Below are 83734 nucleotides of genomic sequence, written 5' to 3' on the forward strand. Positions count from 1 at the left end.
CGCTCGATCGCGCGGCGTTCGTCCGAAACCTCGACCAGCGTCGAGGACTATGCGGCGCATCTCGACGGCCGGCTGAACGCATTCGCGCGGACGCAAGCCATGGTCACGCGCGATCCGGAAGGAGGCGTCGATCTCGAATATCTCGTGGTCGAGGAGATGCTCGGATATAACGCGCGCGAGGGCGAGCAGCTTCGCGTGTCCGGACCGCCCGTGCGGTTCCAGCCGAAGGCGGCCGAGACCTTCGCGCTCGCCATCCATGAGCTCGCGACCAACGCCATCAAATATGGCGCGCTGAGCCAGCCGAAGGGCAAGGTCGACGTGTCATGGCGCGTCGACGAGTCGTCCAATCCACCCCAATTGGTGCTGGACTGGCGGGAGAGGGGAGGGCCTCGCGTCGGGCCGCCCCAGCGCAAGGGTTTTGGTACCGAATTGCTGGAAAAGACGCTGGCGTTCGAGTTCAAGGGCAAGACAACCCTGAACTACGATCCATCGGGCCTGCAATGCACGATCGCGATTCCGCTCAATCGCCAGGTCGTTCACACGCCCGCGGTCGGAGCGTGATCAGTTAAAAAAGCGCTATCGGATAGCTTGCCCGTCTCCGCAATCGGGGTAGCAGGTCGTTGACTATGCGAGAGAAGCGCGCTGGCGCTTCCGTTCGATGCGTTGCATCATCGCGGTCATGGCAGGCAGTATCTGGACCACCGAATTTTTTGACTGTCCCAATTGCGGACTGTCTTACGCTGCAACGAAAGAGCAGCATTCAGCCAAGCATTCCGGCAGCTTCAATTGCGAAGTCTGCGGGGTCGAAGTCCACGCATGGGCCGGCAACTACGATTTCTTCAACTGGAAGATCGATCAGCCGAACGCACCCGTGTTCGGCAAGCGGTGGGCGTGAGCGGACATCCGCCGCAACATCATTCGGCGGCCTGAGACGTGTCCGTCCGCTTGGCGATGACCTGCCGGAATTTCGCAGCGAGGTCGTCGCAGTAAGACGCGAGTCCCTGATAGAACGCCCGGTCCGGCCCGCTGGTCGCCTGCTCGGCCGACTTCTCGTATTGCGCGGCCTTGCGTTCGTATTTCTCTAGTTTCGTCTGAAGTTCACTCAACACGGACGCTACTCCACTCGACATATTGTTCTTGGCGTGAATGGTTGCCGGGCGTCCGACCGAAACGATGACTGGCTTGAGGCATTTTTGCAGCAGCCCTACGGCCCGCTTTTGACGTGACATTTCTGCACCGCGTCTTTCACGAACAAGTTCCCAGTCGAACAAACGCTGCGCGATAGCCCAGGAGCCGTTCCCCAATGGAGACGATCTGCAAGCCTGCTTAACTTAACGAGGCGGCTTTAACCCAGGTGAATGCGCGCCCCCCCCCGCGGTTTAGTGTCGGGCGATGGATGAGTCCCTTGCCCATCTCTCATATCGTTCGCTCGAAGCGCTGTGCCGTGAGCAAGCGAGGCTTTCGGCCAGCCCGGCGGTAAGGAATGAGCTCGAACATATGGCGCTCGAATACAAGCGATTGGCCGACTGGCAGGATGAGCAATGGCCCGAGCCGGGCGAGTAAGGTCGCGACGGTGGTAGTTCGCCCATGCATCGGAAGCGCCGTCGGCGCGGCGTAATGCGACCAAGCTACTTCTTGGATTTTTCACTCGCAGCCATGCACGAGATCAGGAGCGTAAAGTCACGCGCATTTTTGGCGATATCCGGCGTTCCCAGGTCCGCTTGGCCGTCCGAGGTTTGATAGGGCACAACACTGTTATCGAGGAAATCCCGCAGTGCGCCCGGCTTGATCGCAAAGTTGATGTTCTCGGGGATGGTGCCGGTCGCGCTGGCAAATTTCAGCGCATTGAGCTTGGCGGCAACGATGCCGACAACCTGTCCCTTCGAGTCCAGCAATGGACCGCCGCTGTTCCCCGGTTGAACGGCTGCGCTGATTTGCAAAAAGCGGGTGTCGTTCAATATCCCGCTCAGCGAACTGACGATGCCGGTTGTCACGGTAAAATCAGAGGTCAAGAGGCCATGGTACGGATATCCGATGGCCACCACCGAGTCGCCTGATCTGATGGGCTTGTCGCGGATCGACGCCATTGCCTTGAATGATCCGGCCGGGCCTTGCAGCAGCGCCAGGTCGTTGTTCTTGTCTGTGGATACGACCCTGAGCGGAACCTGCGCTTCGCCACTCAGGTTGCCCTGAATGTCGCCAACGCATCCGTCCACGACGTGATTGTTGGTGACGATGTGACCGCTTTGGCTGACCACGAAGCCCGTCCCATTTCGGCCAACCAGCTTGTCAGGCTTGGCGCTGTCCGCCGCCTTTTGCTCGCTGGTTGCTGGCGGCTTGGCTTCCCCGGAAGGGTTGGCTGCCGCGACCGAAAAGTCACCGGCACGGTCGACGCCGGCCGCTTTTACCCTTGTGACGCAGTTGGAGAGGGCCGGAAGCAAGGGGCCGGTGGAGCTCAGGGCGAACTGAAATGTAGCTCCCTTGGCGACCGCAACCATCAGGGTCGCCTTCTTGAAGTCGCGTAGCGCATTTGGGACCATGATCGCGCTGAGGAGTTGGTCCGATAACGCCGTCCCGAACAGGCGTACCTGCGACTCTCCGTCAAAGGTCAGGTCGATCGGAAATGTCTCGCCCTTCGTCAGGTGAAATTTAGAGCTAGCGAACGCCAAGAGCCATTGGTTCTTTACGTTGTAGCTGACAAGGAGCGATATCCCGCTCGCATAGCTCGAAAGGGCCGCGCAGTGCGAGAAGCTCCCGTCCGCATCGTTGGTGTAGGCCCCGCCATGCCAGCCTCCGAGGTGTATCGTCCCGAAAGGCCCGGCGGCGTTGGAGGGCGCGCAAGAAAACAGACCCGCCCATACAAAAACAATTGCAACTATCCGCTTCATTAACAGCCCCCAGGTTGAAATGACCTTACGTTCAAACTCGAGGCTGAGGAAGGGCTTTTGGGCGTGTGCGTGCCCGATCTGGATGGAGCCGAGGCGAAGTTCCATCGTGACGACGTGAATGTCCAATGATCGCGCGACTTCGACGCTCGCCACCAGTCCACCGCAGCGGGCTGTGCGCAGGTGCCGGCCTTCGCAGGCGAAGCGGACCGAGCCGGTGTGAGGACCTGCCTAGACCGCCTTCAGCTTGCGATAGGCGAACCACACCATCTTCAACAGCAGCCAACCGTCGCGGAAGCGCGAAATCTGGGTCTCGCCGAAGGTACGAGCCTTGTAGTGGATCGGCGTCTCGATGATTTTCAGATTCTGTTTCGCCGCGCCGAAGATCAGGTCGAAATCGCCGAACGGATCGAAGTTGCCGAAGTAGCTGCGCTCGCGCGCGAGCGCCTCGTAATCCCGGCGCAGCAGCACCTTGGTGCCGCACAGCGTGTCGGTGAGGCGCGTGTTGACGAGATAGCTGAACATATAGGCGAAGAAGCGGTTGGCGATGAAGTTGAGCGGCCGCATCGCCTCCTGCTCCATCGGATAGACCAGCCGCGTGCCGTTGACGAACTCGGCCTTGCCGGTCTCGATCACCGCGTGGAATTTCGGCAGCGCTTCCGGCGGCATGGTGAGATCGGCGTCGAGGATCATCAGGACGTCGCCGGTCGCAGCTGCAAATCCCTTGCGCACCGCGTCGCCCTTGCCCTTGCCGTCCTGCTTCAGCACCTTGATGTCCCACGTGTCCTTGTAGGCGTCGCGCACGCGCTCGCATTCGGCGAAGGTGCCGTCGCTGGAGTTGCCCTCGACGAACAGGATTTCCTGCGAGGAACCGAACTTCGGCATGCGCTTGATCGCGCTCTCGATGTTGCCGCTCTCGTTGCGGCACGGGATGAGGATGCTGGCCGAGAATTTCCGGTCCGGAAACTGCCGGACCGGCCGACCGACCAGATATGTCCGCAGGCATAATTTGCGGATTCCCGGCAACGGCGCGATGAAGCGGTTGATGAACGGACCCAGTCCCAGCCAGCGCTGCGGCAGCAGCTGCCGTTGCTCGGCGCTGATGACCTCGAAGTCGGCAAGGTCCATCAGGTTGAGGAAGTCGGCGGTGGCGATGAAGTTGATCTTCGGCTGCTTCGCCCGCAGGCCGACCGCTTCCGCAGCCTTCAACACCGGCTCCCACAAATGCGAGTAGTAGGAGATGATGAGGCGTGTGGACGGCGCGCAGAGGTGATGCACCAGCCGCAAGGTCGCATCGATGTCCTCGAACATGCCGATGGTGTCGGCAATCACGACGTAGTCGAACGGGCCTTCGATCGAGGACAGCGTCGCGGGATCCTCGACATCGCCGAGCACGAAATTAAGATCGGGATGCAGCTCGTTGGCTTTCGCAATGGTCCCGGCGCCGAAATCGATGCCGACGCCATAGGAGGGTTGAAGCGCTGCCAACAGATCGCCGCGGCCGCAGCCGAGTTCGAGCACCCGCTTGCCCGGCGGGATCAGGAAGCGCATGAACTTGAAGTCGTCTTCGTGGTAGGCCGCGTTGAATTCGCGCCAGCGCTGCAGTTCGTCGCCATTGGCCTCGAAATGCTGCACGAGGTCGCGCTTGCGCTGCGTCGGCAGCTCAAGGGAGCGCGCGGAATCGGACGGCCTCAAATACATCCCAACCTCGAGGTGTAAAACCGAGCGCCCTCTTAGCCGAATGGTAAAGCGCTGTAAATTCGATCGAAATGGCTGATTTCGAATAACGGGCGACGCATGACGCATGTGCCGCGCATTTGAAGGTCCTGCACCACAAGCGGCAAACTCCGTCCAGGACCTTCAAATGCAAAGCGGCACATGAGTTATAAGTTTTTGCGAGTGCCCACGACTTTCCGAAGTTCGTAAAAGGGGTGCTGCGACGGGGTACGAACTTCGGAAAGTGGGCACTAGCTGCGCAAGCCCCCGATTGCGCTCGTCTTTCTCACCCCATAACGTGCCGTCCAGAAACCTGAGAAGAATTTTTTGGAGAAGCGTCTATGGCCCGCCTGAAATTCGGTGCATTCCTCGCCCCGCACCACCCGATCGGCGAGCACCCGATGCTGCAATTCCGCCGCGACCTCGATCTGGTCGAGCAGCTCGATGCGCTCGGCTATGACGAGTTCTGGTGCGGCGAGCATCACTCTTCCGGCTGGGAAATGATCGCTTCGCCCGAGATGTTTCTGGCCGCGGCCGGCGAGCGCACCAAGCGCATCAGGCTCGGCACCGGCGTGATTTCACTGCCTTACCATCATCCGTTCAACGTGGCGCAACGCATGGTGCAGCTCGACCACATGACCGGCGGCCGCGCCATCTTCGGCTCCGGCCCCGGCGCGCTGGCGTCCGACGCGCATACGCTCGGCATCGATCCGATGACTCAGCGCGACCGCCAGGACGAGGCGATCGCGATCATCCGCCGGCTGTTCAGGGGTGAGCGCGTCACCGCCAGAAGCGACTGGTTCACCATGCAGGACGCGGCGCTGCAGATCCTCCCGCTTCAGGAGGAAATGCCGTGCGTGGTGGCTTCGATGATTTCGCCGTCGGGCATGACGCTTGCCGGCAAATACGGCATCGGCATCATCTCTCTCGGCTCGATGTCGACAAAGGGATTGATGTCGCTGGCGCAGCAATGGGAGTTCGCCGAGGACGCCGCCAAAAAGCACGGCACGACGGTGAGCCGCGCCGACTGGCGCGTGCTGCTCACCTGGCACATCGCCGAAACCCGCGAGCAGGCGAGAGCCCAGGCCGGCGCGGGACTGATGCGATGGCACAATGAATACAACGTCGGCACGTTGATGCGACCGGGCCTGAAGGCATTCTCTTCCGCCGACGAGGCCGTCGATCAGACCGCCTTCGTCGAGGGAGCAGCCTCCGCGATCGGAACGCCTGATGACCTCGTGGCCTTGATCAAGAACGTGATGAAAGTGTCGGGCGGTGTCGGCACCATCATCGGTTTCGTGCATGACTGGGCCAACCCGGAGAATACGCGCCGGAGCTGGGACCTGGTGGCGCGCTACGTGGTGCCGGAGATCAACGGCTATGCTGACGGCTTGCGCAAGTCGCAGAAGTTCGTGATCGAGAACCGCGCGATCTTTGAGCGCGCGGGCGAAGCCGTGATGGCCAAGATCATGGGCAACGAAAAGGCCGCGGCCGCCCTCGGGGAGACCGGGCCCGGTCGTGTGGCGATTCCCTCCGTCAACGCGCCGGATTTGCAGAAGGAAGCGGCCAAACACCAAAAGGCCTGATTGACGCGGTTCGATCGTTGCGTTTCGGTACGTTCGTGTTGCGATGGAGCGCCTGCCATGTCGATGCAAAGTGCGGCTTTCTCGACGACGCCCCTGGCGCCACCCGACCGCCGGTCGCTTGCGCATATTCCGGGTGACGAAGGCTGGCCGCTGATCGGCCGCACGCTGCAGGTCCTCGCCGACCCCAAGGGCGAGGTCGAGCGGATGGCGGCCAAATATGGCCTGATCTATCGCAACCGCATCCTCGGCGAGACCAGCATCACCATGCTGGGGCCCGATGCCAACGAACTCTTGCTGTTCGATCAAAACCGCCTGTTCTCGTCGACCTATGGCTGGGGCACGATTTTAGGCCGCCTGTTTCCGCGCGGCCTGATGCTGCTCGATTTCGACGAACATCGCCTGCACCGGCGTGCGCTCTCGGTTGCGTTCAAATCCGGGCCGATGAAATCCTATCTCTCCGCGCTCGATGCCGGCATTTCGCAGCGCGTGGCCGAGTGGCGGCAGCACCCGGGAGAGATGCTGTTTTATCCGGCCATGAAACAGCTGACGCTCGATCTGGCTGCGACGTCGTTCCTAGGAACGAGCATCGGCCCTGAGGTCAAGGGGATCACGAAAGCCTTCGTCGACATGGTCGCGGCCGCCGTCGCGCCGATCCGCACGCCCTTGCCCGGCACGCAGATGGCGCGCGGCGTCAAAGGGCGCGAGCGCATCGTCGCCTATTTTTCGCAGCAGATTCCGATCCGCCGCGCCAAGGGCGGCGAGGACCTGTTCTCCCAGCTTTGCCATGCCACCCACGAGGACGGCGCGCTGCTGTCGGAACAGGATATCGTCGACCACATGAGCTTCCTGATGATGGCCGCGCACGACACATTGACGTCGTCGCTGACGTCCTTTGTCGCGGCATTGGCCGAAAGCCCGGACTGGCAGCGCAAGCTGCGCGACGAAGTCTCAAGCCTCGGCGTTGCGGTCGATGCGCCGACCTCGTTCGATCATCTCGAGGCGATGCCGTTTGCCGAGATGGCATTCAAGGAAGCGATGCGGCTGCGGCCGCCGGTGCCGTCCATTCCGCGGCGGGCGACGCGCGATTTTGCTTTCGGCGGCTACCAGATTCCGGCCGGCACGCTGGTCGGCGCCAATCCGCTGTTCACGCACCATATGCCGGAGATCTGGCCCGATCCCGATGCGTTCGATCCCCTGCGCTTTACCGACGAGGCGCAGCGCACGCGCCATCGCTTCGCCTTCGTGCCGTTTGGCGGCGGCGCACATATGTGCCTGGGGCTGCATTTCGCCTATATGCAGGCGAAATGTTTCGCGCGGCATTTCCTGCAAAACCTCAGCGTATCCCTGCCGCCGAACAGCAAGCCGGACTGGCAGATGTGGCCGATCCCCAAGCCGCGCGACGGCCTGCGCGTGACGCTCGCGCCTGCCTAGCCGCCGTCCTGGCCAAAAGCCTTGCGCATCGCCGCATAGCCCTGCTGCTGCTGGCTCCAGTTACGGCCCCCGGTAATCGCGCCGTCGACCACGAGATCGTGCCCATTGATGAAGGTCGATTCGTCGCTGGCGAGGAACACCGCCGCGTGCGCGATGTCCTCGGGCAGGCCGGCGCGCGGGATCGGCTGGGCCGTCTTGAAGGCCTCGCGCATCATGTCAGGGGTTTTCTCGGCGGCCTCGGTCGGCAGTCCCAGCGCTTTGCCGAAAATGCCGGTCGCGATCGCGCCGGGCGAAATGCTGTTGACTCGAATGCCGGCTTCGCCGAGCTCCATGGCCACGCACTTGGTCAGATGGATGACGGCGGCCTTGGCGGCGCCATAGACGACCGAAGACGAAAAGCCGGCGAGGCGTCCGGCGATACTGCCGTTGTTGATGATGCTGCCCGCGCCCTGGCGGCGCATATGCGGCGCGGCATGCTTCATGCCGAGCATGACGCTGCGAACCAAAGTTGCCATGGCGGCATCGAAACGCTCGACGTCGAGACCTTCGATGCCGCCGGTCTGCGCCGGTCCGCCGGCATTGTTGAACAGGCTATCGATCCGGCCGAATTTGTCGACGGCGAGATTAATCAGGTTGCGAACGTCGTCTTCGATGGTGACGTCGGTGCGGCGAAACAGGCAGGCCGGGCCGAGCTTGTTCGCGAGCGCTTCGCCTTCGGCGGCGCGGCGGCCGGCGATGACGACTTTTGCGCTCTCGGCCACGAAAACTTCCGCGGTGCGCAAGCCAATGCCGCTTGTCGCGCCGGTGATCACCGCAACCTTGCCGTCGAGCCTGCCCATATATTCGTCCTCCTTTTTGACACGGTCGCGTGAAAATAGCCTGCCGGAGCAGCGCGAGTCACGCGTTGCGGTCGCTGGTTTCTCCCCCCGATCGGTTTCTATGTCGCGGAATGCCCTTCCTTATCCCGGTGTTAAACGGGATAGCTCACCGTCCGCAGATTGCAGCCGGCCAATTTCGGCTAAGGTGAGTCCCGTTTCGGGTCCGGAATACGCGCTGATGTGGCCAATAGCAGGATTGATCGACGAGTTTCGGCGAGGTTGGCAAGGCATCTCCCGGCCCTCGCTGGCGTTCAGCGTCGGATTTTCAATCGCCTGCCTTGCGCTGTCGACGGCCGCGCGATGGATTCTCGCGATGATCCGGCCGGATGTTTACTTCACGCCTTATTTCCCGGCCATTTTCTTTGCGACCGCGATCGGCGGCTACCGCACCGGCATCGCCACCGCTGTCGCCGGCGGCGCGCTCGGCGTCAGCCTGAATTTTGGCGATGCGCCGAGCAGCCCTTTCCCGCGGCTCGTGCTGCTGGTGATTTTTTCGGTTGTATCAGCGCTGACGATTTGGGGCGTCGAGCACTATCGTTCGATGGCCGCCAAACAGCGGGACATTTCCAAACGGCTGATCCAGGAGGAGGAGTACCGCAAGCTCCTCGTCGACGAGCTGCAGCACCGGCTGAAAAACAAGCTATCGACGGTCCATGCCGTGCTTCATCAGGTGTTGCAGAACCAGCCGCAGGTTTGGGAGAGCATCGATCATCGCATGCGCGCGCTGGCGGCGACCGACGAGCTCATCACCGGCGTCGACGGCGGCGGCTGCGACATCAAGGATCTGCTGCTTTCCGAACTCGGACCTTACGGCCATGTCCGCTTCACCCTGAACGGGGAGCGCTTGTTCCTGCCCGCCAAGCTTGCCGTCAGCCTGGCGCTGGTTTTTCACGAGCTTGCGACCAATGCCGGGAAATACGGCGCATTTTCCTCCGTGCGCGGCCTGCTTCAGGTGTCCTGGTCCGTTAACAACGACCGGCTGAGCATTGCCTGGGACGAGACCGAAGGACCTTCGATCGCTCATGTCGGGGAGCCGGGTTTTGGCACCAAACTGCTGGCATCGGCGCTCAAGCCTTTCGACGGCAAGACCGAGATCAGCTTCTTGAAGAGCGGCGTCCACTGCACCATGCAGTGCCGCGTTCCCAAAGCTTGATAGCAAGGCCCGATCACGAGGCCTGAGAGGCCGAAAGAGCCGCGATACGGGCCCGCAAAGGGCGCCGCGAGCCCGCGCGTTGACGTTCTGTTAATTACGATTGCTGTGGCTGGTTGCGAGGACGCCCGCGCTCAATTCCATGACCGTCCACTTAACCAAAACTACAAGAGACTTTGCCAGTCTCGACCTCGTGCCACCTATTTGAAGTTCCTGCGCCACAAGCGGCGAATTTGACCAGGAACTTCAAATAGCAAAGCGGCACTAGATTCTACGGGTTTGCTAGTGCCCATGACTTTCCGAAGTTCGTGAAAGTGGGTGCTGAGGTTTCGCACGAACTTCGGGAAGTGGGCACTAGTCATGCAAAACCCGCCGAGCCATCCGATTCCGTCCACGCCGGACGCCCGCGAATCCGCGGCCGAGGGTGACCTCGGCCTGCTCCGAGATATCCTCCGGCTGCTTCCGGCCGGCGTGACCGTTCAGGACGATGAAGGCCACTTCCTCCTGATCAATGACGCCGCAGCGTCGCATTTGGGGATGGCTTCCGCCGACGCCGCTTCCAGGCATCTGAACGAGCGGCGGCAAAAAGGACTTGACCTGCTTCGCAGCGGCCGCATGGCCGTATCGGAGGTGGCCGTCACCGGCAACAACGGCGAACAGTTTCTGCTCGCGGCGCACCGGCCGGTGCGCATCGGCGGCCGCAACCTGCTGCTGTCGAGTTCGACCGACATCAGCGAACAGAAGGCCGTCGAGGATCATCTGTTCCGTTCGGCCTATTTTGACGAGCTGACCAATCTGCCGATGCGGCGGGTGATCGAACACCGCGTGCAAAGTCTGATCCAGCGCTACGAGCCGGGTTACTCCTTTGCGCTCGCCTTTCTCGACGTCGATAATTTCAAGCACATCAACGACTATTACGGCCATTCGGTCGGCGACGCGCTGCTGGTCGAGGTCGCCAAGCGCGTCGGACTTAATCTGCGCGACACTGACATGCTGTCGCGGATCTCAGGCGATGAGTTCCTGCTCCTGCTCAACCCGGTCGATAGCGAGGAAGAAGTCGCCGACTATATCGAAGCGACCTTGCAGCGGCTGAAGGCGCCGTTCTTCATCGATGGATCGGAAATCTTCGCTTCGACGTCGATCGGCGTCAGCCTGTTTCCCGATCATGGCCGCAGCTACGACGCGCTGCTGCAGAACGCCGACATTGCGATGTACCGGGTCAAGAACGACGGCAAGGGCGCGGCCGCCTTCTTCGATACCAGCATGGAGCGCGAGGCGCTGCTGCGCATGAAGATCGAGCAGTCGCTGCGGCACGCCATCCTCGAGAAGCGCTTTTGTTGCGCCTTCCAGGCCAAGGTCGACATCCGCACCAAGGAAGTCAAAGGCGTCGAGGCGCTGGTTCGTCTGCGCGACGACGAAGGCGTGATCCAGGCGCCGGGGACGTTCATCAATCTTGCGGCCGAGCTCGGTCTGATTGACGAACTCACGCACCTCGTGCTGGCCGAAATTGTCCGCTCCATCGACCTCATCAACGAGACCTTCGGCCCCGAAGCCACGATCAGCATCAACGTCGCGGCCAAGCAGGCCGATAATCCGACCTTCATGCGCTCCTTTGCCGAGGCGCTGGAGGCAACCGGCTTCCCGCGGCGCTTCATGATCGAGGTCACGGAAGACGCTTTCGTGACCAAGCGGCGGTTCCAGGATGAAGTCGTGCCGATCTTCCGCAAGCTCGGGGTCGCGATCTCGATCGACGATTTCGGCATCGGCTATTCGTCGCTGTCGGCGCTGGCCGACATCACCGCCGACGAAATCAAGATCGACCGCTCCTTCATCAGCGACATCCACCTTCGTCCGCGCAGCCAGGGCATTCTGCGCGCGATCGAATCGCTTGCCGAAGCGCTCAACATGAGCGTGATCGCGGAAGGCGTCGAAACCTTCGAGGAGCTGGCTTACCTGCAAGCCGCGACGCGAATTCGCTACGCGCAGGGCTTTTATTTTGCGCGACCTATTTTCCTGGAAGAACTCAATATGGTCGCGCCCGCGGCCAGCGAGAGCCGCGTCAATGCGACGAGCCGGCCGGTGCAGGAAAATCGCTTCGCTCATTCCGCACGTCCCAACCGCTATCGCCGCTAAGCACTGGCTCCGCCGCCGGTCTGACGAACATGAACGGCGTTTGACGTGACGCGCGTGGTCCGCCTTATTCCGGCGCGCCCCTTCCTTGCCACCCTCGTCGGTACTATCTTTTGCTCGTGCCGCCGCCTTCCGGCGGCCGGTTCGCGCAATTGCCTTTCGAAGAGGTCACATGCAACCCGTTTCGATATTTCTCAATATCCTATGGCTGCTGCTCGGTGGCGTGGAGATGGCGGCCGGCTGGCTGATTGCAGCGATCATCATGGCGATCACGATCGTCGGCCTGCCCTGGGCGCGCGCTGCCTTCAATATCGCCATCTACACGTTGTTGCCATTCGGCCAGAAAGCGGTGCGGCGCGACCTTCTGACCGGCGAGACCGACGCCGGCACGGGCGTGCTCGGCCTGATCGGCAACCTGATCTGGCTGGTTCTTGCCGGCTGGTGGCTCGCGCTCGGCCATCTCGTCGCGGCGGTGGTTCTCGCCGTGACCATTATCGGCATTCCCTTCGCATGGGCGCACCTGAAGCTCGCCGGCATTGCGTTGTGGCCGGTCGGCAAGGCGATCGTTCCGGCCTAGTGCCCACTTTCCGAAGTTCGTGTTACATCGCAGCGACCACTTTAACGAACTTCGGAAAGTCATGGGCACTAGCAAACTTAGTGATTCTAGTACCGCTTTATCGATCTGAAGTCCCTGGTTGAATTCGCCGCTTGCGGTGCAGGGACTTCAGATCGGCGGTACTAGGCCGTTAGTCCCCGGCTAACTTCGCCTCGCGGCCCGAGATCGCTTCTTCCACGCTGCGAAACAGGTGGTCGGGGCCGAGCAGCGCATCGATGCCGAAGCGCGTGAGCGCAGCCTGTGCGCGGTCCGATTCGAGCCGGGCGATGGCAAAGTCCACGCCCTCGGCGTGGCACTGACGGATGACGTCGGTCAACACCTGCGCGGCGGTGAAGTCGATCTCGACAATGCCGGTCGCCTCCAGCACCACGAGCCGCACTTTTGGCTGTGAAGACTTCAACGCCGTCATGATATCGCGCCGGAAGTCATCGGCGTTGAGGAACGACAGCGGCGCCTGAAAGCCGAGGACGATCACGCCAGCCTCCTGCTCTCCTGGAAGTCTGGAGCTCTCTGGCCACCAGATCGAGGTGCCGGGCACGCGTTCGAAGGTGCGCACGCGGGCGCGCGTCGTGCTCCAGATGCCGTGCAGCAGCGACAGTGCGATGCCGATGCCGACGCCCTGTTCGATCGGCAGCACGATGATCCCGGCCGCCGTCACCAGTATCAGCAGAAATTCGCCGAGCGATTGCCTGAAAACGGCGATGATCTGTTCGAGGCGGATGATGCGAAGCGCAACGAACAGCAGAACCCCGCCAAGGGCGGCGTTCGGGATTCGTTGCAGCAATGCGGTGCCGAAGGCGAGCAGCGCAATCACGATCGCGACCGCGGCAAGCCCCGCGATCTGCGAACGGCCGCCGGTTTCCGAGACGACGGCGGTTCGCGGCGGGCTTGAATTGACGGGAAACGCGCCGATCACGCCGGCAAAAATGCTGCCGATGCCGACGCCGACGAAATCGCGGTTGACGTCCGGCGGCTCGTTGGGATCGGTGGGAAACGACCTTGTCGTTGCCGCCGTCTGCACCATGACGACGACTGAGACGATGAGACCGAGCGACAACAGGCTGGCGAGACGCCCCGCAGGTACCATCGGAATCGTCAGCTTCGGCATCGTCACCGAAATAGCCCCGAGCACGCTGACACCGTGCTTCTCCAGGTGCAGCAGCACGACCGCCGCGCCCGCCAGGACAAGGCCGATCAGGGCGCCGGGAATCCGCGCACTGATCTTTTCGCACGCAGCGATGATGGCGAGCACGCCAAGACCGATGACGAGCGTAAAGACGTTGGTCTCGCCGAGATGTTCGGCAAGCGTTGCGAGGCGTTCAAGTGTCGGGCCTTCGGGCGACGGAACCCCGAGGATTCCCGGAAGCTGAGACGTCAGGATGTGCACCGAAATTCCGGCGAGAAAGCCGGTCGTGACTGGAACCGACAACAGGTCGGCAATCCAGCCCATGCGGAAGATGCCGGCCACGGTCAGCATCACGCCGACCATCAGCGCCAGTCCTGCAGCGAGCGTCATATAATCCGGCGAGCCGGCAGCGGAGAGCGCCGCCAGGCCGCCGGCGAAAATCGGCGTGATGGTGGAATCTGCGCCCGACGACAGGAAGCGGTTGCTGCCAAACGCGGCAAAGGCGAGCGAGCCCGCGACGAAAGCGAAGAAGCCGATCTGCGGGGCGAAGCCGCCAAGGCGCGCGGTCGCCATCTGCTCGGGGATGACGATGGCGGCAAGTGTCAGCCCGGCAAACAGGTCGCGGCTGAGAAATGCAGCCCTGTAGCCGGCAAGCGAGCCAAAGACCGGCCAGGCTTTGCCGGCAGCGGGGGCCTGCGACGATCCGGACTGATCCGTCATGGTGCGCGCTCTCCCTATGCTTCGGTCAGCGGCCCTTGTCCGGCGGCAACAGCGCTGCCGGAGGAAACGAGCGATTGACGACGTTGCGGATCGCAAAGCTCGACTGAATGCGGGAGACGCGCGGCAGACGCGACAGCTGCGACTTGTGAATGTGCTCAAAGTCCTCGATGTCGCGCGCAATTACGGTGACCAGATAGTCGTCGCTGCCGGACATCAGGAGGCACCGCACCACCGACGGGCATTTGATGATGGCGCGCTCGAACGTTTCGAGCGCGTCTTCGCTCTGGCTGTCGAGCGTGATGCGCACCATCACCGTGGTGCCAAGGCCAAGCGCCTTCAGGCCAAGCACGGCCTGATAGCCTTCGATCAGGCCGTCTTGCTCGAGCGCGGCGAGACGCCGGGCGCAGGCGGTGCTCGACAATCCGACGCGCTCGGCCAGTTCGACATGTGAACTGCGGGCATTCGAGGTGACTTCCCGAAGCAGTGCGATATCGGATCTATCCAGCTTGTGCATGATTCCTGCACCGTATCCCGCTTTTGCGCCCGAATACAGCGCAAATCCGCCCCGGCGGAGCAGCCTTTGCCGGAAACGCAGGCGGCATCGCTGATAGACAGGAGCCCAAAAGGGAGAATCACAATGCTGGTCGGCGTTCCCAAGGAAATCAAGGCGCAGGAATATCGCGTCGGGCTGACGCCTTCGTCGGTGCGCGAATATGTGGCGGCCGGACACGGCGTTCTGGTCGAGCAGGGCGCGGGCAACGGCATCGGCGCATCCGATGAAGTCTACCAGCGCGCGGGCGCCTCGATCGCGCCGAGCGCGGCGGATGTGTTTTGTCGCGCCGAGATGATCGTCAAGGTCAAGGAGCCGCAGCCCCAGGAGTGGCAGCAGCTTCGCGAGGGCCAGATCCTCTTTACGTATTTGCACCTCGCGCCCGACCGCGAGCAGGCCGAGGGCCTGCTGCGATCGGGCTGCACGGCGGTCGCCTATGAGACGGTGACGGATGACCATGGCGGCCTGCCGCTGCTCGCGCCGATGAGCGAAGTCGCCGGGCGCCTCTCGATTGAAGCGGCTGGCTCCGCGCTGAAGAAGCCGGCAGGCGGGCCTGGCCTGTTGATCGGCGGCGTTCCCGGTGTTGAGCCGGCGCGCATTGTCGTGATCGGCGGCGGCATCGTCGGCACCCATGCAGCGCGCATGGCGGTCGGGCTTGGCGCCGAGGTCAGCATTCTCGATCGTTCGTTGCCGCGCTTGCGCCAGCTCGATGAGATGTTCGCCGGCCGCGTGCGAACGCGGTTTTCGACGTTTGAGACGATCGATCACGAGATCGCAACGGCCGACGTCGTGATCGGCGCCGTCCTGATCCCCGGCGCCAGCGCGCCGAAGCTCGTGACGCGTCCGATGCTGAAATCGATGAAGAAGGGCGCGGTCATCGTCGACGTCGCGATCGATCAGGGCGGCTGTTTCGAAACCTCTCACCCGACGACGCATGACCATCCGACCTTCGAGGTCGACGGCGTCATCCACTACTGCGTGGCCAATATGCCCGGCGCCGTTCCGGTGACATCGAGCCATGCGCTCAACAACGCGACCTTGCGGTTTGGCCTTGTGCTCGCATCCGAAGGGCTGGCGGGAATCCGGCGGGATGCGCATTTGCGCGACGGGCTGAATATCCACCGCGGCAAGGTGACCTGCGAGGCCGTGGCCAAGAGCCTTGAACTCCCTTACCAGCCGCCGCTCGAGGCGTTGGCCTTGTAAAATCAGCGTTTACGGCAGCATTTGCCCAGCCCTTGGCACGCGGCGATCGGCCATTGCCGATGGCGGGCCAATCGGCTAAATCAGCCGCCATGCACCCGTAGCTCAGCTGGATAGAGCGTTGCCCTCCGAAGGCAAAGGTCACACGTTCGAATCGTGTCGGGTGCGCCAGTTTCCGCCGTAACGCCGTCATGGCCGTTTCGTGCTGCCCCGTCATGGGGACGCGGATATGAGACCTCCTCAAGGATCCAAGGCACTGGGCGACCACGCCGGGGCCTTGGTCTCGGCGAGAGGCAAGTCGATCACTACTGGTGCTGATGGATCTCTATCTCGGTGCTTCGTTCCAATGTGCCGTCGTGGAGGAGGCGATAACGTTGGCCGCGCCACGCGATGGGGCCGCCAAAGAAGCTGCAGAGGAAGACCGCGAATGAGATGACATCATGGGCTGCCAGCAGCCAGAGGCTATGGCGGCGCAAGTTGAACGAGCGTCCGACACGGAAAGTCAGGAAGACGCGGCTGAAGAAGGCGATCACGGGCAGGGCAATCGGGTGGTGTGCTCCCAGAAGCGCGGCAATTATCGACAACATCAGTGGATACATGAAAATGGTCCCGACATAGCCGAGCGGATCGATCGAACGGATCGTGCGCGACATGCGCATATGGTGCTCCCAGAACGACCGGAAACTGTGGTCGGAGCAGGCGTGACCGACAGCCCAACGAGGCACGACGACATCGAGCCCGGCGGCCCGAACCGCCTTGCCGATCGCATAGTCATCCGCAAGTTCGTCCAGGTAAGGTTTGAAGCCGCCGATACGGGCAAGCACGTCCTTTCGCATGGCGATCGCCGAGCCGAAGCAAGGTTTGGCGGCGCCGAATGTCAGCGCGACGATAACGTTGGGCAAGAACTGGGTGTTGATGTTGAGCGCGGACATCTCGGCCCAGACGCCGCCAGCCGCAACCCCGTAGTAAAGGCAGGTGGCGGCTCCGGTCCGAGTGCGATCGAGCTCAGCGACGAGATCGCTGAGAAAATCATCGTCGACGACAATATCACTGTCGGACAGGACGATGATCTCGTGGCGAACCTTCGCTTCCATGTTGACCAGATTTGCGACCTTCGGATTTCCGGCGTGCACTCGTTCGTCGATGACGAGGTCTATCTTCGCCGCCGGGTTCAGCCTCTGCACCAGCCGAACGACCGCATTTGCCGGATCGGCAAGCCGCTGGGTGCCGCAGACGATTTGTACCTTGCCTGCGTATCGTTGCCTGCAGAGCGAGGCAATCCGCAGAAACAAGCCGGGTTCGCTGCCGTGCAACGGCTTCAGGATCGTCACCGGCCGCGTTTTATGGATTGGCGTTTTGGAAGGTCTGTTGAATCGCGGCGCGATCATCGCGGCAAGAACGTTGTAGACGATTCCCAGAATTGCGCCCGCGACACAAATCTGCGTCGCGATATGCGTACTCTCATGTAGGCCAAGCATCGTTAACTGGCGTGCCTTCTCATTGAAATAACTTGAGACGGCCGGTTGCCGTCGTCATGAGATCGCGACCGTAAATTGATGTGACATTCGCGACCCGATCGTGACTGTTCGTTCGATCGTTGCGTATGCATCTCGAAATCGAACGCGGTCGTAGCAGGCGCGTTCCTAATGCGACAGGCCGCGACGGGGCGATCAATCAACGCAGGCCGCAGCGACTTTCGTCGCAGGCGTTGCCGAATAGAAACGAATGATCGGCGGCCGCGTTAGCCGGCAAGGAGCGCTCAGTGCGATCCAGCAACGGATCGTGCCGCCCCGGTTTGACTCCGTTCGCAGGCTTTCCCGATATGCCGGTCACGAGGCTTCTTCGAGGTCCGAGAACGACCGTCCAGACCAGCTGGGCAGTGATTTGCGCGGCGCTCGCGCTCGAAGCCGAAATCGTCGAGCGGCAGTTTGAAAGAGAAGCGTGGGAATCAGGCGCCGCCGACCTTTCCGATTTCATTGGCCGTGCCGCCAGGGATGGTTGCCGGGGAATTGTCAGTTTCGGCCTGGCGGGAGGATTATCTCCGAGCCTGCGATCCGGCGACATCGTCGTCGGATCGGAGATCATTGGTCAACGAGAAAGCAACCCGACGGACGATCTCTGGTCTGCGTGGCTTCTTTCTGCGATTCCAACGGCGGTGTACGGCCCCGTAGCCGGAGTAGACCAGCCGATTCTGGCCGACATCTCGCGACGCGAGCTCTGGCGTCGATCGGGTGCGCTGGTGGCCGATATGGAATCCCACATCGTCGCGCGACTGGCGACGGCGCACGCACTCCGGTTCGTCGCCCTGCGCGTGGTCGTCGATGCGGCAGGATGCAACGTGCCGCAGGTGGCGCTCGCCTGTGCTTCCAGCTGTGGCGAAACGAGCGGATGGCGGCTCAGTCGCCTCCTGCTGGGGCGTCCTTCCGATACGCTCGACGTGATCAGGCTTTGCGCGGATTGGCGGCCGGCTCGCAAGGCCCTTTTGCTTTGTTCCAATGTCCTTCTCGCCAGCGTCCATGCCGTCGAACTGTAGCGCCGGGTGAGGCGGCGGGCATCCGCTTCTGGAGATCGTAATGAGAAAGTCAGCGGATGTCCTGCTTACCGGCGCAAGCGGATTCGTTGGATCCGCGGTGCTGCGTCAATTGCGTCGTCACGGCCTCACGGTAAAGGCGCTGGTCCGGCCCGCCAGCCGCTATCGGGATTTGACGGGCGCCGATGTGCAGTTCGTCGAGGGCGATCTTCGCGAACGCTCATCGCTCGCAGCGGCATGCAATGGCTGCCGTTACTTGTTTCACGTGGCGGCCGACTACCGGCTTTCCGGCTGGGACAAGGCCGGCATCTTCGCCACCAACGTCGCGGGAACGCGCAACCTGATGGAAGAGGCGATGCGAAGCGGGATCGAGCGGATCGTCTACACCAGCAGCGTCGCGACGCTGCAATGCCGGCAAGATGGCGGGTCGGCCGATGAAGAGGCAAGTCTTTCCCTTCAGCACGCAATCGGCGCCTACAAGCAGAGCAAGGTGGTGGCGGAGCAGCTTGTTCTCGACATGGTGCGGAACAGGGGCCTGCCTGCGACGATCGTGAATCCGTCCACGCCGATCGGACCGCGCGATATCAAGCCGACGCCGACTGGAAGAATCATCATTGCCGCCGCTTCCGGCCGGATGCCGGTTTTTGTCGATACCGGGCTGAATCTGGTGCACGTCGATGACGTCGCGCGGGGACATCTGGCGGCGCTGCGTCGAGGCGGGGTCGGCGAACGCTACATCCTGGGCGGCGAAAACATTTCATTTTCGCTAATGCTGGCCGAGATTGCCGCCTTGGTCGGCCGCAGTTGCCCGAAGTATCGGATTCCCTGGTACGCCGCCGCGCCCGCCGCGCTCGCCGGAGAGGTGCAGGCATTCCTGACCGGCAACGAACCGCTCGCCAGCTGGGCGGGCGTTCGCCTTGCGAAATACAAGATGTTCTTCACGTCGAAAAAGGCGGAGCAGGAGCTCGGCTATCGCCCGCGGCCGCATGCCGAAGCCCTGAACGATGCCATCGCGTGGTTCGGCGCCCATGGGCATTTGCGATTGCCCACGCCGGTACAGTTCGGGGTCAGCCGATGACAGCGTGGTCGGGCCGATGCGGCGACGTGGAAATCTCGCGTGCGCCGAAACGCTTCATCAGTTCGTTGCGATGAAGGTAGACCAGCACGCGTTCGCGGCTGAAGCAATCGGATCGGAGCGCGGCGGGATTGCGGGAAATGACGATCATTGAAATCAGGATATTTTCGCCCAGCAATTGCAGCGCCTTCGAGATCGAGTGGTCGGGAGCTCCCTCGACGGCGCAGACGAAACCATAGTGCTGGGCCAGTCGCGCAACTGCCTGGGTTTCCTCCGTCGAGCCGAACATCATCTTTCCGCCAACAGCCTCTACGTCGTCGAGCGCCGGATGGGACGCCACGAAAGCGGCGAGCTCCTGAAGCGATAGTTCGAAGTCCTGCCGCATTCGTCGTGCCCAACCGATGGTCGGGCCCTGATCGGGAAACGGCGAAACATGCTCATTCCAAAGGTGAAGATTGATGATGCGGCTGCCGGCGCAAAGGCAAGTTCCGTCCGACAGCGCGATGTCGCGTGCCGTGGCGGCGACGTTCACGCGAAAGACGCAGCGCGGGCGCTCGCTGTATTCGAATATTCCCTGTCTGGCGCGCAGCGTCTTGTCGAGGGCAGACACGAGAGCATTCAACATCATCGGCTCACCACCAATTATGGCTCGGAGATACCGTGGGGCAACGACGGAGTGCCGTTACCGAAAAGGCCGCGCATCAAGTCACGAAAGCGGTTTCGCAGCATGATTGCCCTCACTACGATCTTCTTTTTTCATCGGAAGCCCGGCGATCGGCTCATCGTAGAGCACCGAAAGCGTGGTCTTTATTACCAGCACGATCGGGACCGCGGTGATCACCCCGATCACGCCGAACAAGGCGCCTCCTGAAAGAAAGCAGAAGATGATCAGCGCGGGGTGCACACGGCCGGCTGCGCCCAGCACCACGGGGCCGAACAGCTGATCGATTGAGAGTCTCAGCGCCGTGAGATAGATGGCGTAGCCAATGATCGCATTCAGTCCGGAGTTGTGTTGAACGGCGACGAGGCCGGCGATGACGGCGGCCATTGCTGGACCAACGATCGGGACGGCCTCGAGGATCCCCGTTATCAAGGCAAGAAATTCGGCGTGCGGGACGCCAAGGACGAGCCCCAGACCGATATAGGCGAACACGGCGGCGAAACACACGACCGCTATGACGCCGAGGAAGTAGCGTCTCAAAACCGGGTCGAGGTTTGAAAGGATATGATCTTCAATCAACGGCCGCTGTCCCGGTGGAACGAGCCACAGCAGTCCCCCAACCACCGACCGGCCGCTGACCATGAAGAAGAACAGCAGGACAAGGGTCAGCAGGAAGCCAAAGCCACCCACGAACGCGCTCCCGGCAATGAGAGACAGAACGCGCACATTGCCGATCCAGCCGCGAATGGCGCCGCCGATGGTGTCCGCGAGCTGGTGCGCATTCATCGGCTGACCAAACAGGTCAAGCGTACCGCCGCCGATCAGCGTTTCGGCGAAACGATCAAGCGTTCCTTGAAAATCGGTCGCGACGTGCGTGAGCTCGGTGGCCAGAGGTGGAATTCCAAGCAGGCCAATGACGCTGCCGAATGCCACGAGAGCCAGGAACACGGCGATCGCGACCAGGATGCGGGGCAGTTTCGTTCTGTCGCCGACGAAAACGATCGCGGGATAGCAGATGTAGCTGACGACGCCGGCAAGGACGAACGGGATCAGGACCAGTTGCAGTTCGTAGAGCGTGAGCGCCGCCGCCGAAATGATGAACAGGATGGTTCCGGTCGAGATCCGGCTGACATGCTGGTGGTCGGCTCGCGGCTGGCTGCGGAGGACTTGATGGTTCACGGGTAGCTCCGGCCTTTCCAGACGATCCGGCCTCGCCAGTGTCGCCGAAGACTTTCCATGGCAAGGCAGGCGCCGACGGCGTATCCGGCCGGAAACATCAGGCCGTACCAGAACGGGATGCGGAAATATGAAGCGCCGGCGATGTGAAGAGCAGCGGCTGCCGCCGTGCCGATCAATGCCGGGATGAGCGCCACGCAATCTGCCGGATTTCGGGCCGCGCACCCGGCCGCATCGACCGTGGGAAGCAGAATGCTCGCGCACGACAGCAGGAGGACCGCTACAGCTATGGTCAGCGTCGGGGTGCGACCGCCCAGCATTTCGACCAGGTTTTTCGAAAACCCGGTCCAGAGGCTCGCCCAGCCTGCATACATTCGCGCGGTCAGCAGCAGCTTCCCGTCCTCCAGCAAGACGCGGCCGCCCGCTTTTTTGATGAGCAGCGCCAACTCCAGGTCTTCGCAAATGGCCTGACGAACGGCGGCGTGACCTCCCACCGTTTCATAGGCTTGCCGATGCACCAGCATGAACTGGCCGGTGGCGGTGACCTTGTCGCTGTGCGGCGATTGAACGGTTTCGAGGTCCTGGTAAAACGCCAGCAGAAACAGTCCGCATGGCATGACGAGCCGCTCGGCGAAACTGCCGAGCTTCTGGCGTGGCGCCAGCGACAAGAGAGCCAGCCGCTGCCCGCGCGCTGCCGCTACCGCACTGCCGATCAGAGGTGGCGCGGCCTGAACATCGGCGTCCATGAAGCAAAACCACTCACTGTCGGCGCGCGCTGCGCTTGCGCCAATCCAGCAGGCGTGGGGTTTTCCACACCAACGCGGCGGCAGCGATGGACACTCGATTACCTTGACTTGCCCGGACTTGTCGGCGCGGGCGCGGCCGATGGCGAGCGTGTCGTCGCTCGAGTCGTCGTCGACGACGATGATGCTCAACCGGTCTTTCGGATAGGTTTGATGCAACAGGCCATCGAGACAGCTCGAAAGGTTGGCGGCCTCGTTTCGGGCGGGAATAACGATCGATATATTCGGCGGATCGCGGGTGGCTGAGGCGGCCGGACGCAGAAGGGGGAGCAGATTGCGTTGACCAAGGGCTCGAAAAATCAGCCAGAACACGATTGCCATCCAAACAAAGGATAAGGCGACTTCCATTGCTCACCTGGCGGATCTACGTCGCGTCAATCGGGGGCAAACCAATAGGTTCCTGTTTCAGCCCGCTTCCTCGCCGGGAAGTTCCGTATCCTGCCCCAGGCTGGCGCGCACATAGAGCTTCTTGATCGCGACGAAAATGATCACGGTGATCGGCGCCGCAAAGATGATGCCGATCGCGCCGAATATTTCGGTGACGACGACGATGCTCAGGAGCAGGACCGCCGGCGGAATGAACACCAGCCGCCGCTGGACCATCGGTACAATCACATTGCCTTCGATCTGATGGATGATGACATAGGCGACGATGGTCCAGAGCGCCGGGTAGAAACCGCTGGTCATTGCGACCAGGATCGCCGGTATCGATGCTATCACCGGCCCGAGATAAGGTATGAACTCGGCGAGTCCCGCGATGGCGCCAAGCGCGAGCGGCGAGGGAAGCCCGATCAGCCAGACGGCTATGGCCGAGAATGTGCCGATCAGGCACATCTGAATGGCTTGTCCCAGCAGCCAAAGGCGAAGGCCCCGGCCGATATCGTCGATCGTTTCTTCAACGAGCCGCCGCTGTGACAACGGAAACAGCTGGGCCGTTCCCCTGCGATACAGGGCCGGCTGCGAAGCGATGTAGACACCCGATGCCACGGTGAAGATGACTGCTTCCAATAGACGAGCACTGACTTTAGTCAGGTTTTCGAGAATATCGGTGACGGAAAAGCTGCCGCCTTTGAGATGGGAGAGCGTGATTCGGCCGAGCTGAGAGCGCTGAAGCTCGTCGGCAATCGTTTTCGCTGCGCTGTCCGCGCGGCTGAGCACGTCCTGAAGTTCGGAAGCCAGCTGCGTTCCGAACAAATAGCCGCCTGTCGCGATAACGAGCAGAATGACGATGCCGGCGAAGGCCAGAGCCAATCCTTCTGAAAGCCGGCACCATCGCACGAACGGCTCGCTCGCGAGTTGCAGCAGCATGGCCACCAGCAACGCGCCGACAAGTACAAGCAAGAAATAACGCAGGTACCAGACGAGAAACGGAAGCGGGATGAGCGCAACGAGGATGGCGGCGCGCTTTGCAAATTCGAGTGTCGTCGTTCTCATCGCGCCATTGGATGGCTTCGACTCGCCCCGATAGCTAAACCGGATGAGCGGAAAAGGCGTTCCTATGGCGCGGATCGAACTTCGGTCTACCTGTTCAGCAAGACGCTGTACACGGCGGCGTAGTGGCAGCTTATTCCCAGCAGGACAAAGAAATGCCAGATCGCGTTTTGAAACCGCAGGTTCCGCCAGACATGGAAGGCCACGCCGAGCGAGAAGAGCAGTCCGCCCGCGAGCAGAAGGCGATAGGCCACGGGTGATATCGGAGCATCCTTGCCGCTCCAGAGAATGGCGGCGCCCCACCCCATGGCAACGCAAACGACGATCGAGAGGCGGTCAAGACGTCCGGGCCAGGCAAATTTGATCGCGATCCCCAGCGCGGCGATGCCCCACACCGCAGCCAGCACGCCGGGCGTGGCCGCGCCTGGTCTCAAAGCAAAGGGCGTGTAGGTCGCGGCTATCAAGGCATAGATCGCAGAATGATCGAAACGTCGCAATCGCCACTTCAGGGGACAGACGGGCCACAAATTGTAGACCGCAGAAAGTGTCAGCATCGACAACAGGCCCAACGCATAGACCGAGGCCGCGACGAAATCGGGTGTCGCTTCATGAATCGCGGCAAGCGTGAGAAGGATCGCGGCGGCGGTGTATCCGAAGCACAGGCTTACGATATGCACCGCGAGATCGGCGATTATCTCCGAGCGGCTGTAATTCCAGGCGATAGCGCCGGGGACGCGGCAAACTGGCTCCGCGGCCAGCTCGGCCCCACCAGCATTTGTCTCAACGGCGCTTTTCGAAGTTTGCACGGGAATGCTCGCTCGAAGTATTCAACGAGCGACGTGTTCTACTTAATCCCGCATGCCGCTCCCTGCCGGCGGAGTGCGCGCGCAGACAGGCACGCCTGCCATTAAGCGCGCGTCGAGCGAGGCCGGTATTTGATCACTCGTTTGCGAGACCAATCCGTCCCGCAATCGAACGTTCCTAGTCCCAGGGTCCTGGAAACGGCAGCGACTTCAACCCCGAGACCAATCACGTTCTGGACGGCGTTCAGGCAGGCGCCAACTATCAACTCGCAAACTGGGTCGTCGGCATTGAGGGCGACGTGTCGGCCCTGGGCGCCAAAGGCGGCGCCGGAGGCATGCTGGTCAGGCTTGGGCCGCCGACACACCCGGGCTCCCTGGGGGCCGATTGGCGGCTTGGCGATGACGCCAGGCAGCCTGTCGGGATGACGAATTCCTGTGGACAGGCGATCACGAGGTGCTAGCCTCGAAGGCGGTTCATAACCGCGGTCATTCTCGCGATGATCACCGTTCCGGAAGTGATGGCGCATGCGCTGGGCAGCTTCCTGGCCGCCGAGACGCGCGGGCGGTTTCGCTTGTCGCATGCCAATCTGGCCGACTTCCTGCCGTATATTTCGCGGCTCACGCTTGAATGCATCGGCAACAGCGATGCGCTCTATCACAACATCGAACACTCGATGCTCGTCACGCTGGTCGGCCACGATATCCTGATGGGACGATCGTTGATGCGGCCGACGACGCCGCGCGACTATTCCAACTTCATCCTGGCGTGCCTCACCCATGACATCGGCTATGTGCGCGGCGTTGTGCAAGGCGATGGCGACGGCGTTTATATCGCCGACGTCACCGGCCGCACCGTTCGCCTGCCGATCGGTTCCTCCGATGCCGCGATGGCGCCCTATCACGTCGACCGCTCCAAACTGTTCGTCATCGAGCGCTTCGACACGGTCGATTATCTTGACGCCGACCGCATCGCGCGCGCCATCGAATACACCCGCTTTCCCTATCCATCGCCGAAAAACGAAACGGCGGACGACCTCAACGAGGAGGAGGGTTTGTTGCTGCGCGCCGCCGACCTGATCGGCCAACTCGGCGATCCCAACTACATGCGCAAGGCCAACGCGCTGTTCTACGAGTTCGAAGAGATCGGTCTCAACGAGACGCTGGGCTACGAGACGCCGGCCGACGTCGTCTACAAGTATCCCCAATTCTACTGGAACAACGTCGCGCCGCAGATTGCGGCCGCGATCCGCTATCTCAACATGACCTCCAGCGGACGGCAGTGGATCGCCAATCTCTACAGCAACGTCTTCCGCGCCGAGCGCGAGCTGACGCAGTCGGGTCCGCAGATCTAGCGCTGCCGAGCCCATCGCCGACCCCGATTTTTCTCTTCACCGTCCAACTGCCGCGTGCGCCAATTAACATGTGTTAGTCGGCCTTCGTCGCGCTTGGGCCACTGAACTGGCGTTGGCGCGTTTGGGGGGCGTTTCACGGCGATCGTGACGTTGGAACGTCTCTAGTCAGGACCCACGGGCGAAGTCACACCCTAAAGAATTCTTAAGTTTTAGTTCGCTCGACCAGACCCCATCGTTTTCACGAGCGCTTCGCGCAAACGGAGGGAGGAAGGCCTTTGACGAAGGCGGCTTCGGTCGTCACCCCGACCATATTGCTCGTCGAGGACGAGGAGGAACTGGCAAACGAGATCAAGGCCGAACTCGAGGAAACCGGCTATCTCGTGCGCAGAGTTCCGATCGACGATGCTGCGGAAGTGGCGCGCACGGACGACGCCGCGCTGCTGATCCTTGACCGCATCCTTTACGGCATCGACAAACTGCAGACGCTCGAGCTTTGGCGCAAACAGGGCGTCAAGATTCCGGTGCTGATCATTTCGTCGTCGTCATCGGTGGATGAAATCGCCGATGGCTTGCGGGCGGGCGCCGACGACTATCTCGCAAAGCCGTTCTACATGATGGAACTCGTTGCGAGGGTCGAAGCGGTGCTGCGTCGCCTCGGCGATATCAGCACGACGAGGCTCAGCGTCGGCGACTTGGAAATCGATCTGCTCGAGCAAACGGCCTTCAAGGCAGGCGTGAAGCTCAACCTGCTGCCGCGCGAGTTCAAGCTTCTCGAGTATTTCCTTCGCAGGCCGAGCCAGCTCGTCACGCGCGCGATGTTGCTCAAGGATGTGTGGCAATACGAATTCGAGGTCGAGACCAACGTTGTCGACACCCACATCAGCAATCTGCGACGGAAAATCGATGACCACGGCTTTCCCAGCCGGATCGCGAATGTGCGCGGGCTCGGATATATGCTGCGCGCTCACGCGAGCTGAGTCGCCAGACGCCCCGCATGTCCCCACCCGAAACTTGTCGCGGGGTAGGCATCCGGCGCGGCGAATGATCGAGAGCCAATCATGCCCGAAAGCGCACTTGTCCTTTTCTCCGGCGGGCAGGATTCGACGACATGCCTCGCCTGGGCGCTGTCGCGCTATGACCGCGTGGAAACCGTCGGCTTCACTTACGGTCAACGCCACCTGGTGGAGATGGAATGCCGGGCGCCCGTGCGCGCTGGCCTCGCGGCGATCAGGCCGGCCTGGAAAGAAGAGCTGGGCCGCGATCACCTGATCGACCTCGGCGTTCTCGGCAGTGTCAGCGTCAGCGCATTGACCGCGGATCTGCCGTTCGGCACGCGCCACGATGGATTGCCGGCGATGTTCGTGCCCGGCAGAAATCTCCTGTTCCTGACGTTCGCAGCCGTCGTCGCGCATCAGCGCCAGCTCAAATACCTCGTCACGGGCGTCTGCGAGACCGACTATTCCGGCTATCCCGATTGTCGCGAAACGACACCATGAAGGCGCTTCAGGTCGCGATCAATCTCGGCATGGAGGCGCGGCTTGTGATCGAGACTCCCTTGATGTGGATCGACAAGGCCGCGACTTGGGAGCTTGCACAACAGCTTGGCGGACGCGCGCTCGTCGATTTGATCATCGAAACCACGCACTCCTGCTACCAGGGCGATCGAAGCCATCGCCACGAATGGGGCTTTGGCTGCGGAATGTGCGAGGCCTGCCGCTTGCGGAGCGACGGATGGCGGCGCTATGTGGCGCAGACGGTTCGATGACGGCGAGGCGGGCGAGACAGGCGTGAGCACCATCCTATGGCTCATCAGGCATGCGGCGGTTGATGGTCCGCCAGGGACGATCTGGCCTGCGGACGCTCCTGCCGATCTCGGCGATCATGCCTCGTTTGACCGTTTGCGCGCGCGCCTGCCGAAGAACGCAAATGCCTACGCCAGCCCGGCGCAGCGGACGATCGCTACGGCGAAGGCCCTCCAACTTGATCCGGCGCTGGCGCCAGAATTTTCCGAACAGGACTTTGGCGCGTGGACCGGAAAACGCCACGACGATCTGGCCGCCACTGGCGGTCAAGCGTACGCACAATTCTGGAAGGATCCAGCCCGCTCGACCCCGCCAGGCGGCGAAAGCTTTGCAGATCAGATTGTCAGAGTCCGCCGCGGACTGGAGTTGATCGAATCGGATACCGCCATTCTGGTGGTCCATTCCGGAACCGTTCGCGCGGCACTCTGCATCGCGCTCGATAGTGCGCCCGAGACCGCGCTGCGCTTTGTGATCGATCCGCTGTCGCTGACGCGGATCGATCGGCTGGATGGCGGCTGGCGCGTGAGATCCGTGAACGAGACCTTTCGTTAGGTGCGCGTCATTTGTCCTACGCGCGATCCGGAACCGCTGCCTCCGCGAACGTCGCCATGTTGTTGTGGAGCGCGCAGGCGAGTCGCAGCAGCGGCAGCGCGATTGCAGCTCCAGATCCCTCGCCAAGCCGCAGGTCCAGATCGATCAGCGGCTGCAAGCCAAGCGCATCGAGGACGAGCCGATGCCCTTGCTCGGCGGATCGGTGCGACGCCAACAGATATGACCGGCAGGACGGGTTGAGGCGGACCGCCGCCAGTGCAGCGACCGAGACGATAAAGCCGTCGATCAGAACCGGAGTCCGGCGCTCCGCGGCCGCGATGATGGCACCACTGATCGCAATGATCTCCAAACCGCCAACCGCACATAGAACGTCTTCGACGGAAAGGCCGGGCTTCGTCAGTCCGTGACGGACGAGCGCCTGATCGATCACGCGGGTTTTCAGCGCGCGTCCCTTGGCGTCGACGCCGGTGCCGCTGCCGGTCGTTTGTTCTGCGCCAATCCCGAGGAGCGCTGCCGCAATCGCCGCCGACGCCGTCGTGTTGCCGATCCCCATCTCGCCAAAGATCAGGACATCCGGAGTCCCGGCGCGCAGGACCGCGCGCTTCCCGCACTCAAGCGCAAAGGCGACTTCAGTTGACGTCAGCGCAGCCTGCTGGCTGAAGTCGCGGCTGCCATGGCGCGGCTTGTCGGTGACGATGCCCGGAATCGGGGATTGCGTCAGCGTGCCCGCGTCGACTACTTCCAGAGTTGAGCCGAGCTCGCGTGCCAGCACCGAGATCGCAGCGCCGCCGCCGGCGAAGTTTGCCATCATGGCGATTGTGACTTCCTGCGGATAGGCCGACACGCCTTGTGCGACTACGCCGTGATCGCCGGCAAAGATGACGATCGGCGCGATTGTTGCGCGCGGCTCCTCGGTCTCTTGCAGTCCTGCGAGTTCACAGGCGAGATGTTCGAGCCGGCCGAGCGAACTAGCGGGCTTGGTCAGTTGCGCCTGCCGCGCAAGCGCGATCTCGCGGTGAGGGGCCGAGATATCAGGACATCGCTGACGGACCCATTCGGGAAGCATGATGTTTTCGCCTTATGTGCTGCGCTTGAGAATGTAGCTATCCATGATCCAGCCGTGGCGTTCGCGCGCTTCGCGCCGTGCGGTCGCAATGCGGGGCCCGATTTCGGCGAGCGCTCCCGACATCAGGATCTCGCTCTCCATGCCGAGATAGGCGCCCCACCAGATGTGCAATCGGGCCGGATCGAGCGACTGAAATGCAGTTCCGCCGTCGAGCATCACCACCACGGTGTTCACACCGGCCGGCCAGCCATCCTCGCGCAACCGCCGTCCGGTCGTGATCAGGAAGGCCTCGCCGATTTCGTTCAAAGGCAGCGCATGCGCGGCACAGAGCGCCTGGATCGAGGTGACGCCGGGCACGACTTCAATCGCGGCCGAGGGATCGAGCCGTCGCGCGATCCTTAAGGATGAATCATAGAGCGAGGGATCGCCCCAGATCAGCAGCGCCACCCGGCCTTCATGCCCGAGATGATGTTTGATTTCGCTCGACCACGCCGCAGCAACGGCGTCATGCCATTCGTCGACGCCCTTGCGGTAGTCGGCTTCGTTTGTATCGCGTACCGGCAGATCGAATTCGGCGATGCGGGTCTTGTCGCTCGTGAGCATATCCCGGCAAATGCTCCGCCGCAAATCGGCAAGCTCGGACTTCTCGTCGCCCTTGCGCGGAATGAGAATGAGATCGGCGGCATTGATGGCGTGGATCGCAGCCAGCGTGAGCTGATCCGGATCGCCGCAGCCGATGCCGATCAATGAAAGCGTAATGCTCGCTTTGGGCGCGGCGGATGAGGTCATCGGTCCTCCGCGATGAGATGAAAGAATGTGCCGGTGACGTTGCCGCGCCGCGAGCCGGTCTCCGCAATGATCGCGCCAGTCGCATCGCGCACGACCGCGAGTGCCGTGTCAGGTTGCGCAAGAATCGTGGAGTAATGAAATTCATGGCCGCGCAGCCGGCTACCTGCTTGGTAGCCGGGAATGGAGCTTGCGAGTTCGGCCAGCCGATAGCCGAGATGCATGCGCCGCACGGCGAAACTTGTTTCGAGGCCCAGCAAGCCCGTCATCGCATGGCGCGTGCCCTCGGCGTCGGTCAACGCGGTCCCCAGCACCATATAGCCGCCGCACTCGCCGTGGACCGGCCGCGTCTCGGCAAAGGACGCAAGTGTCCGCTGAAACCGTGTGTTGGCCGCAAGCTGCCCGGCGTGGAGTTCGGGATAGCCGCCCGGCAGCCAGCACACGTCGGCTCTGGCGTCGGGGCCTTCGTCGGCGAGCGGCGAGAACGTCAGGATTTCGGCGCCTCGCGCGCGCCAGTCCTCCAGCATATGCGGATAGATGAAGGAGAATGCGGCGTCTCGCGCCAGCGCAACACGCTGGCCGGGCGGCGTGAGGTTGCTGCTCTGCGCCGCCGGCTTCGCCGACCAGTCGCTCGCCGATTGCAGGATCGCATCTAGGTCGACGTGCCCAGCGACAAAGCGCGCGGCTTCGCCGATCAGCTGATCGACGTTTTTCTGCTCTTCGGCTTGTACCAGGCCGAGATGCCGCTTCGGCAATTCGATCGCGGCATGCCGGGGCAGGGCGCCGAACACGGCAATGCCGGCGTCAACGAAGGCGCGTCGTACGAGGTCTTCGTGCCGAGGGCTGGCGACACGATTGAGGACGACGCCGGCAACGCGCACGCCTTCGCGAAAATCGCGCAGGCCTTTGGCAACCGCAGCCGTTGTCTGCGCCTGTCCGGAGGGATCAATCACCAGCAAGACCGGCCAACCCATCATGTCAGCGATGTCAGCGGTGGCGCCGGTGCCGGAGACGCCGGGCGCCGCGACGCCGTCGAACAGGCCCATGGAGCCTTCGGCGAGAACGAGATCGGCGTTCGCGCCGCGCGCGGCAAGCGCGTCGACGCTCTCGCGCGTCATCGCCCAGCTGTCGATGTTGACGGATACGCGTCCCGTCGCCGCCGCATGAAAGGCCGGGTCGATATAATCGGGTCCGCTCTTGAAGGATTGCACGACGAGTCCGCGATCGCGAAACGCTCGCGCGAGTGCCAGTGTCAGCGTCGTCTTGCCGACGCCTGAAGCGGGAGCCGAAATGATGAGGCTGCGCGGCATCAGGATTTTTCCGGAAAGCGCGGCGCTGGGCCGGTCGGCCGGTAGCGGCGGTCATAGTCCGCCGCATAAAGCCGGCTCTCATCGAAGTCTTCCGAACCCAAGGTCCGGCCGACAAATATGATTGCGGTGCGTTCGAGCTCGGGACCAACGGCGGCATCGAGCGTGCCGAGCGTGGCGCGGATGATGCGCTGGTCCGGCCAGCTCGCGCGCCAGACGATCGCCACCGGGCAATCGCGTCCGTAATGCGGCGTGAGTTCGGCAATCAATTGACCGAGCATGTGAACCGAGAGATGAACAGCCAGCACCGCGCCGGTCGCCGCGAATGCAGTGAGCTTTTCGCCTTCCGGCATCGCGCTCGCGCGGCCCGCCATCCGCGTCAGCACGACCGATTGCGCGAGCCCCGGCAGCGTCAGCTCCGCGCCAAGCGCTGCGGCGGCTGCGGAGAACGAGGGCAGGCCGGGCGTCACCGTATAGGGAATGTCGAGCGCGCGCAGGCGACGCATCTGCTCGCCCATCGCCGACCAGATCGAGAGATCGCCGGAATGCAGTCGCGCGACGTCCTTGCCTTGCGCATGAGCTGCGGCAATCTCCGTCATGATGTCGTCAAGCGACAGCGGCGCCGTGTTGACGATGCGCGCGTCTTGCGGGCAATGCGCCAGCACGCCTTCCGGCACCAGCGAACCGGCATAGAGACAGACCGGGCAGGCGGCGATGAGGTCGCGCCCGCGCAGGGTGAGGAGATCGGCTGCTCCAGGCCCCGCGCCGATGAAGTGCACGGTCATTTGCCGTCTCCCGGTGGTTTGACGGCGCTCCATTGCACGACCGGTCGTGCGGGCTCAAAGGCGCGATAGCGGCCGAGTTCGCCGGCATGAGCGATCTCGATCCGCATCAGCTCGCCGCCGTGGCGTTCGTGAAGATCGGCCAGCAGCGCCTCGGTTTCGATCGTCACCGCATGCGCAACCAGCCGTGCGTTTGCGGGAAGGAGCGGCCAGAGACGATCGAACATCGCAGCGTCAAGACCTCCGCCAACGAAGACGGCCTGCGGCGCCGGCAGGTCGGAAAGCGTAGCCGGCGCCGTTCCCTCGATGACGGTGATCCGATGCGCCACGCCGAAGCTTTCCGCGTTCTTGCGAATATTTCCGGCGCGCTCGCTTCTCGCCTCGATGGCCTCAGCCGTTCCGCCGTGGAGCGCCCACTCGATCGAGATCGAGCCGGAGCCGGCCCCGATATCCCATAACCGCTCGCCGCGCCGCGGCGCGAGCGCCGATAGCGCCAGCGCGCGCATCGGCCGCTTGGTGATCTGGCCGTCGTGCGCGAACAGCGCGTCGGCAAGGCCAGCGCTGCGCGGCAGGCCGTTGGCGCCACTGGCCTCGATCGCAACAGCAATGGGCTTCGCGGCCGGCTCGCCCACGTAATTGTCAGCTAGATGTTGCGTGATCGATTCGCGTGGTCCGCCGAGCGAGGTGAGCGTCCAGAGTTGCGAGCCGCCCCAGCCGCGCATCGTCAGCCATTCCGCCAATTGGATCGCAGCCTGTCCGTCGCGCACCAGGCAAATGATCTTTTCGCCGTGCGCCAGATGCGGCACGAGGCGCTCGAATGGCGTGGCATGCAATCCCAGGCAGATCGTGGATTCGAGCGGCCATCCCAGGCGTGAGGCGACAAGCGAGAACGTCGAGGGCGCGGGATGAGCGATCCATTCGCTTCTCTCCAGCCGTTCGCCGAGCAAGCTGCCGACGCCGTGCCAGAACGGATCGCCGGAGGCGAGCACGACGGTAGGCCGGCCGCGATAGGCAAGGACACTGCCGGCGTCGAACGGCACAGGCCACGGCTTGCCGCGCGCGCCGATATCGGCGAGTGCCAGATGCCGTTCGCCGCCGAAAATGGTCTCGGCGCGAGCCAGCGCCTTTCGGCTTGCTTCCGAGAGGGTGGAAAGGCCATCTTCGCCGATGCCAATAATGGTGAGCCAGGGATTATCCATGCGCGTCCTCATCCTGGGCGGAACGAGCGAAGCCAATCGGCTGGCGGCGGAGGTCGCGTCGGCGGGGTTTGATGCGATCTATTCTTATGCGGGTCGAACGCAGGTTCCGGCCAATCAACCGCTGCCCGTGCGTATTGGTGGCTTCGGCGGGGCGGACGGACTTGCCGATGTCATTCGGCAAGAGCAATTCACGCATGTCGTCGATGCGACCCATCCTTTTGCAACGGAAATCAGCCGTAACGCGCTTGCAGCCTGCGCGAAGATGAATACGCCGCTGGTCGCGCTGGAACGCAGGCCTTGGGAAAAGACCTCCGGCGATCACTGGATCGAGGTTGCTGACATTGCGGCCGCCGTCGCGGTGCTGCCAATCGAAGCTGCGCGGGTGTTCCTCGGCATCGGCAGGCAGCATATCGCGCCGTTTGCGGCGAGGCCCCAGCACGCCTACACGCTCCGCTTCATCGATGCCGCGGAGGGCCTGCTGCCGTTGCCCGATGCCGATCTCATCGTCTCGCGTGGACCGTTCACGCTCGCCGGCGAACTCGAGATGATGCGTTTGCGCCGCATCGAATGGATTGTGGCGCGCAATTCCGGCGGGGAGGGCGCGCGCGCCAAGATCGATGCCGCGCGCGAGTTGCGCCTGCCCGTGGTCATGATCAGGCGGCCGCAATTGCCCGAGCGGCTGCGGGTGGAAAGCGCTGCTGAAGCAATGCAATGGCTCGGTCATCGGGCGGACCTCGGCGCGTAGATCCACCCGCCCACGCGGCGCGTCGCCGAATTGCAAACAATAACAAGCGTCTTCATGTCGGCCATATCGGGGCGCGCGTCCCGCAGGCTCACGGCTTCAATCTTTTCACCAGATGTGCTGACAGCGCGCGCAAAAATCACGAGACGCTCGCTGGCGCCTGCCTCGCGCAGGATTTCAAGCGCGCGGACGAAGCCTTCGGGACGGCTTGCCGAGCGCGGATTGTAGATGGCGATGGCGAAATCGGCTTCCGTCGCGAGCCGCAGCCGCCTTTCGATCGTGCTCCATGGCTTCAGATTGTCGGAAAGATTGATCGCGCAGAAATCGTGGCCGAGCGGCGCACCGATGCGCGCGGCGGCGGTGAGCATCGCGGTCACGCCCGGCAGCACGCGAATGGAAAGATCCTGCCATTGCGGTGAGGCCTCCAGCGCCTCGAATACGGCGGACGCCATCGCGAACACACCGGGATCACCGGAGGAAACCACCACGACATGCCGCCCTTCCGATGCCAACCGCAAGGCGTCGGTGGCGCGGCCGATCTCTTCGCGGTTGTCGGAGGCGTGCACGGTCAAGCCATCTCGGGGCGCGACGCGCGCGACGTAGGGCGCATAGCCGACGATGTCGGTCGCTGAGCCAAGCGCGGCCGACACCTCCGGCGTGATCAGCGCTTCGCTGCCTGGCCCCAGTCCGGCAATGGTCAAGCTGCCTGTCATTCGGCGGCCTTCATGCGGCGTGCCTCGCCATAAACAAGCACGATCGCAAAGTAGGGACAGTCGGTATCGTCAACATCGGACAGCCGCACGACGCGTTCCCCCGGCATGGTACCGCGTTCGATCAGCCACGCGTCGGCGAGGCGGCCGGCGGAGGCAAGCGCGCGACGCACCTTGTCGAGGTTGCGGCCAGTCTTCATGATCACCAGCGCGTCGGAGTTGCGCATGCGGCGAACGAGTTCGTCTTCGCTCAATGTGCCCGTCAGCACCGTGACCACGTCATCGCCGAGCGCGATCGGCCGGCCGACTGAATTCCAGCAGCCCGCCATGCCGGGAATTCCGGCGATCACTTCGATCTCGGCGCGTCCCTGCAAGCGAATGTGCAGATGCATGAACGAGCCGTAGAAGTAAGGGTCGCCTTCGCAGAGCACGACGACGTCGTTGTCGCTCGCAAGCATGACAAGCCGCTCGGCCCATTCGTCATAGAAGCCGTCGAGCAGGCGCACATAGTCGGCGCTATCGGAGGGGACTTCCGTCGTGACCGGGTATTCCATCGGATATTCAATCGCGCCTTCAGCGAGCATGCCTTCCACGATGCGGCGCGCCTGTCCGGGATGGCCCTTCTTGCGGAAGAATGCGATGTGGCGGGCGCCTCGCACTTCGCGCGCGGCGCGCACGCTCATCAGGTCGGGATCGCCGGGGCCAAGGCCGCAACAGATGATCTTCCCCATCGCTATTCGCTCCTCGACGCCAGCGCGTTCACGGCTGCGACCGTGATCGCCGAACCGCCGAGACGTCCCTCGACGGTGAGCGCCGGGGCGGGCGGGCCGGCCAACAGTCCCGCCTTTGACTCGGCTGCGCCAACGAAGCCGACCGGGCAGCCGATGATGGCCGCGGGCTTCGGCCAGCTTTCGTCTTTCAGCAGGTTGAGCAGGTGAAACAGTGCGGTTGGCGCATTGCCGATCGCGACGATGGCGCCATCGAGATGGGGCCGCCACAATTCAACGGCTGCGGCAGAGCGTGTGTTGCGCATCGCTTGCGCGCGCGCAGGAACGGAGGGATCGTCCAGCGTGCAGATCACGGCATTTTTGGCCGGCAGGCGCGAACGCGTGATTCCTTCGGAAACCATGCGCGCATCGCAAAGGATCGGCGCGCCGCGCTGCAAGGCCGCGCGGGCGGCTGTTGCCATGCCCGGTGTGAAGCGGACATGCGCTTCGAGGCCAACCATGCCGGCAGCATGGATCATCCGCACCACCACCGGCTCCTCGTCGGGTGAAAAGCGCGCCAGGTTGGCCTCAGTGCGAATGATCGCGAAGGATTTTTGGTAGATCGCCGCGCCATCGGTCTCGTAGCTGTGCAGCATCAGCGCCCTCCCAGGAGAACAGAAGGGCTTGCAACGATGCTCGCCTCAAGCAGTCCGCGTCGGGCCGGCGCATCACGCGTCGAACCGTTGCGGACGAGGTCAAATCCTTCCGCTGTTGCGACCAGCGTGATCGACGCGGGCCCTGATTGGGCGCAACCCTTTGCGCAGCCGGAGACGTGAAGCCGGGTGTCGGCGGCAAGATGCGGCGCGAGCGCACCCGCGAGTGCACGCGTATCGGCGTGCGCCTCGGGACAGCGCGGCGCGCCGCTGCAGGCGACGACACGCAACAGCGGATCATCCCCGTCGATGATGAGGCCGTCGCAAGCCGGCATCTCGCGCAAACCTTCGGCCAGTAGCATGCGCCATGGCGTCAGCCGCAATCCGCTCGCGTGTGCAGCAAGCCATCGGAGTGTTGTATGAGTTATTTGTCCAAAGGCCACGCCGAACAACGCCCCATGCGGTGTCAGGCCGAGTTTTGGTGTCGCCTGCTGTCGCGCCGGCAGTGCATCGCCATTGAGCGCTTCCGGCAGTTGCGCGCCAGCTTTGATATGGGCGGCCATGCGTCCGCGGCCCTCGGCGACACCGCCGGATGCGACGAACCATTTCGCCAGATCGTGCGCAACGCTCGCGGCGTCGCCCCGCGTCACACGACGGCCAAGCTCAGCGCCATCGGCGCGCACGATGAGTTGCCTGTCGACATCACGCTCGATCCGCACATCGGCGGATGAGCCCGCGAGCACACGCTCGCTCCCGCAATCGATCGCAAATCCAAATTTTGCGGGAAGACCGACGGGACCAGCGGCCAACGCGCGTTCTAACTCCTCTGCGATGGAGATGACCTCATCGCCCGGCGTCCAGAATGGCGCGACGAGAATATTGCGCCGCGCCTCGATATCCGGATCGGGGTCAAGCAGGCGAAGTTTTGCCAATCCGTCGATCAGCGACGGAAGACCCTCTTCGCTGACACCCCTGATCTGGAGATTGGCCCTGTTGGTCAGATCGATCAGCCCGTTGCCGTATTGCTCGGCGAGGTCAGCGATGCCGGCGGCCTGCTCGGCGTCGATCCGGCCATCATGCGGCTTGATGCGGGCCACGAACCCGTCGCCCGATTGCATCGGCCGCCAGGCGCCAGGGCACCAGCCCTTGATGGCAACGGCGCTCACGAGGCCTCTCCCAACGCTGCTGCGATCGAGTTGCGCCGCGTCTTCCAGAGCGATGCCTCATGCAGGCGCGCGAAGCAGGTCTCCATCGCTGACAGTGCGAGTGGATTTTCCTGCGCGATAAAGGCACGCACCCGCTCATTGCCGAGGGTTGCATCATAGTAGAGATCGAACAGATGTGGCGGCACGGCGCCGGCGAGGTGCGCGAACGCGGCCATGTGCTCCAGCGTCGCGGCGATCTCGGCGGCGCCCCGGAAACCATGGCGCATCATGCCGTCGATCCAGACGGGACTAGCGGCGCGAGCGCGCACGACGCGCGATATCTCCTCAAGCAGCGTGCGCGCGCGCGGGTGATCCGGGCGCGTGCTGTCGAGATGATAGAGCGAAGGGGTCGAGCCGAGCCGTGCGGCTGCCGCCGCAACGCCCGCTTCATGGGCGGCATAGTCGGCGGCAAGCAAGAGGTCGGTTTCCGGCAGATCCTGCGTGTGCACGAACGCGTCCGTTGCCGAAAGCCTCGCCTCGATGCCTTCGCGATCCCTGCGCATCTCGCCATCGGCTGCAAACGACCAGGACGAGGCCGACAACCACGCTTCGCCCGCAGCTGCACGCGCTTCGGGCGTGAAGACATCCAGCGTATGCGCCATTCCAGCGCCATAGTGGCCGGGACGCGGCGCGAACACACGTGAAGCTTTGACAAGGTAAGGATTTTCGCCGCCTTCATCACCGCGCGCGCCGAGTGCCGCGGTCGCGGCCTCGAACAGTTGCGCGAGATTCGAAAAGACATCGCGAAAGAGGCCGGAGACGCGAAGCGTCACGTCGATGCGCGGCCGGCCGAGCTCAGCCGGCGCAATGATGTCGTAGCCCGTCACGCGGCCCGAGGCGGGATCCCAGCGCGGCGCGAGGCCGGCGAGATGCAGCGCCATCGCGAAATCTTCGCCGGCCGTGCGCATGGTCGACGATCCCCAGAGATCGACCATCAGGCTCTTCGGCCAGTCGCCGTGATCCTGCAGGTGACGGCGGAGTAGCTCTTCGGCGAGCTTGATGCCCTGGGCGTGGGCGGAGGGCGTTGGCACGGCGCGCGGATCGACCGCGAACAGATTGCGCCCCGTCGGCAGCACGTCGCGGTGTCCACGCCAGGGCGAGCCTGATGGTCCTGGCGCAACGCGCTTTCCGGCCAGCGCTGCAAGCACCGCATCGCGCTCCGCTTCGCCGCAAGCGCCGCGGCCGAAGACGTGCAGGCCATCGCCAAACTGGCTTTCCTTCAGGTCGCAGACGAAACGGTCGATCCGCGGAATCGCCTCGGCCGGTGCAGCCTGGGGTTTCAGACCGAGATCGTCTTCCAGCCCCGCCGCTCGCGCCTCGTCGCGGATCGCAGCGATCAAGCGCTGGCGGCGCGCAGGATCAAGCCCGTCGGCGGTCGAATACTCATCGAGCAGTTGTTCGAGACGGCGCAGGCGTTCGGGCACGGCGGCCTCGACCAGCGGCGGTGGCAGATGGCCGATCGTCACGGCACCGATGCGTCGCTTGGCCTGCGCGGCCTCGCCGGGGTCGTTGACGATGAAGGGATAGATAACCGGCATCTCGCCAGTCAACGCTTCCGGCCAGCAGGAGGGTGACAGCGCGACCGCCTTGCCGGGCAGCCATTCGAGCGTACCGTGTGCGCCCATATGGACCAGCGCATCGCATCGTTGCTGGCGAAGCCAGAGATAGAACGCGACATAGGCATGACGCGGTGTGCGCGAGAGATCGTGATAGTCGGCATCGCGCGACGTGACGTCGCCGCGTTCCGGCTGAACCGCGGTGATGGCGTTGCCGCATTCGATCGCTGCAAAGTGGAATTGTCCGTCGCGGCAGGCGGGATCGTTGTCCGGCGCGCCCCAGGACCTGGCGAGATCGTCCTGCAAGGCTTGCGGGAGTTTTGCGAGCTCGGCGCGATAGTCATCGACGTTCCAGGTCAACTCCTGCCGCAGGAGCAGGTGGCCGAGATCCTCGGCAAATCCGACGTCGAAGCCGGCTTGCCTAAGATCGGACAGCAGCGCGTTGACGGAGGCGAGCGCATCGAGCCCGACTGCATGCGCGATCTGGTGCGGCCGTCCGGGATAGTTCGACAACACGATGGCGAGGCGCTTTTCCCTCGCCGGCTTCTCGGCAAGCCTGCACCACGCGGTCACCCGCGCCACGATGGCGTCCACGCGCTCCTGGTCGGGCTGATGCGCCAGATGCGCGAATTGCAGGTCGGTATCCCGCTCGCGAGCCGACTTGAAGCTGACCACGCCGGCAAAGAGACGGCCGTCCACCTCCGGCAGCACCACATGCATGGCGAGATCGCCCGGCGACAAGCCGCGAAGCGATTCCGCCCAGTCCTCTCGACGCGCCGTCGACAACGCGACCTGGAATACGGGGCAGGACACCCCATCGAACGGCGTCGTGCCGTCATCGCCGAGCGCCGAGAACGCCGTGGCGTTGACAATGACGGCGGGAGGATCTTGCGCGAAATGCGTTGTCAGCCAATCCGCGACGCCGGCTGCTTTCAGCGACGTGGCGAAGGCGCCATAGGCGTCAAAACCCTTCTGCCGGAGCGTATCGATCAACGCGTCGACCGGTGCGGTGTCGGCCGCAGTCAAATATGAACGATAAAACGTCACGAGGGCCCGGGGCCGCTGATCTGGATTGGACGGCGCCGCAATCACGCCATCAGCGGGATCGTAAAAACCCATCTCGGGGATATAGGTCGTGCTGATCACTCGCCCGGCGTCGAACCCTGCAGCCAGTGCGAGCTCCGCAATTGCCGCTTGCGCGGCGATCGCCCCGCCTTGGTCGCAGAGCGTCTTTAGTCGCCGGAGTATCGAAACCGGTAGTGTCGACAATTCGTCCAGTCTTGCATCCTCGCGGCCGTCAGCGGGAAGCACGGCGAGCGCAATGCCACGCTCCTTCGCCAGGCGATGCAGCGCCGAGAGCCCGTAGGACCAATAGGGTTCGCCGCCGATCAGGCGCACCAAAATGCCGCGCGCGCGTGGCAAGGTCCGTTCGATATAGGTGTCGACGGACAGTGGATGCCGCAGTTCGCTAAGATTGGCGAGCCGCAGCGACGGCAGGCGGCTGCGTCCGCGTCGCCAGCCGGCCGCAAAGGTCGCAAGATCGCTGTCCGAGAACGAGAGCGCCACCAGATCGGCCGCATCCTGGCCGAGATCCCTTGGCGTCGCGGTCTCTTCAAGTCCGCGGCTCTCGCGAAAGACAACGTGCATCAGATGCCGAGTCCTGTCCGGATTGCGGTCTCGTCGATGTCGCCTTGTTCGCCGATCACAACCAGCTTCGATTGCCGCGGCGTCGCCCCCCAGGGGGCGTCGAATTGGTGCCGGACCCGTTCGCCGACAGCTTGCAGGAGCAGCCGCATCGGCTTGTCCTTGATGGCGATATATCCCTTGGCGCGCAGCACATTCTGCTCGCGCGCCAGCCGCTGCACCGATGCCACCAGCGCGTCGATGTCGGCTACTTCCGGAAGCTCAATCACGACCGACGCAAAGTCGTCGTGCTCATGCTCGTCTTCGCCGTCGTGATGCGACGGCCGTGCCGCGAGATCGTTCTCGGCGGCGGCCTCAAGACCGAGGATCAGGCGCGCGTCGATCATGCCATCAGTGATCGGCAGCATCGGCACACGGCGCGGCATCTCGGCCGCAATTACTGCCTTGGCCGCGTCAAGTCCCGCAGCGCCGGCGAGGTCCGCCTTGGTCAGCAGCACGATGTCGGCGCAGGCGATCTGATCCTCGAACACTTCCGACAGCGGCGTCTCGTGGTCGAGATTTTCGTCCGCCGCACGCTGCGCTTCGACGGCGACGGGATCAGGCGCAAAGCGACCCGCGGCAACGGCTTCCGCATCGGCCAGCGCGATCACGCCATCGACCGTGATGCGCGAGCGAATTTCCGGCCAGTCGAACGCCCTCAGCAGCGGCTTCGGCAAAGCGAGCCCCGACGTCTCAATCAGGATGTGGTCGGGCCGCACGCGGCGCGACAACAATTGCTCCATCGCCGGAATGAAATCGTCAGCCACAGTGCAGCAAATGCAGCCATTGGCGAGTTCGACGATGTTTTCGGCCGGGCAATTGGTATCGGCGCAGGTTTTCAGGATGTCGCCGTCGACGCCTTCGCTGCCGAATTCGTTGACGAGCACGGCGAGCTTCTTGCCGTTGGCATTGGCAATCAGATGCTGGATCAGCGTCGTCTTGCCCGAGCCGAGAAAACCGGTCACGACGGTGACGGGGACTTTGGCGAGCGTGGTCATTCGGCGGCCTCCGGCGCTGATATCAGCGATGCGATGGGTGGAATGCGGGCAAGCGATTGCTTGCGAAAAATTTCGGGCCGGCGTCGCCAGGGCACGATGCCGTCGGGCGCGGCTGCATAAGCCGCGGCGCCCGCGATCACGTCGCCTGCATGGGCATCCGATAAACGTCCATAGACATACGACCAGCGTCCGGGCGCGCTGAGCGCCACCGAGCAACCCTGGCTGCAGGCGGAAAGGCATTCTACTGGCACCACCTTGACGCCTTCGGGCGCGCCAAGACCGACGATCGCCGCGTGCAAGCGGGAGCCCGGCGTGGTCTCGCCCTCTTGCAGCTCTTGGCCGGCACGGCAGGTGATGCAGACGTGAAGCGTGACGGTCATCGCTCTCCTCAATTTCTGGCGGAAGGCGATGAGGTCTACGAACCGGAGATCACACAACGGTTCGCTCCCCGTCGCGGAACACCCCGTCCGCCGGTCTTAAGCACGTGCGCTGGCAGGTCTCCCGGCTTGCGGAGCAGGGCTTTATATCCCTTCGATGCCCGCCTTCCCGACCTTAGGGGTCAGTGGCCTCGGGCATCTCTCCGGTCACGGTCGCGGGGGCGGCTGCTTTTAAGGCGGATCAAAGCCCTATCGCATTCCCTCTTCGCCTGTCGTAGGACAGGAACCAACGCGGGCTCACCATTTGCCTGCGAGCGTGACTTGTCAAGCCAAAGGAGCGCATCCGATGACGTCAGACGAAGACGCGGGAGCGAACGAAACGACAGGATTATCCGAGGCTTCGCTCGACGAGCGCCATGCAGAAAAAATGGCCAAGAAAAAAGCCGCGCGCGACAAGATCATGGCGACCAAGAGCGGCGACAAGGGCCTCATCATCGTTCATACCGGTGCGGGAAAAGGAAAATCGTCATCAGCCTTCGGCATGATCCTCCGCTGCGTCGCGCACGGTTTTCCATGCGCGGTGGTCCAGTTCATCAAGGGCGCGTGGGATACCGGCGAGCGGCGTTTGTTGACCGGTCACTTCGGCGAGCTCTGCCAGTTCCACGCGATGGGCGAAGGCTTTACCTGGGAGACGCAGGATCGCGCCCGCGACATCGCCGCCGCGCAGGCCGGCTGGGAGAAAGCCAAAGAGCTGATCGCCGATCCAACTTTGCGTATGGTCGTGCTCGACGAGATCAACATCGCGCTTCGCTATGACTATCTCGACATCAACGACGTCGTCGCATTCCTGAAGACCGAAAAGCCTGAGATGACCCATGTCGTGCTCACCGGGCGCAACGCCAAGCAGGAATTGATCGATGCCGCTGATCTTGTCACTGAGATGACGCTGATCAAGCATCCGTTCCGCTCCGGCATCAAGGCGCAGCCCGGCGTGGAATTCTGACAAAGCGATTTGGACCGATGACCCGCGCATTGATGATCCAGGGAGCCGGCTCGGACGTGGGCAAGTCGCTCATCGTCGCCGGCCTTTGTCGTGTGGCCAGGCGCCGCGGTCTTCGCGTGTTGCCGTTCAAGCCGCAGAACATGTCGAACAATGCCGCGGTGACGACAGATGACGGCGAAATCGGCCGTGCGCAGGCCTTGCAGGCGCTCGCCGCAGGCGTTGAACCTCACACCGACATGAATCCGGTTCTCTTGAAGCCGGAGACGGATATCGGCGCACAGGTCGTCGTGCACGGCCAGCGCCTCGCGACGTTGCGCGCACGAGAATACGCCGCGATGAAGCCTTCCCTGATGGCGCCGGTGCTCGAAAGTTTTGCGCGGCTGAAGGATCGCGCCGATCTCGTGCTGGTCGAGGGCGCCGGCAGCCCCGCAGAAGTCAACCTTCGCACTGCCGACATTGCCAATATGGGCTTTGCGCGCAAGGCCGACGTTCCCGTTGTGCTGGTCGGCGACATCGATCGCGGCGGCGTCATCGCGCAGGTGGTTGGAATCAAGGCCGTGCTCGATCCTGACGATGCCGCCATGATTGGTGGTTTTGTCATCAACAAGTTCCGCGGTGACGTCAGTCTGTTCGACGACGGTTACCGGTTGATCGAGAAGAGAACCGGCTGGCGCGGTTTTGGCGTGCTGCCATTCTTCGCGCGCGCCGCCGAACTGCCGGCCGAAGATGCGCTGGGCTTGAGCGACGCGCGCAAGGCCGGCAAACGCAAGATCGCCTTTCTCGCACTCTCGCGCATCGCCAATTTCGACGATTTTGATCCGCTCAAGCTCGAGGACGAAGTCGATCTCGTGAGGGTGCGGCCGGGCGAAGCTATCCCTGCCGATTGCGCTCTTGTGATTATTCCCGGCTCGAAATCGACCCGCGGCGATCTCGCCTTCCTCCGCGCGCAAGGCTGGGACATCGACCTTATTGCCCATCATCGCCGCGGCGGCCATGTGCTCGGCCTGTGCGGTGGCTATCAGATGCTCGGGAGGAGCGTCGATGACCCCGAGGGAATCGAAGGGCCGCCGGGCGAAACGCCGGGTCTCGGCCTGCTCGATCTGTCGACCGTGATGACGCCGCAAAAAACGCTGACGCGCGTTAGCGCGTCTCATGTCGCGACGGGGCAGACGATCGATGCGTACGAGATTCACATCGGCCGCACCGAAGGAAAAGACTGCGCGCGTCCTTTTGCGATGCTCAACGGCGAACCCGAAGGCGGGACGTCATCGGACGGGCGCGTGCAGGGCAGCTATCTGCACGGGCTGTTTGCGTCGGATGGGTTCCGCAAGGCATTTCTGGCGCGACTCGGTATCCCGGCTGCCGATCAGGCGTATCGCGCAAGAGTCGAGAGCGCGCTCGATGCGCTGGCCGATCACATTGAGGCGCATCTCGATGTCGACGGAATTTTTGCGCTGGCGCGTTAAGCTAGCCCGTTAGAGCCGCAGACAGTCGCGCCCACTCGGCCTCGTTACCCGGCAGTCCCAGCCGCAGCCGTCCCCTGTGATACGGGAAGACACGCGACCAAATGCGCGCGCGCGCCAGCTTTTCCTGAGCCGCGTGCGCGTCGCCGGTCTCATATAGTCGAAACAGCGCCGTTCCTCCGACGAGAGTCCAGCCAAGCCGCAACACCTGGGCATCAAGCCGCTGCGCATCCCGCACCAGACGCGCCGATGTGGCCTTCGCCCACTCGCGGTCACGCAATGCGCGTTCACCGATCGCAATGGCGGGGCCCGAAACCGGCCACGGGCCGGCCATCGCCGCCAGGGCTGAGACATCTGCATCGCTGCCGATGGCAAATCCCAACCGTAACCCGGCGAGCCCGAAGAATTTTCCGAACGAGCGCAGGATCAGAAGCCCCTCGCGGCCGGCGTTCGATGCGAGGGATAGTTCGGGAGTAGCATCGACAAAGCTCTCGTCGACCACCAATTGGCCGACTTTGGGCAAGAGCTCAAGCAATTGCTTCGGCTCGTACCGCTTGCCGTCGGGATTGTTGGGATTGGCAAGGATTGCGATATCGGCGCCGGCAAGCGCTTCGAGATCGGACACCTCAGCGACGTCCCAGCCGGCCGCAGAAAACACCGCCGTATATTCATTATAGGTGGGGCCGAGAATGCGCGCATTTCCGCGCGCGCAAAGATGCGGCAAGAGTTGAATGGCCGCCTGCGCGCCGTTCGTCGCAAGGATCGGTGCGGTCGTGCCATAAGCTTGTTGCGCCGCCTGGTGCAGCGCGTTGAGAGCGGATTTCGATGGCAGCGCGCCCCAGACCGTTTCCGGCAACTCGCCCACCGGATAAGGATTTCGATTGATGCCGGTCGACAGATCGATCCAGTCGCGCAGCTTCCCGCCGAAGCGCTGCATGGCCAAGTCGAGATTTCCACCGTGCTCGGGCATTCTCTTTACATCAGAGCCAAAATGAGGAGCAGAACAGCAAACAGCAGCATGGCGCGGCGATAAAGCTTCAAGGCATTGTCGATATCGCCAGCCCTCGGGTCGCGCGCGCCTGCGTTGAGCCAGGGCTCTTCCGTCGGCTTGCCATTATAACTGCGCGGACCGCTCAGGCGCACGCCGAGCGCGCCCGCCATCGCGGCTTCCGGCCAGCCGGCATTGATTGAGCGATGACGAGGCCCGTCGCAGATCATGCACCACATCGCAACTCTCCGATCGGTGGAAAGCAGCGCGAACAGAACGCCGGTCAGACGCGCCGGGATGTAATTGGCGACGTCGTCGATCCGCGCTGCCGCCCAGCCGAAGGCCTCGTGACGCCGCGTGCGATGGCCGATCATGGAATCGAGCGTGTTGATGACCTTGTAGCCGACGATGCCGGGCAGGCCGAAGATCATGCCCCAGAACAGCGGCGCGATCACGCCGTCGGAGGTGTTTTCCGCAAGGCTCTCGATCGAGGCGCGCGCGATGCCGGGTTCATCAAGGCTCGAGGAATCGCGGCCGACGATACGCGAGACTGCGGCACGCGCAGTTTCGATATCGCCGGCTCCCAGGGGATGCGCGACGGCCGCGACGTGATCGTGCAGCGAACGCAACGCCACGAGCGGCCATGCCAGGACTCCCGCAATGAAGATGCGGCTCCATGTTGTCGTCAGTTGCGCCTGAACGATCCACGCAAGGATCGTCGGCAGCGCGATCAGCATCAGCGTCGCCGCGGCACCTGCGGCGCAGCGGAACGCGGGTGGATCGAAGTCCCGGTTGCACGCAGAATCCACCCGATCGATCAGCCGGCCGAGCCATGTCACGGGATGGCCGATCAAACGAAACAGCCGCTCCGGCCAGCCCAGTACGGCATCGATCGCCATCGCCATCACCATCGCTCCCGCAAATCCCAAGCTGGTGCTCCCGCATCAATATCCCTCTGTTGCGCAAGAAGCCGGCCTCGCGCAAGCCTCTTCGAAGGGCGAATTCGCTTGGTCTTTGCCGGCAAATGGTGGTTACTGCCGGGAATATGGAGTTGGCATGCCGGTCATTTTGATCACGGGAGGCGCGCGGTCGGGAAAAAGCCGGCATGCGGAGGCGCGCGCCCGCGCCTGTCCGGGTCAACCTGTCTACATTGCGACCGCCGAGGCGCTCGACGTAGAAATGACAGAGCGCATCGCCAGACACCGCGCTCGACGCGGCAGCGAATGGATCGAACGCGAGGTGCCGCTTGAGCTCCCGCAAGCGCTGCTCGAAACCGATGGCGGTGGTGCGCGACTCGTCGATTGCCTGACGCTCTGGCTCTCCAACCTGCTCCACGCGGGGCGCGATTGGTCGAAGGCTTTGTCGGAGCTTGCGGACGCCTTGAAGCGTCAGCAGAGCCCGGTCGTGTTGGTGACGAACGAGGTCGGGCTCGGCATCGTGCCCGACAATGCGCTCGCGCGCGCCTATCGCGATGCCGCAGGTATCATGAATCAGACGATTGCCAGTGCCGCCGACGAGGTCGAGTTCATCGTCGCCGGCCTGCCGATGAAGCTGAAGTAGGTCTCATGCGCTACGCAGAGCTTCTTGAGAGGATCGTCATCGACATCAGGATCGCGATGTCGCTCGCGACGATCTTGCCCGTCGGCCCGGCGAAGCCGCTCGACAACGGCGCGATCGCGAGAACCAGCTGGGCGTTGCCGGTGGCGGGACTGGTGGTCGGCCTTGTCGGCGCGATCATCTATGCAATCGCGCATATGGTTCATTTGCCGCCCGATCCGGCGGCTGTGCTTGCACTGGTGGCGACGATTCTCGTCACCGGGGCGATCCACGAGGACGGCCTTGCCGACGCCGCCGACGGGTTCGGCGGCGGCAAAAGCCGTGACGAGAAGCTCGAGATCATGCGCGACAGCCGGATCGGAACCTATGGCGCCTGTGCGCTTGTTGTTTCGATCCTGGTGCGCTGGAGCGCATTGGCGACGATCGCCGAGCCCGCCTCGGTCGCATCAGCCCTTTTGGTTGCCCATGCTGCGGCGCGCGCGCAACTGCCGGTTTTCATGTGGCTGATTCCATCGGCGCGATCCGACGGGCTTTCGGCCGGGGCCGGACAAGTGTCTCCCGAGACCGCAATGGTTGCGGCTGGTCTCGGCTTCCTGTGCCTCGCCTTTGGTCTCGGTTTTGGCAAGGCAATCCTGGGACTAATCCTGCTATCGCTCGTTGGATGGATGTGGGCCTGGCTTGCCACGAAACAGATCGGCGGCCAGACCGGCGATGTCATCGGCGCGCTGGAGCAGTTCGGCGAGATCGCTATTTTGCTTCTGGCTGGGGCGATGGTCTAGGCGGAGACGCGATGGTCGCATTCGACGAAGCATTTCGCCAAAAGCTGCACGAGCTCTTCGTGTGGCGGCGCGACGTGCGGCGTTTCCGCAGGGACCCCTTGCCGCAAGGTGCGATCGAGCGGCTGATCGAGACCGTCTGTCTTTCGCCTTCGGTGGGTCTCAGCCAGCCCTGGCGGTTTGTCATCGTCGATGACGCTGCACGACGCCGCGCCGTGATCGAGGATTTCAAGGCCTGCAACGCGGACGCCTTACAATCCTATTCAGGCGAACGCGCCCAGCACTACGCGACACTCAAGCTTTCCGGACTGGCGGACGCTCCGGGGCATCTTGCGGTGTTTGCGGACAAGGAAAGCAAGACCGGCCATGGCCTTGGGCGCATGACGATGCCGGAAACGACGGAATATTCCGTTGTCGGGGCGATCTGTTCGATGTGGCTTGCAGCGCGCGCCGAGGGCGTCGGGCTCGGCTGGGTGTCGATCCTCAATCCGGCGCACATCAACGACATCCTCGACGTGCCGAAATCGTGGAAGTTCGTCGGATATCTCTGCCTCGGCTATCCCGAGACCGAAGACGATCGGCCTGATCTCGAACGCGCGAAGTGGGAGTGCCGGCGCGCCGCCGGCCAGTTCATCACGCGGCGATAAGATCAAGCTGCCTTGAACCGCCACATCAGCGCTACGAGCCCCGCTGCAACAAGCGCGGCAAACGCAGCGAACGTCAGCACCGTCGGCGCATGCAGCGGCACGAGCCGCCAATCGGGCCCGATCACGTCGGCGCTGTCAAAAGTCTGGCTGCTGTTCGAACACACCGCGCGGGCTGTTGGATCGGCGGCGATCTCGGCATCGATGCGCGCTTCGAGTTCCCTGGCCTCCGACTGGTTGCCAGCCATTTTGGTCATGTGCGCAAGTAGTGCCCGGGCGCCTGCGAGATAAGCGTGGGAGCATTCGTTGAAGGGGCTTGCTTCATCGGCGAAGCTGCCGGGAATAAGGCCCCAAAAGCAGGCGAAGTGCTGCAGGCTCACGAATCCGGTGAGCCGTCGCAGGGTCGGATCCGTCACCGGCTGCCGTGCCGCCAACGCGAGGATCTGGCTTCGATGGCGAGCGACAATCGGCATCTCGCCATGTGAAATCGCGGGGATGGCGACGCCGCGAATGGGGCCGTCGTTTGATTGATGATGAGCGGTCGCCGGGGTGATCGCGAACGCCAGGGCGGCGGCGAGCAAGCGTAACCGCCTGCGAATTGCAATGCTGCGGCCGTCGCGCGTCACTGAATATCCTTCGGCGAGACCAGCGAGGCGAGTGTCCACCGTCCGGCTCCGCCTGACAATCTAACGCGTGTGAGCGGACTGATGTCGATGTGCCGAAAGGTTTCGGGGCCGACACCAAGTGCATGCGCGATCGCGGCGCGGATCACCAAGGCATGGGTGATGGCGAGAGCGGAACCAGATTTGGTCAAGATCTGATCCATCCATCCGCCGACGCGCGCCGTCACGTCGGCAAAGGATTCGCCGCCGTGCGGCGCCGCGCGCGGATTGTTCAGCCATTCGGCGACCGCCAACGGCTCGCTCGCCTGCACATCTTCAAGCGTGCGTCCGGTCCAGCGGCCGAAATCGCAATCGCGCAACAAAGCTTCGGCGGCCGGCGTGAGGCCAAGGCTTTCCGCCGTTTGGCGCGCGGAAAGCGCGGGGCTGCACAAGACGGTGTTGCAAGATGGAAGACGGCCAGCGAGGCCGGCGAGACTTTCGATTCCTCTTGGATCGAGCGGCTCGTCAGCCGGCGCAAAGGCGACAGCGCTGACAGAGGCGGTCGAAGCCGAGCAAAGCAGATGAAGACGCATCGTCATGTTTCATCTCGCACGCCGAGACAAAACTCAGACCGGCGAGCGGCGCGGCGCCGGTTCGTGCGCGGCAAAGGCGCGCTCGGCGGCGACGCCAAACATGAGCCCAAGCGCGCCCCACAGGATGGCTTGTCCGCCCAGCGAGGCGATGCGGAATTGCCAAAGCACGGCGGCGGGAAAACCTTCCGGCACCTCGTTGACGTCGGGCAGCGCCATCGCGACGGCAGTCACGATGATGACGTAGGCGCCAGCTGCGATCAGCGCCGCATTCCAGTTGCCGAAGCGCGGATTGAGCCGAAGCCGCAGCATGCCCGCGGCAACCACCGCGGCAAGCGAAATCAGGATCATCGCGAAATAGAGACTGGTCCGCATGTCGATCGTCTCGGCAAGTCCAACGGACGGCGGATTGGGCGGATATTTCAGGATCGGCACGAGGTAGATGCTGACGAAGCCGGCGGCCGCGAGCAGGGCCGAGGTTGCGCGCGCGCTAAAATTGCCCATGCGGCGGTAGGTGAGCGCAAAGGCCAGCGAAAACAATCCGCCGAAAGCCGTCGAGTAGACGGCGACGGCAGTCAACAGTCCAAGTCCCGCCTGAACACGGCGGCTGACAAGTTCCGGATATTCGGCAGGTGCCGGCAGACCCTTGGCCTTGGCCTCATCCGCCTTGGCCTGCTCCATCGCAGTTTCAAAGGCGATGGCGCGATCAACTGAAGGCTCACCCGCAATTTTGAGGAAGCCGAAGGAAAGTAGCCCAGCTACCAGGCCGAGCAGCATGCCCCAGACGAGCAGTTTTCCCGTCATCGAGCGGCGTTAGTGACAGGGGAAGCCGAGCAGATGGCGTCCATCGTGCAAAAACTCATGCACGTACGCGCCGTTGAAAATGGCAAGCGCCCCTTCCTCGACGCCGACGAAATAGAGGCCGAGCAGAAGCAGCAGGCCGCTGAAGATCGCCCAAGGCAAAATCTCGCGTACCGGGATTGCGGGCGGCAGCGCGACGGGAAGGGAACGGGCTATGGCCATCGAAAGAGCTCCTGGTTGCCCCTCGGTTATACGATTGTTCTCGCTGATTTCAATCGGCAAAGAATCCCAGCATGGCTTGCAAGGTCTCTTTCGGGGCTTCTTCCTGCACATAATGTCCGGCCGGCGCAGCCAGCGTGCCGGTAATGTTGGTGGCATATTTCGACCAGACGTCTTTGGCGTTGTGATTGCGCCCGACGCCGCCGGTGGCGCCCCAGAGCAGGAAGGTCGGGCAGGTCACGCGCTTGCCGGCATTGAAATCGGCGGTATCCATCTCGAAGTCGCAGGACACAGTTGCGCGATAGTCTTCGCACATCGCATAGACGGTTCGCGGGTTCTTGATGCAGCGAATATATTCATTGAGCGCCTCGGGCACGAAGAAGCTCGTTCCCTGATCGGTCTTCGACAGTTTCTTGCGGAGAAAGAATTCCGCATCGTTACTGATCATCGTCTCCGGATAGGGCGTCGGCTGAATCATGAAGAACCAGTGCCAGGAGAATTTGCCCCAGTTGAACGTCACGTTGTTGAGCAGGTGATGTTGCGGAAGCATGTCGACGAAGCACGCTTTTTTGATCTTCTCGGGATGGTCGAGACACATGCGGTGCAACACTCGCGCGCCGCGATCATGGCCGGCGGCTGAAAACGTCGCAAAGCCCAGTTTGCTCATCACCTCGACCATGTCCTTGCCCATCTCGCGGAACGAGTAAGCATAGTGATCCTGGCCGCCATCGGGTTTGGAGCTGTCGCCGTAACCGCGGAGATCCGGCGTCACGACCGTGAAACGCCTGGCAAGCGCGGGCGCGACACGATTCCAGGATAGATGCGTGAAGGGATTGCCATGCATCAAAAGCAGCGGCGGCCCTTCGCCGCCGTGGCGCAGTACGATGTCGACGCCGTTCACATGCAGCGTTTCTTTCTTGAAGCCTTCCATCATGGCCGTTTCTCCCGATCGTGTTCTTAAGCCGCGAATTGTCCCGCGACGATCTTCATTCGGATCGGTTTCGAGTTTAGCGTCGGTGTCCTCGCGGCATCAACGTCTCGTTGCCGCAGACCGGCTCTCCTAGGAGCGCGGATCTCGCCTGAGAGCTTTCGACAGCGCGGTCTTCAAAATGTCAAAGGCGAGCGCAAGGCCATTGAGTTGTTTCGGTCGTGCAAGTGCCGCGCCGGACAGGCTTGCGCCGAGATTGCCAGCAAATTCCGCCGTCAGCCGTTTGGCGAGGTCGCGCACCAGGCCTTCGCGCGCGACCTGGGCGAGAAAACCGCGCAAGCTGTAACCGATCGAAAGCTCGACGCGCGTCGAAGCGCCGCCGTCGAGCGGCCGCAGGCGATAGCAGATGTCGCCTTGCGTGGTCGAACGGCTGCGCTGGTCGTTGCCGATGCCGATGATCCGGCCGGAGAGCGTCGACGGATCTCGCTCGATCCGGACCGCGCCACGGAAACTCGCTGCGATCGGGCCGAGCTTGACGCTGATCAGGCCTTCGGCGCGATCGGGCGAGGGAGCGGCTGTCAGCGTCGCGCCGGGAAGGCAGGTCGCGACGCGCTTGAGGTCGCCGAACAGGGTGAAAACTTTCTCGGGCGGAAAGGCGACCGTGAAGGCTTCATCAAGATTCTTGTCGGGGGTGAAATCCGGAATCGGCAACGCGGCGCCGTCCTTCGGTTGCTCCGGAGCGGCTGGGACTACCGGCCGCGCAGCGCCACTTGATGTAGACGGCGCGCCGTTGCCGGAACCGACGGGGCCGAGTTCGCGGCGTCCCGCACCCGGGACAGGCGCAATGCCGCGAGCCCGCCGCGCATCGATCACGGAACGTATCGCGCGCACGATGCCGACATAGCCGGTGCAGCGGCACAGATTGCCGCTCATGCCGACGCGAATGGCGCGCTCGTCGGATGTCTCAAGGCGCAGCACCAGATCTCGCGCGGAAATCAGCATGCCCGGCGTGCAATAGCCGCATTGCAGCGCGTGCTCACGACTGAAAGCCGCGCGCAGTTCGGCGGCGATCTCGTCGTCATCAAGGCCTTCGATCGTGGTGACGTACGCACCATCGCAAGCCGCTGCAAAGGTGATGCATGAGCGCGCGGGCATGCCGTCGACCAGCAGCGTACACGCGCCGCACACCCCGTGTTCGCAGCCAAGATGCGTTCCCGTCAGATCGAGCTGCTCGCGCAAGAAATCCGCCAGATGGGTGCGCGGATGGACCGGCCTGTCGACCGCGCGACCATTGACAGTGAGGCTGACGGTCGTCACGCCGCAGCCTCCGCGATGGCCCGGCGCAGGGTTGCGACGTGAATGTGCCGGTCGGCCGCATCGGTCATGCCAGCTTTCAGCAGCAGAGTGTCGGCCGCGTCCACGTCGAACTCCCGGAGGAAATCGCCGGTGATCTTGCCGCCGAACAGTGGCAAGGCTTCACGCAAAACGATCGGAGGTGCGTCGATCGCGCCGATGACAACGCGCGCGCTTGCAGCTTCGGGATCGATCAGCACGGCGGCGATGGCATGCGCAAATTCGCCCGGCTTGCGGCAGGCCTTGGCGTATCCCCAGCGCGCCGAAGCGCGCATGGCGGGAACACGCACGGACTCCACCAGTTCGTCTGCCGCGAGCGCCGATTCCAGCGCACCAGTCATGAAATCTTCCGCCGCGACGTCGCGTTGTCCGGCGGGATTGCGCAGGCGGATTTTGGCGCCGAGCGCCGGCAAGGCCGAGATCCAGTCCGCCGCTGGATCGGCGTGAGAGAGCGAACCGCCGATGGTGCCGCGGTTGCGCACGGCGCGATAGGCGATGTTACTTGCGACGCGCTGCATCGCGCCGCGCGTGACGTCGGGAATGCGTCCGTCCTCGATATCGCCATGCGTCACGCAGGCGCCGATCACGAGCTCATCGCCTTCGCGTTCGGCGCGCTTGAGTTCGGCAAGCGCGGAAATATCGATGATCGTGTCCGGCTGAACCAGGCGAAGGTTCAGCATTGGCCCAAGCGACTGGCCGCCGGCGATGATCTTCGCCGATCCTTGTACCTCGGCCATCAGAGTGAGCGCCGCGTTCAGGCCCGATGGCCGCTCGTAGCTAAAGGGCGCGGCTTTCATGCGGCTTCGCCTTTCGATCCGCGCGCCTCAAGCACGGCCTCGACAAGCCGGCGCGGCGAGACCGGCGAATGCAAGAGCTTGACGCCGAGCGGCCGCAGCGCGTCGTTGACGGCGTTCGCGATCGCCGCTGGCGGCGCGATGGCGCCGCCTTCGCCGATGCCTTTCACGCCGAACATGGTGTAAGGCGAGGGCGTCTCCATATGATCGACGCGCGGCTCGGGGACCTCGGTTGGTCCCGGAAGCAAATAATCCGCGAGCGTGGTGGCGAGCGGCTGGCCGGCCGCATCGAACGGCATTTCCTCGTAGAGCGCCGTGCCGATGCCTTGCGCGAGGCCGCCAAAAATCTGGCCGTCGACCACCATCGGATTGAGCAGCACGCCGCCGTCTTCGACGATGACGTAATCGAGCAGTTCGATATCGCCGAGATCAGGATCGACCGCGACCGTCACCGCATGCACCGCATAACTGAAAGTGCCGCTGTCGCGCTGCGGCTTGTAGCCGCCGGTCGCTTCCAGCCCACCGGGATCGACATCGGGCGGCAAATCCTGCGGTCGCCGGTACCAGGTGTGCGCGATCTCGGGCAGGCCGATGCTGCTGTTCGGGCCGCAGACGCGGCCGCCGCGCAGGGTGACGGATGAAGGATCGAGTTGCAGCAGCTTAGCGCCGATGCGCCTCGCGCGTTCGGCGATGATCTCGCAGGCGGTGGCGACCGCGCCGCCGGCCATCACAGCCGAGCGCGAGCCCCAGGTTCCGGTCGAATAGGGCGTCATCGCGGTGTCACCGTGGATGACGCGGATTTTCGCGGTGTCGATGCCGAGAATTTCATGCGCGACCTGCGCCAGCGTCGTCTCCATGCTTTGGCCGTGCGACTGCACGCCGACGCGCAGTTCAAGCCCCCCGTCAGGCGTCATGCGCGCGGTTGCCTGCTCGTGGCCAGGCACCATCGGAATGCCCCAACCGGCATAGACGGACGTGCCGTGGGCGGCCTGTTCGCAATAGACCGAAAGCCCAAAACCGATCAGCCGACCATCCGGCTCTTTGCTCTTCTGCCGCGCGCGGATCGCGGCGACATCGACTGCCGCAAGCACGCGCCGCATCGCTTGCGGATAATCGCCGCTGTCGAAATGTTTTTTGGTGATGTTCTCGAACGGCATCTCGTCGGGGCCGACGAGATTGCGCAAGCGCACCTCGTAGGGTTCGAGCCCTGCCTCTGCGGCAACCGCATCCAGCATGAGTTCCAGCGCAAAGCAGACGCCGGTTCGCGCCACGCCGCGATAGGGCAAAATCGGACACTTGTTGGTGGCCGCCGAATAGGTTCGGCAACGATAGGCCGGCATGCGATAGGGGCCGGGAAGGATGCTTGCGACCTGCGCGGCCTCGAGGCACGCCGAAAACGGGTACGACGAGTAGGCGCCGGAATCGACGGTCGCCTCGCAGTCGATACCGCGCAGCCTGCCGTCGCGATCGGCGTAGACGGTGATCTTGTAATGGTGCTCGCGGCAATTGGCGCTGGCGCTCAAATGCTCGCGCCGGTCCTCGATCCAGCGGACGGTGAGCCCCTTATAGAGAGCAAGCCAGGAGAGACAGACCTCTTCGGGCAGCAGGATTCCCTTGTAGCCAAATCCGCCGCCGATATCGGGCGAGACGATGCGAATGCGACCCTGTTCGATGCCAAGCGTATCGGAGAGCCCGTTGCGCACGATGTGGGGCATCTGCGCGCCGGTATAAAGCGTGAGTTGATCAAGCCGGTGATCGAAGGTGGCAACGACGCCGCGGCCTTCGAGCGGTGCCATGCACTGGCGCGCGGTTGAGATTTCGTGGCTGACCTTTATGGGCGCGTCGAACGCCTGCGCGATGTCGACCTCATAGACGCTTTCGAGAAAGACGTTGTCGCCCCAGTGCTCGTGCACCAGTGCGCTGCCGGCCTCGCGCGCTTTAAGCATGTCATACACGGCGGGCAACGGCTCGAGATCGAGCGTGACGGCAGCGGCAATGTCTTCCGCTTCGGCGCGCGTCGCCGCCACGCACATCGCCACCAGCTCGCCGACGTGTCTAACTTTGCCGGTTGCGAGCACGGGCTGTTCTGAGATCTTGAAGCCGGGCAGGCCCGACACCGCGCGGATCGGCTTCACATCGGTGAGGTCGTCGGCGGTGAAGACAACCTCGCGATAGCGCTCGGGAATGTGGATGGCCTTGATGCGCGCATGCGCCAGCGGGCTGCGAACGAACGCCACGTCCTGAAGGCCTGGAAGGCGGATATCGGCGACGAACTGGCCGCGGCCGCGCAGGAAGCGGTCGTCTTCCTTGCGCGTGAGCCGTGCGCCAACGCCTTGAGGCGCTTCGCGACCTGAAGCAGATGCGGGCTCGCGTTCGACGGCTGCCATCCCCGTTGCCGTTCTGTTAGCCGCGAGCGGCTAAGCGGCCACCGCGCGCGGCAGGATCGGAGCGATGGCATCATAACGGACGCCCGCCCGCAAGCAGAACGCCGGCTGCAACAGGCTGTCGGCGACCACTTCGGTCTTTTCGTTGTCGCGCAGGATGTAGCGGCCTGGCTTTTGGTCGAGCACGGTGACGTCGGCTTCGACGCCGGAACGCAGCGTGCCGATCTCGCCGGCAAGGCCAAGCATTTCCGCCGGATGCGAAGTGACCATCGGCACCACCTGTTCGAGCGTAAGCCCCAGCGCCATCATCGAGCTCATGGCCTGCACCAGGCTGAACTTGGCCTGGCTCGCAAAGGGGTGGTTTTCGTCGTCGGCATGCTCGTCCGGCGTGCCGGCAGGCGCCGGAACATGCGTGTTATAACCATGAATGTCGGCGCCCAGCGTGGTCGGGATGATGCCGGCGTCGATCGCCTTGCGGGCGAGCCGATAGGAGAAATGGCTGCCATGGCCGACGTCGACCTTCAGCCCCTTGTCGAGCGCGGCCTGGATCACCGGATGCACCTCGCCTTTCCGGTTGACGAAGCCGCCGGGATGACGCGTGAAGGGATGGGCAAGGACGTCGCCGTTGCGCAGCAGCGGAATCACGCGCTCCAGAATCGTATCGACGTCTTCGCCGTTGGTGCCGCTCGCCGGCAGGCCCCAGAGCTGGCCGAAATGCACATAGACCGGAAGATCGGCGCGGCGTCCGATCTCGGCCGCCATTTCAATCACGCGAATGCCCCAGCGCGCGAAGCCGCCGATCTCGGCATGCGCTTTGATGCCGCGAACGATGTCGCGATTGGCTTTGGCCGCCTTCACGGTGGCGTCGATGTCGACGCAATCCGGGCTATAGAGGTTGGGGTAATAATGGCCTTCCAGACCTCCGACCAGATAGGCCGACAGGAAGGCCAAGGTGCGCGACTTGGCTTGTCCGACGATGAAATGCCGGAAACCCGGCAGCGTCATGCAGGACGGCCCGCCCTGATCCACCAGCGTCGTCACGCCGGATTGCACGCCCACCATGTCGGCATTCACGCCGAAGCGGCCGGTGACGTATTGATAGACATGGGCGTGGGTATCGATCAGGCCGGGCAGGACGATCTTGCCGTTGACGTCAATGACTTCCCTTGCGCTGGCCGGGAGGATATCGGATTGAACGGCGGCAACCTTGCCGCCCCGGATCGCCACGTCTTTCAGGCCGTCGATGCCTGCGGCCGGATCGATCACGCGGCCCCCGCGCAACAACAGGTCAAAGCTGGTATTGACGGACATGGCTGATCTCCTCTTACGGGCGGTCAATTCGTTGCAAATTATAGGACCGGGCGAATGCGAAGTACACTTCGTATTTGGGGCAGCAACAATCGTGCCATGGACGGCAGATCGGATTGCATCAAATCGGTGCAGCGAAAGCGAGGATAGAACGGCATGACCGGCAAAACGATGCGGCAGCGTGGAAGCACCTGGCCGTTGGAGAAGCGTCCGGGATATCTGATCCGCCGGCTGCACCAGATCCATGTCGCCTTGTTTCAGGAGAAGTGCGCCGCTTTCGACATCACGCCGCTGCAATACAGCCTCCTGACCGCACTGGCGCGATGCGGAACCGCCGACCAGACGACGCTGGCGGCCGAAGTGATGCTCGATCGCACCACCACGACAGGTGCGCTTAAGCGCTTGCAATCCCGCAAATTTATCGAACGCACCGTGCACAGCAGGGATCGCCGAGCGCAGATGTGCCGGTTGACGAAATCCGGGGAACGCTTGCTGCACCGGATCGAGGCGTCGGCGCGTGCGGCGCATCATGAGACGCTCGAAGGTCTGAGCAAGGCCGACCAGAAGCGGTTTATCGCGATGATGCAAAAGGTTGTGGCCACGCGCGCAACGCAAGGCGGCACCGCAACAGTTCCGGGATGATGCCCCAGTGCGGCGAAGCGAGCGGCTAGAATCTGTGCAACCTGCCTGAAAAGCCGCCGATCGAAGTCGGTCGGCTTTCGAGAATGACGCCCGCTGCATGCAATTGCGAAGCACACTTCGCATTTTCGAGAGATATGACAGCATCACTGCCGGATAAGAATCCCTGAAAGACTGAGATACTTGGCGCGATCCGCCCGATTTGAGCGGATATCTCCCGGTTTTAATCTGCTCGCCGGCTGCGGCTTGGCATGTCCCTTGCTCCTTAATTCGCCATCGGTTGGTGGCTGGCGCCGTCCAATCGAAGTTCCTGTGGCTAAAGGGAGGCGAGCCGATGCCTGATATCGCAGACATGCTCGCCTATCGCTTCGGCGATGGTGGCCCCTCATGCGAGGGCGCTGAGGACAACGACCTGATCCGCCGCGTTCTGTCGCGCAAGACGGTGCGGCGTTACAGCGACAAGCTCCCCAGCGAAGAACTGCTGGATCTTCTCACCGCCTGCGCGCTCAGCGCTTCCGCAAAATCGGACTTTCAGCAGGCCTCGACCCTGCGCCTTCGCGATCCGCAAAAGCGCGCGGCGATCGGCGCCCTGTTTCCGAGCATGCCCTGGATCGGCAATGCGCCTGTCTTCTTCGTATTCCTCGGCGACGCCCGGCGATTGCATCGCATCGGCGAGCTGCGCGGCAAGCCGGTCGAAAACGGCACGCTGGAAGGTTTCTTCAACGCCAGCATCGATGCGGCGCTGGCGATGCAGACCATGATCCTGTGCGCGGAGTCGAGCGGGCTCGGGGTCTGTCCGATCAGCGTGATCCGCAACGAGGCCGACAAGGTGGCCGAAATCCTCGGCCTCCCGGACCTGGTGTTTCCCGTCGCCGGGCTTTGTCTCGGTTATCCCTCGGCCGAGGGATTCGTCAGCCTTCGCCTGCCGCGCGAGGTGACCACGCATTCCGATCGCTACGACGATGGCAAGCTCGCGGCTGCGATCGACGACTACGACCAGCGCCGGCACGCGCGTCACGCCATCCCAAAGGACCAGCAGCGATCCACCGCCGAGTTCGGCGAGGCGAGCTTCTACGGCTGGTCGGAGGACAAGGCCCGTCAGGCGGCAAAGGCCGAAGGCGCGGCGTTTCCACCTTATCTGCGACGGCACGGCTTCAAGTTCGATTGATCTTTAGAAAAGGAGTCTCTTCATGACGACCGCCTCACTGACTTACGATCCGATCTCCAGGCGTCTCACCTTGGGCCTGGCCGCCGCCTTGCTGCTGCTGCCGCTCCTGGCCGGCGTATCGAAAGCGGCAAGCCTCGAGGAAATCAAGCAGCGTGGGTTGATCGTCGCGACCGAAGACGACTTCCGCCCCTTCGAGTTCGTCAAGGACGGCAAGGCTGTCGGCTTCGACAACGAGCTGATCGAAGATCTGAAAAAATACGCGCCGTTCGAGATCAAGCAGCAGATCCTGCCGTGGACCGGCATTCTCGCCGGCGTCAGCACCGGAAAATACGATGCTGCGATCACGGCGGCGATCATCACCAAGGAAAGAAAGCAATCGCTCGACTTCACCAGCCCGATTGCCGACGCCACTCATTATTATCTGAAGCGCAAGGACGACAAGAGCATCTCCTCGATCAAGGACCTGAACGGCAAGACGGTGGGCGTGCAGGCCGGCAGCGCGCTGCTGGCGCGGCTGCCTGAACTCGGCACCATGCTGGAGAAGGAAGGCGGCAAGCTCGGCAAGGTCGTCGAGTACACCTCCTATCCCGAGGCGTATCAAGACCTCGCGCTCGGCCGCGTCGATTACGTCGTCAACACCGTGATCAACCTGCAGACGCTGGTCGCCGAAAAGCCCGGCGTGTTCGAGTTGGGTCAGGCGGTCTCGGGCAAATCCTTCCCGGCCTGGGCCGTGGCGAAGGGCAACACCGAACTGCTCAATTTTCTGAACGGCTTCATCGCCAAGGAAAAGGAAAACGGGCGCTTTGCCGAGTTGCAGAAGAAGTGGTTCGGCGAGGCGTTTCCGAACCTGCCGATGCAATGGGATCCCGAGTTCTGACCAGAGCGCCCGGTGACCGGTCATGAGCGGGGCCGACCTGCTGGCTATCCTTCGCGGTGCCGGCGTGACAGTGTCGCTGTCATTTGCCGGCATCCTGATCGGCGCACCGGTCGGCCTTCTTCTTGCGATCGTGCGCTGGGCCGATGTGCCGATAGCGGCGCGGGTGGTCGCCCTCTATGTCAGCATCCTGCGTGCAACGCCGCTCGTCACCTTGCTGCTGCTGTTGTTCTTCGCACTCCCCAATATCGGGATCGCGATCGACCCGATCTCGGCGGCGATCCTGGCGCTGGTCATGAACACCGCCGCGTTCAATTGCGAAGTCTGGCGCGCCTCGCTGATGAATTTTCCCAGGGATCAGTATGAGGCGGCGCAGTCGGTCGGCATGAACGCGCTGCTGCGGTTTCGTCGCATCGTGCTGCCGCAGATCGTCCGCGTCAGCCTTCCCGGCCTCGTCAACGAGATGTCGCTGCTGATCAAGGTGACGCCGGTGCTTGCGGTCGTCGGCGTCGTCGATATCACGCGCGCCGCGGTGCGGATCGGCGCCGAGACCTACGATCCGTTGCCGCCGTTTCTTGTCGCGATCGCGCTCTACGCGCCGATCGTGTTCGCGCTGGTCTCGCTGCAGCGCTGGATCGAGCGGCGTCAGGTGCGGATGGAGGCCGCGGCATGATCCACGATTTCGGCATCGTCTGGGGCGAGCGTTCGCTGCTCTTGAGCGGACTGGCCAACACCACGATCCTGTCGCTATTGTCGGCGGTCGCTGCGCTGTTGATCGGCTTCATCCTGACGCCGGCGTTGATGTCGAAACGGCCGTGGCTGGCCTGGATCGTGCGCAGCTTTGTCGACGGCATGCGCTGCGTGCCGTTCCTGCTGTTCGCCTACATCGTCTATTACGGGCTTCCGTCGCTGGGCCTGCGGCTCGACAACTGGACCTCCGGGCTCGTCGCGCTGACGATCTACAACGCCGCTTACATGGCGGAAATCTTGCGCGGGGCCTGGGCGGCGCAGCCGCGCGAGCCGATCGAAGCGGGTGTTGCCTTCGGCTTTTCCAGTCTCGCGCTGTTTCGCCGCATCGTTCTGCCGCCGCTGCTACTCGCGGCGGGGCCCGTGATCGGCAACCAGATGATCCAGATCGTCAAGGACAGCGCCTTTCTCACCATCATCGCGCTGCCTGAGCTCACTCACGCCGCGGCCTCGATCCAGTCGCGGCATTATGTTCCGTTCGCGGCCTTCATCACGGCGGTGTTTCTCTATTGGGGCTTGTGCCTCGTGATCGAGGCGGCCGTCACCACGATCGATCGCATGGCAGCATCGAGGCGTTAAGGACCGCGATGAGAGACGTCACAAAAGTTCTCGACGTGGTCGGCATTTCCAAGCGCTTCGGCGATCTCGAAGTGCTGCGCGACATCTCGTTCCAGGTGCAAAAGGGCGAGACGGTCTGTGTCCTCGGCCCGTCCGGCTCGGGCAAGTCGACACTGCTACGATGTATCAACTGGCTCGAGCGCCCCGATGCCGGCCAGATCTACCTGAACGGCAAGGAGGTCGGTATCTCCGGCAGTGGCGTCGTCATGGGTGACCGCGAGTTGTCGCAAACCCGTACCCATATCGGCATGGTGTTCCAGCATTTTGCACTCTGGCCGCACCTGACGGTGCTGCAAAACCTGATGGAGGCGCCGGTCCAGGTGCAGAAGCGGCCCAAGGCCGAGGTGCGCGAGGAAGCACTCGCGCTACTCGCCAAGGTCGGTCTCTCTGACAAACGCGATGTGTTTCCGTCCAAACTGTCGGGTGGTCAGAAACAGCGCGTCGGCATTGCGCGGGCGCTGGCGATGAAGCCGGACCTGCTGCTGTTCGACGAGCCGACCAGCGCGCTCGATCCCGAACTCGTCGGCGAAGTCTTGGTCGTGATGCGCGAGCTCGCCCGCGAAGGCATGACCATGGTGATCGTGACCCACGAAATGGGATTTGCGCGCGAGGCCGCGACGCGAATTCTGTTCCTCGATCGCGGGCGCGTGGTCGAAACTAGCGCACCGGAGCAGTTTTTCTCCAATCCCGAAACCGATCGCGCGCGTCAGTTCATCCAGCGTTACGCCGGTGAGGCCGCAAGCAACCGGCGCTGAACAAGAAGCCTTCAACGGGAGTTCGCCAAGGGAGTTTGTCATGGACCCGATCTTTCACCTGCTCGCGGACGCGCCAAAGCCGGTCACGCCGTATAGCCACGCCGTCGAAGCGGGGCCTTTCGTTTTTGTCACCGGCCAGCTCGCCACCGATCCCGACGACGACAAGGTTCCGATCCCGCAGGGCATCGAGGCGCAGACGCGCAAGGTGATGGACAATCTGGCGCGCGTGCTCAGGGGATGCCGCATGACCTTCGCCAATGTCGTGTTTGCCCGCATCTATCTCACCGATTTCAATCGCGACTACGCGCCGATGAACGCGATCTTCTCGAGCCATTTTGCCGACGGCCGGCGGCCGGGCCGCACGACAGTCGGCGTCACCGCGCTGGCGCGCGGCGGCATTGTCGAGATCGACTTGATTGCGTTCAGGCCATGAGCGGAGCGATGAACAACCTGATCGAGATTCCAGCGCGGCGCGGCAAGGCGGCCTTTGTCGCGGCAGGGCAGATCGTGACCGTCATCAACACGCATGGCGAGCAGGTCGTCGATACCTGGGCCTTCAATCGCGCGGATATTTCCGAGTTCATGTCGAATGAACACACCCGCGCCCATAGTCTGCATCTCGTCCCGAAGCCGGACGACGTGCTGCGAACCAACAGGCGCCGGCCGATCCTCACTTTCGTGGAAGATACGTCCGGCGGCGTGCATGACACGCTGATCGCCGCCTGTGATCGCTATCGCTACGCCTTCTTGGGCGTCGAAGGACACCACGACAATTGCGCAGATAATCTCTTTGCCGGCATGGCCGAGCTTGGCCTGACGCCGGGCGAAGTGCCGAGCCCGCTTAATCTGTTCATGAACATCCCGTGGGGCGGCGACGGCACGCTGGCATTCGCCGCACCGCCGCGGCCCATACCGGGCGGTTACGTTCGCCTGCGCGCAGAGATGGATCTCGTCATCGCCTTTTCGGCCTGCCCGCAAGACATTCTGCCGATCAACGGCAAGGCGGGAAAGCCGGTCGAAGCTCATTTTACAATCGCGGACAGGAGTTGAACGATGGCGCAGACGGCGCAACAGATTGCCGAAAATCGCCGGCGCTACGAAGAGCTTCGCGCCGCGGGCCAGGATCAGACGCCAAAGGGTTTGCCTCAGCCGACGGCCCTGGATGGTGCGCCGATTGCGCCTGACGCCGTGATACATCGCGAGACGGTGCCGGCTGGCTGGTACACGACCTTGCTGCTGAAGCGGGGCGAAGGCTTGCGGATCGTCGACAACAGAGGTCACGCCAGCGTCTCGCTGCTCGCCTGGCGCGAGGAGGATCCGTCCGAGCGGATCAATTGCGCCGATACCATCAAGGTGCAATGGAGCGCCGCGATCTCGAAGGGCCGCGTGATCCTGTCCGACATGGGGCGCGTGGTGTTCTCGGTGATCGAAGACACCTGTGGCGCGCACGATCTTCTGGTCGGCGGTTCGACGCCGGCTTCCGTTCTCGCGACAACAGGCGCCAGCGGCCGCAACACGCAGGAGAATTTCCTCGCCGCCGTCTCCAAGGCTGGCCTCGGCGTGCGAGACATCCCCCCCTGCATCACCTTCTTCGCGCCGGTCGCGCTCGACGGAGCCGGACGCTTCCTCTGGAAAGAAGGCCGCAAGCGGGCAGGGGATTTCGTTGACCTTCGCGCCGAGATGAACCTGATCGTGGCCGCGTCGAATTGCGCGCACGCGCTCAATCCGTCGCCGTCGGCGGGCGGCGCCGTCACGCTGATCAAGCATCGCACGCCGGCCGCGCGATCAGACGATCTGTGCCGAACCGCCTCGCCTGAGGCCATGCGCGCTTTCGCCTTTACGGATCGGCTCTACGCCTGAAGGAGATCTGACATGACCGACGACGCAGCGGTTGCGAATTTGATCTACGCCTTCGACATTCCCGCGGAACGGCCGTGGTCGCGTGTCCTTAAGAAGGGGCAGACACTGCGGATCATCGACAGCGAGGGCCAACAGGCGGTCGATGCGCTGCTCTACTGCGCCGACGATCCCGCCGAGCGCTACAGCTCGCAGGACACGCTGCGTGTCCAGGGTTCCGCCTATATCGAGCTTGGCACGCGGCTGATGTCCAACAAGGGCCGGGTGATGGCAGCGATCACCGCCGACAGTTGCGGCCGGCACGATACGTCGGCGGGCTGCTGCTCTTGCGAAAGCAACGCCGTTCGCTTTGGCGAGGCGACCAAGTATCAGCACGCCTGCCGCGAGAATTTCATCATCGAGCTTTCAAGGCATGGGCTCACCAAGCGCGACATCGTCTCGAACCTGAATTTCTTCATGAACGTGCCGATCGATCCCACCGGAAATTTCACCGTGGTCGACGGCATTTCCGCAGCGGGCAACCATGTCGACGTGACGGCGGAAATGGACGTGCTGTTCGTGATCTCGAACTGCCCGCAGGTGAACAATCCCTGCAACGGCTTCAATCCGACGCCGATCCGGGTCGAGATTCGCGACGCGCCGCCGTTATAGGTCTCTTAACCTTGTTGCTTAGCATTTCCGTAAAAGCTTAGCGTTATGTCTCGCTCCAGCGCTGCGAGAGAAGCCCGCACGTTATCTATCCAGAACGGTTCGTTTGGACAGAAAGCGGGGCCCGGCGTGAAAATCATCCTCGAATTTTTGAAAGACGAAACCGCCGACACGGCCATCGAATATGGCCCGATTTCGGCTGGTACTTCGCTTGCGATCATTGCGGCTGTGAATGGATTGGGCGGGAAGCTCAATACCAGGTTCTCTTCGATCAACAGTTCGCTCAAATAATTTCTGGCGCGTCGTTCCCGCAAGATGCGTCCGGAAACAGACCCCCGCTTGCTTGCCGCGTGTCCCCCCGCTCGCGCGCGCAGGCGGGGGTCTGTTCATTGGACGCTGTGGCGGGGCGCGCATAGTTAACGCCGACGAAATTTCTCGCTGAAACTTGGGCCGAACGGCGAAACGGCGTTGCAAGTTCGGGTTTGTATGATGCGCGCTGAATACGGTGGGGCCACGGCCTTCATTGATCGCGAAATAGCAATAAAGCGGGGAAAACCATGCGCGGGCTGATTCTGACTTCGTCTATTGTGTTGATGCTTTCATTCGCCTCGAGCTTTGCGGGCGCAGGCCCCAGGGTCATCCAGGTCGATCCGGCGGCTGAAGCAGTGCCTCCGGGTTTCGAGACCTATCGCGGCTACATCTACGATATGTCCGAATACGTCGACCGCAAGGACAAGGAGGAGATTGTCGGGCTTCTGAAGAAGCAGCTCGATATCGTCGAGGACTCCGGCCTTAGCCCGAAGGTGATGCAGTTCTTCCACACGGTGCCGATCATCGCCAGCGAGATGGGCTGCACCGACTTCGGACCGCCGATCGCCTGCTATAGTTCGATACGTCAGGAAACGTCGGCGCGCGACCACACCTTTACGGTTTGGGACCCCAAGACCATGAGCTGGAGCAACCCGAATTTCGTTGACCTGGCGGCTGACGCCGGCACCGGCGTCATCAGGTTCCGCCCGATCATGCTGAAACACGCCGAAGACCCGGTCATGCTGCACGAGCTGCTGCATGCCTATCACCACAAGCTGATGGGCAGCGGTTTCGATAACCTCGGCATCAAGGCGATGTACGCCAAAGCCGTGAGCACGAACGCCTTCCCCAAGGACGAATACGTGATGACGAACGCGCACGAGTTCTTCGCGGTGACCGCGAGCGTGTTCCTGGCCGGCAAAGGAGCCCTTTCCGAGCCGAAGACCCGTGCGGCTTTGAAAGAGAAGATGCCGAAATATTACAAGTTCCTGGTCGAGCTGTTCGGTTTCGATCCCGAGCCGTCGGCAACGCCGGTGGCGGAGACGGCGAAGCCCGTGGAAGCGGCCGCAACGGCCCCGGCGAACGGCACCTGACATAGCGCGCCAGCGATCAACCGCGTCATGCCCGGCCTTGCGCCGGGCATTTGCGTTTTGGAGTCTTGCCAGACGAGACGTCGGGCTCATTCGATCTTGATATCGGCGGACTTGACGACCTTTCCCCACTTCTCGGTCTCGGCCTTGATCATGTCGCCGAACTCCTTGGGTGACGCGATCAGCGGCGCGCCGCCAAGTTCAGTCAGACGCTTTTTGACTTCGGGCTCCGCCAGCACCTCGTTGATCTCGTGATTGAGCCTGGCGATGATTTCCGGCGGCGTCTTGGCCGGCGCGCCCATCCCGAACAACGCACTCGCTTCATAGCCGGGAACGGTCTCGGCAACGGTCGGCACGTCAGGCAGTTCAGGCGATCGCTCTGCCGTGGTCACGGCGAGCGCGCGCAGCTTGCCGCCGCGGATGTGCCCGATGATCGAGGGCATGTTGTCGAACATCACCTGGACGCGGTTGCCCAACAGGTCAGTCGTGGCGGGAGCTGCGCCCTTGTAGGCGACATGCAGCATCTTCGCGCCCGTCATCGCCATGAACATCTCACCGGACAGATGCACCGACGTGCCGTTGCCAGATGATGCGAGGTTCACCTTGCCGGGATTGGCTTTCACATAGGCGATGAATTCCGCCACCGTCCTGGCCGGCACCTCATTCGCCACCGTCATCACGTTGGGCACGCGAAGGAAGCTCGCGACCGGCGCGATATCCTGGACGAAATTGAAGTTGAGGTTGGCATAGAGCGAGGTGTTGATGAAATTGGCCGGGTTCACCAACAGCACCGTGTAGCCGTCAGGGTCGGCGCGCACGACGGTCTCGGTGCCGATATTGTTGCCGGCGCCGGGCTTGTTCTCGACCACGAATTGCTGGCCGAGCCGCTCCGACAGCCGCTGGCCGATCAGGCGCGCGATGATGTCGGTCGAACCGCCCGCCGGGTAGCCGACGATGAAGCGTACGGGCCGGGTCGGATAATCGGCTGCGGACACCGGACCTGACGGAAGGACAAAGGCAAAAAGGCTGAGTATGAACCAGGCCATTGCGGTGCGGCGGAGCGGCATTTCGTTCTCCCAGAGGCGTCGAAGTTCTTCGAATTTCGATCTTGTTGAGCGAGAGGTGATCTGCTTTTTAACAAGCAAAATCTGGCGCGGCTAGCTCTGCGCCGTGACCGGCGAATGCGACGAAAGGACTGCCGATGAAGGTCAATGCGCTCGATCATATCGTGATCAATGTCGCCGACGTGGCGCGTTCGGTCGACTGGTACCGGAAGGTCCTCGGCATGGAAGTGAAGGTGTTCGATCCCGGTCATGGCAAGCCGGTCAGGACGTCGCTGGCGTTCGGCCGGCAAAAGATCAACGTGCGGCCGCGCGGTGCCGACAAGGTCGAGTGGTTCACCGCCGATCACGAAATGCCCGGCAGCGATGATCTATGCTTTCTCACGTCAAGCGCGCCGGACGAGGTGGTGGCGCATCTGAAGGCGTGCGGCGTCGCGATCGAAGAGGGCCCGGTCACCAAGCAGGGTGCCCGCGGCCCGCTGCGCTCGGTCTATTGCCGCGATCCCGACGGCAGCCTGATCGAGATTTCATCCTACGAGAGCTAGAGCGCCGGTCAACGTCAACGCGAGCGGCTGTGCGACGCGCAGCCGCTTGTCTATGCCTGATACTTGTAACGTCTAGTGGTGCAGTCTGTAGCAGTGCCCACCGCCACGATGCCTGACACGCGCGCGGCAGGCATCCATCGTCGAAAACGAGCAGTCAGGTTCTCCCGCAGCCGTCGCTCCTCTTAGCTGCATGCAATACTTGGCGGCATTGGCAGAGCCTTGAGGACAAAGAACAAAGCCAATCGAGAGAAGCAACAAGGCAAGCACCAGCTTTGGACGCAACATATCACCCTCCGTTTCGCCCCCTGCTCCAAGACTGCCCGCTCCCGTTTTTTCTCTCGGGCTTTTGCGGTTCCACTCTCACCACGAGACTGCAGAACGCGTTCGCCGTTCGAAGGTTGCTAAATTTCCGGGCCTTTTGGTCTAATCTTGCTACGGGTCTCGTCAGCAGCTATTCGCGCGTACCCCGGCGATCGTCCTGGGCTATTTGTGACACTTGCCGGTGCCGGTATCGCACGAATTTCCGGCATGGCAAAAATGATAGCGGCCTGAAGTACCTGCGTGACATTCGCAGGTTTTGACGGTCACCGTTCCCTCGGCGCAGGGCGGGAAGCGCTTGAACTTGATCGCCGCAGATGCGGGCTCGATCACCAGAAAAGACAAACCGAGAAGGACGAAAACAAGCGGGAAAAATCTCATGGCCCGTTCCTGCTGTTCAATCGCGGCTCGAAAACCGCTCCCGGCCGCGGCCTCTTGACGCCATTCAACGCCCGGTGGTGCGCTAAGGGTCCAAGTCTGGCGGCGCCCTCATGCAGCCGTCGGCCGCCAGCGCAGTTGCCGCCCGACCAGGACGCCGACGACAAGTAGATTAAGCAGGTTGAGGCCGATGCCGGCCGTGAACGCCGGCGCGTAATAGCCGAAACGATCGTAGAGCAGGCCCGCGACCCAGCTCCCGGCGCCCATGCCGCCTGCGGTGAACAAGAGCAGTAACGGGATTCTCCAGGACGCTTCCGACGGCGGAAACAGTTCGCGCGCCGCCAGCACATAGGCCGGGATGATCCCGGAAAAGCCGAGACCGAAGATCGCGGTGACCGTGAAAAGGCCGACCTCGTTCTGGGTGAGCAGGAAGGCCGTCATCGATGCGACCTGCCACGTCGATCCGATCAGGACGGTCTTGAGACCGCCGATCCGGTCGGAGATCGCGCCCCAGACCTGCCGGCTCATGAAGGCGGTGCCGAGCAGCACCGACAGCATCAGCGCGCCGACGGAGCGGCTGATGCCGAGGTCGCTGCAGAACGCGACCAGATGTCCCTGCGGCATCGCCATTGGCATGCAGCACAGCACGGCGGCGCAGCACATCATCGCAAACACCAGATTGGGCGGCCAACCAAGGACGCGCGATCTCTGCGCGCCGGTTGCCGACGTCAGCGGATGCGGAGATTCGGGCGGCCTGCGGAAGTAGATCGCGGCAACTGGAACGATGACGAGCATCTCGGCCAGCGCGTACCACAGCATCGATTGCCGCCAGCCAAAACTGGCGACCGCGCGTTCGAAGATCGGGGGCCAGAACGCGCCGGCGAGATAACTGCCGCTCGAGATCAGCGCCAAGGCCGAGCCGCGCCGTCGGTCGAACCAGCGGCTGACATAGACGTATAAGGGGGCATTGATGCCGCCAATTCCAACGAGGCCGATGAACAGGCCGTGGCCGACCCACAGCGGCCACGGCGCTCCGAACGTCGAAATGACGAGGCCAAGCGCGATCATCACCGAGCCGGTGATTACGGTCGCGCGCGTCCCGACACGGCTCGCGATCTGCGACATCAGAATGCCGCCAAAGCCCGAGCCGAACCAAGCCAGTGCCGTCGCGAGCGCCGGAACGGACCGCGACCCGCCGACTTCGGCCGCGATGTCCTTCAGCGCAACGGTCGTCATCCAGGCCGCGCCAAAGGACATGGCCAACACGAACAACGCTGCCGACGCAACGGCCCAGGAAGATTTGGTCTCGATGGAAACGGGAGATTGCAGCATGGGTGAGCAGAAACTCGGCCTCTGCGATCCGTTGTCACAGATCGCTCGAGGTTTCACCACCCACACCGACGAGGGGCAGCTCTTCTTGCTGCAATGCGCAATTAGCGCTGGGGCATTTGGCGCCGATATATGACCGATTGATCCGAACTGCTTCGCCGTCATTGCGAGGAGCGATAGCGACGAAGCAATCCAGAGCTTTTTTCTGAAACTGGATTGCTTCGCTTCGCTCGCAAATGACGTCTAGGTGCTAGAGCGCCTTAGTACGCGCCGAACGTCACCGGCCGGAAGGCTTGCAACAGGTGCACGTCGAGCTTGCCTTCCATCTTTTCCATGGTCGCGAACGCCTTGGCATGGGTGAAGGGCACGCGATAAGGACGCTGCTCGATCAGCGCGGCATAGATGTCGACGATCGTCGTCAGCCGCACGATGTCGCTGATCTCATTGGCGCTGAGGCCCTCGGGATAGCCGGTGCCGTCGAGAAATTCGTGGTGATGCAGCACGACGTCCAGCATCTCAGGCGGGTAGCCGCCCTGCGCCGCCAGCGCGTCGTAGCCGAGACGCGGGTGCTTGCGGATTTCGTTGGTCTCGGTTTCGTCGAGCAGGCCCGGCTTGTCGAGGATTGCCGTCGGGATGAACGCCTTGCCGACGTCATGCAGCAGCGCCGCGCGCACGAGGCGCCGCTGGTCGTCCTCGCGCATGCCCAGATGCTGCGCGAAGGCCACCGCAAAGCCGGTCACGAACAGGCAGTGACGGAAGCTGTCGGCATGATGGCAGCCGACGGTCGTCAGCCATTCCCTCAAGGAGGAATGCTTGATGGCCTTCAGGATCTTGTTCTCGGCCTGCACGACGTCGCTGAAACGCAAGGGCTCGCCGGCGGGCAATTTGTGGAAGATCTTGATCATCACGTCATGGGCAGCCTCGACCCCGCGGTTCAACGTCTTGCCGCGTTCGGTCGCGTCAAAACCCTGGCTGTCGGGGAAGGCGGCGCGGATGCGTTGCAGGATGCCGGCCGCGTCGAACGGGCGCGCGATCGTATCGGTGGCGCCAAGCGCCCAGGCCTGCATCGTGCCGTGGTGAAGCGCATCCGACAGAACGAACAGGCGCGGCATCGAGCGGTAGGATTCATGCCGCAGCTTGTTGCGGACGCGCTGCACGCTTTCGGCAGAACGCAGATTGATATCGACCACGATGCCGGAGATCTGATCGGCCGGCGCGTCGGGAAGGTCCGCCGTCGAAATGGAGTGAACCTCGCTGACCGATTGAAGAATGCGTTCCAGCTCGCGGCTTTGGTCTTGATTATCGGACGCGAGCAGCAGTTGGCGCGTCGGGGCTTCGGCTGACATGGACCCTTCCTCGATCGGGGCGTTTGATTACCCGCAACCTAACCGAGAACACATTCCCCGAGGCTTAAGAGAAATCATGAATGGGCGCCTTTTCTGGAAGCTAAAATTTGAAGTATCGCCCGTCCGGCAACAAAAAAGACGCCGGAGGGATACTCTCCGGCGGCTTTTACTGTCTTCGCGATTAGAAGGCCTTACGCCTTCATCCCCGCCTTGACCGCGGCTGCGGTGATCGGCAGCGAGCGCACGCGGGCGCCGCAAGCGTTGAAGATCGCGTTGCCAACCGCAGGCGCAACCACCGTCACCGCCGGTTCGCCGACGCCCGTGGCGTGATCGCCATTGGCGATGACGTGCACGGCGACTTCCGGTGCCTGGCTCATCCGCATCGGCGTGTAGCTGTCGAAGTTGGTCTGTTCCAGACCGCCGTCCTTCAGCGTCGCCTTTTCGTAGAGCGCCATCGACAGACCCCACAGCGCCGCGCCCTCAGCCTGGGCACGCACGTTGTCGGGATGCACTTGCGTGCCAACGTCGGTCACGATGGTGAGCTTCTTCACCTTGACCTCGCCGCTGGGCGCGACCGCAACATGGGCCGCGCAGGAGGTCCAGCTTGCCGTTGCGCGTTCCTGCGAGGAGACGCAAGCCAAGCCGATACCTTCGCCCTTCGGCAATGTGGTGCTGCCGTAGCCGGACAGGCCCATCGCCGTCAGTAGCGTGTTGCGCAGCCGCTGCGCGCCGCCATTGTTGGCGCCCTTGCCATCGAGCAGGGCGATCCGGAATTGTGCCGGATCCTTGCCCGCGGCATTGGCGAGTTCGTCGATCATGCTTTCGACCGCCCAGAAGGTCCATCCCGGAGCGACCGACCGCAGCTGGCCAGAGGGCGTAGCGGTCTGGGCCATCTCGTTGAGGATGGCGCGGACATTGTGATTGGGCACGGAATAGAAGAAGTCCGCGCCGTTCACCGTGAACGCGTCAAGCGCGCCCTTCTTGTCGACCGAAGGCGACAGGAAGGCGGGAATGCCCCAACGTTTTGTCGGCCAGGCCGCGACCACGTCGTGGTTCATCGCGATCAGCTTGCCGTCGCCGTCCAGACCAGCTTTCACTTTCTGGTAGGTGAGCGGCCGCGTGAAATCCATCTGCATGTCGTGTTCACGCGTGTAGATGATCTTGACCGGCTTGCCGACGGCTTTCGACGCCTGCACGGCCGGCACCAGCATGTCGCCCTCGAGACGCCGGCCGAAGCCGCCGCCGAGCCACTGCTGATGCATCACAACGAACTTCGGATCGACCCCGGCGGCGCCGGCCGCGATGGCGCCGGAGCGCGTCGCGAACTGGTTGCCGGTGTAGACGTGCCAGATGTCGCCCTTCTGCTCGGCCGCCGCCGTCATCGGCTCCATCGGCGCATGGATGTTGATGCTGGTGGTGTATTCCGCCTCCAGCACCTTGGCCGCCGTACCAAAGGCAGCGGCCGTATCGCCATCCTTGACGAAGAAGAAGCCGGAATCGTCGAGGCCCTGAAGCCGCTTGGCTTCAGCCACGATCGATTCGCTCGACAGCTTGGCATTCGGACCATTGTCGTAGGTGATCTTGAGAGCCGCCGCCGCCTTGGTCGCTGCGGCATAGTCTTTGGCGACCGCGACCACCCATCCGGTCGTCGTTGTGGTCTTGTCGTCGAGGGTGACGGCCTGGATGAAGCCCGGCACCTTCTTCGCGGCGCTGTCGTCGACCGATTTCACCGTGGCGCCGTAGCGCACCGGCGGGGTGACCACCTTGCCGTAGACCATGCCCGGCAGCATGACGTCGATGCCGTACTTGGCCGTACCGTTGGTCTTCATGGGGATGTCGAGCTGCGGCACCGAGACGCCGACCATGGTGTACTGGTCGGGGGTCTTCAGCTTGATCGCCTTGAGATCGTCGGCGCTGAAGGTCTTGGTGGCCTTGCCGCTCTTGACGATTTCGGCGAATGACACCGACTTCTTCGACTTCGGATCCGTGATCGTCGAGTTTCGTACGACCAGCTTGTCGGCCGGTGCGCCCAGCATGGCCGCGGCGGCTTCCGTCAGAGCGATACGCCCCGCGGCGCCCGCGCGGCTCATCGCATCGAAGTTCATCATGGTGCTCCAGCTGCCGCCGGTCACCTGCGCCCCTAGCACGGGGTCGTTGTACTTCGGATCGTTGGAGGCGAGCTGAACCCGCATATCCTTCCAGCTGGCGCCGAGTTCTTCGCAGACGATCTGCGCCATGGTGGAGGCGATGTGCTGGCCCATATCGGCCTTGCCGCTGGTGACGGTAACGATGCCATCGGGTGCGATCGAGTACCACACGCTGGGATCGAAATTGCTGGCGGCGGCGAAAGCCTGATCCGCACCGAGCATGCCGGGAACGGCGGAATAGCCGAGCGCGAGGCCTGCGGCGGCGGAGCCGACGAGGAAGGAGCGGCGGCTGAGATCAGCCGGCTCACTTTGGGTGACTTTCACGTGCGAATTCATGTGGCCCTCCGCTCGGTTCCGGTGCTGGAGGCGGTGCGCATGTCGGCAGCTGCGCGCATGATTGCCTTCTGGATGCGCGAATAGGTCATGCAGCGGCAGAGATTGCCGTCCATGTGCGCGACGACTTCTTCCTTGGTGGGGTTGGAATTCTTCGCGAGCAGCGAGGCTGCCTGCATGATCTGGCCGGACTGGCAGTAGCCGCATTGCGGCACCTGCTCGGCGATCCATGCCTTCTGCAAGGGATGATCGCCCTTGGCGGACAGACCTTCGATGGTGGTGATCTTCTTGCCGACCGCATCGCTCACCGCTGTCTGGCAGGAGCGTACGGCCTCGCCGTTGATGTGAACGGTGCAGGCACCGCAAAGTCCGGCACCGCATCCGAACTTGGTCCCGGTCATCTGCAATTGCTCGCGGATGACCCAAAGCAGCGGCGTATCATTCGCCGCCTCGACGGACATATTCCGCCCATTGATGTTGAGATTAGGCATGGCTTCTTTCCCTGCCGGTGTATGAAACCGCTTACGGCGGAACTCATTTTTTTCTTGTTGAGACGGCGCCCACCGGGCCGGCGCCGGGAACAGAGAATGCTAGCGATCCTCCCGTGAGGCAACGAAAATCCGCTCGGGGTCGTCAAACCTTGGTTGTGCGTTGCGGCAGTATGCTTGTCATAATTTTACAAGCCGGAATATTCGGGCAAAGAGAACCCGGCGAGGCGGATCAAAGTGGGAGCCGCAAGGCGATGTCGGCATCGCGTGCCGATGGACAGGTGGTTTTGCGCGGCCCAATGCCTTCGCATAGATTGGGCCGGGCTTCAGGTGATAAAGGACAGGTAGATCGTGGGACACGACATCAAATTGACCGCCTCGGATCATTTTCAACTGGGCGGCTATCGCGCCGATCCGGCGACACCGGCGAAAGCGGCGGTGGTCGTGATTCAGGAGATTTTCGGCGTCAATCACCATATTCGTTCGATATGCGACCGTCTCGCCCGCGAGGGCTATGTCGCGGTCGCCCCGTCGATCTTCGACCGCAGCGAGCCGAACTTCCAATGCGGGTATTCGCCGGATGAGGTCGCGCAGGCGCGCAAATTCATCGCTAGTCCGGATTGGGCGGCGATGCTGCGCGACACCCAGGCGGCGATCGATGCCGTCAAGGACGTCGGTCCCGTGGGTATCATCGGCTTCTGTCTTGGCGGCAGCGTCGCCTATGGCGCGGCGACAAAGCTCTCAGGCCTGAAAGCGGCAATCGGCTATTATGGTGGGGCGATCGTTCGCTTTGCCGACGACAAACCGACGGTGCCGACGCAACTGCATTTCGGCGCAAAGGACGCCGGCATTCCCTTGAGCGACGTCGAGACCATTCGCGCCAAGCGACCCGAGGTCGAGATCCATGTCTACGAGGGTGCGCAGCACGGCTTTAACTGCGACGAACGGGGAAGCTACGACAAGGCAAGCGCCGACATCGCCTGGCCGCGCGGCCTGGAATTCTTCGCGAAGCATTTGCGCTGACTGTCATTGCCGGGCATAGCCGTTCGAAGAACGGCGTCGCTTCCGCACGCCTATGCCCGGCAATCCATCGTTCAGAAGAAGATCATTCTTGATGGATGCGCGGGTCAAGCCCGCGCATGACGGACGACTCAAAACCACATCTTCCCGCCGAGGACGAGGTCGCGTGGGATGACGGTCGCATGCGCGGCCTCAGCCTCAATGACGCGAACATATGAACGGCGTGTCGCTTTAGACCAAGGAGAGGTCGCCTTGGTCCAAGCCTGATCGTCGCCGGCATAGTTACTCAACCATTGTGACACCGGAGCCATTCAATCAATTACGGGAAACCGCCTTGTGAACGGGTTTGGTTTTTCGGCGCTGCAGTTTTCGACCGAAGAGTTCCCGGACAACGAGCGGCTTGCGATGCTGCGCGAGCACTATGGGCGCACCGTACTCAAGGCTGAAATCGAAATCACGAAAGACGTGCCGTTCGAGGCCCGCATCGAATCCCATATCCTGCCCGACCTGCACCTTCTTTCTGGCACGCTGTCGCCGGCCCGCATTACGCGGACCCGCGCGCAGATCGCCGATGGCGACGATCATTTTGCGCTGGTCGTCAGCCGAACCAACTCCATTGCGGTGACCTCGCGGGGCCGCGAGGTGCTGTTGCAGCCCGGCGATGGTGTGGTCACGAGCAGCCAGGACGTCACGACGTTTGAGCGCATCTGCAAGGGAGATTCATTCTCATTGCGTGTTCCTCGCGCGGTTTTGGCGCCGCTGGTCGTCAACGTCGATGACGCCGCTATGCGGCTGATCCCGTGCGAGTCGGGGGCGCTGCAGTTCCTCAAGACCTACGCAGCCGCGGTGATGGACGAGAAGGCGCTGTCGGACTTGTCCTCACGGCAAATCGTCGCACCTCATATTCACGATCTGCTGGCGTTGACGCTTGAAGGGCCGCGCGACGTTGCGGAAATCGCGAAGGACCGCGGCGTGAAGGCGGCGCTGTTGCAGGCGGCAAAGACCTATGTCGTCAACAACTCCTCTCGCCAGGATCTCTCGATCGGATCGGTCGCGGCTCATCTCGGCGTGACGCCGCGCCATCTGCAGCGGCTATTCGAAAACGAGGGTACGACCTTTTCCTCCTTCCTGCTCTGCCAGCGCCTCACGCGCGCCCATCGCATGCTGTGCAAGCCGCAATTTGCGGGACGGTCAGTCAGCGCGATCGCTTATGATGCCGGTTTCGGCGATCTCTCCTATTTCAACCGGTGTTTCCGCCGGTTCTACGGCGTGACGCCGAGCGATGTCCGAAACGGCAATACAGGCGGTGCTGCGACGTGATGGTTCGGCAGCATTCGAATGCGCGGACGTTATAGCCGTTCGCATATGTCGCGATCATAATGCTGTCGCCGAACTGCATCAGTCGATCACAAAGCGCGTCTCGTCGTTTCCGGCCAAGTGGCCGTCGTTCTGGTCCAAGCTTTCGCATCTCCCGCTCCGTAAGTCTTCGCCCATCGAATCCGGGTCCAGCGCGCCCTCGTGTCCTCCAGCATGGAGGATGCGGGTGGGCTCGCGGGGCCGAATGGCTGGGGAATGAGATGACTGGGAATGTCAGGGGTTTTGCGGCAACGCGCTCGGTGTTGCTGTCGGTGCGGTTTCTGGTGCCGGTTTTGCTGGCGCCGCTTGCCGCCTTCAATCCGGCGCTGGCCGCCAACAATTGCACCGCGCCGGGCGGCGGCCCGGCCAGTCCCAACGGCGGCAACCCCAGCACCAACATCACCATCACCTGCACCGGCACGACCAGCAACGCCAATAACAATGTTGGTTTCGGCACCACCAACGACACCGGCAATACCTACAACATCCAGTCGCAGGCCTCGGTCAGCGGAGACTTCGTTGGTCTTCAGCTCGGTCAAGGCACGGTCAACGTCGCCGCGAAGGGGTCGATCACGGGGACGTCCACCGACGGAATTACCGGCAACGGCGCGTTAACGTTGACGAATTCCGGATCGATTTCGGGTGGGTTTCGCGGCGTTGACATCGGCCAGAACACGCTCACTTTGACCAACGCGAGCGGGGCAAGCATTAGTGGCGCCGGCGGAGCAGTCATCGGTCGGACTGTTAATGTCCTGGCTAACGACGGTACACTTTCGGCCTCCACTGGCGCGATCGCCGTCGAGGGCACAGATACCGTCACGATCACCGCCAATACCGGCAAGATATCAGTGACCGATGCCAGCGGTAACCTGAGTGGAAAGGCAATTTTGGGCGGCGGCTCGCTCACCATCTCGAGCAATACCGGGACCATTTCGGCCGACACTGCAATTTTTTCCAACGGCGACGCTAACATCAACAACGGAGCGACTGGCCAGATCAACGGTGCGACGAACGCCATCACGGCCGACGGCGTCGCGACCGTTGCGAACGCGGGTACGATCTCGACGGTGGATGCGACGACCGGCGCGCCGATCGCCGGCAGCAAGGCCATTTTGGGCAACAACGGCGTCGTCATCAGCAGTAACACCGGCAACATCATCGGCGACACCGCGATTTTCTCGGGCGGCGACGCCAACATCAACAATGGAGCGACCGGCCAGATCAACGGTGCGACAAACGCCATCAGGGCGCTCGGCGTCGCGACCATCGCGAACGCCGGCACCATCTCCGCGAGCGGTAATAGAAGTGCTGCTATCGATGGCGACACCGTCGTCATCACCGGAAATAGTGGAAATATCTCGGGAACCGGCAACGGCATTAATGCGGGTACGAACGTCACGATCCTGAGCAATACCGGGACGATCTCGGGCAACTTTGCGGTTGGTTCCGACAGCGGCACTGGCAACATTACCAACAACGTGGGCGGCCGTATCATCGGCGGGGCGTTCGGCATCAACATTAACGGTGGGACGATCGTGAACGCCGGCACCATTTCGGGTAATGTCGGCGTCGAGTCCTCTGGTCCCATCGTCATCACCAACTCCGGCACGATCAAGAGCACGGCCGGCGCGACCGGCATGGCGATTCAACTTTCCGGCGATGGCGACACGCTCAACGTCAAGAAGGGCTCGCAGATTGTCGGCCAGGTTGATTTCGGCGACGGTCACGACGTCGTCAACGTGGACTCGACCGCGCCACAGGCGCCCAAGGGTGTCTCGACACTGTCGCGCGCGACCAGCGCCGTGGTCGACGCGCTCAAGCAGCAGTTCGTGAACGCCGAGAATGTCGTCGTCAACATCATCGGCAGTGCGACCGGTTCCGGTCAGCCGACCGTCACCGTCAACGGCGTCACCGCCGCGCTCGATCCCACCGCATTGTCGCAGCAGGACCGCGCGCTGATGGATTTTACCGGCGGCATGTCGTCGATGGTGCAAGGCCGCCTGAGTGGCTCAGGCAACGTGCAGTCGGCGAGCTATGCCCTGGAAGACGCCCACGCCGAGATGTTCTCCAAGTCGCCGGCGGCAACCTGGAGCCCGAAGGTCAATGTCTGGTCGAGCATGTTCGGTGCGGTGCGCAGTCAGGGCGGTACGGATACGACGCTGGATTCGTCTTCAAGCGCGTTCGGCGGCGCCATCGGAGTCGATCGCCGCATTGCGCCGAACTGGCTGGTCGGCGTGTTCTTGGGCGGCGGCAACGGCACACTGAACGTCTCGCTCGCCTCGCAGAAGATCGATACGGACTACGTCTCCGGCGGCGTCTACAGCCGCTTCGAATGGGGCCAGCAGTTCGTCGATACGACGCTCCAGGTCGGCGGCATGAACAACCATTCCAGCCGCCTGGTGCAGAACAACGTCTCCGGCGGGCTCGATCACGCCACCGCCAGCTACAACGGCTGGTTCGTCAGCCCCGAGATCGCCTACGGCTACCATATCAATCTCGGCAACGCCGCCATGGTGACGCCGATTGTTCGCGCGCGCTACGTCGCCGGCATGTTCGACGGCTTCAACGAAGCAGGCTCGGTGCAGACGCTCTCGATCGGCAGCCGCACGCTGCAGGATTTCGAGGAGCGGGGCGAGGTCGAGTTCTCGAAGATGGCGAATTTCTTCGGCGCCGAGCAGCCGTTCAAGCTGTTCTTCCATGGCGGCGTGATCGCCTGGCAGCGCGCGGGTGATGCCACGGTCAATGCGGTCTTGATCGGCCAGAGCCTGTCGTTCGTCACGCCCGGCAAATCGAACGCGGTCGGCGGCGTCGCCGGCGTCGGCTTCGATCATCAGATCCGCCCCAACATCGCGCTGTTCGGCTCGGTTGAAGGGACCTTCATGTCGGACGAGAGCCGCCTCGTCACCGCCAAGGGCGGCCTGCGCGTCGCGTTCTGAGAGAAATGATGATCCCCCACACCGTCATTGCGAGCCAGCGGGTCGCGCGCCCGACGACAGGCTCGGCGAAGCAATCCAGACCTTGAACTGAAGAAGAACCGGATTGCTTCGTCGCTTCGCTCCTTGCAATGACGCCCCGGTGGATATGTCATGCTGATCGTTCTCAAGATCCTTGCAGCCTGGACCGCCGTCTCTGTGGTCTCCAGCTTCGCCGTCGCACCAGCGCTTTCGCGCCGGATCCGCGAGGTCAACTTTCCTCCGGAAATGGACGGACCGGCAGATCGCTATAGCCCGGACGCTACACCGCCGGAGAGAATGGGCGAGTGATCTTTGTTTCACCTCTCCCCGCGTGCGGCTGCGGGAAGAGGTCGGCGCGCCAGCGGGTCATGCGAATGCGCACTCGATGGCAAGCGCCGGGTGAGGGGAGTCTCCGCGATTCCAGCTCCTCGTGGTGATCCCCCTCACCCCAATCTTCCCAGCGCGGGCTTTTGCGCGTCGCGGGCAACGACCGCAAGGCAGTCAATATCCACGGTCGTCATGGCCGGGCTTGTCCCGGCCATCCACGTCTTTGGCGCCCCCGGTCATAAGAAAGTCGTGGATGCCCGCGCATAGGCGAGCGGAAGCGACGCCGTTCTTCGAACGGCTATGGCCGGTCATGATGACATGAAGGCATTGCCACCTTCAAAGCCGACGAAAAATCCTGTCGCCAAATTGCATCATCTGATCACGAAGGGCAGCCAGGTCGTTTCTGTCCATACAGACGTCGTCCTCGTCCAAGCGCCAGGTCGCCGTTCTCCCTAGTTTCCGCACCGTCGAATCTGGGTCGCGCGCCGCGTCCTCCGAGCGGAGGGGGCGAGTGAATCCGCGCGGTCGGATGTCGAGAGGGCAAAGCGATGCGCGCATCAGCGCCGCCGTTTGGATTGGGGAATGACATGAGTTTGAAAGTCAGCGGTTTCATCGCAACACGTTCGGTGCTGCTGTCAGTGCGTTTTCTCGTGCCCGCGTTGTTGGCACCGCTTGCGATGGTCAACCCGGCGCAGGCAGGCTCGAACGGCTGCACCCTGCCGGGTGGCGGACCCGCGAATCCCAACGGGATCAGCAACGCGACCATCACCTGCTCCGGCGCGACCACGAACGCAAGCAGTGCCGGCAGGGGTTTCGGCACCGGCTTCGACAACGGCAACACCTACAACATCCAATCAGGGGCCTCGATCACCGGAGATAACATTGGCCTCAATATGGGCTCAGGCACCGTCACCATCGGCGCAGGCGGATCAGTCACGGGCGGTACCGGCGCCAACTCGATCGGGCTCCAGACGGTCGACCTTGGCGGCGTGACGCTGACGAATGCCGGACACATTTCCGGCGGCGCCATCGGGATCAACGGCACTCAAAGTGCGGCCAACACTCCCGACATCACCTTGACCAACCAGAGCGGTGGTCTCATCGAGGCGACCGGCGCCAATCTGGCCTTTAATGCCTCCGCCGTAGCGATCTCATCGATTGGTACCGTCAACATCCTGGCCAATGACGGGACGATCCGGTCGCCCTCGCTTAACAGTAACAGCATCGCCATCGGTGCGGGCGACGTCACCATCAAAAGCAATACTGGCCAAATCAGCGCCGTGTCAGTCGGCATTGCGGCCGTCGAAAGCGTCGATGTCACCGGCAACACCGGGAGAATTTCGGCTATCACCGGCGCTGGCATCCAGGCCGATGTCGTCACGGTCACCGGCAACACGGGCGTCATCTCAGGCGGGACGTTCGCCATCGACGCCGCCAGCTCAGCAACGATCACGAATGGCCACGGCGTCATTGGGGGGGAAGACGTCGCCATCGGCAGCTCCGCGACGACGCTGGGAAACACCATCACGCTCGACAATGCCGGCGCGGTCACAGCGAATGGCATCGCCATCAACGGGCAAACGATCAACGTCAATTCCAACACGGGCACCATTCAAGCCGGCAGCTACGCCATCGAGGCCACCGGCACGGCGACGGTCAACAACGCCGGTACCATCAAATCGACGACCGCCAGCGGGATACTTGCGGCCACCGCGAATGTCACGAACCTCAGCACCGGGACCATCGACGGGCTAGCCGTAGGCATCGCTGCAACCAACATGGTCGTGAACAACGCCGGCGCCATCCAGGGCGGGAACTTCGGGATTGGAGCGAACGGAGGCGGCCAGGCCACGATCACCAACACCAGCACGGGTGTCATTCAGGGATCGGTGGGTATCTTGTCGCAGGGAAACCTTACCCTGACGAACGCAGGGTCCGTTACTGGAACGAGCGTCGGCATTTCTTTGAACGGGGGTAGCAGCAGCATTGCCAACCTGGCCGGGGGGCAGATTTCGGGTGCGATCGTCGGCGTTGATAGCTCAGCGAACAATTTGACAATCGCCAATGCCGGCACGATCTCGGGTGCGACTGCGATCAAATCCGAAAATGGCGTCATCACCATCACCAATTTCGGAACGGTCAAGAGCACGGCCGGCGCGAGCGGAACGGCGATCCAGCTTTCCGGCGACGGCGATACGCTCAACGTCAAGAAGGGCTCAACGATCGTCGGCCAGGTTGATTTCCAGGACGGCCATGACGTCGTCAATGTCGACTCCACCGCGCCGCAGGTGCCGAAGGGAGTCTCGACCTTGTCGCGCGCGACCAGCGTCGTGGTCGATGCGTTGAAGCAGCAATTCGTGAACGCCGAGAATGTTATCGTCAATATCACTGGCGGTAATTTCAGCGGCTACGGCCAGCCGACCGTCACGGCGAACGGCGTCACCGCCGCGCTCGATCCGACCGCATTGTCGCAGCAGGATCGCGCGCTGATGGACTTTACCGGCGGCATGTCGTCGATGGTGCAGGGTCGGTTGAGTGGCTCGGGCAACATTCAGTCGGCGAGCTACGCGCCGGAAGATGCCCACGCCGAGATGTTCTCCAAGGCGCCGGCGGCAACCTGGAGCCCGAAGATCAACGTCTGGTCCAGCATGTTCGGTGCGGTGCGCAGCCAGAACGGCACCGACACCACGCTCGATTCATCGTCCAGCGCGTTCGGTGGTGCGATCGGCGTCGATCGCCGCATTGCGCCGAACTGGCTGGTCGGCGTGTTCTTGGGCGGCGGCAACGGCACGCTGAACGTCTCGCTGTCTTCGCAGAAGATCGATACCGATTACGTCTCTGGCGGCGCCTATAGCCGCTTCGAATGGGGCCAGCAGTTCGTCGACACCACGCTTCAGGTCGGCGGCATGAACAACCATTCCAGCCGGCTCGTACAGAACAACGTCTCCGGCGGGCTGGATCACGCCACCGCCAGCTACAACGGCTGGTTCGTAAGCCCCGAGATCGCCTACGGCTACCACGTCAATCTCGGCAGCGGCACCATGGTGACGCCGATCGTGCGGGCGCGCTACGTTGCCGGCATGTTCGACGGCTTCAATGAAGCAGGCTCGGCGCAGACGCTCTCGATCGGCAGCCGCACCTTGCAGGATTTCGAGGAGCGCGGCGAGGTCGAGTTTTCCAAGATGGCGAATTTCTTCGGCGCCGAGCAGCCATTCAAGCTGTTCTTCCATGGCGGCGTGATCGCCTGGCAGCGCGCGGGCGATGCCGCGGTCAATGCCGTGCTGATCGGCCAGAGCCTGTCATTCCTGACGCCCGGCAAATCGAGCGCAGTCGGCGGCGTCGCCGGCGTCGGCTTCGATCATCAGATCCGTCCCAATGTCGCGCTGTTCGGCTCGGTCGAAGGCACGATGATGTCGGACGAGAGCCGTCTCGTCACCGCCAAGGGCGGTATGCGCGTCGCATTCTGAGACGAACTACCAGATCGCGTAGATATCTCATGCTGTTAGTTCTCAAGATCATCCTTGCGGTCTGGATCGCCATCTCGGCGGTCACCAGCTTCGTCATCGCATCTGCGCTTTCGCGCCGGATCCGCGATGTCAACTTTCCTCGTGACATGGACGGACCGGGAGATCGCTCTAACCCGGACGACGCGTCAAATCGTTCTGACGCGCAGTCCTTCGCCTCGCATCGCGATCTTGTTTCATCTCTCCCCGCACCTAGTCCCATGCGGGGAGAGGTCGGCGCCAGCGGTCGCGCAAATGCGTGCGATGACAGGCTCAGCGCCGGGTGAGGGGGACGCGTCGCGATTTCATCTCCTCGTGGCGATCCCCCTCACCCCAGCGCTTCTCAGCGCGAGCCCAAAATCCTGTCGCCGAAGTGGTCGCAAAATGCTGAGGCGGCCGCGCTCGCGGATGACGTCGATGGGATGTTCAGAACCAGCGTTCGCCGACGAGGACGGTGTCGCCGGGACTGATCGGCGTGCCGAGCGGCACCACGGTGCGGCCGGCATTATGGGTCAGCGTGACGCTGTCGCGCCTGGCGCGCGGCGAAAAGCCGCCGGCGATCGCGACCG

Annotated in this window: 80 protein-coding genes, 1 tRNA gene, 2 pseudogenes and 1 riboswitch; of the genes and pseudogenes, 41 read left to right on the forward strand and 42 right to left on the reverse strand. The window is 63.0% G+C overall.

Annotated features, from left to right (window positions below):
- Positions 1 to 561: sensor histidine kinase (locus VFB05_RS02215; RefSeq protein WP_325008314.1), on the forward strand; the 561-nt coding region annotated here is incomplete at its 5' end.
- Positions 562 to 679: 118 nt separating this feature from the next.
- Positions 680 to 895 carry a hypothetical protein gene (locus VFB05_RS02220; protein ID WP_325008316.1) on the forward strand — a complete coding sequence of 72 codons (216 nt, stop codon included), beginning with the start codon at positions 680 to 682 and terminating at the stop codon, positions 893 to 895.
- Positions 896 to 914: 19 nt separating this feature from the next.
- Here the strand turns inward: VFB05_RS02220 and VFB05_RS02225 are convergent, their stop codons facing one another.
- The gene (locus tag VFB05_RS02225; protein WP_325008318.1) at positions 915 to 1109 is read right to left on the reverse strand and encodes a hypothetical protein; all 195 of its coding nucleotides are present in this window, start codon (positions 1107 to 1109) and stop codon (positions 915 to 917) included.
- Positions 1110 to 1392: 283 nt separating this feature from the next.
- Between VFB05_RS02225 and VFB05_RS02230 the strand changes: the two genes are divergently transcribed.
- Positions 1393 to 1563, forward strand: a complete 171-nt coding sequence (locus tag VFB05_RS02230; protein ID WP_325008320.1) for a hypothetical protein — start codon at positions 1393 to 1395, stop codon at positions 1561 to 1563.
- A 65-nt stretch (positions 1564 to 1628) separates the two neighbouring features.
- On the opposite strand, the gene VFB05_RS02235 is transcribed toward VFB05_RS02230, so the two are convergent.
- Positions 1629 to 3041: a S1C family serine protease gene (locus VFB05_RS02235; RefSeq protein ID WP_325008322.1), complete on the reverse strand. Its 1413-nt coding sequence runs from the start codon at positions 3039 to 3041 to the stop codon at positions 1629 to 1631.
- 75 nt (positions 3042 to 3116) lie between these two features.
- On the reverse strand, positions 3117 to 4586 hold the full coding sequence (locus VFB05_RS02240) for a bifunctional class I SAM-dependent methyltransferase/glycosyltransferase family 2 protein (RefSeq protein WP_325008324.1): 1470 nt from the start codon (positions 4584 to 4586) through the stop codon (positions 3117 to 3119).
- 356 nt (positions 4587 to 4942) lie between these two features.
- Here VFB05_RS02240 and VFB05_RS02245 point away from each other — a divergent pair, with 356 nt between their 5' ends.
- The gene (locus VFB05_RS02245) at positions 4943 to 6187 is read left to right on the forward strand and encodes an LLM class flavin-dependent oxidoreductase (RefSeq protein WP_325008326.1); all 1245 of its coding nucleotides are present in this window, start codon (positions 4943 to 4945) and stop codon (positions 6185 to 6187) included.
- 57 nt (positions 6188 to 6244) lie between these two features.
- A complete protein-coding gene (locus VFB05_RS02250; RefSeq protein ID WP_325008329.1) occupies positions 6245 to 7618 on the forward strand; it encodes a cytochrome P450 in 1374 nt (457 codons plus the stop codon).
- Here the strand turns inward: VFB05_RS02250 and VFB05_RS02255 are convergent.
- The gene (locus VFB05_RS02255; RefSeq protein WP_325008332.1) at positions 7615 to 8457 is read right to left on the reverse strand and encodes a glucose 1-dehydrogenase; all 843 of its coding nucleotides are present in this window, start codon (positions 8455 to 8457) and stop codon (positions 7615 to 7617) included. The genes VFB05_RS02250 and VFB05_RS02255 overlap by 4 nt on opposite strands.
- Positions 8458 to 8683: 226 nt before the next feature.
- Between VFB05_RS02255 and VFB05_RS02260 the strand changes: the two genes are divergently transcribed.
- The 3 genes from VFB05_RS02260 (at position 8684) to VFB05_RS02270 (ending at position 12353) form a co-directional block, all read left to right on the forward strand.
- Positions 8684 to 9649 carry a sensor histidine kinase gene (locus VFB05_RS02260; protein ID WP_325008472.1) on the forward strand — a complete coding sequence of 322 codons (966 nt, stop codon included), beginning with the start codon at positions 8684 to 8686 and terminating at the stop codon, positions 9647 to 9649.
- Between the two features lie 357 nt (positions 9650 to 10006).
- Positions 10007 to 11779: a putative bifunctional diguanylate cyclase/phosphodiesterase gene (locus tag VFB05_RS02265; protein WP_325008334.1), complete on the forward strand. Its 1773-nt coding sequence runs from the start codon at positions 10007 to 10009 to the stop codon at positions 11777 to 11779.
- Positions 11780 to 11948: 169 nt separating this feature from the next.
- On the forward strand, positions 11949 to 12353 hold the full coding sequence (locus tag VFB05_RS02270) for a YccF domain-containing protein (protein ID WP_325008336.1): 405 nt from the start codon (positions 11949 to 11951) through the stop codon (positions 12351 to 12353).
- Positions 12354 to 12522: 169 nt separating this feature from the next.
- On the opposite strand, the gene VFB05_RS02275 is transcribed toward VFB05_RS02270, so the two are convergent.
- Entirely contained in the window at positions 12523 to 14238 is a 1716-nt protein-coding gene (locus VFB05_RS02275; RefSeq protein ID WP_325008338.1) for a SulP family inorganic anion transporter, read from the reverse strand.
- 25 nt (positions 14239 to 14263) lie between these two features.
- Positions 14264 to 14752 (reverse strand): Lrp/AsnC family transcriptional regulator, encoded by a 489-nt coding sequence (locus VFB05_RS02280; protein WP_325008340.1) that lies wholly within the window; start codon positions 14750 to 14752, stop codon positions 14264 to 14266.
- Between the two features lie 123 nt (positions 14753 to 14875).
- Here VFB05_RS02280 and ald point away from each other — a divergent pair, with 123 nt between their 5' ends.
- Both ald and VFB05_RS02290 read left to right on the forward strand, forming a co-directional pair.
- Positions 14876 to 15991, forward strand: coding sequence for an alanine dehydrogenase (gene ald / locus VFB05_RS02285; protein WP_325008342.1), 1116 nt, complete (start codon positions 14876 to 14878; stop codon positions 15989 to 15991).
- Between the two features lie 91 nt (positions 15992 to 16082).
- A tRNA-Arg gene (locus VFB05_RS02290) sits at positions 16083 to 16159 on the forward strand.
- Between the two features lie 134 nt (positions 16160 to 16293).
- Here the strand turns inward: VFB05_RS02290 and hpnI are convergent.
- Entirely contained in the window at positions 16294 to 17466 is a 1173-nt protein-coding gene (hpnI, locus tag VFB05_RS02295; RefSeq protein ID WP_325008344.1) for a bacteriohopanetetrol glucosamine biosynthesis glycosyltransferase HpnI, read from the reverse strand.
- Between the two features lie 284 nt (positions 17467 to 17750).
- On the opposite strand from hpnI, the gene VFB05_RS02300 reads away from it, so the two are divergent.
- Positions 17751 to 18521: a hypothetical protein gene (locus VFB05_RS02300; RefSeq protein WP_325008346.1), complete on the forward strand. Its 771-nt coding sequence runs from the start codon at positions 17751 to 17753 to the stop codon at positions 18519 to 18521.
- A gap of 40 nt (positions 18522 to 18561) precedes the next feature.
- Complete coding sequence (gene hpnA / locus VFB05_RS02305; protein WP_325008348.1) at positions 18562 to 19596, forward strand: hopanoid-associated sugar epimerase; 1035 nt, start codon at positions 18562 to 18564, stop codon at positions 19594 to 19596.
- Here hpnA and VFB05_RS02310 read toward each other — a convergent pair.
- The 5 genes from VFB05_RS02310 to trhA all read right to left on the reverse strand — a co-directional run bounded on the left by VFB05_RS02310 (position 19586) and on the right by trhA (position 24470).
- On the reverse strand, positions 19586 to 20221 hold the full coding sequence (locus tag VFB05_RS02310) for a YkoP family protein (RefSeq protein WP_325008350.1): 636 nt from the start codon (positions 20219 to 20221) through the stop codon (positions 19586 to 19588). The genes hpnA and VFB05_RS02310 overlap by 11 nt on opposite strands.
- 78 nt (positions 20222 to 20299) lie before the next feature.
- Complete coding sequence (locus VFB05_RS02315) at positions 20300 to 21433, reverse strand: AI-2E family transporter (RefSeq protein ID WP_325008351.1); 1134 nt, start codon at positions 21431 to 21433, stop codon at positions 20300 to 20302.
- Positions 21430 to 22545 carry a glycosyltransferase gene (locus VFB05_RS02320; RefSeq protein WP_325008353.1) on the reverse strand — a complete coding sequence of 372 codons (1116 nt, stop codon included), beginning with the start codon at positions 22543 to 22545 and terminating at the stop codon, positions 21430 to 21432. Before VFB05_RS02320 ends, VFB05_RS02315 begins: the two co-directional genes overlap by 4 nt.
- A 93-nt stretch (positions 22546 to 22638) precedes the next feature.
- Positions 22639 to 23667 (reverse strand): AI-2E family transporter, encoded by a 1029-nt coding sequence (locus VFB05_RS02325; RefSeq protein WP_325008355.1) that lies wholly within the window; start codon positions 23665 to 23667, stop codon positions 22639 to 22641.
- An 86-nt stretch (positions 23668 to 23753) separates the two neighbouring features.
- Positions 23754 to 24470 carry a PAQR family membrane homeostasis protein TrhA gene (gene trhA / locus VFB05_RS02330; RefSeq protein WP_414643134.1) on the reverse strand — a complete coding sequence of 239 codons (717 nt, stop codon included), beginning with the start codon at positions 24468 to 24470 and terminating at the stop codon, positions 23754 to 23756.
- Between the two features lie 494 nt (positions 24471 to 24964).
- Here trhA and VFB05_RS02335 point away from each other — a divergent pair, with 494 nt between their 5' ends.
- The 4 genes and pseudogenes from VFB05_RS02335 to VFB05_RS02350 all read left to right on the forward strand — a co-directional run bounded on the left by VFB05_RS02335 (position 24965) and on the right by VFB05_RS02350 (position 28173).
- Positions 24965 to 25819: a metal-dependent phosphohydrolase gene (locus VFB05_RS02335; RefSeq protein ID WP_325008359.1), complete on the forward strand. Its 855-nt coding sequence runs from the start codon at positions 24965 to 24967 to the stop codon at positions 25817 to 25819.
- A 275-nt stretch (positions 25820 to 26094) separates the two neighbouring features.
- A complete protein-coding gene (locus tag VFB05_RS02340; RefSeq protein WP_325008361.1) occupies positions 26095 to 26796 on the forward strand; it encodes a response regulator transcription factor in 702 nt (233 codons plus the stop codon).
- 81 nt (positions 26797 to 26877) lie between these two features.
- Positions 26878 to 27584, forward strand: a pseudogene (gene queC / locus VFB05_RS02345) (7-cyano-7-deazaguanine synthase QueC).
- Positions 27562 to 28173 (forward strand): histidine phosphatase family protein, encoded by a 612-nt coding sequence (locus VFB05_RS02350; protein ID WP_414643135.1) that lies wholly within the window; start codon positions 27562 to 27564, stop codon positions 28171 to 28173. The pseudogene queC and the gene VFB05_RS02350 overlap by 23 nt, the downstream one beginning before the upstream one ends.
- Positions 28174 to 28189: 16 nt before the next feature.
- Here VFB05_RS02350 and cobT read toward each other — a convergent pair whose 3' ends face one another.
- Genes cobT through cbiE form a run of 5 tightly spaced genes read right to left on the reverse strand, consistent with a single transcriptional unit; the run spans position 28190 to position 33313 of the window.
- On the reverse strand, positions 28190 to 29239 hold the full coding sequence (gene cobT, locus VFB05_RS02355; protein WP_325008365.1) for a nicotinate-nucleotide--dimethylbenzimidazole phosphoribosyltransferase: 1050 nt from the start codon (positions 29237 to 29239) through the stop codon (positions 28190 to 28192).
- A gap of 12 nt (positions 29240 to 29251) precedes the next feature.
- Positions 29252 to 30028 carry a precorrin-6A synthase (deacetylating) gene (gene cobF, locus VFB05_RS02360; RefSeq protein WP_325008367.1) on the reverse strand — a complete coding sequence of 259 codons (777 nt, stop codon included), beginning with the start codon at positions 30026 to 30028 and terminating at the stop codon, positions 29252 to 29254.
- On the reverse strand, positions 30025 to 31335 hold the full coding sequence (locus VFB05_RS02365; RefSeq protein WP_325008369.1) for a cobyrinate a,c-diamide synthase: 1311 nt from the start codon (positions 31333 to 31335) through the stop codon (positions 30025 to 30027). The genes cobF and VFB05_RS02365 overlap by 4 nt, the downstream gene beginning before the upstream one ends.
- Positions 31335 to 32117, reverse strand: a complete 783-nt coding sequence (gene cobM, locus VFB05_RS02370; RefSeq protein WP_325008371.1) for a precorrin-4 C(11)-methyltransferase — start codon at positions 32115 to 32117, stop codon at positions 31335 to 31337. Before cobM ends, VFB05_RS02365 begins: the two co-directional genes overlap by 1 nt.
- Positions 32114 to 33313, reverse strand: coding sequence for a precorrin-6y C5,15-methyltransferase (decarboxylating) subunit CbiE (gene cbiE, locus VFB05_RS02375; protein WP_325008373.1), 1200 nt, complete (start codon positions 33311 to 33313; stop codon positions 32114 to 32116). Before cbiE ends, cobM begins: the two co-directional genes overlap by 4 nt.
- Here cbiE and VFB05_RS02380 point away from each other — a divergent pair.
- The gene (locus VFB05_RS02380; protein WP_325008375.1) at positions 33312 to 34058 is read left to right on the forward strand and encodes a cobalt-precorrin-6A reductase; all 747 of its coding nucleotides are present in this window, start codon (positions 33312 to 33314) and stop codon (positions 34056 to 34058) included. The two genes, cbiE and VFB05_RS02380, sit on opposite strands and share 2 nt — an antisense overlap.
- Here the strand turns inward: VFB05_RS02380 and cobJ are convergent.
- From cobJ to VFB05_RS02415, 7 genes are read right to left on the reverse strand one after another with little or no spacing between them, the layout of a single operon-like run.
- Positions 34034 to 34768: a precorrin-3B C(17)-methyltransferase gene (gene cobJ / locus VFB05_RS02385; protein WP_325008377.1), complete on the reverse strand. Its 735-nt coding sequence runs from the start codon at positions 34766 to 34768 to the stop codon at positions 34034 to 34036. The genes VFB05_RS02380 and cobJ overlap by 25 nt on opposite strands.
- Positions 34765 to 35496 carry a precorrin-2 C(20)-methyltransferase gene (locus tag VFB05_RS02390; RefSeq protein WP_325008379.1) on the reverse strand — a complete coding sequence of 244 codons (732 nt, stop codon included), beginning with the start codon at positions 35494 to 35496 and terminating at the stop codon, positions 34765 to 34767. The genes cobJ and VFB05_RS02390 overlap by 4 nt, the downstream gene beginning before the upstream one ends.
- A 2-nt stretch (positions 35497 to 35498) precedes the next feature.
- A complete protein-coding gene (locus tag VFB05_RS02395; RefSeq protein WP_325008381.1) occupies positions 35499 to 36128 on the reverse strand; it encodes a precorrin-8X methylmutase in 630 nt (209 codons plus the stop codon).
- Complete coding sequence (cobG, locus tag VFB05_RS02400) at positions 36128 to 37291, reverse strand: precorrin-3B synthase (protein ID WP_325008383.1); 1164 nt, start codon at positions 37289 to 37291, stop codon at positions 36128 to 36130. The genes VFB05_RS02395 and cobG overlap by 1 nt, the downstream gene beginning before the upstream one ends.
- Positions 37288 to 40533 carry a cobaltochelatase subunit CobN gene (gene cobN, locus VFB05_RS02405; protein ID WP_325008386.1) on the reverse strand — a complete coding sequence of 1082 codons (3246 nt, stop codon included), beginning with the start codon at positions 40531 to 40533 and terminating at the stop codon, positions 37288 to 37290. Before cobN ends, cobG begins: the two co-directional genes overlap by 4 nt.
- Positions 40533 to 41567: a cobalamin biosynthesis protein CobW gene (cobW, locus tag VFB05_RS02410; RefSeq protein ID WP_325008388.1), complete on the reverse strand. Its 1035-nt coding sequence runs from the start codon at positions 41565 to 41567 to the stop codon at positions 40533 to 40535. The genes cobN and cobW overlap by 1 nt, the downstream gene beginning before the upstream one ends.
- Complete coding sequence (locus tag VFB05_RS02415) at positions 41564 to 41947, reverse strand: DUF1636 domain-containing protein (protein ID WP_325008390.1); 384 nt, start codon at positions 41945 to 41947, stop codon at positions 41564 to 41566. Before VFB05_RS02415 ends, cobW begins: the two co-directional genes overlap by 4 nt.
- A 94-nt stretch (positions 41948 to 42041) precedes the next feature.
- A riboswitch (cobalamin riboswitch) is annotated at positions 42042 to 42250 on the reverse strand.
- 40 nt (positions 42251 to 42290) lie between these two features.
- Between VFB05_RS02415 and cobO the strand changes: the two genes are divergently transcribed.
- Positions 42291 to 42947 carry a cob(I)yrinic acid a,c-diamide adenosyltransferase gene (cobO, locus tag VFB05_RS02420; RefSeq protein WP_325008392.1) on the forward strand — a complete coding sequence of 219 codons (657 nt, stop codon included), beginning with the start codon at positions 42291 to 42293 and terminating at the stop codon, positions 42945 to 42947.
- A 17-nt stretch (positions 42948 to 42964) separates the two neighbouring features.
- Positions 42965 to 44413 (forward strand): cobyric acid synthase, encoded by a 1449-nt coding sequence (locus VFB05_RS02425; protein ID WP_325008393.1) that lies wholly within the window; start codon positions 42965 to 42967, stop codon positions 44411 to 44413.
- 1 nt (position 44414) lies between these two features.
- Here VFB05_RS02425 and cobD read toward each other — a convergent pair whose 3' ends face one another.
- Positions 44415 to 45380, reverse strand: coding sequence for a threonine-phosphate decarboxylase CobD (gene cobD / locus VFB05_RS02430; protein WP_325008395.1), 966 nt, complete (start codon positions 45378 to 45380; stop codon positions 44415 to 44417).
- A 5-nt stretch (positions 45381 to 45385) separates the two neighbouring features.
- The gene (cbiB, locus tag VFB05_RS02435) at positions 45386 to 46327 is read right to left on the reverse strand and encodes an adenosylcobinamide-phosphate synthase CbiB (protein WP_325008397.1); all 942 of its coding nucleotides are present in this window, start codon (positions 46325 to 46327) and stop codon (positions 45386 to 45388) included.
- 127 nt (positions 46328 to 46454) lie between these two features.
- Here cbiB and cobU point away from each other — a divergent pair, with 127 nt between their 5' ends.
- The 3 genes from cobU to bluB are packed head-to-tail and all read left to right on the forward strand — an operon-like array spanning position 46455 to position 48378.
- The gene (cobU, locus tag VFB05_RS02440; RefSeq protein WP_325008399.1) at positions 46455 to 46958 is read left to right on the forward strand and encodes a bifunctional adenosylcobinamide kinase/adenosylcobinamide-phosphate guanylyltransferase; all 504 of its coding nucleotides are present in this window, start codon (positions 46455 to 46457) and stop codon (positions 46956 to 46958) included.
- A 5-nt stretch (positions 46959 to 46963) separates the two neighbouring features.
- Complete coding sequence (gene cobS / locus VFB05_RS02445) at positions 46964 to 47734, forward strand: adenosylcobinamide-GDP ribazoletransferase (protein ID WP_325008401.1); 771 nt, start codon at positions 46964 to 46966, stop codon at positions 47732 to 47734.
- 11 nt (positions 47735 to 47745) lie between these two features.
- Positions 47746 to 48378, forward strand: a complete 633-nt coding sequence (gene bluB / locus VFB05_RS02450) for a 5,6-dimethylbenzimidazole synthase (RefSeq protein ID WP_325008403.1) — start codon at positions 47746 to 47748, stop codon at positions 48376 to 48378.
- Between the two features lie 2 nt (positions 48379 to 48380).
- Here bluB and VFB05_RS02455 read toward each other — a convergent pair whose 3' ends face one another.
- From VFB05_RS02455 to VFB05_RS02495, 9 genes are all read right to left on the reverse strand, one after another.
- Positions 48381 to 49001 carry a hypothetical protein gene (locus VFB05_RS02455; protein WP_325008405.1) on the reverse strand — a complete coding sequence of 207 codons (621 nt, stop codon included), beginning with the start codon at positions 48999 to 49001 and terminating at the stop codon, positions 48381 to 48383.
- Positions 48998 to 49576, reverse strand: coding sequence for a histidine phosphatase family protein (locus tag VFB05_RS02460; protein WP_325008408.1), 579 nt, complete (start codon positions 49574 to 49576; stop codon positions 48998 to 49000). Before VFB05_RS02460 ends, VFB05_RS02455 begins: the two co-directional genes overlap by 4 nt.
- 27 nt (positions 49577 to 49603) lie before the next feature.
- Positions 49604 to 50371 carry a CbtA family protein gene (locus VFB05_RS02465; protein WP_325008410.1) on the reverse strand — a complete coding sequence of 256 codons (768 nt, stop codon included), beginning with the start codon at positions 50369 to 50371 and terminating at the stop codon, positions 49604 to 49606.
- 9 nt (positions 50372 to 50380) lie between these two features.
- Complete coding sequence (locus VFB05_RS02470) at positions 50381 to 50590, reverse strand: CbtB domain-containing protein (RefSeq protein ID WP_325008412.1); 210 nt, start codon at positions 50588 to 50590, stop codon at positions 50381 to 50383.
- Positions 50591 to 50639: 49 nt separating this feature from the next.
- On the reverse strand, positions 50640 to 51521 hold the full coding sequence (locus tag VFB05_RS02475) for an alpha/beta hydrolase (RefSeq protein WP_325008414.1): 882 nt from the start codon (positions 51519 to 51521) through the stop codon (positions 50640 to 50642).
- Positions 51522 to 51647: 126 nt separating this feature from the next.
- On the reverse strand, positions 51648 to 52832 hold the full coding sequence (locus tag VFB05_RS02480; protein ID WP_325008416.1) for a xanthine dehydrogenase family Fe-S subunit: 1185 nt from the start codon (positions 52830 to 52832) through the stop codon (positions 51648 to 51650).
- On the reverse strand, positions 52829 to 53665 hold the full coding sequence (locus VFB05_RS02485; RefSeq protein ID WP_325008418.1) for an FAD binding domain-containing protein: 837 nt from the start codon (positions 53663 to 53665) through the stop codon (positions 52829 to 52831). The genes VFB05_RS02480 and VFB05_RS02485 overlap by 4 nt, the downstream gene beginning before the upstream one ends.
- Positions 53662 to 56049 carry a xanthine dehydrogenase family protein molybdopterin-binding subunit gene (locus VFB05_RS02490; RefSeq protein WP_325008420.1) on the reverse strand — a complete coding sequence of 796 codons (2388 nt, stop codon included), beginning with the start codon at positions 56047 to 56049 and terminating at the stop codon, positions 53662 to 53664. Before VFB05_RS02490 ends, VFB05_RS02485 begins: the two co-directional genes overlap by 4 nt.
- Positions 56050 to 56079: 30 nt before the next feature.
- Positions 56080 to 57357, reverse strand: a complete 1278-nt coding sequence (locus VFB05_RS02495) for an amidohydrolase/deacetylase family metallohydrolase (RefSeq protein ID WP_325008422.1) — start codon at positions 57355 to 57357, stop codon at positions 56080 to 56082.
- A 153-nt stretch (positions 57358 to 57510) separates the two neighbouring features.
- Here VFB05_RS02495 and VFB05_RS02500 point away from each other — a divergent pair, with 153 nt between their 5' ends.
- The 12 genes from VFB05_RS02500 to VFB05_RS02555 all read left to right on the forward strand — a co-directional run bounded on the left by VFB05_RS02500 (position 57511) and on the right by VFB05_RS02555 (position 66063).
- Complete coding sequence (locus VFB05_RS02500; RefSeq protein ID WP_325008424.1) at positions 57511 to 57996, forward strand: MarR family winged helix-turn-helix transcriptional regulator; 486 nt, start codon at positions 57511 to 57513, stop codon at positions 57994 to 57996.
- Between the two features lie 331 nt (positions 57997 to 58327).
- Entirely contained in the window at positions 58328 to 59161 is an 834-nt protein-coding gene (locus VFB05_RS02505; RefSeq protein WP_325008426.1) for a nitroreductase family protein, read from the forward strand.
- A 22-nt stretch (positions 59162 to 59183) separates the two neighbouring features.
- Entirely contained in the window at positions 59184 to 60038 is an 855-nt protein-coding gene (locus VFB05_RS02510) for a transporter substrate-binding domain-containing protein (RefSeq protein WP_325008428.1), read from the forward strand.
- Positions 60039 to 60060: 22 nt separating this feature from the next.
- On the forward strand, positions 60061 to 60708 hold the full coding sequence (locus VFB05_RS02515) for an amino acid ABC transporter permease (RefSeq protein WP_325008430.1): 648 nt from the start codon (positions 60061 to 60063) through the stop codon (positions 60706 to 60708).
- Positions 60705 to 61361, forward strand: coding sequence for an amino acid ABC transporter permease (locus tag VFB05_RS02520; protein WP_325008432.1), 657 nt, complete (start codon positions 60705 to 60707; stop codon positions 61359 to 61361). The genes VFB05_RS02515 and VFB05_RS02520 overlap by 4 nt, the downstream gene beginning before the upstream one ends.
- Before the next feature lie 8 nt (positions 61362 to 61369).
- Complete coding sequence (locus VFB05_RS02525) at positions 61370 to 62155, forward strand: amino acid ABC transporter ATP-binding protein (RefSeq protein ID WP_325008435.1); 786 nt, start codon at positions 61370 to 61372, stop codon at positions 62153 to 62155.
- A 40-nt stretch (positions 62156 to 62195) separates the two neighbouring features.
- Entirely contained in the window at positions 62196 to 62588 is a 393-nt protein-coding gene (locus VFB05_RS02530) for a RidA family protein (RefSeq protein ID WP_325008437.1), read from the forward strand.
- An 8-nt stretch (positions 62589 to 62596) separates the two neighbouring features.
- Entirely contained in the window at positions 62597 to 63205 is a 609-nt protein-coding gene (locus VFB05_RS02535; protein ID WP_325008439.1) for an urea carboxylase-associated family protein, read from the forward strand.
- A gap of 3 nt (positions 63206 to 63208) precedes the next feature.
- A complete protein-coding gene (locus VFB05_RS02540; RefSeq protein WP_325008441.1) occupies positions 63209 to 64015 on the forward strand; it encodes an urea amidolyase associated protein UAAP1 in 807 nt (268 codons plus the stop codon).
- Between the two features lie 12 nt (positions 64016 to 64027).
- A complete protein-coding gene (locus tag VFB05_RS02545; RefSeq protein WP_325008444.1) occupies positions 64028 to 64663 on the forward strand; it encodes an urea amidolyase associated protein UAAP2 in 636 nt (211 codons plus the stop codon).
- Between the two features lie 126 nt (positions 64664 to 64789).
- Positions 64790 to 64951, forward strand: coding sequence for a Flp family type IVb pilin (locus VFB05_RS02550; RefSeq protein ID WP_325008446.1), 162 nt, complete (start codon positions 64790 to 64792; stop codon positions 64949 to 64951).
- A 266-nt stretch (positions 64952 to 65217) separates the two neighbouring features.
- Complete coding sequence (locus VFB05_RS02555; protein WP_325008448.1) at positions 65218 to 66063, forward strand: hypothetical protein; 846 nt, start codon at positions 65218 to 65220, stop codon at positions 66061 to 66063.
- A gap of 86 nt (positions 66064 to 66149) precedes the next feature.
- Here VFB05_RS02555 and VFB05_RS02560 read toward each other — a convergent pair whose 3' ends face one another.
- The gene (locus VFB05_RS02560; RefSeq protein ID WP_325008451.1) at positions 66150 to 67127 is read right to left on the reverse strand and encodes a tripartite tricarboxylate transporter substrate binding protein; all 978 of its coding nucleotides are present in this window, start codon (positions 67125 to 67127) and stop codon (positions 66150 to 66152) included.
- 128 nt (positions 67128 to 67255) lie between these two features.
- Here VFB05_RS02560 and VFB05_RS02565 point away from each other — a divergent pair, with 128 nt between their 5' ends.
- Positions 67256 to 67666 (forward strand): VOC family protein, encoded by a 411-nt coding sequence (locus VFB05_RS02565; RefSeq protein ID WP_325008474.1) that lies wholly within the window; start codon positions 67256 to 67258, stop codon positions 67664 to 67666.
- A gap of 72 nt (positions 67667 to 67738) precedes the next feature.
- On the opposite strand, the gene VFB05_RS32095 is transcribed toward VFB05_RS02565, so the two are convergent.
- Together VFB05_RS32095 and VFB05_RS02570 are read right to left on the reverse strand one after the other, a co-directional pair.
- Positions 67739 to 67951 carry a DUF3551 domain-containing protein gene (locus VFB05_RS32095; protein ID WP_414643136.1) on the reverse strand — a complete coding sequence of 71 codons (213 nt, stop codon included), beginning with the start codon at positions 67949 to 67951 and terminating at the stop codon, positions 67739 to 67741.
- A gap of 522 nt (positions 67952 to 68473) precedes the next feature.
- A complete protein-coding gene (locus VFB05_RS02570; RefSeq protein ID WP_325008453.1) occupies positions 68474 to 69598 on the reverse strand; it encodes an MFS transporter in 1125 nt (374 codons plus the stop codon).
- Between the two features lie 19 nt (positions 69599 to 69617).
- On the opposite strand from VFB05_RS02570, the gene VFB05_RS02575 reads away from it, so the two are divergent.
- Positions 69618 to 69827 (forward strand): hypothetical protein, encoded by a 210-nt coding sequence (locus tag VFB05_RS02575; RefSeq protein ID WP_325008455.1) that lies wholly within the window; start codon positions 69618 to 69620, stop codon positions 69825 to 69827.
- Between the two features lie 124 nt (positions 69828 to 69951).
- Here the strand turns inward: VFB05_RS02575 and VFB05_RS02580 are convergent, their stop codons facing one another.
- From VFB05_RS02580 to VFB05_RS02590, 3 genes are all read right to left on the reverse strand, one after another.
- Complete coding sequence (locus VFB05_RS02580; protein WP_325008457.1) at positions 69952 to 71037, reverse strand: HD-GYP domain-containing protein; 1086 nt, start codon at positions 71035 to 71037, stop codon at positions 69952 to 69954.
- Between the two features lie 191 nt (positions 71038 to 71228).
- Positions 71229 to 73520, reverse strand: a complete 2292-nt coding sequence (locus VFB05_RS02585; RefSeq protein WP_325008459.1) for a xanthine dehydrogenase family protein molybdopterin-binding subunit — start codon at positions 73518 to 73520, stop codon at positions 71229 to 71231.
- Positions 73517 to 74008, reverse strand: a complete 492-nt coding sequence (locus VFB05_RS02590; RefSeq protein WP_325008461.1) for a (2Fe-2S)-binding protein — start codon at positions 74006 to 74008, stop codon at positions 73517 to 73519. Before VFB05_RS02590 ends, VFB05_RS02585 begins: the two co-directional genes overlap by 4 nt.
- Before the next feature lie 348 nt (positions 74009 to 74356).
- Between VFB05_RS02590 and VFB05_RS02595 the strand changes: the two genes are divergently transcribed.
- From VFB05_RS02595 to VFB05_RS02615, 5 genes are all read left to right on the forward strand, one after another.
- Entirely contained in the window at positions 74357 to 75028 is a 672-nt protein-coding gene (locus VFB05_RS02595; protein WP_325008462.1) for a dienelactone hydrolase family protein, read from the forward strand.
- Positions 75029 to 75361: 333 nt separating this feature from the next.
- Positions 75362 to 76345, forward strand: a complete 984-nt coding sequence (locus VFB05_RS02600) for an AraC family transcriptional regulator (RefSeq protein WP_325008464.1) — start codon at positions 75362 to 75364, stop codon at positions 76343 to 76345.
- Positions 76346 to 76602: 257 nt separating this feature from the next.
- Positions 76603 to 79317: an autotransporter outer membrane beta-barrel domain-containing protein gene (locus tag VFB05_RS02605; RefSeq protein WP_325008466.1), complete on the forward strand. Its 2715-nt coding sequence runs from the start codon at positions 76603 to 76605 to the stop codon at positions 79315 to 79317.
- Positions 79318 to 79467: 150 nt separating this feature from the next.
- Positions 79468 to 79644 carry a hypothetical protein gene (locus tag VFB05_RS02610; protein WP_325008468.1) on the forward strand — a complete coding sequence of 59 codons (177 nt, stop codon included), beginning with the start codon at positions 79468 to 79470 and terminating at the stop codon, positions 79642 to 79644.
- A gap of 605 nt (positions 79645 to 80249) precedes the next feature.
- On the forward strand, positions 80250 to 83129 hold the full coding sequence (locus VFB05_RS02615) for an autotransporter outer membrane beta-barrel domain-containing protein (RefSeq protein ID WP_325008470.1): 2880 nt from the start codon (positions 80250 to 80252) through the stop codon (positions 83127 to 83129).
- Positions 83130 to 83591: 462 nt separating this feature from the next.
- Here VFB05_RS02615 and VFB05_RS02620 read toward each other — a convergent pair.
- Positions 83592 to 83734 (reverse strand): annotated as a pseudogene (locus tag VFB05_RS02620) (polysaccharide export protein); the annotation flags it as partial.

It is taken from the genome of Bradyrhizobium sp., from assembly GCF_035652035.1.
Classification (GTDB): domain Bacteria; phylum Pseudomonadota; class Alphaproteobacteria; order Rhizobiales; family Xanthobacteraceae; genus Bradyrhizobium.

Coding starts and splice junctions, on each gene's coding strand:
- VFB05_RS02220 (WP_325008316.1), top strand. CDS start 680: ATGGCAGGCAGTATCTGGACCACCGAATTTTTTGACTGTCCCAATTGC.
- VFB05_RS02230 (WP_325008320.1), top strand. CDS start 1,393: ATGGATGAGTCCCTTGCCCATCTCTCATATCGTTCGCTCGAAGCGCTG.
- VFB05_RS02240 (WP_325008324.1), bottom strand. CDS start 4,586: ATGTATTTGAGGCCGTCCGATTCCGCGCGCTCCCTTGAGCTGCCGACG.
- VFB05_RS02245 (WP_325008326.1), top strand. CDS start 4,943: ATGGCCCGCCTGAAATTCGGTGCATTCCTCGCCCCGCACCACCCGATC.
- VFB05_RS02250 (WP_325008329.1), top strand. CDS start 6,245: ATGTCGATGCAAAGTGCGGCTTTCTCGACGACGCCCCTGGCGCCACCC.
- VFB05_RS02255 (WP_325008332.1), bottom strand. CDS start 8,457: ATGGGCAGGCTCGACGGCAAGGTTGCGGTGATCACCGGCGCGACAAGC.
- VFB05_RS02265 (WP_325008334.1), top strand. CDS start 10,007: ATGCAAAACCCGCCGAGCCATCCGATTCCGTCCACGCCGGACGCCCGC.
- VFB05_RS02270 (WP_325008336.1), top strand. CDS start 11,949: ATGCAACCCGTTTCGATATTTCTCAATATCCTATGGCTGCTGCTCGGT.
- VFB05_RS02275 (WP_325008338.1), bottom strand. CDS start 14,238: ATGACGGATCAGTCCGGATCGTCGCAGGCCCCCGCTGCCGGCAAAGCC.
- VFB05_RS02280 (WP_325008340.1), bottom strand. CDS start 14,752: ATGCACAAGCTGGATAGATCCGATATCGCACTGCTTCGGGAAGTCACC.
- ald (WP_325008342.1), top strand. CDS start 14,876: ATGCTGGTCGGCGTTCCCAAGGAAATCAAGGCGCAGGAATATCGCGTC.
- hpnI (WP_325008344.1), bottom strand. CDS start 17,466: ATGCTTGGCCTACATGAGAGTACGCATATCGCGACGCAGATTTGTGTC.
- hpnA (WP_325008348.1), top strand. CDS start 18,562: ATGAGAAAGTCAGCGGATGTCCTGCTTACCGGCGCAAGCGGATTCGTT.
- VFB05_RS02310 (WP_325008350.1), bottom strand. CDS start 20,221: ATGATGTTGAATGCTCTCGTGTCTGCCCTCGACAAGACGCTGCGCGCC.
- VFB05_RS02325 (WP_325008355.1), bottom strand. CDS start 23,667: ATGAGAACGACGACACTCGAATTTGCAAAGCGCGCCGCCATCCTCGTT.
- VFB05_RS02335 (WP_325008359.1), top strand. CDS start 24,965: ATGATCACCGTTCCGGAAGTGATGGCGCATGCGCTGGGCAGCTTCCTG.
- VFB05_RS02350 (WP_414643135.1), top strand. CDS start 27,562: ATGTGGCGCAGACGGTTCGATGACGGCGAGGCGGGCGAGACAGGCGTG.
- cobT (WP_325008365.1), bottom strand. CDS start 29,239: ATGCTTCCCGAATGGGTCCGTCAGCGATGTCCTGATATCTCGGCCCCT.
- cobF (WP_325008367.1), bottom strand. CDS start 30,028: ATGACCTCATCCGCCGCGCCCAAAGCGAGCATTACGCTTTCATTGATC.
- VFB05_RS02365 (WP_325008369.1), bottom strand. CDS start 31,335: ATGCCGCGCAGCCTCATCATTTCGGCTCCCGCTTCAGGCGTCGGCAAG.
- cobM (WP_325008371.1), bottom strand. CDS start 32,117: ATGACCGTGCACTTCATCGGCGCGGGGCCTGGAGCAGCCGATCTCCTC.
- VFB05_RS02380 (WP_325008375.1), top strand. CDS start 33,312: ATGCGCGTCCTCATCCTGGGCGGAACGAGCGAAGCCAATCGGCTGGCG.
- cbiE (WP_325008373.1), bottom strand. CDS start 33,313: ATGGATAATCCCTGGCTCACCATTATTGGCATCGGCGAAGATGGCCTT.
- cobJ (WP_325008377.1), bottom strand. CDS start 34,768: ATGACAGGCAGCTTGACCATTGCCGGACTGGGGCCAGGCAGCGAAGCG.
- VFB05_RS02390 (WP_325008379.1), bottom strand. CDS start 35,496: ATGGGGAAGATCATCTGTTGCGGCCTTGGCCCCGGCGATCCCGACCTG.
- VFB05_RS02395 (WP_325008381.1), bottom strand. CDS start 36,128: ATGCTGCACAGCTACGAGACCGATGGCGCGGCGATCTACCAAAAATCC.
- cobN (WP_325008386.1), bottom strand. CDS start 40,533: ATGCACGTTGTCTTTCGCGAGAGCCGCGGACTTGAAGAGACCGCGACG.
- cobW (WP_325008388.1), bottom strand. CDS start 41,567: ATGACCACGCTCGCCAAAGTCCCCGTCACCGTCGTGACCGGTTTTCTC.
- VFB05_RS02415 (WP_325008390.1), bottom strand. CDS start 41,947: ATGACCGTCACGCTTCACGTCTGCATCACCTGCCGTGCCGGCCAAGAG.
- cobO (WP_325008392.1), top strand. CDS start 42,291: ATGACGTCAGACGAAGACGCGGGAGCGAACGAAACGACAGGATTATCC.
- VFB05_RS02425 (WP_325008393.1), top strand. CDS start 42,965: ATGACCCGCGCATTGATGATCCAGGGAGCCGGCTCGGACGTGGGCAAG.
- cobD (WP_325008395.1), bottom strand. CDS start 45,380: ATGCCCGAGCACGGTGGAAATCTCGACTTGGCCATGCAGCGCTTCGGC.
- cobU (WP_325008399.1), top strand. CDS start 46,455: ATGCCGGTCATTTTGATCACGGGAGGCGCGCGGTCGGGAAAAAGCCGG.
- cobS (WP_325008401.1), top strand. CDS start 46,964: ATGCGCTACGCAGAGCTTCTTGAGAGGATCGTCATCGACATCAGGATC.
- bluB (WP_325008403.1), top strand. CDS start 47,746: ATGGTCGCATTCGACGAAGCATTTCGCCAAAAGCTGCACGAGCTCTTC.
- VFB05_RS02460 (WP_325008408.1), bottom strand. CDS start 49,576: ATGACGATGCGTCTTCATCTGCTTTGCTCGGCTTCGACCGCCTCTGTC.
- VFB05_RS02465 (WP_325008410.1), bottom strand. CDS start 50,371: ATGACGGGAAAACTGCTCGTCTGGGGCATGCTGCTCGGCCTGGTAGCT.
- VFB05_RS02470 (WP_325008412.1), bottom strand. CDS start 50,590: ATGGCCATAGCCCGTTCCCTTCCCGTCGCGCTGCCGCCCGCAATCCCG.
- VFB05_RS02475 (WP_325008414.1), bottom strand. CDS start 51,521: ATGATGGAAGGCTTCAAGAAAGAAACGCTGCATGTGAACGGCGTCGAC.
- VFB05_RS02485 (WP_325008418.1), bottom strand. CDS start 53,665: ATGAAAGCCGCGCCCTTTAGCTACGAGCGGCCATCGGGCCTGAACGCG.
- VFB05_RS02490 (WP_325008420.1), bottom strand. CDS start 56,049: ATGGCAGCCGTCGAACGCGAGCCCGCATCTGCTTCAGGTCGCGAAGCG.
- VFB05_RS02495 (WP_325008422.1), bottom strand. CDS start 57,357: ATGTCCGTCAATACCAGCTTTGACCTGTTGTTGCGCGGGGGCCGCGTG.
- VFB05_RS02500 (WP_325008424.1), top strand. CDS start 57,511: ATGACCGGCAAAACGATGCGGCAGCGTGGAAGCACCTGGCCGTTGGAG.
- VFB05_RS02505 (WP_325008426.1), top strand. CDS start 58,328: ATGCCTGATATCGCAGACATGCTCGCCTATCGCTTCGGCGATGGTGGC.
- VFB05_RS02510 (WP_325008428.1), top strand. CDS start 59,184: ATGACGACCGCCTCACTGACTTACGATCCGATCTCCAGGCGTCTCACC.
- VFB05_RS02515 (WP_325008430.1), top strand. CDS start 60,061: ATGAGCGGGGCCGACCTGCTGGCTATCCTTCGCGGTGCCGGCGTGACA.
- VFB05_RS02520 (WP_325008432.1), top strand. CDS start 60,705: ATGATCCACGATTTCGGCATCGTCTGGGGCGAGCGTTCGCTGCTCTTG.
- VFB05_RS02525 (WP_325008435.1), top strand. CDS start 61,370: ATGAGAGACGTCACAAAAGTTCTCGACGTGGTCGGCATTTCCAAGCGC.
- VFB05_RS02530 (WP_325008437.1), top strand. CDS start 62,196: ATGGACCCGATCTTTCACCTGCTCGCGGACGCGCCAAAGCCGGTCACG.
- VFB05_RS02535 (WP_325008439.1), top strand. CDS start 62,597: ATGAACAACCTGATCGAGATTCCAGCGCGGCGCGGCAAGGCGGCCTTT.
- VFB05_RS02540 (WP_325008441.1), top strand. CDS start 63,209: ATGGCGCAGACGGCGCAACAGATTGCCGAAAATCGCCGGCGCTACGAA.
- VFB05_RS02545 (WP_325008444.1), top strand. CDS start 64,028: ATGACCGACGACGCAGCGGTTGCGAATTTGATCTACGCCTTCGACATT.
- VFB05_RS02555 (WP_325008448.1), top strand. CDS start 65,218: ATGCGCGGGCTGATTCTGACTTCGTCTATTGTGTTGATGCTTTCATTC.
- VFB05_RS02560 (WP_325008451.1), bottom strand. CDS start 67,127: ATGCCGCTCCGCCGCACCGCAATGGCCTGGTTCATACTCAGCCTTTTT.
- VFB05_RS32095 (WP_414643136.1), bottom strand. CDS start 67,951: ATGTTGCGTCCAAAGCTGGTGCTTGCCTTGTTGCTTCTCTCGATTGGC.
- VFB05_RS02570 (WP_325008453.1), bottom strand. CDS start 69,598: ATGACGACCGTTGCGCTGAAGGACATCGCGGCCGAAGTCGGCGGGTCG.
- VFB05_RS02575 (WP_325008455.1), top strand. CDS start 69,618: ATGGCCAACACGAACAACGCTGCCGACGCAACGGCCCAGGAAGATTTG.
- VFB05_RS02580 (WP_325008457.1), bottom strand. CDS start 71,037: ATGTCAGCCGAAGCCCCGACGCGCCAACTGCTGCTCGCGTCCGATAAT.
- VFB05_RS02585 (WP_325008459.1), bottom strand. CDS start 73,520: ATGAATTCGCACGTGAAAGTCACCCAAAGTGAGCCGGCTGATCTCAGC.
- VFB05_RS02590 (WP_325008461.1), bottom strand. CDS start 74,008: ATGCCTAATCTCAACATCAATGGGCGGAATATGTCCGTCGAGGCGGCG.
- VFB05_RS02605 (WP_325008466.1), top strand. CDS start 76,603: ATGACTGGGAATGTCAGGGGTTTTGCGGCAACGCGCTCGGTGTTGCTG.
- VFB05_RS02610 (WP_325008468.1), top strand. CDS start 79,468: ATGCTGATCGTTCTCAAGATCCTTGCAGCCTGGACCGCCGTCTCTGTG.
- VFB05_RS02615 (WP_325008470.1), top strand. CDS start 80,250: ATGAGTTTGAAAGTCAGCGGTTTCATCGCAACACGTTCGGTGCTGCTG.